104 protein-coding genes and 1 tRNA gene (2 of these 105 cut by a window edge) are annotated in these 115343 nt (G+C 42.5%); 54 read left to right on the top strand and 51 right to left on the bottom strand.

All coding sequences use genetic code 11. The features are described 5' to 3' along the window. Nucleotides 1-1049, top strand: the 3' portion of a protein-coding gene (locus V7S74_RS00540; protein ID WP_406776823.1) for a helix-turn-helix domain-containing protein. It extends 139 nt beyond the left edge of the window; only the last 1049 of its 1188 coding nucleotides appear in the window; its start codon lies beyond the left edge, outside the window; the stop codon is at nt 1047-1049. A 116-nt stretch (nt 1050-1165) separates the two neighbouring features. On the opposite strand, the gene lysA is transcribed toward V7S74_RS00540, so the two are convergent. Next, nucleotides 1166-2398: a diaminopimelate decarboxylase gene (lysA, locus tag V7S74_RS00535; protein WP_406776822.1), complete on the bottom strand. Its 1233-nt coding sequence runs from the start codon at nt 2396-2398 to the stop codon at nt 1166-1168. A 40-nt stretch (nt 2399-2438) separates the two neighbouring features. Between lysA and V7S74_RS00530 the strand changes: the two genes are divergently transcribed. Genes V7S74_RS00530 through V7S74_RS00520 form a run of 3 tightly spaced genes read left to right on the top strand, consistent with a single transcriptional unit; the run spans nt 2439 to nt 4978 of the window. Further along, nucleotides 2439-3743 carry an alkaline phosphatase D family protein gene (locus V7S74_RS00530; protein ID WP_406776821.1) on the top strand — a complete coding sequence of 435 codons (1305 nt, stop codon included), beginning with the start codon at nt 2439-2441 and terminating at the stop codon, nt 3741-3743. A gap of 1 nt (nt 3744) precedes the next feature. Further along, the gene (locus V7S74_RS00525; protein WP_406776820.1) at nt 3745-4182 is read left to right on the top strand and encodes an OsmC family protein; all 438 of its coding nucleotides are present in this window, start codon (nt 3745-3747) and stop codon (nt 4180-4182) included. 1 nt (nt 4183) lies between these two features. Beyond that, a complete protein-coding gene (locus tag V7S74_RS00520; protein WP_406776819.1) occupies nt 4184-4978 on the top strand; it encodes a thymidylate synthase in 795 nt (264 codons plus the stop codon). Nucleotides 4979-5144: 166 nt separating this feature from the next. Here V7S74_RS00520 and V7S74_RS00515 read toward each other — a convergent pair whose 3' ends face one another. Genes V7S74_RS00515 through nadE form a run of 6 tightly spaced genes read right to left on the bottom strand, consistent with a single transcriptional unit; the run spans nt 5145 to nt 13162 of the window. After that, nucleotides 5145-6500 carry a peptidylprolyl isomerase gene (locus tag V7S74_RS00515; RefSeq protein WP_406776818.1) on the bottom strand — a complete coding sequence of 452 codons (1356 nt, stop codon included), beginning with the start codon at nt 6498-6500 and terminating at the stop codon, nt 5145-5147. A 4-nt stretch (nt 6501-6504) separates the two neighbouring features. Further along, nucleotides 6505-8757, bottom strand: coding sequence for a peptidylprolyl isomerase (locus tag V7S74_RS00510; protein ID WP_406776817.1), 2253 nt, complete (start codon nt 8755-8757; stop codon nt 6505-6507). Nucleotides 8758-8805: 48 nt separating this feature from the next. Next, a complete protein-coding gene (locus tag V7S74_RS00505) occupies nt 8806-9456 on the bottom strand; it encodes a hypothetical protein (RefSeq protein WP_406776816.1) in 651 nt (216 codons plus the stop codon). Continuing rightward, nucleotides 9447-10490 carry an agmatine deiminase family protein gene (locus V7S74_RS00500; protein ID WP_406776815.1) on the bottom strand — a complete coding sequence of 348 codons (1044 nt, stop codon included), beginning with the start codon at nt 10488-10490 and terminating at the stop codon, nt 9447-9449. The genes V7S74_RS00505 and V7S74_RS00500 overlap by 10 nt, the downstream gene beginning before the upstream one ends. Before the next feature lie 4 nt (nt 10491-10494). After that, entirely contained in the window at nt 10495-11262 is a 768-nt protein-coding gene (locus V7S74_RS00495) for a type III pantothenate kinase (protein ID WP_406776814.1), read from the bottom strand. 16 nt (nt 11263-11278) lie between these two features. Further along, complete coding sequence (gene nadE, locus V7S74_RS00490; RefSeq protein ID WP_406776813.1) at nt 11279-13162, bottom strand: NAD(+) synthase; 1884 nt, start codon at nt 13160-13162, stop codon at nt 11279-11281. A gap of 281 nt (nt 13163-13443) precedes the next feature. Between nadE and V7S74_RS00485 the strand changes: the two genes are divergently transcribed. Then, nucleotides 13444-14091 carry a 7-carboxy-7-deazaguanine synthase QueE gene (locus V7S74_RS00485; RefSeq protein WP_406776812.1) on the top strand — a complete coding sequence of 216 codons (648 nt, stop codon included), beginning with the start codon at nt 13444-13446 and terminating at the stop codon, nt 14089-14091. Here the strand turns inward: V7S74_RS00485 and V7S74_RS00480 are convergent. Together V7S74_RS00480 and V7S74_RS00475 are read right to left on the bottom strand one after the other, a co-directional pair. Further along, nucleotides 14015-14452, bottom strand: a complete 438-nt coding sequence (locus V7S74_RS00480) for a septal ring lytic transglycosylase RlpA family protein (RefSeq protein ID WP_406776811.1) — start codon at nt 14450-14452, stop codon at nt 14015-14017. The genes V7S74_RS00485 and V7S74_RS00480 overlap by 77 nt on opposite strands. 82 nt (nt 14453-14534) lie before the next feature. Then, nucleotides 14535-15797 carry a citrate synthase gene (locus tag V7S74_RS00475; RefSeq protein WP_406776810.1) on the bottom strand — a complete coding sequence of 421 codons (1263 nt, stop codon included), beginning with the start codon at nt 15795-15797 and terminating at the stop codon, nt 14535-14537. A gap of 135 nt (nt 15798-15932) precedes the next feature. Between V7S74_RS00475 and pepT the strand changes: the two genes are divergently transcribed. Continuing rightward, nucleotides 15933-17204 carry a peptidase T gene (pepT, locus tag V7S74_RS00470; protein ID WP_406776809.1) on the top strand — a complete coding sequence of 424 codons (1272 nt, stop codon included), beginning with the start codon at nt 15933-15935 and terminating at the stop codon, nt 17202-17204. 285 nt (nt 17205-17489) lie between these two features. On the opposite strand, the gene guaA is transcribed toward pepT, so the two are convergent. After that, complete coding sequence (gene guaA / locus V7S74_RS00465; protein WP_406776808.1) at nt 17490-19013, bottom strand: glutamine-hydrolyzing GMP synthase; 1524 nt, start codon at nt 19011-19013, stop codon at nt 17490-17492. A 52-nt stretch (nt 19014-19065) separates the two neighbouring features. Continuing rightward, entirely contained in the window at nt 19066-20226 is a 1161-nt protein-coding gene (locus tag V7S74_RS00460) for an exo-beta-N-acetylmuramidase NamZ family protein (protein WP_406776807.1), read from the bottom strand. Between the two features lie 40 nt (nt 20227-20266). Between V7S74_RS00460 and V7S74_RS00455 the strand changes: the two genes are divergently transcribed. Together V7S74_RS00455 and V7S74_RS00450 are read left to right on the top strand one after the other, a co-directional pair. Beyond that, complete coding sequence (locus V7S74_RS00455) at nt 20267-21475, top strand: ABC transporter permease (RefSeq protein WP_406776806.1); 1209 nt, start codon at nt 20267-20269, stop codon at nt 21473-21475. Beyond that, nucleotides 21475-23007 (top strand): M61 family metallopeptidase, encoded by a 1533-nt coding sequence (locus V7S74_RS00450; protein WP_406776805.1) that lies wholly within the window; start codon nt 21475-21477, stop codon nt 23005-23007. The genes V7S74_RS00455 and V7S74_RS00450 overlap by 1 nt, the downstream gene beginning before the upstream one ends. Here V7S74_RS00450 and V7S74_RS00445 read toward each other — a convergent pair. Further along, the gene (locus tag V7S74_RS00445; RefSeq protein WP_406776804.1) at nt 23004-25277 is read right to left on the bottom strand and encodes an NADP-dependent malic enzyme; all 2274 of its coding nucleotides are present in this window, start codon (nt 25275-25277) and stop codon (nt 23004-23006) included. The genes V7S74_RS00450 and V7S74_RS00445 overlap by 4 nt on opposite strands. Before the next feature lie 6 nt (nt 25278-25283). After that, nucleotides 25284-26546, bottom strand: a complete 1263-nt coding sequence (locus V7S74_RS00440) for a cation:dicarboxylate symporter family transporter (protein WP_406776803.1) — start codon at nt 26544-26546, stop codon at nt 25284-25286. A 113-nt stretch (nt 26547-26659) separates the two neighbouring features. On the opposite strand from V7S74_RS00440, the gene trxB reads away from it, so the two are divergent. From trxB to bshB1, 3 genes are read left to right on the top strand one after another with little or no spacing between them, the layout of a single operon-like run. After that, nucleotides 26660-27598, top strand: coding sequence for a thioredoxin-disulfide reductase (gene trxB / locus V7S74_RS00435; RefSeq protein WP_406776802.1), 939 nt, complete (start codon nt 26660-26662; stop codon nt 27596-27598). Between the two features lie 9 nt (nt 27599-27607). After that, nucleotides 27608-28717 (top strand): peptidoglycan DD-metalloendopeptidase family protein, encoded by a 1110-nt coding sequence (locus V7S74_RS00430; RefSeq protein WP_406776801.1) that lies wholly within the window; start codon nt 27608-27610, stop codon nt 28715-28717. Nucleotides 28718-28722: 5 nt separating this feature from the next. After that, on the top strand, nt 28723-29415 hold the full coding sequence (gene bshB1 / locus V7S74_RS00425) for a bacillithiol biosynthesis deacetylase BshB1 (protein WP_406776800.1): 693 nt from the start codon (nt 28723-28725) through the stop codon (nt 29413-29415). A gap of 152 nt (nt 29416-29567) precedes the next feature. On the opposite strand, the gene pdxH is transcribed toward bshB1, so the two are convergent. Then, complete coding sequence (gene pdxH, locus V7S74_RS00420; protein ID WP_406776799.1) at nt 29568-30203, bottom strand: pyridoxamine 5'-phosphate oxidase; 636 nt, start codon at nt 30201-30203, stop codon at nt 29568-29570. Nucleotides 30204-30268: 65 nt separating this feature from the next. On the opposite strand from pdxH, the gene polA reads away from it, so the two are divergent. Continuing rightward, the gene (polA, locus tag V7S74_RS00415; protein WP_406776798.1) at nt 30269-33091 is read left to right on the top strand and encodes a DNA polymerase I; all 2823 of its coding nucleotides are present in this window, start codon (nt 30269-30271) and stop codon (nt 33089-33091) included. A gap of 253 nt (nt 33092-33344) precedes the next feature. Here polA and V7S74_RS00410 read toward each other — a convergent pair whose 3' ends face one another. Continuing rightward, the gene (locus tag V7S74_RS00410) at nt 33345-34214 is read right to left on the bottom strand and encodes a carbon-nitrogen hydrolase (protein WP_406776797.1); all 870 of its coding nucleotides are present in this window, start codon (nt 34212-34214) and stop codon (nt 33345-33347) included. 107 nt (nt 34215-34321) lie between these two features. Between V7S74_RS00410 and V7S74_RS00405 the strand changes: the two genes are divergently transcribed. The 3 genes from V7S74_RS00405 (at nt 34322) to V7S74_RS00395 (ending at nt 37864) form a co-directional block, all read left to right on the top strand. Beyond that, nucleotides 34322-35803, top strand: a complete 1482-nt coding sequence (locus V7S74_RS00405; RefSeq protein WP_406776796.1) for a glycine--tRNA ligase — start codon at nt 34322-34324, stop codon at nt 35801-35803. A gap of 19 nt (nt 35804-35822) precedes the next feature. Continuing rightward, on the top strand, nt 35823-37730 hold the full coding sequence (locus V7S74_RS00400; RefSeq protein ID WP_406776795.1) for a DUF349 domain-containing protein: 1908 nt from the start codon (nt 35823-35825) through the stop codon (nt 37728-37730). Nucleotides 37731-37791: 61 nt separating this feature from the next. Further along, a tRNA-Thr gene (locus tag V7S74_RS00395) sits at nt 37792-37864 on the top strand. A gap of 35 nt (nt 37865-37899) precedes the next feature. Here the strand turns inward: V7S74_RS00395 and V7S74_RS00390 are convergent. Next, entirely contained in the window at nt 37900-38871 is a 972-nt protein-coding gene (locus tag V7S74_RS00390; protein ID WP_406776794.1) for a glycosyltransferase family 9 protein, read from the bottom strand. Between the two features lie 74 nt (nt 38872-38945). On the opposite strand from V7S74_RS00390, the gene V7S74_RS00385 reads away from it, so the two are divergent. Beyond that, nucleotides 38946-40160, top strand: coding sequence for a M24 family metallopeptidase (locus tag V7S74_RS00385; protein WP_406776793.1), 1215 nt, complete (start codon nt 38946-38948; stop codon nt 40158-40160). On the opposite strand, the gene V7S74_RS00380 is transcribed toward V7S74_RS00385, so the two are convergent. Beyond that, on the bottom strand, nt 40146-41495 hold the full coding sequence (locus V7S74_RS00380) for an ATP-binding cassette domain-containing protein (RefSeq protein WP_406776792.1): 1350 nt from the start codon (nt 41493-41495) through the stop codon (nt 40146-40148). The two genes, V7S74_RS00385 and V7S74_RS00380, sit on opposite strands and share 15 nt — an antisense overlap. A gap of 38 nt (nt 41496-41533) precedes the next feature. Between V7S74_RS00380 and V7S74_RS00375 the strand changes: the two genes are divergently transcribed. Both V7S74_RS00375 and V7S74_RS00370 read left to right on the top strand, forming a co-directional pair. Continuing rightward, nucleotides 41534-43042 carry a serine hydrolase domain-containing protein gene (locus tag V7S74_RS00375; protein WP_406776791.1) on the top strand — a complete coding sequence of 503 codons (1509 nt, stop codon included), beginning with the start codon at nt 41534-41536 and terminating at the stop codon, nt 43040-43042. 83 nt (nt 43043-43125) lie between these two features. Continuing rightward, nucleotides 43126-44121 carry a sugar phosphate isomerase/epimerase family protein gene (locus V7S74_RS00370; RefSeq protein WP_406776790.1) on the top strand — a complete coding sequence of 332 codons (996 nt, stop codon included), beginning with the start codon at nt 43126-43128 and terminating at the stop codon, nt 44119-44121. Nucleotides 44122-44175: 54 nt separating this feature from the next. On the opposite strand, the gene V7S74_RS00365 is transcribed toward V7S74_RS00370, so the two are convergent. Further along, nucleotides 44176-45186 (bottom strand): glycoside hydrolase family 43 protein, encoded by a 1011-nt coding sequence (locus tag V7S74_RS00365; RefSeq protein WP_406776789.1) that lies wholly within the window; start codon nt 45184-45186, stop codon nt 44176-44178. Nucleotides 45187-45233: 47 nt separating this feature from the next. On the opposite strand from V7S74_RS00365, the gene V7S74_RS00360 reads away from it, so the two are divergent. The 10 genes from V7S74_RS00360 to V7S74_RS00315 all read left to right on the top strand — a co-directional run bounded on the left by V7S74_RS00360 (nt 45234) and on the right by V7S74_RS00315 (nt 52697). Next, the gene (locus V7S74_RS00360; RefSeq protein WP_406776788.1) at nt 45234-46268 is read left to right on the top strand and encodes a Gfo/Idh/MocA family oxidoreductase; all 1035 of its coding nucleotides are present in this window, start codon (nt 45234-45236) and stop codon (nt 46266-46268) included. 1 nt (nt 46269) lies between these two features. Further along, complete coding sequence (locus tag V7S74_RS00355) at nt 46270-46893, top strand: Crp/Fnr family transcriptional regulator (protein WP_406776787.1); 624 nt, start codon at nt 46270-46272, stop codon at nt 46891-46893. A 67-nt stretch (nt 46894-46960) separates the two neighbouring features. After that, entirely contained in the window at nt 46961-48367 is a 1407-nt protein-coding gene (locus tag V7S74_RS00350; RefSeq protein ID WP_406776786.1) for an OprD family outer membrane porin, read from the top strand. Nucleotides 48368-48458: 91 nt separating this feature from the next. Continuing rightward, nucleotides 48459-49280: a sulfite exporter TauE/SafE family protein gene (locus tag V7S74_RS00345; RefSeq protein ID WP_406776785.1), complete on the top strand. Its 822-nt coding sequence runs from the start codon at nt 48459-48461 to the stop codon at nt 49278-49280. 37 nt (nt 49281-49317) lie between these two features. Then, entirely contained in the window at nt 49318-50736 is a 1419-nt protein-coding gene (locus V7S74_RS00340; RefSeq protein ID WP_406776784.1) for an MBL fold metallo-hydrolase, read from the top strand. 1 nt (nt 50737) lies between these two features. After that, nucleotides 50738-51010 (top strand): rhodanese-like domain-containing protein, encoded by a 273-nt coding sequence (locus tag V7S74_RS00335; protein ID WP_406776783.1) that lies wholly within the window; start codon nt 50738-50740, stop codon nt 51008-51010. 1 nt (nt 51011) lies between these two features. Then, nucleotides 51012-51254: a hypothetical protein gene (locus V7S74_RS00330; RefSeq protein WP_406776782.1), complete on the top strand. Its 243-nt coding sequence runs from the start codon at nt 51012-51014 to the stop codon at nt 51252-51254. Further along, the gene (locus V7S74_RS00325; RefSeq protein ID WP_406776781.1) at nt 51232-51522 is read left to right on the top strand and encodes a DUF6132 family protein; all 291 of its coding nucleotides are present in this window, start codon (nt 51232-51234) and stop codon (nt 51520-51522) included. The genes V7S74_RS00330 and V7S74_RS00325 overlap by 23 nt, the downstream gene beginning before the upstream one ends. A 96-nt stretch (nt 51523-51618) precedes the next feature. Further along, the gene (locus tag V7S74_RS00320) at nt 51619-52182 is read left to right on the top strand and encodes a YeeE/YedE family protein (RefSeq protein WP_406776780.1); all 564 of its coding nucleotides are present in this window, start codon (nt 51619-51621) and stop codon (nt 52180-52182) included. Nucleotides 52183-52250: 68 nt separating this feature from the next. Continuing rightward, nucleotides 52251-52697, top strand: coding sequence for a DUF6691 family protein (locus tag V7S74_RS00315; protein ID WP_406777687.1), 447 nt, complete (start codon nt 52251-52253; stop codon nt 52695-52697). 134 nt (nt 52698-52831) lie between these two features. Here the strand turns inward: V7S74_RS00315 and V7S74_RS00310 are convergent, their stop codons facing one another. From V7S74_RS00310 to V7S74_RS00295, 4 genes are all read right to left on the bottom strand, one after another. Then, the gene (locus tag V7S74_RS00310; RefSeq protein ID WP_406776779.1) at nt 52832-54502 is read right to left on the bottom strand and encodes a bifunctional metallophosphatase/5'-nucleotidase; all 1671 of its coding nucleotides are present in this window, start codon (nt 54500-54502) and stop codon (nt 52832-52834) included. A gap of 3 nt (nt 54503-54505) precedes the next feature. Beyond that, nucleotides 54506-55546: a c-type cytochrome gene (locus V7S74_RS00305; RefSeq protein WP_406776778.1), complete on the bottom strand. Its 1041-nt coding sequence runs from the start codon at nt 55544-55546 to the stop codon at nt 54506-54508. Between the two features lie 76 nt (nt 55547-55622). After that, entirely contained in the window at nt 55623-56819 is a 1197-nt protein-coding gene (locus V7S74_RS00300) for an NAD(P)/FAD-dependent oxidoreductase (RefSeq protein WP_406776777.1), read from the bottom strand. A gap of 81 nt (nt 56820-56900) precedes the next feature. Next, nucleotides 56901-57563, bottom strand: coding sequence for a DUF2202 domain-containing protein (locus V7S74_RS00295; RefSeq protein WP_406776776.1), 663 nt, complete (start codon nt 57561-57563; stop codon nt 56901-56903). Between the two features lie 146 nt (nt 57564-57709). Between V7S74_RS00295 and V7S74_RS00290 the strand changes: the two genes are divergently transcribed. Next, nucleotides 57710-58900, top strand: coding sequence for an NAD(P)/FAD-dependent oxidoreductase (locus V7S74_RS00290; protein WP_406776775.1), 1191 nt, complete (start codon nt 57710-57712; stop codon nt 58898-58900). 32 nt (nt 58901-58932) lie between these two features. Here the strand turns inward: V7S74_RS00290 and V7S74_RS00285 are convergent, their stop codons facing one another. Beyond that, entirely contained in the window at nt 58933-59343 is a 411-nt protein-coding gene (locus V7S74_RS00285; protein WP_406776774.1) for a DsrE family protein, read from the bottom strand. Nucleotides 59344-59376: 33 nt separating this feature from the next. Here V7S74_RS00285 and V7S74_RS00280 point away from each other — a divergent pair, with 33 nt between their 5' ends. Continuing rightward, nucleotides 59377-59976 (top strand): class I SAM-dependent methyltransferase, encoded by a 600-nt coding sequence (locus V7S74_RS00280; RefSeq protein WP_406776773.1) that lies wholly within the window; start codon nt 59377-59379, stop codon nt 59974-59976. Here V7S74_RS00280 and V7S74_RS00275 read toward each other — a convergent pair. The 3 genes from V7S74_RS00275 to V7S74_RS00265 are packed head-to-tail and all read right to left on the bottom strand — an operon-like array spanning nt 59971 to nt 62625. Next, nucleotides 59971-60258: a DUF202 domain-containing protein gene (locus V7S74_RS00275; RefSeq protein WP_406776772.1), complete on the bottom strand. Its 288-nt coding sequence runs from the start codon at nt 60256-60258 to the stop codon at nt 59971-59973. The genes V7S74_RS00280 and V7S74_RS00275 overlap by 6 nt on opposite strands. A 2-nt stretch (nt 60259-60260) precedes the next feature. After that, on the bottom strand, nt 60261-61295 hold the full coding sequence (gene cydB, locus V7S74_RS00270; protein ID WP_406776771.1) for a cytochrome d ubiquinol oxidase subunit II: 1035 nt from the start codon (nt 61293-61295) through the stop codon (nt 60261-60263). Between the two features lies 1 nt (nt 61296). After that, entirely contained in the window at nt 61297-62625 is a 1329-nt protein-coding gene (locus V7S74_RS00265; RefSeq protein ID WP_406776770.1) for a cytochrome ubiquinol oxidase subunit I, read from the bottom strand. 235 nt (nt 62626-62860) lie between these two features. Here V7S74_RS00265 and V7S74_RS00260 point away from each other — a divergent pair, with 235 nt between their 5' ends. From V7S74_RS00260 to V7S74_RS00250, 3 genes are all read left to right on the top strand, one after another. Beyond that, nucleotides 62861-63166 (top strand): rhodanese-like domain-containing protein, encoded by a 306-nt coding sequence (locus V7S74_RS00260; RefSeq protein ID WP_406776769.1) that lies wholly within the window; start codon nt 62861-62863, stop codon nt 63164-63166. 243 nt (nt 63167-63409) lie between these two features. Then, nucleotides 63410-63709, top strand: coding sequence for a thioredoxin (trxA, locus tag V7S74_RS00255; RefSeq protein WP_406776768.1), 300 nt, complete (start codon nt 63410-63412; stop codon nt 63707-63709). Next, complete coding sequence (locus tag V7S74_RS00250) at nt 63706-64410, top strand: thioredoxin domain-containing protein (RefSeq protein WP_406776767.1); 705 nt, start codon at nt 63706-63708, stop codon at nt 64408-64410. The genes trxA and V7S74_RS00250 overlap by 4 nt, the downstream gene beginning before the upstream one ends. Before the next feature lie 108 nt (nt 64411-64518). Here V7S74_RS00250 and V7S74_RS00245 read toward each other — a convergent pair whose 3' ends face one another. The 5 genes from V7S74_RS00245 to dinB form a co-directional block, all read right to left on the bottom strand. Further along, entirely contained in the window at nt 64519-65715 is a 1197-nt protein-coding gene (locus tag V7S74_RS00245) for an MFS transporter (protein WP_406776766.1), read from the bottom strand. A gap of 63 nt (nt 65716-65778) precedes the next feature. After that, nucleotides 65779-66345, bottom strand: a complete 567-nt coding sequence (locus V7S74_RS00240; RefSeq protein WP_406776765.1) for a Crp/Fnr family transcriptional regulator — start codon at nt 66343-66345, stop codon at nt 65779-65781. Nucleotides 66346-66684: 339 nt separating this feature from the next. After that, nucleotides 66685-67191, bottom strand: coding sequence for a peptide-methionine (R)-S-oxide reductase MsrB (msrB, locus tag V7S74_RS00235; RefSeq protein WP_406776764.1), 507 nt, complete (start codon nt 67189-67191; stop codon nt 66685-66687). A gap of 251 nt (nt 67192-67442) precedes the next feature. Then, nucleotides 67443-70361 (bottom strand): DNA polymerase III subunit alpha, encoded by a 2919-nt coding sequence (locus tag V7S74_RS00230; RefSeq protein WP_406776763.1) that lies wholly within the window; start codon nt 70359-70361, stop codon nt 67443-67445. Beyond that, nucleotides 70362-71609: a DNA polymerase IV gene (dinB, locus tag V7S74_RS00225; RefSeq protein WP_406776762.1), complete on the bottom strand. Its 1248-nt coding sequence runs from the start codon at nt 71607-71609 to the stop codon at nt 70362-70364. 108 nt (nt 71610-71717) lie between these two features. On the opposite strand from dinB, the gene V7S74_RS00220 reads away from it, so the two are divergent. Together V7S74_RS00220 and V7S74_RS00215 are read left to right on the top strand one after the other, a co-directional pair. Then, nucleotides 71718-72416: an XRE family transcriptional regulator gene (locus tag V7S74_RS00220; protein ID WP_395617167.1), complete on the top strand. Its 699-nt coding sequence runs from the start codon at nt 71718-71720 to the stop codon at nt 72414-72416. Nucleotides 72417-72516: 100 nt separating this feature from the next. Beyond that, nucleotides 72517-74613, top strand: a complete 2097-nt coding sequence (locus tag V7S74_RS00215; protein ID WP_406776761.1) for a Tex family protein — start codon at nt 72517-72519, stop codon at nt 74611-74613. Nucleotides 74614-74680: 67 nt separating this feature from the next. Here V7S74_RS00215 and V7S74_RS00210 read toward each other — a convergent pair whose 3' ends face one another. Genes V7S74_RS00210 through V7S74_RS00195 form a run of 4 tightly spaced genes read right to left on the bottom strand, consistent with a single transcriptional unit; the run spans nt 74681 to nt 77649 of the window. After that, a complete protein-coding gene (locus V7S74_RS00210) occupies nt 74681-74998 on the bottom strand; it encodes a heavy-metal-associated domain-containing protein (RefSeq protein ID WP_406776760.1) in 318 nt (105 codons plus the stop codon). 4 nt (nt 74999-75002) lie between these two features. Further along, nucleotides 75003-75203 (bottom strand): heavy metal-binding domain-containing protein, encoded by a 201-nt coding sequence (locus V7S74_RS00205; protein ID WP_406776759.1) that lies wholly within the window; start codon nt 75201-75203, stop codon nt 75003-75005. A 1-nt stretch (nt 75204) separates the two neighbouring features. After that, nucleotides 75205-77208, bottom strand: a complete 2004-nt coding sequence (locus tag V7S74_RS00200; RefSeq protein WP_406776758.1) for a TonB-dependent receptor plug domain-containing protein — start codon at nt 77206-77208, stop codon at nt 75205-75207. A 42-nt stretch (nt 77209-77250) separates the two neighbouring features. After that, entirely contained in the window at nt 77251-77649 is a 399-nt protein-coding gene (locus V7S74_RS00195; RefSeq protein WP_406776757.1) for an HYC_CC_PP family protein, read from the bottom strand. 35 nt (nt 77650-77684) lie between these two features. On the opposite strand from V7S74_RS00195, the gene V7S74_RS00190 reads away from it, so the two are divergent. Both V7S74_RS00190 and V7S74_RS00185 read left to right on the top strand, forming a co-directional pair. Further along, nucleotides 77685-79286: a S8 family serine peptidase gene (locus V7S74_RS00190; RefSeq protein WP_406776756.1), complete on the top strand. Its 1602-nt coding sequence runs from the start codon at nt 77685-77687 to the stop codon at nt 79284-79286. Continuing rightward, nucleotides 79283-80392, top strand: coding sequence for an acyltransferase family protein (locus tag V7S74_RS00185; RefSeq protein ID WP_406776755.1), 1110 nt, complete (start codon nt 79283-79285; stop codon nt 80390-80392). The genes V7S74_RS00190 and V7S74_RS00185 overlap by 4 nt, the downstream gene beginning before the upstream one ends. Before the next feature lie 124 nt (nt 80393-80516). On the opposite strand, the gene V7S74_RS00180 is transcribed toward V7S74_RS00185, so the two are convergent. From V7S74_RS00180 to V7S74_RS00170, 3 genes are read right to left on the bottom strand one after another with little or no spacing between them, the layout of a single operon-like run. After that, the gene (locus tag V7S74_RS00180; RefSeq protein WP_406776754.1) at nt 80517-81446 is read right to left on the bottom strand and encodes an ROK family protein; all 930 of its coding nucleotides are present in this window, start codon (nt 81444-81446) and stop codon (nt 80517-80519) included. A gap of 4 nt (nt 81447-81450) precedes the next feature. After that, a complete protein-coding gene (gene rsgA, locus V7S74_RS00175) occupies nt 81451-82383 on the bottom strand; it encodes a ribosome small subunit-dependent GTPase A (protein WP_406776753.1) in 933 nt (310 codons plus the stop codon). Beyond that, on the bottom strand, nt 82370-83611 hold the full coding sequence (locus V7S74_RS00170) for a 3-deoxy-D-manno-octulosonic acid transferase (RefSeq protein ID WP_406776752.1): 1242 nt from the start codon (nt 83609-83611) through the stop codon (nt 82370-82372). Before V7S74_RS00170 ends, rsgA begins: the two co-directional genes overlap by 14 nt. Before the next feature lie 53 nt (nt 83612-83664). On the opposite strand from V7S74_RS00170, the gene ytxJ reads away from it, so the two are divergent. The 5 genes from ytxJ (at nt 83665) to metK (ending at nt 88130) form a co-directional block, all read left to right on the top strand. After that, nucleotides 83665-83997, top strand: coding sequence for a bacillithiol system redox-active protein YtxJ (ytxJ, locus tag V7S74_RS00165; RefSeq protein WP_406776751.1), 333 nt, complete (start codon nt 83665-83667; stop codon nt 83995-83997). Further along, the gene (locus V7S74_RS00160; RefSeq protein WP_406776750.1) at nt 83990-84736 is read left to right on the top strand and encodes a hypothetical protein; all 747 of its coding nucleotides are present in this window, start codon (nt 83990-83992) and stop codon (nt 84734-84736) included. Before ytxJ ends, V7S74_RS00160 begins: the two co-directional genes overlap by 8 nt. A 7-nt stretch (nt 84737-84743) precedes the next feature. Beyond that, the gene (lipA, locus tag V7S74_RS00155) at nt 84744-85613 is read left to right on the top strand and encodes a lipoyl synthase (RefSeq protein ID WP_406776749.1); all 870 of its coding nucleotides are present in this window, start codon (nt 84744-84746) and stop codon (nt 85611-85613) included. A 3-nt stretch (nt 85614-85616) separates the two neighbouring features. Continuing rightward, nucleotides 85617-86801: a lycopene cyclase family protein gene (locus tag V7S74_RS00150; RefSeq protein WP_406776748.1), complete on the top strand. Its 1185-nt coding sequence runs from the start codon at nt 85617-85619 to the stop codon at nt 86799-86801. A 72-nt stretch (nt 86802-86873) separates the two neighbouring features. Beyond that, nucleotides 86874-88130 carry a methionine adenosyltransferase gene (metK, locus tag V7S74_RS00145; RefSeq protein WP_406776747.1) on the top strand — a complete coding sequence of 419 codons (1257 nt, stop codon included), beginning with the start codon at nt 86874-86876 and terminating at the stop codon, nt 88128-88130. 62 nt (nt 88131-88192) lie between these two features. Here metK and V7S74_RS00140 read toward each other — a convergent pair whose 3' ends face one another. Both V7S74_RS00140 and V7S74_RS00135 read right to left on the bottom strand, forming a co-directional pair. Then, complete coding sequence (locus tag V7S74_RS00140; RefSeq protein WP_406776746.1) at nt 88193-88534, bottom strand: HPF/RaiA family ribosome-associated protein; 342 nt, start codon at nt 88532-88534, stop codon at nt 88193-88195. A 448-nt stretch (nt 88535-88982) separates the two neighbouring features. After that, on the bottom strand, nt 88983-90596 hold the full coding sequence (locus V7S74_RS00135; RefSeq protein ID WP_406776745.1) for a VRR-NUC domain-containing protein: 1614 nt from the start codon (nt 90594-90596) through the stop codon (nt 88983-88985). Nucleotides 90597-90660: 64 nt separating this feature from the next. Between V7S74_RS00135 and V7S74_RS00130 the strand changes: the two genes are divergently transcribed. From V7S74_RS00130 to V7S74_RS00115, 4 genes are all read left to right on the top strand, one after another. Further along, nucleotides 90661-91851, top strand: a complete 1191-nt coding sequence (locus tag V7S74_RS00130; protein ID WP_406776744.1) for a phosphoglycerate kinase — start codon at nt 90661-90663, stop codon at nt 91849-91851. Nucleotides 91852-91919: 68 nt separating this feature from the next. Continuing rightward, a complete protein-coding gene (locus V7S74_RS00125; RefSeq protein ID WP_406776743.1) occupies nt 91920-94376 on the top strand; it encodes a bifunctional UDP-N-acetylmuramoyl-tripeptide:D-alanyl-D-alanine ligase/alanine racemase in 2457 nt (818 codons plus the stop codon). Nucleotides 94377-94718: 342 nt separating this feature from the next. Continuing rightward, complete coding sequence (locus V7S74_RS00120) at nt 94719-95066, top strand: ArsR/SmtB family transcription factor (RefSeq protein WP_406776742.1); 348 nt, start codon at nt 94719-94721, stop codon at nt 95064-95066. A 24-nt stretch (nt 95067-95090) separates the two neighbouring features. Beyond that, nucleotides 95091-95426, top strand: coding sequence for a hypothetical protein (locus V7S74_RS00115; RefSeq protein WP_406776741.1), 336 nt, complete (start codon nt 95091-95093; stop codon nt 95424-95426). 90 nt (nt 95427-95516) lie between these two features. Here V7S74_RS00115 and fumC read toward each other — a convergent pair whose 3' ends face one another. Beyond that, entirely contained in the window at nt 95517-96920 is a 1404-nt protein-coding gene (gene fumC, locus V7S74_RS00110; protein WP_406776740.1) for a class II fumarate hydratase, read from the bottom strand. Nucleotides 96921-96977: 57 nt separating this feature from the next. On the opposite strand from fumC, the gene V7S74_RS00105 reads away from it, so the two are divergent. Continuing rightward, nucleotides 96978-97316, top strand: coding sequence for a Spx/MgsR family RNA polymerase-binding regulatory protein (locus tag V7S74_RS00105; protein WP_406776739.1), 339 nt, complete (start codon nt 96978-96980; stop codon nt 97314-97316). On the opposite strand, the gene V7S74_RS00100 is transcribed toward V7S74_RS00105, so the two are convergent. The 8 genes from V7S74_RS00100 to rsfS form a co-directional block, all read right to left on the bottom strand. Then, nucleotides 97317-98627, bottom strand: a complete 1311-nt coding sequence (locus V7S74_RS00100) for an ABC transporter permease (RefSeq protein ID WP_406776738.1) — start codon at nt 98625-98627, stop codon at nt 97317-97319. 3 nt (nt 98628-98630) lie between these two features. After that, nucleotides 98631-99524 carry an ABC transporter ATP-binding protein gene (locus V7S74_RS00095; protein ID WP_406776737.1) on the bottom strand — a complete coding sequence of 298 codons (894 nt, stop codon included), beginning with the start codon at nt 99522-99524 and terminating at the stop codon, nt 98631-98633. 88 nt (nt 99525-99612) lie between these two features. Then, on the bottom strand, nt 99613-100146 hold the full coding sequence (locus V7S74_RS00090; RefSeq protein ID WP_406776736.1) for a TrmH family RNA methyltransferase: 534 nt from the start codon (nt 100144-100146) through the stop codon (nt 99613-99615). Between the two features lie 2 nt (nt 100147-100148). Beyond that, complete coding sequence (locus V7S74_RS00085; RefSeq protein WP_406776735.1) at nt 100149-101126, bottom strand: acyl-ACP desaturase; 978 nt, start codon at nt 101124-101126, stop codon at nt 100149-100151. Nucleotides 101127-101172: 46 nt separating this feature from the next. Then, a complete protein-coding gene (locus tag V7S74_RS00080) occupies nt 101173-102663 on the bottom strand; it encodes a glycoside hydrolase family 32 protein (protein WP_406776734.1) in 1491 nt (496 codons plus the stop codon). Beyond that, nucleotides 102614-103420, bottom strand: a complete 807-nt coding sequence (locus V7S74_RS00075; RefSeq protein WP_406776733.1) for a UDP-2,3-diacylglucosamine diphosphatase — start codon at nt 103418-103420, stop codon at nt 102614-102616. The genes V7S74_RS00080 and V7S74_RS00075 overlap by 50 nt, the downstream gene beginning before the upstream one ends. Before the next feature lie 35 nt (nt 103421-103455). Next, entirely contained in the window at nt 103456-105639 is a 2184-nt protein-coding gene (gene ftsH, locus V7S74_RS00070) for an ATP-dependent zinc metalloprotease FtsH (protein WP_406776732.1), read from the bottom strand. A 67-nt stretch (nt 105640-105706) separates the two neighbouring features. Beyond that, complete coding sequence (gene rsfS, locus V7S74_RS00065; protein WP_406776731.1) at nt 105707-106093, bottom strand: ribosome silencing factor; 387 nt, start codon at nt 106091-106093, stop codon at nt 105707-105709. A 92-nt stretch (nt 106094-106185) separates the two neighbouring features. Here rsfS and V7S74_RS00060 point away from each other — a divergent pair, with 92 nt between their 5' ends. From V7S74_RS00060 to V7S74_RS00045, 4 genes are all read left to right on the top strand, one after another. Next, complete coding sequence (locus V7S74_RS00060) at nt 106186-106974, top strand: biotin--[acetyl-CoA-carboxylase] ligase (RefSeq protein ID WP_406776730.1); 789 nt, start codon at nt 106186-106188, stop codon at nt 106972-106974. Nucleotides 106975-106993: 19 nt separating this feature from the next. Next, nucleotides 106994-108652, top strand: a complete 1659-nt coding sequence (locus tag V7S74_RS00055; RefSeq protein WP_406776729.1) for an AMP-binding protein — start codon at nt 106994-106996, stop codon at nt 108650-108652. Between the two features lie 32 nt (nt 108653-108684). Next, nucleotides 108685-110067, top strand: a complete 1383-nt coding sequence (locus V7S74_RS00050) for a BamA/TamA family outer membrane protein (protein WP_406776728.1) — start codon at nt 108685-108687, stop codon at nt 110065-110067. 184 nt (nt 110068-110251) lie between these two features. Continuing rightward, nucleotides 110252-110827: a hypothetical protein gene (locus V7S74_RS00045; RefSeq protein WP_406776727.1), complete on the top strand. Its 576-nt coding sequence runs from the start codon at nt 110252-110254 to the stop codon at nt 110825-110827. Here V7S74_RS00045 and V7S74_RS00040 read toward each other — a convergent pair. Both V7S74_RS00040 and V7S74_RS00035 read right to left on the bottom strand, forming a co-directional pair. Then, nucleotides 110824-111876, bottom strand: a complete 1053-nt coding sequence (locus V7S74_RS00040) for a branched-chain amino acid aminotransferase (protein ID WP_406776726.1) — start codon at nt 111874-111876, stop codon at nt 110824-110826. The genes V7S74_RS00045 and V7S74_RS00040 overlap by 4 nt on opposite strands. A 12-nt stretch (nt 111877-111888) precedes the next feature. Continuing rightward, on the bottom strand, nt 111889-112440 hold the full coding sequence (locus V7S74_RS00035) for a cob(I)yrinic acid a,c-diamide adenosyltransferase (RefSeq protein WP_406776725.1): 552 nt from the start codon (nt 112438-112440) through the stop codon (nt 111889-111891). Between the two features lie 88 nt (nt 112441-112528). On the opposite strand from V7S74_RS00035, the gene V7S74_RS00030 reads away from it, so the two are divergent. The 3 genes in view from V7S74_RS00030 to tyrS are tightly spaced (at most 24 nt apart) and all read left to right on the top strand, a layout consistent with a single transcriptional unit that may run on beyond the window. Further along, the gene (locus tag V7S74_RS00030; RefSeq protein ID WP_406776724.1) at nt 112529-113038 is read left to right on the top strand and encodes a hypothetical protein; all 510 of its coding nucleotides are present in this window, start codon (nt 112529-112531) and stop codon (nt 113036-113038) included. Continuing rightward, nucleotides 113035-114243 (top strand): S-adenosylmethionine:tRNA ribosyltransferase-isomerase, encoded by a 1209-nt coding sequence (locus V7S74_RS00025; RefSeq protein WP_406776723.1) that lies wholly within the window; start codon nt 113035-113037, stop codon nt 114241-114243. The genes V7S74_RS00030 and V7S74_RS00025 overlap by 4 nt, the downstream gene beginning before the upstream one ends. A gap of 24 nt (nt 114244-114267) precedes the next feature. Next, a protein-coding gene (tyrS, locus tag V7S74_RS00020; RefSeq protein WP_406776722.1) for a tyrosine--tRNA ligase crosses the window boundary here: on the top strand, nt 114268-115343 show its 5' portion. The gene runs 217 nt beyond the window's last position; the window shows 1076 of its 1293 coding nt (coding positions 1-1076); it begins with the start codon at nt 114268-114270; its stop codon lies beyond the right edge, outside the window.

The raw sequence follows: 115343 nt of genomic DNA, 5'->3' as shown, positions 1-115343 counted from the left end.
TGCATTATACAAAAGATCCATTTTGGGAAGGCATCTGTTTTGTACATTGGTTACCCCTCTCCTACCTAGTAGGGCCCTGCTTATTTTATTATGTCAAAACAACCATTTCGGGTAATCATAAGCTGGATAAAGTAGATTTCCTACACCTCCTACCGGCTATATTAGTAGGTATTAATTGTCTGCCGTTCACGCTACTTCCTTTTAATGATAAGGCCAAAATCGCTCATGAGATTATCAATGTCACAGAAAAATACGACCTTGATTTTCTATTTATTTCCTTTGGCAGTATCCTCATCTCCAGAACACTTCACCTACTTTTTTACTGTATTTTGTCTATCGGTTATTTTGTTATTTATTCCAAGAGAACAAAAGATCAGATAGGGATTTTGAGCACAAACCATACCATGTTGAAAAGATGGATATATTTGCTTTGTGCCATTCAGGTAATCATTTCGAGCAATAGTTTCTTACATATGTTAACGGTGGTGGGCATCCGTTTTGATTTTGAAAGTGAAAGTTATGCGCAAATATTTACATCAAAAAATCATTATTTTGGCATAGCTGGTGGTGGATTTTTCCTACAGAATATCTTCCTTTTTCTTTTTCCCAAAATTCTTTTTGGGAATATCTCCTATAATCCAGCGAAACAAAATCTGCTAAATGATTTCAAATCAATAATACCTAAGAAAAGAAATCAAATAGAAAATGATCCCGAGATTGATATTGAAATTACGTACTACCTAGAATCGAACCCTTACCTGAGAAAGGATTTTTCATTAGCTCAAATGGCTTTTGACCTCAAAATCACAGAAAGAGATTTATCTTATTACTTTAATGTAAAACAGCAGACGACTTTTAGTCAATGGCGGAAGAAGCATCGAATAAACTATGCTATTGAGCAACTAAACTTAGGTGTAAGTCAAAAATTTACGCTCGAAGCCGTTTCTTCCAGCGCTGGTTTTGCTTCTAGATCAAAATTCATTGATGCTTTTAAAGAGCAAGTGGGAGTAACTCCCTCGAAGTACATAAAGTCACTTGAAAATAAGTAACCCACCCAAAATCATCAAAAAAGGGGCGAAGGCCCCTTTTTTGATTCCGTCTTTATTCTTTATGCTTTGTGCTCTATGCTTTATATCTCTACTCTATAATCTCTACTCTATAAAAGCTACTCTTGCCCACGCAAGATATCCTCCATCGTCTCTCTCCTACGAATCACCCGCGCCACTCCGCCATCCACTAATACCTCTGCAGGTAGAAAACGGGAATTATAATGTGAAGCCATAGTGAAGCCATAGGCACCAGCGTTAGCTAAAGCGATGATATCACCTTCTTTGACCTCGTTGAGCATTCTTTCGTTTTGCTTTCCGTTGTAATCAAAGGAGAATGTATCTGTCTCGCAGATATAACCTGTTACTCGATATTCTTCTTGATTAGAAGTATCTTGGTTCGATGCGTTGAACATGTAGTGATAAGAGCCATACATCATGGGGCGAATCAGGTGATTTAAACCGGAATTTATGCCTACGAAAGTCTTCACTGGATCCCGCTTAACGACATTTGTTTCGGCTAAAAAAGTACCTGATTCACTCACTAAAAACTTACCTGGTTCTACCCAAAGTCGTAATTCGCGGCCGTATTTTGTACAAAAAGTGCGGAAGGCGTTGCTCATGATTTGGCCTACTTCTTTCATATTTACACCCGGATCTTCGGGAGAATATGGCACCTTGAAACCACCACCTAGGTCGATGATTTGCAAGTCTTTGAAGTCATAGGCAAAGTCAAACAAGGCTGAAGCAGCTTGTTCGAAGGTCTGACCGTCCTTGATATCGGATCCCGTGTGTTGGTGAAGTCCGATGACGTTGATTTTATATTTCTCAACGATGGCGAGAATCTCCGCTTTTTGATGAATAGAGATGCCAAATTTAGACTCCGGATGAGCGGTCATGATTTTCTCATTTCCACCACCAAAAACGTGGGGCTTGATGCGAATCAAACAAGGCTGAGAAGATCCGTAGGTAGCACCGAACTTTTCTAGAACAGAAAGGTTGTCTAGATTGACGATGGCACCTTTGGAAACCGCATATTCAATCTCCGAAAAATGGACTCCAGAAGGTGTAAAGGTGATATTTGATCTTTCATAGCCGGCGATTAACCCTAACTCTAATTCCTGAGGTGAAACCACATCCATATCCACTCCATTCTCACGCATGAGGCGCAATATGGACAAATTTGTATTCGCCTTAACGGCGTATTTAATAGTCAAATCAATTCCCTCAAAAGCGGCTCTTAAAACCGAGATTTTTTCCCTAATTTTGTCGGCATCGTATACATAGAGTGGAGTACCAAAATCTTTGGCCAAATCTGTTAAAGGAATGTTCTGAATTGAATAATATGCCATAGGGAAAATTGTAAGCCACAAAGATACTAATCTAACAAACATGAAAAGAATATTTATCGCCTTATTCCTCTTTGTGCCCTTGTTTTTACAGGCCCAGATCAAGAGTGGTCCCATGTTAGGCTATTCAGAAATGAAGGAGGTTTTAGTTTGGGTCCAAACGGAGAAAGCCGCTGACGTGAGTATTCAATACTGGGAAAAAGGCAATAAAACTGTCCATAAAACCGAACCCATTCACACGGAGAAATCGACGGCCTATATCGCTCGCATCATCGCAGATGAGGTTTCAATGGGAAAGAAATACGAATACGAAGTGCTCGTGAATGGCAAAAAAATGGCGTTTGATTATGCCTTGGAATTCCAAACTCAGGAACTTTGGCAATATCGAAAAGATCCACCTGCTTTCTCCTTTATTTTCGGGACATGCAATTATGTAAATGAAGAGGCTACTGACCGTCCAGGTAGAGGATATGGCGGTGCTGATGAAGTTTATGCAGCCATGCATGCGAAGAAACCTGATTTTATGCTGTGGGGTGGCGATAATTTCTATTACCGTGAACCTGATTACACACGAACTGGCATGATTCATCGCAATGACCACGCGAGAGCAGTAAAATCGATGCAGCCCTTGTTAGCGAATGTACACCAATATGCGATTTGGGATGATCACGATTATGGCCCAAATGACGCAGACCGCTCATTTCCATTAAAGTATACGTCGCTTGAGATGTTTAAACTCTACTGGGGTAATCCTAATTTTGTATTCCCAAATGAGGGCATCACGGGTAAATTTCAGTGGGCGGACGTCGAATTTTTCCTAATGGATGACCGCTGGAATAAAGCTCCGAACGAGTTAAATGATCCAAACAAGGATTATTGGGGTGCGAAACAAATGACTTGGTTGTTAGATCAATTGTCTACCTCTAGAGCAAGTTTCAAAGTTATCGTCAATGGTGGACAGGTGATTAGTCCTGCCAAAGTATTCGAAAACATGGCGAATTATGAAGCAGAGAGAACATATTTGTTAAAAGAACTAAAGAACCGTAAAATCCCGGGCGTGCTCTTTTTAACCGGTGATCGCCACATCTCTAACCTGAATAAATTAGAGCGGGAAGGCACTTATCCCTTATATGATTTGACCGTTTCGCCGATGACTGCTGGTAAAGCGGATGCTGTAAAGCAAGATTATAATGCGACGCTTGTGGAAGGGACTTTGGTACAAGAAAGAGCCTTCTCTAAAATAGACGTTACCGGCCCGTTAAAAGATAGAACATTGACCATTACATTATTCAATGTAAAAGGCGAAGTTTTATGGACCAAAGAAATTAAATCGAATCAATTAAAATAGCATGGAAGTAGTATTAAATCGCCTAGATCAGGATTTTCATTTTGAGGCCAAAGGCTCCTCTCCCATTCCAGTTCACATCGACGCGGCGGAAGGAATTGGAGGACACAATGCGGGCGCCAGACCTATGGAGCTCTTATTAATGGGTTTAGGTGGATGTACTGCCATCGATGTTATCTTAATCTTAAAGAAACAACGACAAATCGTGGAGGACTTTCAAATTCGCGTGCAAGGAGATCGGGAGAAGATTGAAGGAACAGAGAAAACTCCATTCCGTAGCATCAACATTCAATTTGAATTAAAGGGTACAATCGATGGCAACAAAGCTTTGAAAGCCATCCAAATGTCTATGGACAAATATTGCTCCGCCACCGCTCAATTAGAGCCTAGCGCCACCATTACTCATACTTTAGTTTTAAACGGAGAAAAATTCGAAGCCTAATATGCAAGCTTACTTAGATTTATTAACCCACATTAAGGAAAACGGAACGTTTAAATCTGACCGTACGGGAACAGGTACAACGAGTGTTTTTGGCTACCAAATGCGCTTCAATCTAGAAGAGGGCTTTCCATTAGTCACCACCAAAAAAACACACCTAAAATCCATCATTCACGAACTTTTATGGTTCCTACATGGCGAAACAAACATTGGGTACCTAACAGAAAATGGGGTACGCATTTGGGATGAATGGGCAGACGCAAATGGTGACCTTGGTCCCGTGTATGGAAAACAGTGGAGAAGCTGGGAAGGTGCAAATGGTGTCGTTATTGACCAAATCAAAGAAGCCGTTCACACCCTAAAAACTAATCCAGATTCTCGTCGAATCATTGTAAGTGCTTGGAACGTTGCTGACTTGCCTAAAATGGCTTTAATGCCCTGCCACGCCTTCTTTCAATTTTACGTAGCGAACGGCAAACTATCTTGTCAATTATACCAACGCTCAGCCGATGTATTCTTAGGAGTTCCATTCAACATCGCTTCTTATGCCTTGTTAACCATGATGATGGCACAAGTTTGCGATTTAGGACTTGGAGATTTCATTTGGACTGGGGGAGACACGCACCTCTATAGCAATCACATGGAACAGGTAGATCTGCAATTAACTAGAACTCCTCGTACTTTGCCTACAATGAAAATCAATCCTAACGTGAAAGATATCTTAGACTTCAAATACGAAGACTTCACACTGGAGGGATATGATCCTTATCCGGGGATTAAAGCGCCGGTAGCGGTTTAAATTTTTCATTATTTTAAAGAATAAAGCACAAAGAATAAAGCATAGAGTTGGAATCGCCTTCAGCGATTATTTCAGAAACATATTTATAAAAAAAGGGATCGAATTTCGCCCCCTTTTTTTATTCCAAATTTATTCTTTGTGCTTTATGCTCTATGCTTTAAATTGTTTACTCCTGCCCCTCCGAGCTCAAAATCCTACAATCCTTATACTCATCATCAATAAAGATAAAGACATCATCCTTCGCCTTCATGAACCATTTTTCGATGGCGTTGTTCTTTTTGCGAGATAGGGTGATTTGGGCTAGTTTTTGGTAATCATCCTTCAAATTCGCAAAGTGTGGAGGATGCTTCGCTTTAAAAAACAGAATACGAACTGCAGAACGTCCATCATCCGTACGGAAAGGAATGGGAGCTGAAATAGTTCCCACCTTCATCGAATCCAAGGCAAAGAAAAGTGCCGGATCCATCGTGCCATCATAGGCTAAACGATTTCCTCCATTTGATGCGTCCATTAGAACTCCACCGGCATCTTGCGTGGCTTTGTCCTCTGAAAATTCTTTAGCGGCTTTTTCGAAGGTAGTTGAATCACGTTGAACTAATACTCGAATGCTATCCAAGAATTTAGTTGGCTCTGTTAAATCTAATTTCTGGTAATCAGGACGCAAAAGAATATGGCGCGCATGGTATTCTTGACCTCTGATTTCTAATAACTGGATTAAGTGAAATCCGAATTCAGATTCAACTACGTCAGATAGTTGATTCGGTTTCAAACGTAGGGCCGCGGCCTCGAAAGGTGCCACCATAGCACCACGCTTTGCAAATCCTAAGTCTCCACCGCGTTTTCCTGAGCCTAAATCTTCTGAGTGTACTTTGGCTAAATCTTCAAAACTTTCACCCTTTTCTACTCTTCTTCGGAAATCCAAAAGCTTTGCGTACAACTCTTCTTTTTGATTCTTGTTCGGCTTCGCGAGGCGAATGATGTGACTAATTTCTACTTCAGCAGGCAAATAAGGTAAAGAATCGCGCGGAATTTCGTTGAAAAAAGCGGCTACTTCTTTGGGAGTAATTTTGACATCATCAGTAATTTTGTCTTGCATTTTACGGCCTGTCAATTGCTCTTTTAAAGAAGAACGTAAATCCTCTTTTAAGGTAGCAATCGATTTCCCATAAGCCTCTACAATGTTTTTGGCAGAACCATATTGGCCTTCCATTTGCTCCATACGGCTAGTTAGTTCCGCATCGATACGCTTGTCGTCAACGATAACGGAGTCAATCTCTGCCTTCGCTAACATCAATTTATTGACAACTAATCCTTCTAAAATTTGGCAACGATTAGGCGTATTTGCTTGCCCACTTGTAATGTATTGCTGGTATTGACCCTCCACCTCTGACTTCAGAATGAAGTAATTATCTACCTTCACAATGATGCGATCTAGTACATTTTTATTCTCTACTTCTTGTGCATGAGTAGCTAAACTACTCAACACAAAGCACACACCTAAAACCCAACGAGTCAATTTCATATAATTAATTTTTCAGTATTTTTTCTAATTCTGCCGTATGGATGACAACCGGATATTGTTGCTTTAATTTAGCAACCCACTCTTTTTCAAGACGTTCTTGCAAGGCTCTAATCACTAATCCCCTAGCCTCTTCAAATGATCTGATTCGCTCTGGTTCTACTTTCTTTATTTCCACCTGAGCAAACTTACCAGCAGCTTCATAAGATTTAACCCCTAAAGACCAATCAACACTATCCACAACTGAAGATACCCCCTTTTTAAAATAGCCTTCTTTTGCCTCTAAACTTCCCGGCTTTAAGGCATTAAAGCGCTTAACTACATCTTCCATACTAGATGAGAAGAAACGGAAAGAAACACGCGCATTCTTAGTCTTCACTGTCTTTGAAGCCGCTTTTAGATTCGCCTCATCCTTTTGAATGATACGCTGTGAAGAAATACCTTTGGAATTCAAATAAGCCACCACCTTGTTTACCCTTGCTTCTGAAAGAGAATCTGCCTCTGAGGCATCTCTATGACCAGAAATCTCAACGACATAATCCACATTCTTAGCCATCGTTAAGAACAATTCCGCCGCTAATTTCATCGCTGGCTCTTCTAATTTCGATTCTTTCAAAGCAAAGCTAATATCCGAGAATTTCTTATTCATCGGATAAGGACTTTGTTTCAATAAGTCCAAAGCCTCTTTCAGCGTTTTCTGTGTATCGGCCACCACTAATTTAGCTTCAACACGTGCCGGCATCATGAATTGTGCCTTGTTCTCTTGGTAAAATTTAGCTTGGCTTAGTGAATCTAAAGACTTTTCAAAAATCTCACGATCCGTCATTTTACTAAACAAACTCCCCTCTAAGAATTCGGCCATCTGCTCCTTGAAAGCAGGATATTTACTTTCTAAATTCGCTTCTTCGGCCTGTAAAGTCTCTTTCTCGATTAATTCCTCTAAATAAGATTGCTCCGAAACGCTAGGCAGATAACCTAAAGATTTAATTCGACGTTTTTGCTGCGCTTGCACATGTGCATAAAAATCGCCTACCGTATAGTTCTTATCTAAAACGCTAAAAATTACTTCTTGTAAGAAAGGTTCTGAACCGGTGCGTTCTACCGACATTCTTTCAAACGCGGCCTTTTTAACGGCCTCTTGAACTTTCACCTTATTCTCAATGCGCACCCGCTTCATGAAGGCTTGTCTGATTAAACCTTGGCGATCCGCGTCTGTTAGCACTTTTTGTTTGATAAACTCGGACATATCTTCATAAGTCAAAAGAGGCTTTTTATCGACCAGTTTAAACAATTGCCAGCCTAAATTCGTCCGAATAGGTTTAGACAAATCGCCTATCTTTTCTAGGCCAAATAGAGCATCTTGCAATTCCTCACTTAGATCAGATGAAAAATACCAGCGTCTGATTTCACCCCCACGCCCTCTAGAATAAGGATCTTCTGAATAATTCTTGCAGACTAACTCGAAACTCTCCCCGGCCTTTAAATAGGCTTCCACTTGTTCAATTTTCTTCTTAGCCTCTACTTGCAAACTAGCTGGAGCATCTACTGCAGCTGAAACAATAATATGGGCTAAGCGAATTTTTCCTGAATTAGGACGTTGGTTGTTAATCTTAATGAGGTGGTAACCACTCGGAGTCCTAAAAGGCTTAGAGTACTCTCCTATTCCTACCGAATACACCGCATTTTCAAAGTCATAGTCTGTTTGCAAAGAGGTAATAAAACCTAATGCACCACCTTTAGGGGCTGACAATTCATCTTCTGAGAATTTAGTCGCTAACGTGGCGAAGTCTTCACCAGCTTTCAGTTTTTGATACAGATTATCTATTTTTTGGAAGGCGATAAGTGTATCCGCTGGCGTAGGATTATCTCCTAATTTTACCAAGATTTGACTAACCTTCTTTTCCTCCTTCATTCGCTGATAAGCCTGTTTTACCAGCATATCTAAGGTAGGCAGATCAACTAAATACGGAGTCGCAAGTTCCTTCCGAAAACTGGCATATTCCTCCTTAAAATCAGGCTGTTCCGCTAATTTATCCTGCTCCGCAGCGACAATTTTCAATTGATAATCGATGTAATCCGATAAAAAAGCGGCTTGATTTTCTTTGGTAATACTATCCGACTCTACCAGCGGCTTGTACACTTGTAAGAAACTCTCAGCTGATATCTTTTTAGGGCCTATCTGAATAGGAAATGCGCTTTGTGCCAAACTGGCAAAAGGCAGACACAAGATAAAACCTATAACAAATTTAAAATCCTTCATTCTTATTCAATAAGCCAACAAAATTACGAATAATCCCTGACAAAACGTTTAATCTACTTTTATTTGAATCGAGTACACATATTCAAAGTCATCGATGCGAGACCGACCGCCCACCCATTTCCCAGTTCGAGTAGAAGAGCGGGCTGATTCATAATCCCATTGCGTCTCTGAAACACCTAACAAGTCCTTCAAATCCAGTTCGCTAATCCAATCTAATCCCAACGAACCGGCTTTCATACCCCATAAAAACCAAGCCACCGGATTTTCTGCAGAAGTAATGGCTAAGGGTAATGCAAATACTCCACTAACCGCATTAAAACGGTTCAACCATTTCTTCGTGGGCTGGTAATCTTCCAGTTCGAAGAAAGAGAGTTGAAAACTGGCTTTTTGGCCTGGCTTTAAACGGACAGAAACGGGGTTTATTGTATCAATTCGAATCACCTGACCCTTCTTCACCTTGCCTAAATAGGAGGAAAATACTTGAACTGGCGTAATTTTATCTCCCTCTACAATCCCGATCGCTCCGACTAATAAAACCTCATCCCCCAAAATTTCTTGAGTATTGAGCACCTGCAAGCTCTTTGGCAATACCTGTACAACTTTATCTACTGAAGCATTAGGTGCTACATTAGCCGTAGGAACTGAAAGTCGAACACAGGAAAATAAGCCCAAAAAGACCAAACAGAGAATTAAACGCATGGAGCTGGTTCTTGCTGAGTCAAACAATGGAAACTTCCTTGTCCCCAAATAATCTCGCGTGCCGACAATCCAATAACTGGTCGATCAGTGAATAATTTACGTAAAATAGCTAATGCAACCGAGTCTTGAGGGCAATCGAAAATAGGCACTAAAACGGCGGCATTACAGATATAAAAGTTTGCATAGGAACCTGGCGCTCTAAATCCATCAATCACGACAGCGTCTGGCATCGGAATCTCCACAATTTGCAAGGGGGAACCATCCAATAAAGTCATTTGCTTCAATTCAGCTAAGTTAGCGGCTAAAACGGCATGGTTTTCATCCTGCTCGTTTGGTTCCACCATAGCGATAACGGTATTCGCATTAACGAATCGTACTGTATCGTCAATGTGCCCATCCGTATCGTCACCTACTATCCCATCAGAAACCCAAAGCACCTGCGAAACGCCATAATAATGACATAAATAGGCTTCAATCTGGTCCTGCGTCAAGTGCGGGTTGCGATTCGGATTCAACAAACACGAACGACTAGTCAATACCGTACCAGCACCATTAAAGTCCACAGATCCGCCTTCCATGATAATTCCTGGAGAGACAAAGTCTAATTGCAAACGGGAGGCAATCGTTTGAGGCAAGGCATTATCATCCGAAAATGGCGGATACTTCCCACCCCAAGCATTGTATTCCCAATCCACTAAAAGGCGATCAGAGCATCCTTCTTTCACGAGAAAAGCAGGACCATGATCACGGCACCAAGCGTCATTCGTCGGTTGGATATTAAATTCAATTTTTGCTGAATCAATTCCATATACAGGTAATTGGCTCTCCACGAAAGCCTTCAATTCTTCCGAATTTACATTAATTCGCACCTGCTCACCTTGTGAGATAGCTTTGATCAGGGCAAAATATTCTGGATACATTTGACCTAGTTTCTCTTCTTGCCAAGAATGATCATTGTGCGGGAATGTTATCCAAGTAGCGATATGAGGGTGCCACTCGGCAGGGAAAAAGTATCCTTGTTCTTTTGGAAACATCGTCTTAGGCTTTTAAACGTTCTGCAATTAGACGCAGACCTTCTAATGTAATCAATTTATTCACCTCATCGAAATAAGAGGCTAATGGCGTTAAAATAGAGGATAATCCACCAGTAGCCACCACTTTCAAGTCCCCCTTTTTATCCTCTTTCACCCGGCTAATCATCTCTTTTACCATACCCACATAGCCCCATAAAATACCTGCTTGAATGGCAGAAACCGTGTCAGTACCCAAGTTAAATTCGGGCATTTCTAGTGGCACTTCAGGTAATTGAGCTGTTTGAGAGAAAAGTGATTTAACCGCCGTCTTTAAACCAGGGGCAATGGAAACGCCTTCCATTTTACCTGATTTATTTACCAGTGTAAAGGTAAGGGCGGTACCAAAATCAACGATAAGCACGTTAGTAGCATAATTTTCATGTGCATAAACCGAATTCGCCACTAAATCGGAACCGATTTCGTCAGGACTGATCACTTGAATGGCGAGCGATTCATACAAGGCGGGGTTCATGACTTCCGGCATAAATCCTAACCAGATGCTTAAACCCTTTAGAATTTGGGGTGAAATGGAAGGTACGACAGAAGATAATAAGGCCAAAGAAGGTAAGTTGTCTCCTAAGTCTTTAAAGGCCCACTCTTTCTTCATCCAATTCACTACCCCATTTGCACTCCAAGGCTGGTGGGTGGGCGTTCGTAATACCGCTTTCCAGGTCTGATTCTCATAAAAACCAAACACAATATCCGTGTTCCCTATGTCTACCACTAATAACATGTATACCGTGTTTTAATTATATATCTTTTTCTAGACCTGCGGATAGGATTGGGAATCGTAGCCAGCTTTTAGGATCTAAACTATAATCATCTACATGGAAACCTGGCGCATAACGCTCTCTTTTCCATTGATTTCGAGCCCATAGACGGAAGAATCGACGAACGAATTCCTCGAGCTTTTCTTTAGCAAAATGCGAACCATATTGCTCAATTACCTTCTCTAAGCATTCGTGTGGTGAACACAAATCATAAAAAACTAAGCGCTCGATCGTATTTAAAATCGGATAAGGCATTAAATCCTCCTCATCCACCTGCTTCTCCGTTAATGGCCGTAATTCCGCACTTGGCTCCAGGCTGTTGACTAAATGAAGACCCTTAAAGCCCTGCTTTTCTAACCAAAGCAACCAAGTCCTGATGAAACTTTTATCAATTCCAGAAATAGGCGAAATCGAACCAGAAGTATCTCCATCCATCGTTGCATAGCCTACACTGGCTTCAGAACGATTCGAAGTGGCTAATAAAAGGGCATTTTTAATATTGGCCAGCATCCAAGCACTTGGGGCACGGACACGGGCTTGCACGTTTTGGAGCGTAACATCATCTTGCGCCCAGGTTAAAGGCCTATTAATCGCTTTTTCAACTAAATCACGGTAACCTTCGACGATTCCATCGATCTCGATCACATAATGCGTCGAACCGATCCATTCCGCTAATTGCTGAGCCGAATCCCGGGTATTTTGGGAGGAATTAACCGTTCCCTGATAGATAGTCGTCAATAAATCCGCCATGACCTGGTCCTGCTGAGTCAAGGGGATGTAGTTTAATTTCTGTTTCAATCCTTCCCAGCCTAATTCCTGAGTTGCATATTGAATACTCAAGGCACAAAGCGAGGCAATGGCAGACGAATCTGCACCACCAGAAAGGGATAAAACCCAACCCTGCGAGCAGGATTTGCGTAAATAATCAAATAGTCCCAAGGCTACCGCGCGGGAGAATTCTTCTTCTTTTTTCAAAGCAGACGCTTCCCAAGCAGGAATTTCCGTATTTTTATAGGCTCCAGGTACAGGAATGGTAAAGTCAAAAGAGACCACATCCTCACCTGCATCTTCGCGAACGTCTAAAGATAATTGCTGAGAAACCAAGGTGAAATCTTGGTAAGAGAACCGAGGCGTTTGCGCTAAAATTTGACCACCTTGAGCAATGTAGGCATCTCCATCAAAAATAATTCGACCCGCTTCGTTTCCTAATAAATTAGCAAAAACATAGGCTCCATCGATAATTTTAGCCCCTTCCAAGGCCAAAGATTTCCTAATTTCTGCTTTGCCGAAAGCAAAGTGAGACGCCGTCGGATTACAAATCACCGAAACGCCACGACGCGCTAAATCATGTGCAGGTCTTCTATTACCTTCCCAGGCATCTTGACATATTTCAATTCCTACCGTAATTCCAGCAAAATGTAGTCGGTAATCCCCTAATGGAATTCCCTTGTAAGTCGTTCTTTTCCCTTTAGGCCAGGCTTTAAACCAGCGTGGTTCGTAATGAACACCATCATCGGCTAAAAATTGTTTAGGAATTAAAGCCTGTATTTTCCCTTTCGCCAGGATAGCGGATACATTATAAAGCTCCCCCTCAAAAGGTAGGGCTAAACCTATAACTGCGACCATATCTGGCACAGCTGAAGCAATTATTTCAAGTGATTCCCAGGAATTAGCCGCTGTAAAAGGCGCTAAAAACTGATCCTCACAGCCATATCCTGAAATACACAACTCCGGCAAACACACGAGAGCCGCGCCAGCTGAAGAGGCCTGAGAGATCGCTTGTAAAATGCGCGCACGATTTCCTTCCCAATCCAAAGGCAATTGATTCAGCGAGGCTGCCGATAAAACGATTTTCTGTTTCATCTTGCTTTCTTTTTTGTTTGGTCAGCTCTAATATGCTTGTAACGAGGGGTCCACATCCAAGAAAAGGCCACGTTAGGTCGATAATAACCGACTCCATGGCGATGCTCTACTTTAACGCGGCAGGTTTGATAGGGACAACGTGCTGACCAACAAGCAGATAGTAAACACAAAGTGCTTATAAGCCCGAAAGCGAGGAATAGGCGATTTTTTGTGTTTGTTGGGTTCATGCATTAGTTAAATTACAATTCTAGACTTAATTTTGTGATTCAATTGAAGTCCAAATGCAATCCAACCCCAAAGATATAAAAACCGACGTAAAAAGAGCCGAATTTACCTATCCAGTGATGGAATCTTTTTATACCATCCAAGGGGAAGGTAAATACCAAGGACACGCCGCCTACTTCATTCGCTTGGGCGGTTGTGATGTAGGTTGTCATTGGTGTGATGTAAAGGAGTCTTGGCCAGTGGATACGCATCCGGTTAAATCCGTGGCTACCTTACTAGAAGAGGCTTTAGCCCATCCAGGTCGATTAGTCGTAATTACAGGCGGCGAACCCTTGATGCACGATTTAGGGCCATTAACCGTAGCTTTGAAAGATGCAGGATTCAGAACACACATCGAAACTTCTGGTGTAGCCACTGCAATTACAGGAATATGGGATTGGGTTTGTTTCTCTCCAAAGAAGTTCAAAGCACCTAATGAGGGAATTTTAGCACTTACCAACGAGCTAAAAGTGGTCGTAAATCACCCATCGGATATCCCTTGGGCACAGGAATGGGCGACCAAATTGCCCTCTCATGCGTCCCTTTATTTACAGCCAGAATGGTCGAAGCAAGATCAGATGAATCCGCTTATTGTGGATTTTGTAAAAGCGAATCCTTCGTGGCAGATTTCGGTTCAAACTCATAAATTTCTGCAGATTCCATAGCATTCAAGGAATCAATACGGGACTTCTCGGTCACCTTTTTAAGGCGAACCGTGGCAAATCCATAAGGTATTAATCCCAAATCTTTTGCCGCAGCTCTCGAGACATCAATAATTCGTTTGCGACTATGGGGTCCCCTATCGATGATCCGAACGAAGGTTGTTTTCTTCGTTTTGGGCATATACACCTCCACCCAGGTATTAAACGGTAAATGACGATGTGCGGCTGTAAATTTGGCCGGATTATATCTTTCGCCGCTGCTAGTCCGATGCCCTTTCAAGCGATTCGAATAAAAAGAGGCCAGCCCTTTTTGGACCTGAGCGCTGACAGAAAAACAGAATAAAAGAAAAAATAGAATTCGCATAAGGGTACAAAGCTAGGCCCAATATCCCCATAAAACAAAAAAGCCCCCGAATCCGGAGGCCTTTCTGATCGTATTTAAACGCTTATCGCTTTGACATTTCCACAAATTCACGTGAAGGCGAACCTACGTAAATTTGACGAGGACGACCGATAGGCTCCTTATTTGTCATCATTTCTTTATGTTGAGAAATCCAACCTGGAAGGCGACCAATCGCGAAAAGAATCGTAAACATATCCGTCGGAATACCTAAAGCGCGGTAGATGATACCTGAATAGAAATCCACGTTCGGGTATAACTTACGAGCCACGAAGTACTCATCACTTAAAGCCGCAGCTTCTAATTCTTGCGCAATTGTTAAAACTGGATCAACTACACCTAAGGCAGTTAACACATCGTCCGCCGCTTTCTTGATAATACGAGCACGAGGATCAAAATTCTTGTAAACGCGGTGACCAAAGCCCATCAAGCGGAAGCCTGAGTTCTTATCTTTCGCCATCGCCACAAACTTAGCCGTATCTCCACCCGCTTGCTTGATTTCCTCTAACATTTCGATAACCGCCTGATTCGCACCACCATGTAATGGACCAAATAAAGCTTGGATACCACCTGAAATACTCGAGAAGATACTCGCGTGAGAAGAACCGATCAAACGAACCGTTGAAGTAGAGCAGTTTTGCTCGTGATCAGCGTGAAGGATCAATAATTTGTTTAATGCTTTAGAAACGATGGGGTCTACCTTGTAATCCTCGCCTGGTTTAGCGAACATCATTTTTAAGAAGTTAGAGCAATAGTCTAAAGACGGATCCGGAGCCACAATAGCTTCTCCGATCGATTTTTTATAGTTCCAAGCCGCGAAAATAGGCAAAGCAGCAATTAAGCGCAGAATATTTTCGTTCGACTCTTTTGTGTCGTATTGACCTTCCATCAATCCTACTAGAGCAGATAATTCGCTCATCGGGTGAGTAGAAGTAGGGATCACCTGAGCAATCTTTAATAAAGCCTCATTAGAAACCGTGTATTTTTTCACCGCTGCTTCGAAAGCATCTAATTGCGCTTGAGTAGGCAATTCGCCGTTTAATAAAAGATAAGCCACTTCTAAGAAACTAGCCTTGTCAGCTAGATCTTCGATGCTATAACCACAATGTCTTAGAATTCCTTCCTCGCCATCTAAAAAAGTAATCGCACTTTTAGTTGCACCCGTGTTCTTGTAACCTGGATCGTAGGTTACGTATCCAGATAGATCGCGAAGTTTCGCGATGTCGATTGCCTTTTCATTTTCGGTTCCTACGAAAGTAGGTAATTCGAACGTTTGGCCATCGAGGTTAATCACAGCATTTTGAGACATAGTTGTAAGCTTATAAAATTCAAGGCACTAAGATAATACGTAATTCTGAAAGGTGTATTACCTTTATAAATCCTAGAGAAATAAATTTAATAAAGACAATTTTTTCTAATAATATTTCAATATAATTCGCATTTTATGCCCCAGCTATCGGAATTGATCACAAAATACGACTTTACGTCGAAGGAGCGCTTTCTTAATTATGTCCAAATTGATACTCAATCCGACCCGCATTCAACCAGCAGTCCCACGACAGAGAAACAAAAAAATTTAGGAAAGGTTTTAGTTTCGGAGCTTCAGGCTCTAGGAATTAAAAATGCGCATTTAGATGAACATGGATACGTTTATGCCCAATTAGATTCCAATGTGTCGCATGAAGTTCCAGGTCTCTGTTTCTGTGCACACATGGATACCTCCCCGGATTGTTCGGGAACCGAAGTAAAGCCGATTGTTCATCCCTTTTACCACGGACAAGATCTGATTTTACCCGACGACCCATCGGTCATTATTCGTTTAACCGACCATCCCGATTTAGGAGAGCAAATCGGGAATGATATCATTACGGCAAGCGGAACCACTTTATTAGGAGCAGACAACAAGGCAGGTGTGGCAGAAATAATGGATGCAGTCCATTTTTGGATGACACATCCAGAGGTTCCACATGGCCCTATCACCATTCTTTTTACCCCAGATGAGGAAGTGGGGCGCGGCACAGATTACGTGGACATGCAAAAAATTAAGGCCAAATATGGTTATACCTTAGACGGCGAAAAACGCGGACATTTAGAGAACGAAACCTTCTCTGCCGACGGCTTCATCGTAAAAATTCAAGGCGTTTCTCAGCATCCGGGTTTTGCCAAAGGCCGTATGGAAAGTGCCCTGAAAATAGCCGCAGAAATCGTCAATACTCTCCCAAAAGACCGCCTTAGCCCCGAAACCACCGAGGGAAAAGAAGGTTTCATCCACCCTACTGACATTTACGGTAGCGTCGAAGAAGCGACCATCGAGTTCATTATCCGTGATTTTGAGACTGAAAAACTTCGCGAATATGGATTCATCATCCAACAAATCTCCGAGATGGTCTTGCGCAAATACCCGAATTCCTCGGCCACCTACACCCAAACCGAGCAATACCGCAACATGAATGAGGTATTAGTGAACTATCCCGAATGCATCGATTTAGCCATGGAGGCCATGCGTTTAGCCGGACTTAAAGCCGAAACCACCAGTATCCGCGGCGGAACCGATGGTTCCCGCTTAACTTTTATGGGCCTACCTTGCCCGAACATCTTTGCCGGCGAGCATGCCTTCCATAGCAAACAAGAATGGGTTTCGGTGCAGGATATGCAGAAGGCGACGGAAACGGTGATTTATCTAGCTGATTTGTTTCAAAACCGCGCAGCGGTTTAGAAACATTAAAGCATAAAGAATAAAGCACAAAGAATAAATGAGAGTAAAGATTATAGAGTAGAGAGAACAGATAAAAAGAATAAAGAATAAAGCACAAAGAATAAAGTTCGAATCCCCTTTGGGGATGAATTCAGCAATGAATTACTTCACTGTACTCATCAAAAAAGCGGCGTAAGCCGTTTTTTTGATTCCTAATTTATTCTTTATTCTTTATGCTCTATGCTTTATCTATAATCTCTACTCTATAATCATTGCGAAGCACGATTTTAGAAATGAAATAGAAATTTATTCCCACTCAATAGTCGCCGGTGGTTTACTCGAAATATCATACACCACTCGATTCACACCTTTGACCTTATTAATAATCTCGTTCGAAATTCGACCTAAGAATTCGTAAGGCAAGTGACACCAGTCAGCCGTCATACCGTCAACACTGGAAACGGCACGTAAGGCAACCACTTGCTCGTATGTACGCTCATCTCCCATCACACCTACAGATTGGATAGGTAGAAGGATCGCTCCTGCTTGCCAAACTTGGTCATATAATCCATCCTCTTTCAATCCATTGATAAAGATCGCATCCACTTTTTGTAAAATATCGACTTTCTCAGGCGTGATATCGCCCAAAATACGGATACCTAAACCTGGTCCTGGGAATGGGTGACGGCCTAAAATGTCTTTTGGTACACCTAAGGTCTTACCAACTAAACGAACTTCATCTTTAAACAAAGCATCTAATGGCTCTACCACTTTTAATTTCATAAAGTCCGGCAAACCGCCCACGTTATGGTGAGATTTAATGGTTGCACTCGGTCCTTTCAAAGAAACTGACTCAATTTTGTCTGGGTATATCGTACCTTGACCTAACCAAGAAACACCTTCAATTAAGTGGGCCTCCTCGTCAAATACCTCAATGAAGGTCTTGCCGATTGCTTTGCGCTTATCTTCTGGATCTGTTAAACCTTTCAGGGCATCATAGAAACGTTGTTTGGAATTAACTCCTTTCACGTTTAGGCCTAAGGTGTTGTAAGATTCTAATACTTGTTCAAACTCATCTTTTCTCAATAAACCGTTGTCTACGAAGATGCAATACAGGTTTTTGCCAATCGCGCGGTGTAATAAAACCGCGGCTACTGAGCTGTCTACGCCGCCTGAAAGACCTAGAACGACTTTGTCATTCCCTAATTTGGCCTGCAACTCTGAAACCGTTCTATCGACAAAAGAATCCGATGTCCACGTTTGCGCGCAGCCGCAGATATCTACAATAAAGTTCTTGATTAATTGACTTCCTTCCGTTGAGTGTGTTACCTCTGGGTGGAATTGAATACCGAAAATCGGCTTCGATGTATGCGCAAATGCCGCTACTCGAACGGTTTCGGTCGAACCAATTAATTCGAATTCCGATGGCAATTCCATAATGGTATCACCATGAGACATCCAAACTTGACCCGTCGCTGACAATCCCTTTAAGAGTGGGCTTTCCTTTACGCTCGTCATGTGTGCACGACCGTATTCGCGGTGACCAGACGCCTGAACGGAGCCTCCGCCCTGATGCGCTAATAATTGCGCACCGTAGCAAATACCTAAGATGGGTAAAGAGCCGAACAAACTTAAATCCACTCGAGGGGAATCTTCGTCGCGTACAGAACAAGGACTTCCCGAAAGGATAATCCCTTTCACCGATTCGTCGATTACAGGAATGTGATTAAAAGGGTGTATTTCGCAGTAGACTTGCGCTTCTCTGATGCGACGTGCAATTAATTGAGTCACTTGAGAACCGAAATCAAGAATAAGGATCTTTTCCGCCATGTTTTTTTTTGCTTAAAAATAAACGGCAAATGTCGGAATTTTTTAGCTAAATCTAACGATAGAGGAGGTAATTTTGGCGCATTTTTCGGTATTGCACTAAACCTGGCTCCCAAGAATCCCTGATTTCCTTTTCTGATTTACCGGCGATAATGGCTAAACGCAGCGAATCTGTTCCAGCTAATTTATCAAAGAAGGATGGCGAAGTAAAGAACTTCTCCCCTAATCCAGACTTCTCATAAAAATACAGGAGGTATTTCAGGCTAAAACCCAAATTACGTGAAGGTAGCTTGGAGAGATTGTATCCATAGCAGGTTTGGCCTTTTAAAGGAGGATCCATCGCTCCTGGTTTAGGAACCGGTATAAACGTATAATCCCCTAATCCAGCGATATTGGTACCTGCCACCTGAAACTGTAAATCCGTTCCACGACCAATACTCACGTTCGTCCCTTCGAATAAGCATAGCGAAGGATATAGAGCGATGGATTGATCATTCGGCAAATTAGGCGAAGGTGCAATGGCTACATGAACCGGGGAAGCGTGGGTATAATTTGCGACAGGAATGACGGTAATAGAGGCTTTGGCTCCATTCGCTAGCCAACCCTCTCCATTCATCATCCGAGCTAATTCCCCCAGCGTGCAACCATGCACAACTGGAATAGGATTCAATCCAACGAAAGAAGCTTGCGCCTTTTCAAGAACAGGCCCATCCACATAATGTCCATTTGGATTCGGGCGATCTAAGACGGTAATCGGAACTTTATTTTCCGCACAGGCCTCTAACACATAATGCAAAGTCGAAGAATAGGTATAAAAACGAGCTCCTACGTCTTGGATATCAAAAAGCACCACATCAATTCCCTGCAAATCCTCCGGCGTAGGCTTCTTGTGTTTGCCATACAAAGAAACAAGCGCAAGACCCGTCTTCTTGTCCACCTCATTATCAATATGGGCACCGGCATCCGCCGTACCTCTGAAACCGTGCTCCGGTGCAAAAATCTTCTTAACGGAAACGCCTAGAGACAATAAAGTATCTGCTAAATGCGTCTTCCCCACGACTGAGGTGTGATTCACGACTAAAGCGATGTTCTTTCCCTTCAAAGAAGGCAAATAGGCTGAGAATTGAGCAGCTCCTGGTATAAGCGTTTTTTGACTACATACAGTAAAGGCCAAAAGGCAGAACAATACACTGATACTATTTGATTTACGCCCCATTCGTGTTTTCTTTGCGGTTCAGAATTGAAAATCAAATCTAATGAATTTCCCTCTTTTTGTCGCTAGGCGTATTCGGAAAACTCATGACACCTCCTTCTCGAAGACGGTGACTTACGTGGGTATCGGTACGGTGGCGGTAGGAACGGCGATTATTTTAGTGGCCTTTGCGATTCTCTTTGGATTTAAAACGACCATCCAAGATAAATTAACCAGCTTTTCCGGTGATGCGCGTATCTCCCAAATCTCAGGGAATCGCTCATTAGCGGAAAGCCCCCTGACTCGCAATCGGGAATGGGAAGCCGCTACGGCAAAACGCCCAGAGATTGATCATATTCAAGCCCATGTGCAGCGTCCCGGAATTATTGTCGGGAAAGAGGGTTTAGCGGGTATAGTGGTCAAAGGAATTGGGAAAGACCTTCCTGCGAAACAGCTGGAGAAAAACATGATTCAAGGATCTGGCGCACTAAAAAGCCCTCAGGAAATCATCCTAAGTGAGGTATTAGCCAAACAACTAAAGGTGAATTTAAACGGCTCCTTGATTTTATATTTCCTAAGCGCTCCAGAGAGACCACGTAAAGTGAAAATTGCCGGCATTTACGAAACGGGGCTGGAGGAATTAGATAAAATATTCGTCCTAGCTGATCGAGACTGGGTACAAAAAATGAACGGCTGGACGGCTGATTCACTGGGAACCTATGAGGTATACTTCAAAAACAAAGAGCAGCTAGAAATAAAAACAGACGCCTTAGGTAAAACCATGCCGCCTGAATGGCGTATTCAGCCAGTGACGGAGATATATCCTGCCTTATTCGATTGGATGACCATGCTCGACAGAAACATTGTTATCTTCATTAGCCTCCTCTTCGTAGTGGCCTGCTTTAATCTAATCGCAACGCTTTGGGTATTAATCATGGAACGCGTTCCTATGGTGGGCTTATTAAAGTCGATGGGGGCCTCCGCGTCCCAGATTAGACGTATTTTCTGGTGGAATGGCTTGTTCATTTTAGTCAGAGGCTTATTGATTGGGAATGGCATTGCCTTCTTGTTCTGTTACCTACAATCGACCTACCACCTGATTCCGCTCGATCCGGAAAGTTATTACATGAGTAGTGTCCCTATTGAATGGGATGCTGCCACCTGGGGCATCGTTAATGCGCTAAGCATTCTTTTAGTCAGTTTCATGATGAGTATCCCTACCCTATTAATCACCAAAATAGAGCCTAACGAGGCGCTGAACTTCAAGAATTAATGCTCAAAAAACTCCTGCTTCTGTTGTGCTTTATGTATCATGTAAATGCACAGGACAGTCTCCACTATTCCATTGACTTGAATCGACTTCAGCACGATCGATTAACGGTAAACGTCAAATTACCCGCTGGAGTGAAGGAGTTTTGTTTCCCTAAAATGGTACCGGGAACCTATGCGATCTATAATTTTGGGCGATTTGTGAGCAATATGCAGGCTTTCGATGCCACGGGAAATGCCCTATCTGTGGTCAGAAAGGATACGAATACGTTTTTTCTCCCAAATGCCTCCACACTCTGCTATGAGGTAGATGACTCTTGGGATAGTCCAGAGATCAAAGGCCCTTATATTTTCGAGCCAGCAGGAACTAATTTCCAACAAGACTCGCTATTTGCTTTAAACACACATGCCTTGCTTGGCTATGTAAAAGGCAAAGAGCAAATCCCGGTTTCTTTGCAATTAACAACGCCGAAAGGTCTCGTTGCTTCTACCTCTTTGAGCGCTCAGAAAGATACCTACACCGCCTCCTCATTCCAACAACTAACCGATGCCCCGATCCTCGTGGCGCCAGCAGACACTGTTCACATCCGGAAGGCTAATGCTGACATCTTGATTTCGGTTTATTCCCCTAACCAGAAAATTAAAGCGTCCGAGGTCGCAAAGGAGTTAAAACCCTTGTTACAGGCGCAGTTGCATTATCTTGGTGGCCGTTTCCCGGTAAATAATTATGCCTTCCTGATCGTGATGTCCGCCCATCTGAAGAATGGATCTTATGGTGCATTAGAGCACGCGAAGTCCTCTTTTTACTATTTACCTGAAGATTCCATCGAGGTGATGGGTCCCGTGATTAGGGATGTGAGTGCTCACGAGTTTTTCCACATTCAAACGCCTTTGAACTTGCATTCTGAGGAGATTGGCTCTTTTGATTTCCAAAACCCGAGCATGTCTCAGCACCTTTGGTTATACGAAGGCCTAACGGAGTATGCCGCTCAGCATATGCAGCTTCAGGGCGGCCTGATTAGTTTACCCGCATTTCTCGAGCGAATGACGGAAAAGTACCGCACCATGAATTTTAGTTACGATAACACGATTCCTTTCACGAAAATGAGTAAGGGTGTCTTGGGTAAATACAAAGAGGAATATGGGAATGTCTACCAAAAGGGTGCCTTAATAGGCCTCTGTTTAGACATTTTCTTTCGCAGCGAAACAGATGGTCGCTATGGTACGCAACAATTGATCCGTGATTTATCGGCGCGTTTTGGCCCCAATAAATCCTTTCAGGATGAAGATTTATTTAAACTGATTGCGGAAACCTCTAAAATCAAAGGAGTCGATTCTTTCTTTTCTAAGTATGTCAGCGGAAACAAAGATTTACCGCTGAATGAAATGCTAGAAAAAATTGGATGTGAACTAAGCAGCCCAGCTGGCAAAAAGGACAAGGTTGCGCTTTTAGAGGCCATCAAACAGGACATGAAAGAAATAAAAAATCCAAGCCCCTCCCAATTAAACCTGAGAAAGGCTTGGATGACTAACTAGACGCTTTGCGCTTCTACAACCGCAATCGCCACCATATTCACAATCTCGCGAACCGAAGCACCTAACTGTAATACGTGAACTGGCTTGCGTAAGCCTAATAAGATAGGTCCGATGTACTCGATATCAGCGGCTTCTTTCAATAAGTTATAGGCAATATTCGCTGAAGAAAGATTTGGGAAGATTAGCGTATTCGCCGTATCATTTCCTAAGGTCGCAAAAGGATAATTCTGCTGTCTTAATTCCTTGTCAAAAGCTAAGTGTGCCTGCATCTCTCCCTCAATCACCCAAGTCGGGTGTTTATCTTGCAAGATATGCGTAGCCGCCCGCATCTTCAAGGCATCCTCTCCATCGGCTGAACCGAAGTTTGAATACGATAGCATCGCAATTTTCGGCTTTAAATTAAAGCGTTCTACCGCTTCTGATGTCAATTCCGTGATCTCTACGATATCTGCCACCGATGGGGAGAAATTGATCGTGGTATCCGAGAAGAAGAGTGGCCCCTGCTTACTCAATAACAAGTACATACCGGCCACCTTCGTTACACCCGGCTTTTTGCCAATGATCTGCAAAGCTGGACGGATTGCATCTGGATAGTTCTTCGTTAAACCGGAGATAACTCCATCTGCCCGATTGGTCTCTAACATCATCGCCGCAAAGTAATTACTCTTACGTACCTGCTTTTCTGCCTCCCATTTCGTGAATCCGCGACGCTTACGTTTCTCGTAGAATAACTCCGCGAATTCGGCTAATAAGCCTGCGTTGTCTGGATGCTTGAAATCGAAGATCTCAATATCTCCTAGATCAATGTGGTGCTCTTCACAGATGGCATCGATATTTGCCTTTCGTCCTAATAGAATCGGTTTCGCGATTCCTTCGTCTAATACTTCACGTACGGCTTTTAATACTTTTAAGTTTTCGGCCTCTGCGAATACGATGCGTTTTGGCTTTGATTTAGCGCGCTTCAGGATAAACTTCATTACCTGGTTGTCTAATCCTAAGCGTTTCGCTAACTGAGTCTCGTAGGCATCCCAGTTTTTGATCGGTTTCGTCGCCACGCCTGATTCCATCGCCGCTTTGGCGACAGCCATGGAAATCGTCGTGATTAAACGAGGGTCTACCGGTTTAGGGATGATGTATTCAGGTCCGAAGCTTAAAGACTTCTCGTTATACGCTAGATTGACGATATCGGGTACCGGTTTTTTGGCTAAGCAGGCCAAAGCCTTCGCCGCCGCTAACTTCATCTCATCATTAATCTCTGATGCACGAACGTCTAATGCCCCACGGAAGATGAAAGGAAATCCTAATACGTTGTTGACCTGATTAGGGAAATCCGAACGTCCCGTCGCCATAATTAAATCCTCTCTCACCGCTTTGGCCTCTTCATACCCAATTTCAGGAGTTGGATTCGCCATCGCAAATACGATCGGATTCGCGGCCATCGTTGCCACCATCTCTGGTTTCAATATTCCTCCTACGGATAAGCCTAAGAAAACATCCGCTCCTTTCATTGCCTGTGCTAGGGTGGTAGTTCTCCCCGCCTTTCCAGCTAATGGAGCTAAATAGCGATTCAAATCCGGACGATCTTCAGAAACTAAACCATCCTTATCGAAAATATAAAAGTTCTCTATGCGCGCACCGAGCTTTAAATACAGTTTCACACAGGAAATAGCCGCTGCTCCTGCACCAGAAATAACGAATCTTGCTTCTTCGATCTTCTTGTCTACAATTTCAAGCGCATTCAATAAAGCCGCAGACGAGATAATTGCCGTCCCATGCTGATCATCGTGCATGATAGGAATCTTCAAACGGGCTTTTAACTTCTCTTCTATCTCGAAGCACTCGGGGGATTTGATATCCTCTAGATTAATTCCGCCAAAAGTCGGTTCTAACCGAGCGACCGTATCCACAAAATCATCCGGGTCTGTCACCGCTAATTCGATATCAAATACATCAATATCCGAGAATACTTTAAATAATACACCCTTACCCTCCATAACCGGCTTAGATGCTTCTGGGCCTATATTTCCTAAACCTAAAACGGCTGTACCGTTTGAGATGACGCCTACTAGATTTCCTTTGGCCGTATAATCATAGACCTTCTCCACATTCTCCGCAATCTCTAAGCAAGGCTCAGCCACACCCGGCGAATACGCCAAAGATAAATCGCGCTGAGTAGCGGTCGATTTCGTCGGTTTTACTTCAATTTTTCCAGGTTTCCCTCCTGCATGATACTCGAGCGCATCTTCTCTTAAAATGGATGAAATTGACATATATGATTAATTTGTTGATTGTTCTCTTTTAAATTCTCCCTCATGCTTCGCTAACCAAACCGTAGCTACTCCGTTTCCAATAAAATTCGTAATCGCTCTCGCCTCGGACATAAAGCGATCCACACCTAATAACAGGGCTAAACCTTCCACTGGAATCACTTGCAAAGCACTTAAAGTAGAGGCTAAAACCACGAAGCCACTTCCTGTCACACCCGCCGCTCCCTTCGAGGTCACCATCAGGATCCCTACGATGGTCAGCATCTGTTCCCAGGACAAATGTACGCCATAAACTTGGGCTAAAAACAGCGTAGCCATCGATAAATAAATACTCGTCCCGTCCAGATTAAAGGAGTAGCCCGCTGGCACAACTAAACCCACCACAGACTTTGAGCAGCCCATATCCTCTAATTTATGCATTAAAGAAGGTAGCGCCGCCTCCGAGGAAGAGGTTCCTAAAACGATCAGCAGTTCCTGTTTGATATAGCCCAAAAAGGACCAAATTCGCTCCCCACAAGAGCGCATAATGAAGCCTAACACCACAAAAACAAAGATACCCATGGTCAAATACACCGTCAGCATCAGCTTACCTAACGGCAACAAGGAATGAATCCCGAACTTACCAATGGTAAAAGCCATCCCGCCTAAAGCACCCAATGGGGCTAAATACATGACCAGCTTCAAGCCTTTAAACACCCAGTGCGATCCCTGTTGCATCCCCGCAATCATCTTCGCTTTGCCTTTCACGTAATTCAAAAAGATGCCGAAGAAAATAGAGAAGCCTAAGACCTGGACCGTAAAGTTTTCTTTCAAGAAGCCCATCCAGGAGAATCCGGCGGCTTTTTGGGTGAATTTGGAGATATCTCCTCCCGCAATATCATCGCGAATAACACCTACACCCGGTTCCACAAGAGTCGAAACCGCTAACCCGATTAATAAGGCAATCGTGGTGACCACCTCGAAATAGAGTAAGGCCTTTCCTCCTACTCGACCTACTTTCTTTAGATTCCCCATATTCACGATCCCTAAACTGATCGTCAAAAAGATGATTGGGTTGATAAAAATCTTCACTAAACTGATAAAAACGCCACTAAAAACCTCACTCAAGCTAGGTCCAAAACTCAATTCAGCCCCTAACAAATTGTAGCTAAACTTCGTTTCCAACACCTTGTACAAGGCTATTTCCGGCGCCCAATGACCCACTAACACCCCCACTAAAATGGATAATAACACCCAAAAAGTTAGGTTCTGGAAAATATTTGTGAGCTTCATTCGTTTAGGTATTTCGTCAAACAAATGTAAGAATTAATAAGAAAAACATCGCTTGTGATTCTGCCTATATTTCCCGAATTTTGTAGGCTCATTACCATTCGATAAAAATACAGATGTCAGAAAAAATCAAATGCCTAATTATCGGGTCTGGCCCAGCCGGCTATACCGCTGCTATTTACGCTTCACGCGCAGGTTTACATCCCGTGATGTACCAAGGTGGTCAACCAGGTGGTCAATTAACAACGACAACAGAGGTGGACAATTTCCCAGGTTATCCGAACGGAATTGATGGCCCAGCCATGATGGTGGACTTAGAAAATCAGGCGAAGCGTTTTGGGACAGATGTACGCTATGGTATGGCGACGAAAGTGGATTTCTCGGTTTCTCCTAAAAAGGTTTGGATCGATGATACCACAGAAATCGAAGCAGATGCGGTGATTATCGCCACAGGTGCTAGCGCGAAATGGTTAGGATTAGAGGGAGAAACAAAGTTCAATGGCTTAGGCGTTTCGGCTTGCGCTGTTTGCGATGGTTTCTTCTACCGCAATCAAACCGTTGCTGTCGTGGGTGCTGGTGATACCGCAGCAGAAGAAGCGAGTTATTTAGCGAATTTATGTACCAAAGTACACTTAATCGTTCGTCGTGGCGAAATGCGTGCCTCTCTTATCATGCAAGAGCGCGTAAAGAATAATCCTAAGATAGAGATTCATTGGAACTCAGAGACGGAGGAAATTTTAGGGGATGCGAACGGGGTAACCGGTATCCGCATCGTGAATAATGTGACTAAAGAGAAAGAAGAAATTGCCTTAACTGGTTTCTTCGTAGCTATCGGTCATCAACCGAATACATCGATCTTTAAAGGGACTTTAGAGATGGACGCACAAGAGTATTTGATTACAGAGAAAGGAAGTTCTCGTACGAGCATCGAAGGCGTTTTCGCTTGCGGTGATGTGCAGGACACCATTTATCGCCAAGCAGTTACCGCAGCAGGTAGCGGATGTATGGCAGCATTGGACGCGGAACGTTGGTTAGCCGCGAACAATTTACACTAAACAAGTCTTATGAGGTTAATTACCTATATTTTTGGATGTTTTCTGCTGTTATCAGGCTTTAGCTTGAAAGCACAAGAGCGGAATTTATTCAAGAAAAAAACAGAGATCGAAGTCAAATCCAATTCCCAACTTTTCCAAGAAAAGAACAAGAAGAAGGAGGAACTCGATGAACTCCCACCTTTGCAATTCAGAAACGAGACAGAATCCATAGGGGTTACGGCTGGATCTGAGATGCAAGAACGCAAATTCGAACCCATCAAGGTATTGAATGCGAGTATCAGTAATTTTGACACCACCTCCATCGATGAAGGCGAGAATCTGATCGTAGAGATTGAAGAAGAAGCCGCACCAGAGGGAACCGAGGATTTCGTTTCAGTTGCTTCCTATTTTGCGATTTGGGATACAAAAATTATTGATCCTTACGATATTGATGCCAAAGAATTCGACGAACCCGTCGATATCGAATTATACAATACGGCTGCAGGTCGTAATTGGGCCTCACCACTTGAAATCGTCAAGCAAACAAGTCCATTCGGACCGCGTTGGGGCAGATTGCACGCCGGTGTTGATCTAGATTTAGAAACAGGCTATCCCGTTTTCTCTGTCTTTGATGGCATTGTGCGGGTAAGTCATTATGATCGTTCAGGTTACGGCAACTATGTACTTGTAAGGCATTATAACGGTTTTGAAACACTATACGCACACTTAGCCTCTCCGGGTTTAGAACCAGGGACCCTTGTAAAAGCAGGTGATCAAGTTGGAGTAGGTGGTAGTACCGGGCGTAGTACTGGCTCCCATTTGCACTTTGAAACACGTTACGAGGGGAATCCGATGAATCCGAAGAATGTGTATAATTTCAACCCGTTCGGACCGGTTTCAGATCATATCATTATCACGGCGAGATCATTTGATATCCGTTCCCTTTCTTTAAAGAACGAATACGGTTCTGTAGGAGATAAAGTTCGTTCGAGAACGAAGGCTTGGACCAAAGTTCGCCAAGGTGACACCTTAGGTGCTATCGCTCGCAGAACGGGAGTTTCGATCGCTAAATTGAAAAAGTTAAATGGAATGAAGAGCTCTTCGGTCATCCGAGCGGGGCGCCGAATCCGTATTCATTAACCGCTATGAAACTAGACATTCTCGTGATGGCCGCTCATCCAGACGACGCTGAATTAAGCTGCGCTGGAACTATTTTGAAGCACATTGCCGCTGGCAAAAAAGTGGGAATCGTGGATTTCACTCGCGGAGAATTAGGCACACGTGGTACTCCAGAAATTCGCTTACAAGAATCAGCTGACGCGACTAAAATCCTTGGTCTACAGGCTCGTGAAAACCTTGGCATCCGCGATGGCTTTTTTAGAAACGACGAAGAAACTCAATTGAAGTTAATCGAAGTCATTCGCAAATACCAACCAGATATCGTTTTAGCTAATGCCCTAGAAGATCGCCATCCAGATCATGGAAAAGGCGCTCAATTAGCCATAGATGCATGTTTTTTATCAGGATTACGCCAAATCAAAACCGGAAATCTTCCTGCCTGGAGACCCGCACAAGTCTATCATTACATCCAAGATCGCTACTTAGAACCTGATTTTGTGGTGGATATTTCTTCGCAATGGGACCAAAAAGAAGCCGCCATTCGCGCATTCAAAAGTCAATTCTTTGACCCGAATTCTGCCGAACCGGCTTCTTATATTTCCAGCCCAGACTTCTTGAACTTTATCCAAGCGCGCGCGATGGAAATGGGCCACAAGATTGGGGTGAGGTATGGAGAAGGGTTCCAAAGTCAGAAGACGTTGGAGAAAAAGTTATTGTAGAGAATAAAGCACAAAGAATAAAGGTGGAATAAAAAGGGCTCGAAATTCGAGCCCTTTTTACATTTATGAAATATTTTTCTAAACACATCGCCAAAGGCGATTCTATCTTTATTCTTTGTGCTTTATGCTTTATTATTTAATAAGCGGAGCTTTTAAGGCGCTACCCGATAACACTCCCATTCCCCATTTTCCCGCGCATCATACACTACGCGGTCATGTAAGCGAGAGGGTCTACCCTGCCAAAACTCAAAATAATCCGGCACTAAGCGATAGCCACCCCAATGATCTGGCTTAGGAATCGTTTTGCCTTCGTATTGCGCAGCTAATTCAGCATAGCGTTTTTCTAAGACTTCGCGAGAATCTACTTTAGCACTTTGTTCGGAAACCCAGGCTCCTAGTTGCGATTCGCGTGGGCGAGAATGAAAATAGGCGGTGGATAATTCGACGGATAGCTTTTCGACATGACCTTCGATGCGGATTTGGCGCTCTAATTCGCCCCAGAAAAAGGTGATGGAAGCTTGAGAAGAAAAGGCTAAATCCTGGCCCTTGCGAGATTCGTAATTGGTGAAGAAACTAAAACCATGGTCGACTGTTTTTAATAAAACGATGCGACCAGATGGACGACCAGAAGAGCTTATTGTGCTCAAAAACATGGCATTAGGCTCATTTAGCTGAGAAGCTTGCGCTTCTTTAAACCAGGTGGCAAATTGAGCAAAAGGGTCTGGGTGTACATGTTGCTCATGTAATTCTCCTTTTTGGTAGTTTAAGCGTAGGTCAGCTAAGTTCATAATTTCGAGGATAAATTTATTATCTTTACAAAGGCACTCTCTATCCCCAAATATAGCTGAATTACATGAAAAAATTATTCCTTTTTGACGCGATGGCCTTGATTTATCGCGCGCATTTTGCTTTTGCTAAAACACCTCGAATTTCATCGAAGGGAATTAATACTTCCGCCGTTTTTGGCTTTGCAAATACGATCCTTGAGGTCATTAATAAGGAGAAACCAGATTATTTAGGGGTAGCTTTTGACACACCAAAACCGACTTTCAGACACGTAGAATATACGCCTTACAAGGCTCAGCGTCAGGAACAACCGGAAGATATTACGATTGCGATTCCCTATGTGAAGCGATTGGTTGAGGCGATGGATATTCCGCTATTGATTTTGGATGGATATGAGGCGGATGACGTAATCGGAACCATTGCAAAAAAGGCCGTTCGGGCGAATCCGGATATCGAGGTCTATATGATGACCCCAGATAAGGATTACGGGCAATTAGTGGAGGAGCGCATTAAGATGTACAAACCGGCCTTTATGGGTAAGGGAGTTGAAGTTTTAGGACCAAAAGAAGTGTGCGAGCGCTGGAACATTTCAAACGTGGACCAAGTCATCGATATGCTAGGTTTGATGGGTGATGCAGTGGACAACATTCCGGGCATTCCTGGCGTGGGTGAAAAGACTGCCCAAAAGCTCATCGAGCAGTTTGGCTCACTAGAAAACCTACTAAACAATACCGACCAGTTAAAAGGCAAATTGCAGGAAAACCTAGTCAATTTCCGCGAACAGGGCATTTTATCGAAGCATTTGGCCCGTATTATGCTCGAAGTACCTATTGAATACGAAGAAGAAAAATTAAAAGCGACTCCGCCTAACCGAGCCTTATTAGAGCCTCTATTAGAAGAATTAGAATTCAGAACACTGCGCAAGCGTATTTTAGGCGAAGACGAACCGGTAGTCGCAAAAGTGAAAGCGTCTCCTAAAGTGGATGCCAATCAGATGGATATGTTTGGTTCACAGGCTCCTGCAACCGCTTCCGCCCCAGAAATGGAGGAAGAAGAAGTCAGTACAACGAGCTATTCCAACTTAAGTAATACCGCGCACCAATACCATTTAGTGCAGGGTGAGAACGCGATCAAGTCCTTGATTAGTTTCTTGGATCGCCAAGATGCCTTCTGTTTTGACACGGAAACAACGAGTTTAGTGGCCATCGAGGCGCAATTAGTAGGCATGTCCTTCTCTTATCGCAAAGGTGAGGCCTTTTATGTGCCTTTCCCAGAGGATCAGTCGGCATGTCAGGCGCAGGCAGATTTATTTAAGGGGATTTTTGCCAAAGAATCCACCACTAAAATCGCCCAAAACATCAAGTACGATATGAGCGTATTGCGCAATTATGGCATCGAAATCAAAGGAGCAACCTACGACACAATGCTTGCTCACTATTTAATTGAGCCAGAAAAACGCCACGGGATGGATGCTTTGGCCCTCGCCTACCTAAGCTACGAACCAATGTCGATCGAAAACTTGATCGGTAAAAAAGGGGCTAAACAAGGTAACATGCGGGAAGTGGAGTTGAACTTGATCAAGGAATATGCCGCGGAAGATGCCGACATCACCCTGCAATTAAAGCCTTTCTTAGACAAACAATTAACAACAAATCCAAAGGCTGTTCAACTACTAAACGAGGTCGAAATGCCTCTGGCACGTGTTTTATCTGCCATCGAATGCGAAGGGGTGAACTTAGATGTTCCCTTCTTACAAGAGATGTCGAAAACCTTGGAAGCGGATTCCAAAGCCGTTCAGGAGAAAATCTTTGCAACGGCTGGCCAAGAATTCAACATCGCCTCTCCAAAGCAATTAGGTGAGATTCTATTTGAAAAACTAAAACTAGATCCGAAAGCGAAAAAGACCAAAACCGGTCAATATATGACGGGAGAAGAGGTGCTATCCAAACTTGAAGCCGAGCACGAAATCGCCTCTCTAATTTTAGACTTCCGCGAATTACAGAAATTAAAATCGACCTATGTAGATGCCCTTCCGGCACTTATTTCCCCTGCTACCGGTCGCATTCATACTTCTTTCATGCAAGCCGTTACCGCTACGGGGCGTCTTTCATCGAAGGATCCGAACTTACAAAACATCCCCATCCGTACCGTTCGTGGTAGAGAAATCCGCAAGGCCTTCATCCCCCGCGATGAAAACCACTTGATTTTATCTGCGGATTATTCCCAAATCGAACTCCGCATCATGGCCGCCTTCTCGAAAGACGAATCGATGCTAGATGCCTTCAATAACGGTTTGGACGTACACAAAGCGACTGCCGCGAAAGTATTCCACGTCCCTTTAGAAGAAGTTACTTCTGATATGCGACGCAAGGCGAAGACGGTAAACTTTGGGATTATTTACGGCGTTTCTGCCTTCGGTCTTGCTGCTCAATTAGGCATTTCCCGCACAGAAGCAAAGGAAATCATCGATCAATATTTCGTTGAATTCCCTAAAGTGAAGACCTTTATGGACCAAAGCATCACCGACGCCCGCGACAACGGTTACGTCGAAACGGTTTTAGGTCGCCGCCGCTATTTACGTGATATTCTATCCGCGAACATGAACGAACGTGGTTTAGCAGAACGCAACGCTATTAATGCCCCTATTCAGGGCTCAGCCGCGGATATGATCAAAGTTGCGATGATTCAAATTCAGGATTTCTTAGAGAAAGAGAATTTAAAATCGAAGATGATTCTAACGGTTCATGATGAACTCGTATTCGATGCACACAAGGACGAAGTTGACTACCTAAAAGTACAAATCAACAAAATCATGTGCGAGGCCATGGATTTAGGTGTGGCGATGGAAACGGGAATTGGCGTGGGGGAAAATTGGCTGGAAGCGCATTAAAAATCAGCTCCGCTGATTTTTAATGCTTAAAGCATAAAGCACAAAGAATAAAGCATAGAGTTGGAATCGCCTACGGCGATGAATTCAGGTAAAATTTTTCATAAAATCAAAAAGAGCTCGAAATTCGAGCTCTTTTTGTGCCAACTTTATTCTTTATGCTCTATGCTTTATAATCTATACTCATCAAAAAGCGGCAAATGCCGCTTTTTGATTCCCACTTTATTCTTTGTGCTTTATTCTTTATGCTTTGATTTTAATCAATAAACCTCTCCGTAATTCCCCCATAAGAATCAATCCTGCGATCTCTAAAGAAAGGCCAGGTTCTGCGGTAGTATTCACTAGAATCGACGTTTACATCGACTAAAGCGATTTCTTCTTGATCGTGGGAGGCTTGGAAGATGACGCGACCGAAGGCGTTAGAGACAAAACTTCCTCCCCAAAACTGTTGGCCATTTTCTGTTCCCACACGGTTTACCGAAACAACAGGAACGCCATTTGCGACCGAATGTGAACGCTGGATGGTTTGCCAAGCTTGGTATTGTTCTCGGTTGATTTCTCCGTCTTTTTCCTCTAAATCCCAGCCGATGGCTGTAGGATAAACTAGCACTTCTGCTCCTTGAAGAGCCGTTAAGCGAGCCGCTTCTGGATACCATTGATCCCAGCAGATGAGCACACCGATTTTGGCAAACTTCGTATTAAAAACTTGATATCCTAAATCTCCCGGAGTGAAATAATATTTCTCGTAATAGCCAGGATCGTCTGGAATGTGCATTTTACGGTATTTACCAAGGTATTTTCCGTCTGCATCGATGACCGCGGTGGTGTTGTGGTAAAGACCGGCAGCGCGCTTTTCGAAAAGAGAGGCGACAATTACGACGTTTAATTCCGCTGCCAAAGCACCTAATTCGTCTGTCGATGGACCCGGAATAGCTTCTGCCAAAGCGAAGAAATCCTGCTTTTCTTCATAACAGAAATAGACTGATTTGAACAATTCCTGCAAGCAAATCACCTGAGCACCTTTACTCGCAGCGTCGCGAATAGAGGAAAGCGTTTTTTGCCAGTTTTCTGAAACATTTGAGCTACAGGATAGCTGAATTAAGGCGAAGGAAACGTTTTTCATCAATATCTTGGTTTTTACCTTGTAAATCTGGCCAAAATTAAGAAAAAACACGTTGCTAGCCTCATTCTTTCATTCTTTTCGGTAAATTGCAATCTAATAAGATTGATTTAATGGAAAATAAAAAACAAGATACCGCCTCAGCATTAAAGGATATTATTTCACACGCGAAAGAATATGGTTTCGTATTTCCGTCTTCGGAAATTTATGATGGTTTGCAAGCGGTATATGATTACGGTCAAAACGGTGTTGAATTAAAGAATAACTTAAAAACAGTTTGGTACAAGGCGATGACGATGTTGAATGACAACGTGGTGGGTCTTGATGCGGCTATTTTTATGCACCCATTGACATGGAAGGCCTCTGGTCACGTGGATTCATTTAATGATCCGATGATTGATAATAAGGATTCCAAAAAACGTTACCGTGCGGATACTTTATTAGAAGAAAGAGCTGCAGCATTAGAGGAGGAAGGAAAAGAGGCGGAAGCGAAGGCTTTATTACAAAAGATGGCTAAATGCTTAGATGCAGGGGATTTAGAGGGAGTTCGCCAGATTATTATTGATGAAAATATCAAGTGTCCTGTTTCAAACACAGCTAACTGGACTGAGGTGCGTCAATTCAATTTGATGTTCTCTACCCAAGTAGGTGCGGTTTCTGAGGATGCGAGTTTAATTTATTTACGTCCGGAGACTGCTCAAGGGATTTTTGTGAATTTCTTGAATGTCCAAAAGACGGGCCGTATGAAGGTTCCTTTTGGCATTGCCCAAATAGGGAAAGCCTTCCGTAACGAGATCGTAGCTCGTAATTTCATCTTCCGTATGCGTGAATTCGAACAAATGGAGATGCAATTCTTCGTTCGCCCTGGCACGGAAATGGAATGGTATGCGAAGTGGAAAGAAACTCGTATGAAATTCCACTTGGCTTTAGGTATTCCGGCTACTTCTTTGAAATTCCACGATCACGATAAATTAGCCCACTACGCAAATGCGGCGGTGGATATCGAATACAAGTTCCCTTTTGGCTTTAAAGAAATGGAAGGAATCCACTCGAGAACGGATTTCGACTTGAAAGCACACCAAGATTTATCGAGAAAGAAACAACAGTATTTTGACCCAGAGATAAACGAAAATTACATACCTTATGTAGTTGAAACGTCCGTAGGGGCCGATCGTTTATTCTTAGCGATACTCTGCAATGCCTATACAGAGGAGACCGTGGGCGAAGGAGATCAAGAAAAACAACGTGTTTTCTTAAACTTCCACCCGGCGTTAGCTCCCGTGAAAGTAGCCGTTCTTCCATTAGTGAAGAAAGATGGTCTTGCAGAGAAAGCACAAGAGATCACAAACAGCATTAAATTTGCCTTTAATACAACTTACGACGATGGTGGCGCCATAGGCAAGCGTTATACACGTCAAGATTTAATTGGAACACCGTATTGTGTGGTGGTGGATTACCAAACCATGGAAGACAACACCGTGACCGTTCGCGATCGCAACACGATGACCCAAGAGCGCATTTCTATAGCAGACCTAAAAGAGAAAATTGGTTATGCTGTATCGATGGAGCGTATTTTTGAAAAACTTTTAAGTTAAAACGCAAACAACGACGATTATGATCACCGAAGAGACGAATCCAGCAGAAGAATTGGAAACCACTCCTACTCCAGAAGAAACACCGACAGAAGCTATTGTTGAAACAGCAGCTCCCGCTGAGGTGGCAGCTCCAGCGGAAGTAGTTTTTCCTGTAGTGGAAGAAAAGGCAGTGGAATTCCCTGTTTTAGACCTTTCAAAAGCAACCAAAGAGAGCATTCTTGCCTTCTATGAGCAATTGAAAGCCATTCTTCAAGCGAGCGCCTCATCGGCGAATTTCAAAAAAGTCGATGAATTGACGAAAGAAGTTAGAACAGTTTGGGAAGCCATTAAGCAAGGCGAACGCGCTGAAGCTTTAGCAGCATTTAAGGCGGGGAACGAAGATTCTGAGGAAGGTTTTTCTTTCAAAGGAGATGAAACTTCTCAACAAATTGAAGCGATTTCAGCGTTTATTCGTACAGAAAGAAGCGCATTTTTCTCTAACATGGAGAAATTGAGAGAGAAGGCATTAGAGGGAAAGACGCGTTTGATTAACGAGTTAAGAACCTTGGTGGATTCGGATGACAATTCTGATCCGGCACACGTGAATGCGAGCTTTAAGGCATTTAAAAAGATACAAGAAGAGTGGAAAGGTTTAGGCAGTGTGCAGGGACCTATGAATCAGACGCTTTGGCAAAGTTATCATGCCTTAGTGGATCGTTTCTACAGTAATAGAAGCATCTTCTTCGAACTATTAGAGTTAGATCGTAAGAAGAATTTACAGGCCAAAGAAGCCATAGCCACTAAACTAGAAGCATTAGCCGCTGAGATATCGAAAGGCGGTGCTTTGCAGAAATTATTAAAAGAGGCCGAAGAGCTATTCGAAGAATACAAGCACATCGGACCAGCGAATAGAGATGATAATGAGTCACTCTGGACGCGGGTGAAGAAATCATTAGATGTACTTTTCGAACAAAAAAGAGCTATCAATGATGCCCAAAAGCAAGTTTTCGAAGAGAATCTGAAAGTTAAACGCGAGATCGGTGACTTGATGAAGCATTACGCAAACTTCACAGCGGCGAACATCAGCGAATGGAACCAAGCATCTAAAGCGGTATTAGCGCTTCAGGAACAATGGAATAATTTAAAAGGTGGATTACCACGCGAGGGCGGTAAAGAGGTTAGCCATAATTTTTGGTCTGACTTAAAAACCTTCTTCAAACACAAGAGTGAATTCTTCTCGAAGATCGATGCCGAGCGCAAAGCTAACTTAGCCGCGAAGCAATTATTGATCGACCAAGTGAATGGAATCGTGGAAACGGGAACCATCACACCAGAAGTGACTCAAATGGTCATCGAGACGCAGAAAAAGTGGAAAGAGATCGGTCACGTTCCAGAAAAACAAAAAGAATCTATTTACGCGAAATTCAAAGCAGCGTGTGACGCCTATTTCAACTTAACACGTGAAAAAGGTAAGAACGCTAAGGATGTTGAATTCGAAGCAAACTTAGAAGCAAAGCAAGCTATTTTAAAAGAAATGGAAGCGATGCTAAAAGACCCTAGCCTATTAGCCTCATTAGGTGAGAAGAAAGCAACTTGGGATGCGATTGGTTTCGTACCACGTAATAACGTGAAAGCCATTCAAGAAAGCTTCCGCACAACTTGGAATGCCTTAATTGATTTAGCTCGTACACAACCGAAAGAACAATTAGCAGCCTGGGGTTTTGAATTAAAATCTTTATCATCAGAATCTAATTCAGGTGGCGAAGAGAAAAAATCTGCTTCACCAGATGCTCGCAAGAAAATTCAGGCATTAGAAAATGATATCGCCGTGTTAACCAATAACTTAGAATTCTTCGCGAAGTCTAAAAACTCGGATAAACTACGTGCAGAGGTCGAAAAGAGAATCGCTGAAGCGGAAAAAGAACTCGAAAAATTGAAAAAAGATTAATTTTTTTCAAACAATATTTTGCGTTTTAATCCATTTGGCTTACTTTTGTGAACTCAAATGCGCCTCCTTAGCTCAGCTGGTAGAGCAACTGATTTGTAATCAGTAGGTCATTGGTTCGATCCCGATAGGAGGCTCAGAAAGCTCGACAGAAATGTCGGGCTTTTTTGTTTTACCACATCTGCTCCACTTGCCTAGCAATCTCCGGCAAATCCTGCTGTTTCATACAAGCAAAATGGCCTTTAGGACAGGTCTTTGTACCGAAATTCGAACAAGGCTGGCAAGTTAAATCGGGAACGATGGATTGAAAAACCTGCGCTTTAGAATCAACAGGCATAAATGGTTCCACCTGTAAAGCGGGTGAAGTCGCCCCCCAGATGGCAATGACATTCTTTTCAAAGGCACAAGCGATGTACAACATACCGGTGTCATGTGAAATCACTAAACGCGCTTTAGAAACGATTAACGCCGATTCATGCAATGAATAAGCGCCACAGGTATTCACGATTCGCTTAGGGTCCTGTAAGGCCAAAGCCTCGCCATCCGCCACTTCTTCTTTACCACCCACTAAGACGATGGGATGTGGAATTTGGAAACATAAAACCTTCAAGGACTCCAAAGGCAATTTCTTTGTGGCGTAAGAGGCACCTATCACTAAGGCGACGTAGCCTTCCGGGAAAAAGACCGGCTGAATGACCTCAGAAGGTACAAAATAATCCAAACCTTTCCCATCGTAGCTAACACCCAGAGGAGCTAATGTATCCACAGAACGCATCGAAATGTGGCGATCTGCCATTCGATTCACTTGGAATTTTGTCAGCAAAAACTTCTCTACACTTAACTTATTATAAGATAAATAAGGCACGCCTAATGCTAAGCGAATCCGCAAAGTGCGCAGATTCTTATGCAAATCGATGATATAATCGAATTTACAGGCTTTTAATTCTTGAATCGTAGCGGAGAGATCTTTGTCAAAATAATGGAATTGATCCACATAAGGGTTCGCCTCCGAAACGGCCTTCATCGACTTCTTCGTCAAAAAATGGATCTCTACACCAGGAATCTGCTGCTTCGCACAACGCAAAGCCGGAGAAGCTAAAACGATGTCGCCGATTGCCGAGAAACGAATAAAAAGTAGCCGCATAGGATAATTCTGAATTTAAAGTTAATTCATCCCGGGAGAATTTCTATTGTAAATGTTTTATTTTAAATTTCGCTATGCAACGTAGAAACTTCATTAAAGGAGGCCTGTTAGCCTCTACCCTTTCTCTAAAATCATCCTCAGCTGCCTTAGCCCCTATCGAGTTCACTCCCATTAGTGCGGAAGAACGAATGTCGCGTGTCGCTAAAGCACAAAAATTGATGGCAGAAAAGAACATTCAGGCTATCATTCTGGACGCGGGAATCAATATGAATTATTATACGGGCATCAGCTGGCATCCGTCTGAACGATCGATGTTAGCCGTTATTCCAGCAAAAGGTGAAATCCATTTTATTTGCCCGGCTTTCGAAGAGGATCGCTTTCTAGAAATGGCTGCGGCAGGGACGAAAGTGAGAACTTGGGAAGAAGATGAAAATCCTTTTGCATTGACTACCAGCGTTTTAACGAATTTAGGTATTCAGCAAGGCCAAATTGGTATCGACGAATTCTGTCGTTTCTTCATCTTCGATGGATTACGCAAAACCTCGAATTTCCAATTTGTCAACGCAGATGCCATCACGATTCCGTGTAGAATCATCAAATCTCCAGCCGAAATTGCCTTGATGCAAAAAGCGAATGACATCACAGTTAAGGCGATTCAGGCCGGAATAGCGGCACTTTCACTTGGTTGCACTCCACGTCAAATTTCTCAAAAAATAGCCCAAGCGCATACAGAACAAGGGGCGGTGCATGGATTTGCGTCGGTGACTTTTGGGGTGGCGACTTCATTCCCACACGGAAGTTCTCGCAAACAAATTCTTAAAAATAGTGATGTGGTAATGTTAGATTGTGGTTGCAGTGTGGGAGGATATGAGTCTGATATTACGAGAACGATTGTTTTTGGGGAGCCAAGCGAGAAGCAAAAACAAATCTGGGACTTAGAGAAGAAGGCACAGCAAGCTGGTTTCGAGGCTGCTAAACTAGGGGCACCGGCAGAAAATGTCGACCATGCTGCACGTAAAGTATTAGTGGATGCGGGTTTTGGACCCGATTATAAAATGCCTGGTTTACCGCACCGTACCGGTCACGGCATCGGAATGAGTGGACACGAGTGGGGCAATATGGTGCGCGGAAATAAGGCACCTCTTGAAATAGGGATGTGTTTCAGCATTGAACCTACGATTGCGATTCCTGGTGAGTTCGGTGTACGTTTAGAAGATTGTGCTTATATGACGGCAGATGGCCCTAAATGGTTCTCGAAACCTAGCCCATCCATCTCAGAGCCGTTTTAATTCCAAGGTCTGATTCACGCAAGAAGGAATATCGCGATCATAATGACTCACGTAAAGTAGCGTCATTTCCGAATTCGCGGCTAAATAATCGAGTACCGTTTTAAGTCGCTCCGTCTGAATGCGATCCAATCCTTGGCAAGTTTCATCTAGAATCAATAATTCAGGATTCTTCACCAAAGCGCGTGTTATCAACACCATCCGCTGCTCCCCTCCAGAAATTTGCATAAAGGACCTTTCGGCTAAATGGGCAATTCCCATCACCTGCATCCAATGAGTTACCTGTGCTTTTTGCTCCTCAGAAAGTCGCTTATACAAGCCTTGGGTATCGAATAATCCGGAAGCCACCACGGAAAAACAAGTTCCCCCTTCTTTAAAATACAAATGTAATTCTGGGCTCACATAGCCTATTTTCTTTTTGATGTCCCAAATACTTTCCCCCGAACCTCTTTTTCGATCAAATAAGGTAATGTTCTGAGAATAGGCCTGCGGATTATCAGCCGTAATCAAACTAATCAAAGTCGACTTTCCTGCCCCATTCGGACCCTTTATCGCCCAGCGTTCTCCCCTGTTGACTTCCCAAGAGAAATCCTGCAAGATCGTTTTTACGCCATAATTAATCTGCACCTTTTCCATTCTAACAGCCACATCGAAATAATCTAAGGTGCGCAATAATGGCTCAGGTTTGCTCTCCTCAGCGTGAGAAGCAGGCAATTCAATGATTTGGTGGATATAATCCGGCACATCCCCTGGCGAAGAAATGAGGATAAAATGGATTCCTTTTGCTAGTAAAGACAGCAATCCTTTGGTCAGGATTTCGCGTCCTTTTACGTCTAAACCCACATAGGGATTATCTAAAATCAACCAATCCGGCTGGTATGCAAGTGATTTAACGATCTGCAAACGCTTATTCTCTCCATTCGAAAGCTGAATCATCGGTCTTTTTAAGAGGTCATCTAATTCAAAAAGGGAAACCCATTCTTCGATTTCTAAGTCCTTCAATTCCTCTTCGACCGTATAGGCATCCTCGCAATCCGACGAATTAAATCGCTGCTGCAAGTAAAACTCAGAAAGATTACTCCGGTTCTTAAATTGATGCTGTTGTTCTACGAGCATCACATAAGCCCTTTTATCCGGATTTCTGGATTCAAACCAAACCTCACCCGTTCTGAACAATCTCCCAGCTAAAGCTTTAGCTAAAGAGGTCTTCCCGGAACCCATGGGCCCTACAATGGCTGTTAATTGCCCCGGCAAAATCTGAAATGAGATATCAGAAACAACGGATTGAGCCCCTAAGGACACAGACACGGCAGCAATTTTGGCAACAGGTTTTTCCAAGAATATTTTCTTATTTTTATCAAAATTAAACCTATTACATGAAAAATAACGCATTCCTGACGGGACTATTGTTCCTAGTTAGTTTCCAAATATTCGCTCAATCCCTTCCTCACAGTACGCCTGAGGCCGAGGGGGTTTCATCTGAGGCCATTATCAAATTCATCGAAGGCTATTCCGCAGATAAGCATCAACTGCATTCCTATATGTTAATTCGCCACGGAAAGGTTATTTCAGAAGCCTGGTGGAAGCCTTATGCCGCAGATAAGAAACACAGTATGTATAGTGTTTCCAAAAGCTGGACCTCCACCGCCATCGGTTTTGCCGTAGCGGAGAAGCGCCTCACTGTGCAAGATAAAGTAATTGCCTTTTTCCCTGAGCATGCTGACTTGCAGGACAAACCTTTCTTGAAAGATCTGAAAGTTCAGGATTTATTAACCATGTCCTTAGGTCACGAAAAAGAACCTTTACGCAGCGTCATCGTCTTTTCTCCTGATTGGGTTAGGGGATTTTTGAACTACCCGATTGCTCATCAACCCGGAACAAAGTTCCTTTACAACACGCTGGCCACCTATATGCTATCAGCCATCGTCCAAAAAGTGACAGGCATGACGACTTTGGACTACTTAAAGCCACGTTTATTAGACCCTTTGCACATTTCAGGCATCGACTGGGAATCCGACCAAAAAGGCATCAACGTGGGTGGCTGGGGCATCCGCGTGAAAACGGAGGACATGGCTAAACTAGGTTTATTGTATCTGAACAAGGGAAAATTTGAAGGAAAGCAAATCTTACCAGCGGCTTGGGTAGAGGAAGCAACGAGCAAACACATCGATCAAGAACCTGATGCCAGTGCGGATAAAAAAGCCAATGGACAATATGCTGATTGGTTGCAAGGATATGGGTACCAGTTTTGGAGATCAAGAAATGGGGCATTTAGAGGAGATGGAGCGTATGGTCAATACATTTTGATGATGCCAGAACAAGATGCGGTATTGATTATTACTTCGGAATCGCAAGATTTACCGGATGATTTAAACCAGGTTTGGAAGAACTTATTACCGGCATTTAAAACGAAAGCCCTGCCAGCTAATCCAAGCGGTTTAAAAGCACTAGCTACCTTTAATGCGAGCAGACAAATTAACGCGCCTGTTTCAAGTCTTAAAGCAGCCTTACCTACAAAAAGCTATCATTTAGGCACTAATCCATTGGATTTCAGACAACTAGCGGTGGATGCGAAAGGCATAATGACCATCACGACTAAAGATTCTACAAAACACGAGTTTCAACTGGCGCAAGGAGCTTGGGCAACAGGTAAAACCAATTTAATTGGCCCTTACATGCTGAGAGCGGCCCGAGTTGATTTAGCGAAGAAAGCACCCTTTGATTATGCAGGTTCTTATCGCTGGGTCGATGCCGAGACGCTAGAAATAACCTTATTGTATTTTGAAAGTCCACATCATTGGACCTTTACTTTAAAAGGAAATCAAGTGAGCGTGGTCAATTCTTTTGAACCCCAAAATGAAATAAAGATTCCTGAAAGAAAATAAGGAGGATTTCGTCGCAAAAATGTGGCGACAGGATATGTATTTCAGAATATAATCGTAAAATGAGTTTCGAAACCTATTAATCTATGAAAAATAACAACCAAACCTCACGTCGCCAGTTTTTAGCGGCGGGCTCCTTAGCCTCTTTAGGCCTATTGTGGGCATCGAATTCGTCCTTCAGTTTTGCCAAACCAAGCTCTGTTTTTGGTGGCGTTCAAGTAGGAACCATTACCTATTCTTTCCGCGGAATGCCGGGAGATATCAAGCAAATCATCCAATACTGTGTAGATTCAGGTGTTTCTGCCATTGAATTAATGGGAGACGCTGTAGAAGATTACGCAGGTCGTCCCGCTAATCCGGTTCCGATGCGTTGGACTCCAGGTCAACCACGCCCTACCCTCACTGATGAGCAAAAGGCAGCTTTAGCGCAATATCAGAAAGATGTATCTGCTTGGAGAGAGTCTGTTTCGATGGACAAATTCAAAGAAGTTCGTAAAATGTTAGACGACGCAGGAATCTCAGTTTATGCCTACAAACCCAATGCGTTTGGCGAGAAAAACTCGGATGCGGAGGTGGAATCAGCCTTACGTGCAGCAAAAGTGTTAGGTGCAAAGTCGGTTACGTTGGAATTACCTACTTCTTCAGCTCAAACGCAACGTTTAGGCGCTCTAGGAGAGAAACACAAGATCTATTTCGGTTACCACACGCATACGCAGGTGAAGGATACGGTATATGATGAGGCTTTGGCCCAAAACCCCTACAATTCCATCAACCTTGATTGCGGTCACTATATCGCGGTGGGAGCTCCTCACACAAGTGCTAGCTTATTAGCCTTCATCGAAGCGAAACACGATCGCATTTCGAGTATGCACATCAAAGACCGTACGTCGAAAGAACACGGTGCCGGCAACCTTGTTTGGGGATCAGGTGATACACCTTTAAAGGAAGTATTAACCTTAATGAAGAAGAATAAATACAAATTCCCAGCTACCATTGAATTGGAATACGAAGTTCCTGCTGGCTCCACTCCGGTAGAGGAAGTGAAGAAATGTGTGGCTTTTGCTAAGAAAATATTGGCCTAATAAATATTAGCCTAAAAAATGAGGGCCGCTCACGAAAATGAGCGGCCTTTCTTTTTATTTGTACGCATCAATCGTCTCGATACTTCCATCTGGACGGTATTTCAACTCCGTCACTTTGATGTTTCTTAGGTGCGTCTTACCTGAAATCTCCACATCATGGTAATATAGATACCACTTCCCATTTTGCTCAATAATCGAATGGTGGTTCGTCCATCCTTTCACTGGCTTAAGAATCACACCTTGGTAGATAAAAGGGCCATATGGGCTCGTTCCTGTGGCATAAGCAATGTTGTGTGTATCCCCAGTCGAATAGGAGAAATAGTATTTCCCTTGGTATTGATGCACAAAAGCAGCTTCGAAGAAACGGCGATCGTGATCCTCTGACAACAAGATCTTTCCATTCGCATCCAAAATCTGGACATTGCGTGGAGCCTCTGACATCTCTTTCATATTTGCATCCAATCGAGCCACTTTAGCCATCAAAGCAGGTTGACCATTGGCAGGTTGAGACTCATCCGTAGCGCCATAAGTACCTGACTTCCAGCGCTGTAATTGACCACCCCAAATTCCTCCGAAATACAAATAATACGAGCCATCCTTGTCTTTAAAAACGCAAGGGTCGATACTGAAAGAGCCTTTCATGTATTCTTTCTCTGCTTTGAAAGGTCCCTCTGGTTTAGCTGATGAGGCCACTCCAATTCTGAAAACACCTTCCTTGTCTTTTGCTGGGAAATACAAATAATAAGTACCATTAGCTTCAGCTGCATCTGGAGCCCAAAGCATCTTCGAAGCCCAGGCCACATCTTCTAATTTTAACGCAACCCCGTGGTCAACCACCGGACTTGCTGGTGTTTTTTGTGATAAAACGTGGTAATCATTCATCGCAAAGTGACTCCCTAAATCATCTTCCTTTACCCCTGCATCGATATCATGAGAAGGATAAATATAAATTTGGCCCTGAAAAACGTGGGCAGATGGGTCCGCCGTGAACATGTGCGAGACCAAAGGCTTCGACTGCCCCAGGGCTGTTAAACTTAGGAGACTGAATGCAAGTATTTTTTTCATAGATAATCGTTTATGTTTAAAGGTCTGAATTGTTTATTTTTACTTTTATGAAACCGATCGAAACTGCCTTATTATCTTATGGAATGTCAGGACGTGTTTTTCACGCCCCCTTCATTCAATTACATCCCGGCTTCAATTTAGTAGGATCCTGGGAACGCTCCAAGAAAAACATCGAGAATGCCTATCCTGGAACTTCCTCCTACGATTCGATGGAAGCCGTTCTAGCAGATCCTTCGATCGAGTTAATCATTGTTAATACGCCCATTTATTCGCACTTTGAATACGCATCTGCTGCTTTAAAGGCTGGAAAACATATTGTAGTAGAGAAAGCATTTACCTGTAACGCTTCTGAGGCGGAGCAATTAGTGGCATTAGCTAAGGAGGTGAACAAACAGATTTTTGTCTACCAAAACCGCCGCTGGGATTCCGATTTCTTAACACTTAAAAAGGTGCTTTCAGATGGCGTTTTAGGCGATATCGTCGAAGCAGAATTTCATTTTGACCGCTATAATCCACTCATGTCGCCTAAGCGACACAAAGAGGATGCTGGTCCAGGCGCTGGAATCGTGACCGATTTAGGTCCGCATTTGATTGATCAGGCTTTGCATTTATTTGGCAAGCCTACGCACGTGTTTGCAGATTTACGCAAAACGCGTCCCGGAACAGAGGTAATCGACCTATTCGAGATTTTATTATACTACCCTTCCCTGCGCGTTCGCTTGAAAAGTGGTTATTATTTCAAAGAACCTATCCCTGCATTCCAATTACATGGAACGAAGGGAAGCTTCATCAAAACCCGTTCGGATCGCCAAGAGGTTGATTTAGATAAAGGCCATGTGCCCATGGGCGAAAACTGGGGAGTAGATGCCGTTAGCGAATATGGCCTTCTGCATGTAGACGGAGGCAGCCCAGAACGCGTTCCCTCTGAAAAAGGAAATTACATGGCATTTTACGAAAATGTTTTTCAATCTTTGCGCTCCGGTGCGACACCCGCTGTGCCAGGCGAGGATGGAATTGCGAGTATGCGCGTCATCGATGCCGCCTATGAAAGCCTAGAAAAACAAGCAATTATCAACTTTTAAGATGGAATTATTTAAACAATTTGAACCTGAATTAACTAAGAAAATTCAACAAGCAGGTGTCGTACGCAAATTCAAAACGGACGAATATCTGATGAAAACAGGTCAATCCATTCGATCTGCAGTCTTGGTCACGAAGGGAATCGTTAAGGTTTTCCGCGAAGACGATGAAGGCAACGAGGTATTTATGTATAATTTACACCCGGGAGAGGCTTGTGCCATTTCCATGACCTGTGCCGCGAGACAATTATCATCTCAGATTATGGCCAAAGCCCTTGTCGACACCGAGGTCATCGCTATTCCCATCGAATTGATGGACGAATGGGCGGCGAAATACAAGTCTTGGTACCAATTTGTGCTAGAAACTTACCGTTCCCGTTTCGAAGAATTACTAGACACCTTAGATCAAATCGCTTTTAGAAATCTAGATGAGCGCTTGCTTTGGTACTTAAAACAACACCAAAAGAGCCTTAAAACGAACATCTTGAAGGCCTCCTTTACAGATATCGCACAAGAACTGAACTCCTCCAGAGAGGTTATTTCGCGTTTAATGAAGAAATTAGCGGAGAAAGGTTATATCAACATCAATAAGAATCAGATTGAGATTGTGGATTTAAGAGGCTTGTGATATAAATCACGACAAGGACGGTAAATTAAGCAGAATTTTGCAGCTGTTAATCAATAAAAACAGCCTTATGCAAATTCGTTTACTACTCTTAATCAGTTTATTTATCCCTAGCCTCCTACTTGCTCAGCACCAAGAGGTGCATGTAGCCCCTCATCTTTGGAAAGGGAAGAAAAGTGTAGCAGAGGACTCCACTTCCCTTTTATTTGCCTTTAAACATGGAAAAGTGCACGGAAACCTACGTTACTTTTTCATGGCGACAGAAAATCAGGGACATTTAACTGATTCTTATGCTCATGCAGCTGGTGGAGGATTATTTTACGAAACGGGATCATACAAAGGTTTCCAAATGGGTGTAGGCGGTTATTTTATTTATAATACTGCCTCTTCTGATATGTCCAAAGTAGATCCTTATACGAATGCTATCAATCGTTATGAAGCTTCTTTGTTTGACATCGAAAATCCCGAAAACAAACATGATTTAGATCGACTAGAGGAATTATACTTAAAATACAATTTTGGTAAATCTCATTTAACAGCTGGCAAACAATTAATCAATACTCCTTTCATCAACTTACAAGATGGACGTATGCGGCCCACAGAAGTAGGTGGATTGTATGGTGAAATCTTCCCAGGTAAAAAGAATAAACTAGAGGGCGGATATTTATATGAATTATCCCCACGAGGTACGGTAGATTGGTATGGAATCGGCGAATCAATCGGTATCTATCCGAATGGGACTAATGTAGATGGATCTAAAGGAAATTATGCGCAGAACATCGAATCAAAAGGCTTATATTTACTAGGGTACACACATTCTTTACCCAAAGGCCATTCCCTGAAATTATGGAATGTATTGGTTGAAAATGTTTTCAATACCTCCCAATGTCAATGGGACACTAAACAAGGAAATTGGGTGGCAGGCCTTCAGTATACTGAACAACATGCCATCAATCATGGAGGAAATGAAGACCCATCCAAGACTTATTTTGACCCCTCTCAAATGTCCCGTGTATTTAGCACAAAGCTAGGATGGGAAAACAACCAGTGGAAAACGTCACTAAATTACACGCGAATTACGGGTGAAGGCCGGTATTTAATGCCAAGAGAATGGGGAAGAGATCCTTTTTACACTTTTATGCCCAGAGAGCGAAATGAGGGTTTTGGAGATCTTCATGCATTCGTAGGAAAGGTAAATTACCATCCCCACAATGGACCATTAAAAGCATCTGTAGCGTATGGCGTATTCCAATTACCCGATGTGAAGCAGGTCGCATTAAATAAATATGGTCTACCTAGTTATAACCAATTGAACCTGGAACTCAATTATGAATTCGAAGGATTTTTAGAAGGATTAGAGATTCAAGGTTTATACGTCCACAAATACAATCAAGGTGAGACCTACGGAAATGAGAAATATATCATGAATAAGGTGGATATGAGCAATTATAACGTGGTTTTAAACTTTCATTTTTAGCCCAAATAAAAAAAGAGCCTTGTGATAAAAATCACGAATAAGCTCTAATTATTCCCTGACATTTGTACTATCAAAACAACAAAAAACACACATGGAAATCATTGGCTATTTTGCTTCTTTACTAATCGGAATTTCACTAGGACTTATAGGAGGGGGTGGATCCATTTTAACAGTACCCGTTCTTGTATACCTTTTCGGAGTTAATCCAATCTTAGCAACAGCGTACTCTTTATTTATTGTAGGAGCATCCTCCTTAGTGGGAGCCTTTCCTAAATACAAACAAGGGTTAATTAATATAAAAACGGCGATCATTTTTGGAATCCCATCCATCGCAGCGGTGTACGCCACACGAAAATTCATTGTTCCATTAATTCCTTCCGAAGTATTTACTTTAGGTGACTTCGTGGTAACCAAATCGATTTTAATGATGGTTTTATTCGCCATCTTAATGGTAGCAGCCTCCATTTCTATGATTCGTGGAAAATGTGAACAATGTGAAAAAGAGAAATTAGGCACATATGTAGAGGAAGAACAAGTGTTCAACTACCCAATGATCCTTTTAGAAGGAGCTGTGGTGGGTACATTAACAGGCTTAGTAGGCGCTGGAGGTGGATTCTTAATCATACCCGCTTTAGTGATGCTTTCAAAATTATCTATGAAGCAAGCGGTAGGAACTTCCTTGTTAATCATCGCTGCTAAGTCGTTAATTGGATTTACGGGCGATTTAGGTCATCATATTATCGATTGGAACTTATTATTAACCGTAACAGGTCTAGCGATTGTAGGTATATTCTTTGGTGATATTATTAGTAAAAAAGTAGACGGAAATAAATTAAAAGTAGGTTTTGGCTGGTTCGTATTAGTGATGGGAGTTTACATCTTAGTACAGCAATTAGCTTTCCCAATGAAATAAAAATTAATAAAACATTCACAACATAATAATTATCCAAATGAAAGTAGAACAAATTTACACAGGATGTTTAGCACAAGGTGCTTATTACATCGAAAACAATGGAGAAGCCGCAATCATCGATCCACTTCGCGAGGTTCAGCCTTACATCGAGAAAGCAGAACGTAATGGTGCAAAAATCAAATATGTATTCGAAACACACTTCCATGCGGATTTCGTTTCAGGACACATTGATTTATCTTCAAAAACAGGTGCTCCTATCGTTTACGGTCCTAATGCTGCTTGTGCATTCGATTGTATTTCAGCTACAGACGGTCAAGAATTTAAATTAGGTAACGCAACGATCCGTGTTATCCACACACCAGGTCACACAATGGAATCAACTTGTTTTTTATTGATCGATGAAACTGGAAAAGAAACGAGTTTATTCTCAGGTGACACCTTATTCATCGGTGATGTAGGCCGTCCTGATTTAGCACAAAAAGTAAAAGCAGATTTAACTGAGGATATTTTAGCAGGTCATTTGTTCGATTCTTTACGTAACAAGATTATGCCTTTAGCTGACGATATCATCGTATATCCAGCACACGGTGCAGGATCTGCCTGTGGCAAAAACATGAGTAAGGAAACGACTGACACTTTAGGTAATCAGAAGAAAACAAACTACGCGTTAAACCCAGCTCTAACAAGAGAAGCATTTAAGAAGGAGGTATTAACAGGTTTAGTTGCTCCTCCAGCCTACTTCCCTTTAAACGTATTGATGAATATCCAAGGATATGATTCGATCGATAAGGTGATGGAGCGCGGACAGCATGCCTTAACTCCAGCAGCATTTGAAGTAGCAGCAAACGAGACAGGTGCCTTAGTTTTAGATACTCGTGATCCACAAACTTTTGCAGCTGGATTTATTCCAAATTCCATCAACATCGGAATTGATGGTTCATTCGCTCCATGGGTAGGCGCAATGATTCCAGATATCAAGCAAGAAATCTTGTTAGTAACAGATGAAGGTCGTGAAGAAGAAGTAATTACTCGTTTAGCGCGTGTAGGTTATGACTTCACCATTGGTTACTTAAAAGGTGGCATTGCTGCTTGGAAAGCGGCTAACATGGAATTGGACACGATCACTTCGATCAGCCCGGAAGAAATGTTTGCTCGTTTCGAAGCAGGTGAAGGTGAAATCATCGACGTGCGTAAAAATTCAGAATATTTAAGCGAGCACATTGTAGAGGCTGAAAATGCACCATTGGACTTCATCAACGAAAGCATGTTAAAAATCAACAAGGACAAGACTTACTTTGTACACTGTGCAGGCGGTTACCGTTCAATGATCTTTAATTCAACACTTCGTGCACGTGGATATGATAATTTAATCGACGTGAATGGTGGTTTCAAAGCGATCAAAGAATCAGAGAAATTTAAAATCACGGACTACGTTTGTCCATCAACTTTATTGTAAAATGGAAGAATTATTAAACAATCCGGCTACAACCGTAGTCGATGTTCGCGAAACAGGTGAATTTGCCAGCGGACATTATGAAGGAGCTATCAATATTCCATTAGGTATCGTACCTGTTAAATTAGATGAATTCAAAGCAATGCGAGGACCTATCGTGGTGTATTGCAGAAGTGGTAACCGCTCAGGAATGGCGATGAACCTATTGAAGCAAGCCGGATTATCTGAAGTTTACAACGGGGGTGGCTTACATGACATGTTAATTTACCAAAACTAATATGCTAGCTAACTTAACTCAAAATTGGGGTTTCATGCGCATTATTCGCCTACTTGTAGGTGGATATGCGCTTTTTGAAGCCATTCGCTCTTCCGACGTTTTAATTGGAATAATGGGAACTGTTCTCATAGGAATGGCCTTGTTCAACATGGGTTGTGGCCCACAAGGATGTGGCGTTCCTCGCAATGAATCTAAATCAACTAATTCAGACGAAATTGAATATGAAGAAATTCATTCAAAGTAAATTTTGGCAAATCTTAGGCGGAGTTATCGGCGCTTTAGCCGGATATATCTACTGGAAAGAAATAGGTTGTAGCACAGGAACCTGCCCTATCACAAGTAAACCACTAAATAGCGTGGTTTATTTTGGGGTTTTAGGTTACTTTGTAAGTGGAACGATAAAAGATTTCAAAGTACAAAGAACAAAGAACAAAGTACAAAGTACAAAGAACAAAGAACAAAGAACAAAGTACAAAGTTGGAATCGCCTACGGCGATGACTCCAGCGACTAAGTTGCGAAGCAACGACTAAGACGAAGTCGACTAAGCTGCGAAGCAACGACTAAGACGAAGTCGACTATTTACTAACAATTAAATACACTTAACACCATGATGGAAACAATCACCCAACCCTGGCCTTGGTATACGGCAGGAATTATTATCGGACTCATCGTCCCAGCCTTACTAATATTAGGCAACAAACATTTTGGTATATCTGCGAATTTGCGCCATGCTTGCGCGGCTTGTATGCCAAGTAATATTCCCTTCTTTACCTATGATTGGAAAAAAGAACTATGGAACTTCTTTTTCGTAGGTGGAATTTTAGTGGGGGGTGTCATTTCTACACTTTACTTAGGATCTGATGAAGCGGTAATTGTTCATCCAGATTTAGCAAAAGAATTAGCTACTTATGGTATTTCTGATTTCTCAGGCATGGTTCCTGCTGAATTATTTTCATTCGAAAACTTATTGACTGTGCGAGGACTTGTCATGATGATCGGTGGAGGTTTCTTAGTAGGTTTCGGTGCCCGTTACGCAGGCGGATGTACTTCAGGACATGCTATCATGGGACTTTCAGACCTTCAATTGCCATCCCTAATTGCCACAATCTGCTTTATGATTGGTGGATTTATTATGGCCAATTACCTATTACCCTTCATTTTAAACTTATAATAGCCATGGAAAATAAAAAAACAGAACACTCAAATCCAGCTGATTTCGAAGTACGTTCCTTAGACACCATGTGTGTGAACGAGTCTGAAATTGTTCATCCTTGGTGGTATAATTTCAAATATGCCGTTGTAGGCGTGATTTTTGGTATTGTATTTATTAAGGCTGAGATTATTTCTTGGTTTAGAATTCAAGAAATGTTCCGCTTGCAAAGCTTTCACATGTATGGTGTCATCGGAACAGCAGTAGTCGTTGGAGCTATCTCCGTTTTCATTATCAAAAAATTCAAAGTCAAAACAATTCATGGAGAAGAGATCACCTTTACTGATAAAAAGTTCAATAAAGGACAAATAATCGGAGGATTAATCTTTGGATTAGGCTGGGCTATGACTGGAGCTTGTCCAGGTCCATTATTTGCACAAGTGGGTTCAGGTGCGCTCGTAATCCTTGTGGTTATCTTAAGTGCGACAGCAGGAACTTGGGTGTATGGCAAGTTTAGAGATCAATTGCCGCATTAGGAGATTATAGAGTTTATAGTAAATTAAAGCTAGCATCAGCGCAATCTGAATGCTAGCTTTTTTTTGGCCTAAACCTAACCGCATAAAAAAAGGATGCCGAACCCATCGACACCCAATCTCTACTCTCTACTCTCCTATCTAAATGTATAATCCACCCCAGTTACCTGACTTAATAAGGTCTGCGGGCCATCTAAAATCTTCGCATCATGACGTAATACAGGCGCCACTGGGGAGAATTTAGCTAAATACTCTTTCATCATACTATGAAGTGTGTAGGCCGTATTCTTTGCCTCTTTTACCCCTTTCATACGGCAAAGCATATCTTCTGGGTCTCCATCGCGCTCACAGGCACATAGTACATAAGATTTCTCTAATTCCAAAGGAGCACCTCCGATAATCACTTTTTGAACCCGATGACCTACTCGCTCAAATGCTTTAAACTCTACTTGCATGCCTTTGAAACGAATAAACCAACCACCAAACCGCAAGGATGCATCTTGTGCAAAAACGTTCTGTAATTCCTTCTCCAACCAATTCATGATTTGTTGACCTGTTGCCTTTGCTGTACGTATGGTTGAATCTACCGGTAACATATCATATAGGTAACCTTCCGTAATGGCCACTTTACCATCCTTCCCAGGCACGCGTGGTGGGCAGAAACGGAATCCGTTAGATAGAACCACATCGGCGTTCACCTTCCATTTCAAGGCATCTACAATGAGTGTATCAATCGTATTCTCTACTACAAAATTACGGTACAAAGGAAGTGTACTATATCCTAATACTTTATCAATTTCTGACTTAAAAGGCCCTTCCAATTCCTGAACTAAACTTAAAATCTCCTTTTTGGCAGGATATTTAACAGGATCCACCTCTACTAATTCGTAGGTTGATCCCTTTACCTTGCCGTCTTTAACCTGAATATCTAATTTACCAATAAATGAACCGAAAGCACCTGGTTCAACAATCTTCGTATATTCTGCTTGAATGGGCTTGCGAACGCGCTCATGGGTATCAGCCCCAAAAATATAATCCACACCTTGGCAATCCGGGTTATTTCCTAAAGCAATTTGCTGAGATAAACCTAAGTGAGATAAAATAATCACAAAGTCGCATTGCTCTTGTTCGCGCAAAAGCGTGACATATTCTCTCAGGTTTTCCTCTGGTTTGGTATAAATAATCCCCTTACTGTACAAAGGAGATTGTCTTAAAGGCACCAATGGATCCGTATAACCTAAGAAACCAATCTTAACGCCTAATCGGTGCATGATTTGATAGGGTTGAAAGATTAACTCGCCCTTTTTCCCATCCCCTAAATCGTGGTACATGTTTGCACAAATTTTGGGCGCTAATAGACCTCCCATTAATTTCTGCATATTCTTTTTATAATAAACAACCTCCCAGTTTCCTGGCAGGTATAAATCATAATTCATAGCGTTTAGTAAAGGGACGAATGCTTGTCCTGTCGTCTTCACAGAAAGCATAGAACCCTGGAACATATCTCCTGTATCAAGAGTAATCGTATTCTCCGGATTTGCCTGCTTCATGCGATCTAAAGCTGTAGCCATGTGTGCATAGCCACCCGCTTTGCGGAAAACAAGTTCATCCTTTTCCCAAAACAGCTCATCATGCGCATGCAATTGACAATGCACATCCGTTGTTTGCAAAATGGTAATTTGACCGGTTCCTGGTTTTCCTGGGCTCGAAACTATAGGAATAGACTTTGCCTCAGAACCCGCAATGGGTGCTAAAGCAGCTACACTTGTCAATAAACCACCTTGTAAAAATTTTCTTCTCGAATTCATCGTTTAGCTTTTTGATTTCTTGTGTTTCTTGATCCATTCTTTGATGGGTTTATATGGACCATATTTATGTTGGGCTTCAGGAAAAGGATCCACATATGGACCAAATGGATGGTCAAATGGCTTACCAGAAATATCTGGCCAATCTTTAGATAAATCTTTTGCCGGTCTAGGCATCGAATTCACATAAGCTGCTAGATCCCATGCCTCTTCGTCACTTAATTGTGGCTTTTCATAGGTCGCTCCTAAAGGCATATTGTATTTTACATAGCCTGCAAAGTTCGACATCCGGTAAAGTCCCGCCCCATGATTATAGCTATGAGCTCCCCAAAGCGGTGGATAGGTATAAGACTTCCCACCTTCTGCTAATACGCCACCACCATCTGCTTGATGACAAGATTGACACTTAGCGGCGTATACTTCTGCTCCTTTCGCGGGATCAATAGCTCTTTTCAACCCTTTCAATTTAAAAATTCCAGAACCTTTAGGAGATTTACCTTTGGCCACATCCGTTCCTAGCCAGTTAATATAAGCTAAAATGGCGCGCATTTCTTTACTTTCAGCGGCTAACGCTTGACCATTTAAGCTACGTTCAAAACAATCATTTACCCGTTTTACTTGATCTTCCACCGCGCCTGAACGAGCTCTAAACTTCGGATAAGTACTCTGAACAGCGAAGTAATTATTTCCCCAAGGCTGCGTGCCGGCATTTAGATGGCAGTTTTGGCAATTCATTCCATTTGAAATCGACTTCACGGAACCTTTTGGACCTAAATAATTGGACGTATGAGCGATTAATTCTTTCCCATATAATACTAACTCTTTTTGCTCAGGAGCTAAATACATCATCCGCCAGTCAGATGGTGCGGTCCATACATGGGTAAAATTAGAATCTGGCTCTGTATATACTTGAGTCGAGTCAGTGGAGGATGATTTATCTCCAGCAGCTAAATTATAGCTCAAATAAGCAAATATACCCAGCAAAACAATCAGCAGACTATATAAAAAGCTTTTCAATAAACTACTCTCGTTCGTATTTGTAGACATAGTAAAAATTTAAGTCTCGAATTACTGAAATTAAAAAATGGATTAGCGTGACTTTCATCACCTAATCCATTTATTTTTACGCTTTACCTGTTAATATTTTTGCCCAATATAACCAAGGTAATACATATCTTTTTAATGCATACATAGACCAACGCTCCTTGCTTTGATCAAAAGGAAATGTTTCCATTGGTTCATTATTATAATCAAACTCAGCTAATACTAATTTCCCATACCCTGTTACCAATGGACAACTCGTATATCCAGTATAATGTCCCGACAAGGATTGACCTTGTATCATGGATAAGATATTTTCTACCACAACAGGAGCTTGCTTACGAATGGCTGCACCTGTTTTACTCGTAGGTAGACCTGAAGAATCCCCTAAGGAGAATATGTTCGCAAATCGTACGTGCTGCAAGGTATGTTTGTCCACATCGACCCAACCACCGGCATTCGCTAGCGAACTTTCTTTAATAAAAGTAGGTGGCCCTTGTGGAGGTGTCACATGGATCATATCAAAATTTACCCACGTTTCCACCTCCTTATTCCCCTCACCTATCCCCACAAACTTAGCTTTCTTACCTGGTCCGTCCACCTCTACTAATTTTTGCATGAAATTCAACTGGATGTTCCCTCTTTTGCAAACCTCTAATAGTGTTTTTTCATATTTAGGCACGGCAAATAGCTTAGCCGCTCCACTCCAGTATTCGATTCCGACCTTAGATAATACTCCGTGTTTGCGGAAATAATCTGCAGCTAAATACATGATTTTATGTGGTGCACCCCCACACTTGACTGGTGTATGTGGATTGTGGAAAATGGCTTTGCCACCCTTGAGATTAGAAATACATTCGAAAGTATAAGGTGCATGAGCGAAGCTGTAGTTCGAACATACTCCATTCTGTCCTAATGTTTCTTGTAAACCTTTGACTTCGCCCCAATTCAATTGAATTCCGGCAGCTACCACTAAATATTCATACCCGATGGAATCTCCATTCGCTAAATTAATCTCGTTACTTTCAGGACTAAAGGAAGCCACACGCTCCTTTATCCACTGAACTCCTTTAGGTATAACAGACGCCTCATCGCGCTCCGTGTCTTGAATATTAAAAGCCCCACCACCTACGAGTGTCCAAGCAGGCTGATAATAATGTTTATCAGCGGGATCTACTAACGCAATTTGTAGCGATTTATCTTTAAATAATAATTTGGCTGCAACGGAAATACCTGCATTTCCTCCGCCAATAATGACAATTTGATAGGGTGTTTTCATTCGATATAGTTTTTTGGTCAAACTAAATTAGACTAATACACCTATATAATTCGTGACATTTATCACTATTATCATTAAAAATTACATTTTTTCAGTAGGCGAATTTACAATCGCATCGAATTCCGCTTGTGTAATATGAATGGGTGTATAACTACCTCCCGCTTTCGTGATGTTTTTATAAAATGAACGTAAATGATTTCGGCTTCCTTTATTCAAAAAGTCGTATACAAAACGTACATCTTGATTATTCGTCAAAGCAAGAGAACTATTTAAATCATGAATATCTAATTCTTCAATCAATGCTCCTACTTGGTAGGCAGCTAAAACACTCGTATTACCTTGAGTAACTAAACTCGTGTATAGAGTCTGCAAAGACGCATCATTGAATACCCCACGAGGACTTGTATCCATCGGATCCACTAGATTGTATTTTTTAATAATCGTTAACATGGCCTCCATGTGACTTAATTCACTAGTGGGAATGTTTTGGAAAATGTTTACCCCATATTTGTCAAACATCGTATTATAAACATCATAGGCTAACTTTTCCTCTTCTCGAATAAATAATATTCGCTCTTTCTCTGCCTCTTCTAAGTTCTCCAAAGGTAAGGAGGAAACCTTTTGTTGAATAGCCGCAAGACTTGCTGACAAGTTTGCTTGATCCGAATCTAAAGGTCCGGATTTTTCGCAACTAACTAAACCTAGTACTAAACCGACCAAGAGAATTTTTACCTGATTTTTCATTTGAGTATTGTTTAAATGTTTAGCAAAGATTAACTATCTGTTTCAGCCTTTTCGTGACATATAACACGGATAGACTATAGTGACTATAATCACGAATTACCCCTTTGAATTCAATTAATATTACAAATCAGAAAACAGATAAGACCATGAAAACTCATCACACGATTACCATAGTAGGCGGAGGTAATGCAGGCATTTCGATTGCAGCCCAATTATTACGCAAGAATTCATCCTTAGACATTGCCATTATAGATGGAGCAAAGAAACACTATTACCAACCAGCTTGGACACTGGTAGGTGGAGGAGAATTCAATATCGAAGATACAGAACGCGATGAATCAACTGTTATTCCTGAAGGAGCCACTTGGATACAACAAATGGTGAAAGAATTTCAACCTGAAACAAATACATTAACCTTAGCAGATGGAACCGAACTAGGGTATGATTACTTAATTGTTGCACCTGGAATTCAATTAAACTGGGGAGATATTAAGGGCTTAAAAGAGACATTAGGGAAAAATGGTGTTTGCTCTAATTATAGTTTTGAAACAGCCCCCTATACCTGGGAATGTATTCAAAACACAAAAGGAGGCAAGGCGCTATTTACGAATCCACATACACCCATTAAGTGTGGTGGTGCTCCACAAAAAATCATGTATCTAGCCGCAGATTATTTTCGTAAGCACCAGATAAAAAGTCAAGTAGAGCTTTGGAGTGGAGGAACTCGAGTTTTTGGCGTAGAAAAATATGAAAATACACTAAAACAGGTCATCCAAAAATATGACATACACACGCAGTTTTTTGTCAAACTAGACGAAGTAGATGGCCCGAATAAAAAAGCCAAATTCATAGGTATCGGAGAGGCTAATAAGGATCAATCCTACTGGATAGAGTTTGATATGCTACATGTGACTCCGCCTCAATCTGCGCCTGATTTTATCAAAAACAGTCCATTAGCCAATGCGGCTGGTTGGGTAGACGTTGATAAACACACGCTACAACATACGAGGTATAAAAATATCTTTGGTGCTGGTGATGCCTCTAGCCTCCCTACTTCTCGAACAGGGGCAGCAGTCAGAAAGCAAGCGCCTGTTGTAGTGGGTAATTTATTGGCTGCTATGCGAGGCAAAACACTAACAGAGTCCTATTCAGGATACTCCTCGTGTCCTATTATAACGGGATATGACAAATTAGTATTAGCTGAATTCGATTATACTAATCAACCTGTTGAAACCTTTCCATTCGATCAATCGAAAGAACGTTGGTCAATGTTTCAAATGAAAAAATACCTTTTGCCGTATTTGTATTGGAACCAAATTCTGCCCGGCAGGATGTAAAAAAGGCCGCTAAACGTAGCGGCCTTCCAAAATTAGTACTTTAAGTAGGCCCAACCGGCCTCTTGTTTAATAACGACTTCGGCGACTCCCGATGGAACTGTTCCTACTTGTGGCAAAATGGTAGAACGATCTATTTTCCGCTCACGAATAGTATTTTCACAAGCATTAAAGAGTACGCCCTTAGCAGCTAATTCTGCTATTTTTGCTTTTTGGGTTGTCTTACCATCTAGCAACAAACCGATACCTGAACCATGCGCTACTAATTCAATTTGAGTCGTTGCGCCTAAGGCTGTTTGAAGATTGGAAATATTTTTTAATGCTCCGTGCCAAACTAGAGTGTCTGATGTATTTAACTGAAGAACTACTTTATGATTAGTTGATTGAGCAAAGGCTGCCATAGAGAAGCAAGCCAAAAACAGGGTTAATAGAAGATTTTTTTTCATTTTATTTTTTTTACTAAACTACAAATTATCCTTATGAAAGCAATGTGGAATGAACGATATCAACAAAAAGAGTTCCAATACGGCACAAATCCGAATGACTATATGGCATCAGAATTAGCTCACTTGAAACCAGGAAGAATACTATTTCCAGGAGCAGGTGAAGGAAGAGATGCCGTATATGCCGCAAAATTAGGTTGGGAGACACACGCTTTTGACTTAAGTGAACAAGGCCAAGCAAAAGCGATACGTTTAGCCACTGTACAAAAAACGCGCTTACACTTTAATGTTGCGGATGCCTCCTTAGTTAAATTCCCATTGGACTCCTTTGATGTGATTGCATTAACTTATTTCCATTTACCGATAGAGATAAGAATTCCCTTCTACGCGCGCTGCGTATCGTGGTTAAAACCTGGTGGTATCATTCTCTTAGAAGGTTTTACAAAACAGCAATTAGGACTAAGCTCTGGTGGGCCTAAAAATAGCGAATGGTTATTTTCTGCCAAAGAACTAGAAAAAGAATTCCCTGGATTAAATATCCTTTTAAATGAGGAAAAGCAACGAGATCTAGACGAAGGACCTCTTCACCAAGGAAAAGCAGAAGTAGTTCAATTTAAAGCTCAAAAACCCTTATAAAATATAAGCTTTTTGCGCATGACCGACCATTTTTCTGGCCTCTTCAATAAGGCGTATTTGACGAAAATAATTTAAGAGACCACCTACCAATAAAAAACCAGAAATGGCGTAAAACAAGTAAAATACCCAAGACAAATGGGCTAATCGAACAACATTCTGAACACTGATTCCTGCTACTAAAAAATACATAGAGGTACGAATAAAGGACAGCAAAGTTGTTTGATTCGCCATGATCGTCCGTTGAATCGCTAGATTTTCTCGTAATATTAAATCCTTATTCATCACTAATAACTCATTTCATCCATTTCAACCTTCCCTTTGAAAGTCCAGAATACAAAGCTAGAGTAAATTCCAATCAATGGGGTACCAATAGCAGCAATCAATAATAAAGTCTTCATCGTCTTGAGGGAACTAGCGCTGTTGTAAATCGTTAAGCTTAATTGTGGGTCATTGGATGCCCGTAATAAAGTAGGAAATACCTCAAATGAAACCAAAGCTAATAAAAGCGAAATCGTAATGGATGAACTAATAAACGCGTAGCCAAATTGTTGTCTTTTTATCTGTCTAGGGATATTAGCGATAGCTATAAACATTCCTAGAGGTAGTAAGAACAAAAGGGGATTCTGCTTTAATTGATCACTTAAGTGCGGAATATACAATAGAGTATACATGGAGGTAATCCCAAAACTGACCACAAAAAAGATTGTAAATCTTCTGGCTAACAAACTCAATTTAGCATATAAACGATTTTCTGTTTTCATGGCTAAAAATATGGCCCCATGCATCATGAAAATAGCTACGGTAGAAACTGCTACTAAAAGACTAAAAGGGTTAATAAATTCAAAACCGTCCCCGGCATACTCATGCAATTCATTTAATGGAATGCCTAAAGCCACATTCCCAAGCATTAGGCCTAAAGATAAGGCAATCGTAATGCTAGCAAAAGAATAGATAATATCCCAAATTTTGCGCCACCAAATACCCGGTTCTTTGCTTCGAAACTCAATCGCTACCCCTCGCCAAATCAAACCCACGATAAAAATCATAAAGGGAACGTAAAAAGCTGAGAATATAGCTGCATACGCCACGGGAAATCCAGCAAATAAAGCACCCCCACCGATTACTAACCACACTTCGTTCCCATCCCAAACAGGCCCAATTGCATTCAAGGCAATTCGTCTACTTTCTTCTTTCTCTAAAAACAAGTGCAAGGCACCCGCTCCTAAATCGAATCCATCCAGTATGGCATAGCCAGAAATAACAGCTCCAAAAACGAGAAACCACCAAACTTGATAATCAATTCCTGCAAAAGTCTCCATATTATTCTTTGTCTAAACTTGGTCCATGAACAATCTTTTTATTTAATAAATAGATAAACAAAACAAAAAGAGTTAAATAAACTAGACCAAATAAAATGATCGAAAATAGTACCTGATTTGCATGTACTGACTTAGAAAAAGCGTCCGAAGTTCTCAACAAACCATAAACTACCCAAGGTTGACGTCCCATTTCTGCAGCAAACCAACCCACTTGATTCGCAATTTGAGGTAAAATTCCTGCCCAGATAAAACTCAACATGAGCCATTTTGAATCAAAAAGCCGTCCTCTATACCATTGAAAGGCTGCCCATGTACTCAACGCAATTAAAAGCATTCCAATGGCCACCATGATGTGGTAAAACTGAAAGATGGCATTCAATTGACTTGGGCGATCTTTTTCAGGAAAACTTTGTAAACCTGTCACATGCTGACTTGTATTTTGGTACAATAAAAAACTCAATCCACCCGGAATTTTAAGCCCATACGTTTCTTGATTTTTCTTATCTACATAACCCAGCAAATACATATCCGCAGGTCCACTCGCCTTGAAATGACCTTCAAGCGCTGCTAATTTAGCCGGCTGGTTTTTAGCTACCCCGTCAGCACTTTTATGACCTGTAAATAACTGTAGATAAGATGCGGCGATTGCAACAATTAGCGCGATTTTAAATCCTTTTTGGGCGATTTCAATGTGCTTCTTTTTTATAATATAATACGCGTTTACACTTAAAACGAAAAATGCTCCAGCTAACAAAGCTCCTATCCACACGTGACTTAAGCGCTCAACACTGGAAGGATTAAAGACCATGGCCCAAAAATCCGTAATTTCAGCTCTAGCATGAACCCCTTCTCCCACAATATGATAACCTGCGGGAGTTTGCTGCCAGCTATTAGCCACGACAATCCAAACAGCACTAAACATAGAACCGATAAAAACCATGATAGTGGAGAAATAATGAACACCAGGACTAACCCGATTCCAACCAAATAATAAAACACCTAAAAAACCACTTTCGAGTGCAAAGGCAAAAATCCCTTCCGCAGCTAAAGCGCTTCCAAAAATATCTCCTACATATTTTGAATAGGTCGCCCAATTTGTCCCAAATTCAAACTCCATCACAATACCCGTTGCAACGCCTATTCCAAAAATGAGGGCAAATATCTTAATCCAAAATTTTGTCATTAATTTATAGGCCTCCTGTCCTGTACGTAAATACATTCCCTCCATAATGACTAAAATAAAGCCAAGACCGATACTAAGTGGAGGATAGATATAATGGAAAGCGACTGTGAAGGCAAATTGAACTCGAGCGAGTATTTCCGTATTCATGATTTTTGCTTTTAGGAAACTTTAAATTTAAAAATAGAGGAAACAAAAAATCTCCTCTATTCGCTTATTACCTCTAAACCAAAATAATAGTAATTCAATGTGATACAAAACTAGTACTCATTTTAAACACCATTCGTGACAATAGTCTCTTTTCTAGGAAAATTTAGAAAAGTGACTATTATCACGAGATGTACAACTACACAAACGTAGCTTTGCATAGTAAAACAAAAATACTATGATCGAATTAATCAAGAATTTATTGGGTTTTGGCCCTAAAATAAATATGAAGGAGTTAATGGCTTCTGGTGCATTGGTAATAGATGTTCGTACCCCTGCAGAGTACAAGGACGGACACGTAAAAGGTGCCATCAACTTACCATTACAAACATTAGGTAACAATTTGAACAAATTAAAGAAAGATCAGGTTATCATCACATGCTGCCGTTCTGGAAGCCGTAGTGGTATGGCTAAACGAATGCTAAAAGCAAACGGATTCGAACAGGTGCACAATGGTGGGGCTTGGACGTCTCTTAAAGCATAAAGCACAAAGAATAGATTAAAGATAAGAGAGTATAGAGTATAGAGTATAGAGTATAGAGTATAGAGTATAGAGTATAGAGTATAGAGTTGGAATCGCCTACGGCGATGACTCTAGTGACTAAGTTGCAAAGCAACGACAAAGACGAAGTCGACTAAGTTGCAAAGCAACGACTAAGACGAAGTCGACTAAGTCCAAAGGACGACTACTTTCCACTGACAACTGCCGACTGAAAACTGTATTACCATGAGCAAATTCGCAGAATTATTAAAATCGCCAGAACCAATTTTAGTTGATTTCTCAGCTGAATGGTGTGGCCCATGCAAGCAATTAAAGCCTATTTTAGAGCAATTGAAGGCTAAAATAGGGAACTCCGCAAAAATCATTAAGATCGATGTCGATAAGAATCGTACCTTAGCGGATAAATTTCAAATCCGTTCTGTGCCCACGATGATCCTATTTAAGGATGGAAAATCGGTTTGGCGCCAGTCAGGGGTGATTCAAGCGAACGTATTGGAAGGAATTATTAAACAACATTCGAAATGAAAAAAGTACTTTATTCTATATTAATCGCAGGTCTTTTATTTTCTTGTGGGCCAAAAGAAGGACAACAAGATCTAAGTGCATCAGAATTCCAAACAGCGATGGCTGGAGAGTCGGGAGCGCAGGTTTTGGACGTCAGAACCATCGATGAATTCCAAAATGGTCATATTGAAGGTGCCATCAATGCAGATGTTAGTTCACCTGCTTTCGCACAAATCGCTGGTGAATTAGCAAAAGACAAAACAGTGTATGTTTACTGCTTATCAGGAGCTAGATCCTCCTCTGCTGCCGGAATGCTAAAGGAAATGGGCTTCAAATCCATCGTCAATTTAACAGGTGGCATGCTCGCGTGGCAGTCTGCTAATTTACCTATCGCAACTGGCGAATCAAAAACACCTGCCTCAGCTGGTTTAACTGAGGCAAGTTTCGCTGAAAAAATCAAAGGCAAACCGATGGTCATCATTGACTATAATGCAACTTGGTGTGGCCCCTGCAAGCAATTGAGTCCTATTTTAAAGGATTGGGTAAAGGCTCAGAATGGGAAAGTAGAACTCATCGAAATCGATGTAGATGAAAACCAAGAATTAGCGAAATCTAAGAAAATCGAGGCCATTCCTTACCTTGAAATGTACAAAAATGGGGTGAAGACTTGGTCGAGTGTGGGGTTGATTGGTAAGGAGGAATTAGATAAGTCGCTGCGCTAGTCGCTAGTCGTCCTTCGGACCTAGTCGACTTCGTCTTAGTCAATAGGTCGCCACTTCGTGGCTTGGTCAATGAATTATTGCACAGCACAATTTAGAAAAGCCCCTTCTTTAACAAGTCATCCTCACCTTCAACACCCCAGCCGACGCTACCGTCAAGCACCCAATTACGATAATACTGACATTCAGTTCAAAATAGTCTGCTAGAATCCCTGTCAAAATAGCTCCAAAAGCATAGCCTAAATCCCGCCAAAGACGAAAAATACCTAAACTAGCCGCCCGGTCAGTGGGATGCGTATTTTGAGCAATGGAGGCTAAAAAGGTGGGATAAACGACAGCCGTACCCAATCCTAACACAAAAGATAAGGCCGCATAAACGAAAAAGGCTTCAGCCCAAAGCAAGCCTAAAATAGCTACACCTTGCAGAAGCATGCCAATAACGAGAAGATCTTTTTGGCATATAAAATCAGACAAACGCCCCGTTCCTAGCTGAGCTAATCCCCAAACCAAAGGATAAATAGCAGTTATCAGACCAATATCCGCTAAACTAAATCCTTTCGCGGCTAGCAGTATGGGGAACAATCCCCAAATCATTCCATCATTCAAATTATTCACTAATCCAGCTTGTGTGATAGCTCCCAAGTTTCGATGTAAAACACTGGTATCCCAAAATCGATTTTTCAACAATGGCACCGAACTCTCGGCCGCGGCTTTGTGCACAAAAAGCTGAGTGTCTTTGACCCAAATACTACTCAAAGCGAGTCCTAATACGACAAAAACGATACCGACATAAAAAGGATAAGGTCTAATGCCATAGGCATTCGCTATCCAAGCGGTCAATAAAGCCACTAAACCCACCGATAAGTAACCTGCAAATTCGTTGATCCCCATCGCGAGACCACGCTGCTTATCCCCCACTAAATCAATTTTCATCGTCACCGTGCTGGACCAAGCGAGCCCTTGGTTAATGCCGAGTAAGACATTCGCCAGAATAATCCAATTCCAAGAAGGTGCCCACATCAACAAAAAGGGAATAGGGATAGCAAACAACCAGCCATAAATCAATAATCGACGTCGTCCTACTGCATTCGCAAAATGACCAGCAAAATAATTGGTCACGGCTTTGACAATTCCAAAAACAACAATAAACGAGAAAATCGCCGTGTGTGAGGCCATTTGAAATTCCTCTGAAGCCAAACGAGGCAGTATCGATCTTTCTAAACCGATCATGCCTCCCACGAATGCGTTGACTAAAACTAATAAACTAAACTGTTGCCAGTTTTCTTTCAATCCTAATTTGACCTCCATATTATTGCTGTTACGCAACAAAGTTGAGAATTAGACCACTAGGACTACTTAACAAATGTTAAATTAGGATTTCTTCGCGCGAATGCGACTTAAACTCACCTGGGTGATCCCCAGATAGGAGGCAATGTATTTTAAGGGAGCGCGCTTTAACACCTCTGGTTGCTCTTTTTCTAGTAAATGGTAACGCTCCTCTGCCGTATGAAACTGCAAGTTTTCTATCCGCTGAATCGTTTCTACATAGGCCTTTTCAAATAATCTTGAGAATAGTCGCTCAATATCCCGATGCTCCTCATAGAGTGAAGCTAATTTTGTCGTATCAATGGCCCAAAGCTCCGAATCCTCCAATACTTGAATTCCCTTCTGACTAGGTTTTCCAGCAAATAAGCTCTCCGCACGTGCAATCAGACTTAATTCTCCATAAAAGCCCTCCGTCACATCCGAACCATCTTTTTCATAATAAATTCTCGCCATTCCCTTTTTTAGGAAGTAAAGCGTTTTACAAGTTTGGCCTATCGCCTGAAGAGGTTGATTACGTGCAATACTTATAGGATGGCAAATAGCTTCTAGGGCCTTTGCTGAGCTAGTGCTTAAGGGAGAAAGGGTCAAGAAGTAGTTAATCAGTGGGTGCATGGGGGATAGTCGTTGCTACGCAACTTAGTCAATAAGTCGTTGCTTCGCAACTTAGTCAATAAGTCGTTGCTTCGCAACTTAGTCAATAAGTCGTTGCTTCGCAACTTAGTCGACTTCGTCTTAGTCATCGCTTCGCGATTTAGTCACGACTGTGTCGTTTAGTCGTCCTACGGACCTAGTCATTCGATTCGTTTTTGACTAAGTCACGAAGTGACGACTAAGCCGCTTGCGGCGACCTTTTGACGACTGTGGAAATTAAGAGTAGAGATTATAGAGTAGGGAGTTTTCCATTCACCACTTACCTTCACCATCTCCTCTCTATACTCTCTTATCTCTGCTCTACTTTTTCGCGGCTTCAAATCCTATTGAAACCGAATTCACGCAATAACGCAAACCTGTATCTGTAGGACCATCGTCGAAGACGTGACCTAAGTGGCCTCCGCATTTTGCACACGTAATTTCTACGCGACGCATGCCAAGGGTATTGTCGACAGTTTCCTTGATGACACCGGCTTTGACTTCCTTGTCAAAACTAGGCCAGCCGCAATGTGAATCGAACTTCGAATCTGAGCTGAAAAGTGGGGCTCCACAACCTCTGCAGGTATACATCCCCTTCTCGTTATGCATCAAGAATTTACCTGTGTAGGGTCTTTCTGTGCCTTTTTGGCGTAAAATATAATACTCGTCTTCTGTTAACTTAGCCTTCCATTCGGCTTCTGTTTTAGGCAAATTATCCATCGTCTTCGTTTCTGTAGTTGCTATCGTTTGGTTGGGCGTTTGTTTGGGTTGCTGTCCACAAGCCTGCAGGCTCATAAACATCAGTACTAATCCTAGCATCTTTTTCATGTGATTTTCATTTATAGCATAACGCAAGTTAAGGGAAAAAGGTTTAAGCGCCTTCGGCGCAGTCACTAGTCGCTAGTCACTAGTCGGCAGTCGTCCTGCGGACTCAGTCGACTTCGTCTTAGTCATCGCTTCGCGATTTAGTCACGACTATGTCGTTTAGTCTTCCTGCGGACTAAGTCACGAAGTGACGACTAAGCCGCTTGCGGCGACTTTTTGACGACCATTATTCTTTGTGCTTTTTTCTTTATGCTTTAAACATACCGTGGATCCACCCTCCAAGCTAATTTACGTAATTGTTGTACCCGTAGCGTACGATGGCCAAAGTCATCCATCGACACCCCTTGCATCCAGTAAATTCCACTGCCGCGGAAGGAATAGTTTTTTAAGTCGGATGGGAAATGGACCGTATCGAAGAACTCCCCTTGGAGGTCCACGAAATAGCCGAAATACATACGTTCGCCCTGCTTCGTTCGCGTAGATTTGAGGGTGACGAGGTAGCCGATGATATCACCTTGGGGCAATACTAAATCCGCATTCAATAAGGTCTCTGGTAATTCCTCCAGCAATAAAAAGGGCGAGCAGAGCGGAAAGCCTAGTATTTCCCACTCATCGAAGGCATCCTCCGCCGAGTCGTGAATTAAAGCGGGCAATACCCCTATCTCAGGAGATAAGTCCTCAAACATTTCCATCGCTACCACCGTGGATACCTTGCCTTGAAAACGAGCATGTGCTTCCCACAACAGCGGTTTCTTCTCATGCCCTAAATTACGAAAAGCACCGATCCGGATTAATAAAACTGCCTGTTCTAGACCGATGGACACGCGGTGCGCAAAATCCTCCCAAGAACGGAAAGGGCCGGACTGCCTCCGCGCCTCTAACATTTCTTGAATCACACGCTTGTCTAGGCCTTTGATATGCACCCAGCCTAGGTAAATACGCTTGCCTTCAATCCGAGTTAGGTATTCGCTTTCATTAATCTCCGGCGCCTCTATTTGTGCGCCACAGCGCCGAGCCTCATGGACATAAAACTCGGTTCGGTAGAATCCCCCAAAATTATTGATCACCGCCACCATAAATTCGAGCGGGTAATAGGTTTTCAAATAGAGGCTTTGGTAGCTCTCTACGGCGAAAGAAGCGGAGTGTGCCTTCGAAAAGGAGTAGCCCGAAAAGCTTTCCATCTGCCTCCACACCTCTCGCGAAACGGCTTCAGGATAGCCTTTCTCGGCACAATTCGCAAAGAAAGCCTCTCTGATTCGATCAAATTCAGCTCTAGAGCGGTATTTGCCTGACATCCCGCGGCGAAGCACGTCGGCCTCCGCTAAGGTTAAGCCGGCGAAATAATGCGCCACTTTGATCACATCTTCTTGGTAGACCATCACGCCATAGGTTTCCTTCATCAGCTCCCCCATCAGCGGATGCACGGGTTCGTAGGAATCTGGGGCATGGAAACGCTCGATATAGGCCTTCATCATCCCAGAGGAGGATACACCGGGGCGAATGATAGACGAAGCGGCGACTAGGGTGATGTAATCCTGGCAGCGGAGCTTCTTTAAAAGCGAACGCATCGCGGGGGACTCGATGTAGAAACAGCCCATCGTCTCGTGGCGCATCAACTGTTTGCGCACACCCTCGTCCTTCATAAAATCTTGCACGCGGTGAATGTCCACATCTTGACCGCGGTTCGCGCGGATGATGTCGACGGCTTCCTTGATGTGTCCGAGGCCTCTTTGGGATAAAATATCAAACTTCGCAAACCCAATCTCCTCCGCCACGTACATGTCGAACTGGCAGATGGGAAAGCCTTTAGGCATACCCTCCAGGGCTGTATACGCACTTAATGGCGCATCTGAAATCAAGATTCCTCCGGCGTGGATGCTCAGGTAATTAGGGAAGTCGAGCAATAGCTGCCCGTATTTCACGATCAGCGCCTGAATCTCCGAAGTCACTTCGCGTATCGCGGTAGCGGGATCGAGCCAGGCGTCTATCTCGGCTTTGGGAAGGCCAAAAACCTTCGCTAACTCCCGGTAAATCGATTTATCCCGAAACGTGACATAGGTCGCTAACAGGCAAACATGCTTCGAACCATAGCGCTTAAAGATATAATCGATGATATCGTCGCGCTCATCCCAGGAAAAATCAATGTCAAAATCCGGCGGACTCGTCCGGTGCTCATTGATAAAGCGCTCAAAATACAGGTCTAATTCCACCGGATCCACATCCGTAATCCCGATGCAATAGGCCACAATGGAATTCGCGCCAGAGCCACGCCCCACATGAAAATAGCCTCTAGATCTCGCATAACGAATGATGTCCCAGGTAATCAGGAAATAGGCATTAAAATTCAGCTCATTGATAATCCGCAACTCCTTTTCCACCCGCGCCTTCGCCTCCCGATCCCTCCGCGGATAGCGGTAACGCAAGCCCTCGTAGGCTAGCTTGGTGAGGAGCGCTAAATCGTCCTCTTTGGAAGAACTAAACAAGGAACGATTCTTAGGGCGCTTAAAATCAAAAGAAAAGGTACAATCGGCTAAAATCTTATCCGCCTCCGCTAACAGCTCCGGATGATCCGCACAACAAGCCTGCAATTCGGCTGGCGAATAGAGCCGCTCGTCCTCCTGCGCCTGTTCCTTCTTCGACAGCTTACTCAACAAGGTATTCAAATCAATCGCCCGCAATAAGCGATGCATCGAGAAACCACGCTGATCGAGAAACGTAAAGGGCTGACACCAGACGAAATCACGCAGGTCTTTTTCTTTCCAAATCAGGTTTCGGTCACTCGCCCGCACCCCCCAACGTTCCCGAGGCCCGGCTAGCGTCTTAATCTTCTTCCGCAGCGCTAAAGGATAAATCGTCCACACATCGTCTGAAATGGGAGGACGCTCTGGCCAGGGTTCTTTGGACACTAAATACTTCGTCGCAAAATCATTTATCTGTAAAAAACCGGCCTCATTCCTCGCTAAACACACATACCCCGCCTCGAACTCCATCCCCACCACCGGCTTAATCCCCGCGGCCTCACAAGCCTGCACAAAATCGAATACCCCCGAACTCCGGTGGATGTCCGTTAACGCCAAACACGTAATCCCACGCGCCTTCGCCTCCTGAACTAATTGCTCAGGCGAAAGCGTACCATAGCGCAGGCTGTAGTAGGAATGGCAATTTAAATACATCTATTCTTCGTTTTTGGATGATAACGCGGCGTGCGACGCAACAGCAGGGGTCACAACAGCCTGCTGCGTACCACCAGGCAGTCGATTCCTTCGTTCGGCACTCCCCATCAATCCACTCGCACGCAGGATGGAAAACTCGCCGTAGCGGTTCTTCAGGGAATCCATCGCCTGGTAGAGCGGAACCAGCTTCGCCCCGTCGTCAAACAGGTTCAGCTGTTCCTGCCCTTGCAACAGTTTAGAGAAGCGAACTCCTATCAGGCGAATCAAGAGCCTGCGGTCATAGAGCTTCTCGAACAATTCATAAACCGCCGGAATCAGGCGGTGATCACTGGCGGAAGCGGGAATACTAATTTGACGGGTATGGGTGTCAAAATTCGAGTAACGTACCTTCACCGTAATACAGGACGTACATTGCCCCAGTTTGCGCAGATCGTAGCTCAGCTGTTCGGTCAACGAACCTAGAATCCGTCGCAATAAAACCACATCCGTACTATCCTGCTCGAAGGTAATCTCCTTCGAGAGCGATTTCTGTTCTGAATAAGGAACTACGGGGCGTAAGTCGATGCCGTTGGCTCTTTCCCAAAGCATCGTCCCCGACTTTCCGAAGGTTCGCTCTAACACCTTTTGTGGCATTTGACTGAGCGTTCCTACGTGGACGATGCCCATGTTACGTAGGGTTTGGGCCGTTACGGCACCGATCATCGGTATTTTATTCACCGTCATCGGTGCTAAAAAGGCTTTCTCCTGACCGGCTGGCACCTGGTATTCGCCGGCGGGCTTGACGTGATTCGTCGCGACTTTGGACACCGTCTTATTCACTGAAAGCCCAAAAGAAACCGTCAATCCAATATCCTTCTGAATCCGATTCCGCAGATCTTGGGCAAAGGCATAAGAGCCAAAGAAACGCTCCATCCCCGTCATATCTAAATAAAACTCATCAATCGAGGCCTTCTCCACCAGAGGTGCCCGCTCCATAATCAGCGAAGTCACCATCTCCGAATGCTGCACATAGGCCTCATAATCTCCCCTCAATACAATCGCATCCGGACACAGTTTCAGCGCCATCTTCATCGGCATCGCGGAACGCACCCCAAAAGCCCGCGTCTCATAACTGCACGCCGCCACCACACCACGATCCGACCCTCCACCCACGATGACGGGTTTACCCACGAGTCTTGTATCTCGGAGTCGCTCCACCGAGACAAAGAAACTGTCTAAATCCATGTGCACAATCGCGCGCTCCTGCATAAAATTGGTAGATATTTGGGTATTTTGAATACCTTTCGTAACTTCGAAAAGTATACGAAGAAATTTTAGATACGAATTTTATTCATTTTATATTAATAAGCAAATCCGATGAGCACTTTTTTTAGTCAGAATTTACGTTTTTTACGCAGCAAGATGTCCGAGAAAACATCGCAGGAAAAACTGGCCGAATTACTGAATATTAAGAAGCCGACCTTGGGCTCTTATGAGTCCGGCAGAGCGGAGCCTAAATATGCGGATTTGATCTCCCTAGCGGAGTTTTTTAATGTCGAGGTAGATGAATTATTGAAGGAGGATTTATCTACAAGAATCCCCGGACTATCCAACAAACCTAAGCTACGAATCTTAGCCACGACCGTCGATCAGAACAACGAAGAGAATATCGAGATGGTACCCGTGAAGGCTTTGGCAGGATACACCGCCTCCTACGACGACATCGGTTTCATCCAAGAATTACCCACCTTCCAGGTTCCATTCCTGCCGAAGGACAAGAAATACCGGGTTTTCCCCATCAAAGGCGAATCCATGTTACCCCTACAACCCGGCTCTCTCGTGTTCGCCGAATACGTGGAAGACTGGACCCAAATCAAAGACGGGACAATTTGCATCGTGGTCACTCGCGAGGATGGCGTCGTGTTAAAGCAAGTCATCAATCACCTCGCAGAACGCAAAGTTTTAATCTTGAACTCGACGAACAAGACCTACGATCCCTATCCGATTTTGGGCTCTGAAATCCAGGAAATCTGGAAGTTCGCGGGGTATTTCCACGAGGCGTTTCCGGAAAATTAAAAAAAGAGTAGAGATAAGAGAGTATAGAGAAGAGATAAAAAAATCCCGATCTCCACTCTCCTATCTATACTCTCTACTCTATTCTCTCTACTATACAAGTATGTTCCAAAAAATTGCCACCACTCTACAAATTTCCGAAAATCAAGTTCGGAAAACCATCGCCCTATTAGACGAAGGCGCCACGATTCCCTTTATTTCCCGTTACCGCAAGGAGGCGACGGGCAGTTTAGATGAAGTGCAGGTGGCTGCGATTCGGGATTTGCGGGATCAGTATGTGGAATTAGAGAAGCGTCGGGAAGCAATTTTGAAGTCACTTAAGGAGCTGGAGAAACTAACGCCTGAATTAGAGAAGGCGGTTAGAGGGGCGGAGACTTTGGCCAAATTAGAAGACATCTACCTTCCCTACAAACCTAAACGCAAAACACGCGCGATGGCGGCCCGCGAGAAAGGCCTACAAGAGCTCGCAAACCAACTAAGACTACAGCGCTTAGCAGACCCAGAGGTCTTAGCGGCGGAATACCTAGCAGACGTAGAAGAGGCCTTAGCGGGTGCTAGAGATATCCTCGCGGAAGAAATGATGGAGACGGCAGAGGCGAGAGAGGAAGCGAGAAACTTGTTCACGCGCAAAACGACGGTAAAATCGAGCGTTGCGAAAGGAAAACAAGAGGCAGGCATTAAATACAAAGATTACTTTGACTGGTCTGAATCGTTAGCTCAGGCACCCTCCCACCGTATTTTAGCCCTATTTAGAGGTGAAAACGAGGGAATTTTGAATCTGAATCTAACGGGTCCAGACGAGGAGGTACTGAACAAATTAGAACGTCGTTTCATCACCGGAAACAATGCCTGTGCTAGACAAGTGGGAATGGCCATCCAAGATGGCTACAAGCGCTTACTGATGCCAGCTATGGAAACGGAGATGCGGGCAGAAGCAAAGAAACGCGCAGACGAAGAAGCCATTCGCGTATTCGCAGAGAATATCAGACAACTGTTATTAGCGGCCCCTTTAGGCCAAAAACGCGTCTTAGCCCTCGACCCTGGATTCAGAACCGGCTGCAAAGTCGTTTGCTTAGATGAACAAGGTACCCTTTTAGCCAATACAGCGGTTTATCCGCACACCGGACCGGGTCAAGCCGCTGAGGCAGGTCATACCATCCAAGATTGGGTGAAGAAATACAAAGTGCAAGCTATCGCCATCGGAAACGGCACAGCGGGACGTGAAACGGAATCTTTTGTACGCACCTTGAAACTCGAAGGTATCACGATTATCATGGTCAACGAAAGCGGAGCCTCCATCTATTCTGCCTCAGAGGCAGCACGCGAGGAGTTTCCGGATAAAGATGTGACCGTTCGCGGGGCAGTTTCGATTGGGCGCCGCTTGATGGATCCTTTGGCAGAACTCGTGAAGATCGACCCGAAATCCATCGGTGTGGGACAATACCAGCATGATGTAGACCAAAAGAAACTGCAAGCCTCCCTCGATGACACCGTCATCTCTTGCGTAAACTCAGTAGGGGTTGAATTGAACACCGCCTCCAAACAGATTCTTTCTTATGTTTCTGGCCTAGGTCCACAACTTGCCCAAAACATCATCGACTACCGCACCAAGAATGGCCCCTTCGTCAAGCGTTCTGATTTGAAAAAAGTCACTCGATTAGGCGAAAAGGCCTTCGAACAAGCGGCAGCCTTCTTGCGTATTCGCAATGCGAAAAACCCTTTAGATGCCAGCGCAGTTCACCCCGAACGCTACGAAATCGTGGAAAAGATGGCAAAAGACCTGAACTGCAAAGTGGCGGACCTCCTATCTAACGAATCCTTGCGCAAGCAAATCCGCTTAAGTCAATACGTAAATGCAGAAGTGGGAATGCCGACTTTAACCGATATCATGGAAGAATTAGCGAAACCAGGACGTGATCCTCGCGAGCAATTCGAAGCTTTTGAATTCACGGAAGGAGTTAACGAAATAAAGGACTTACGCGTGGGAATGATTCTTCCAGGAATTGTGACGAATATTACGAATTTTGGCGCTTTCGTAGACATCGGTGTTCACCAAGATGGCTTAGTGCACGTCAGTCAATTAGCCGATAAGTTTGTGAGAGACCCGAACGAAGTAGTAAAGGTGGCACAGAAAGTGCAAGTTCGAGTGACGGAGGTGGATGAGGTAAGGAAAAGGATTGCGTTGAGTATGAAGAAGTAGATTAGAGATTATAGAGTAGAGAGTATAGATAAAAAACATCTCCTCTCTCTACTCTCCTCTCTCTTATCTAATCTTTCTTCTTACAGCAATTCGGCAACTTCGCATAGTCTTTTGCAATTGCCTTCACATCATCCGCGTCGTATCCCGTCTCTGAGATGGCTTTGCGAATTCCTGCTACATCGATCTTCGCTGCATCGTATTCTACCGTAATGACCTTGTCATCTAGGTTCAAATCGGATTTAGCCACGCCTTTCGTTAAGGCTAAGTTCTTTTCAATACGCTCCTTGCACATTTCACAAATGGCAGAGGTTTTGATTTTCACGGTCTCTTTAGGGCCTGCAAGCGCTAGAAGAGGCATCATTAATAAAAATAAGAGCTTTTTCATGGCTTTATTTTTTAACTACTTTGAGATCCATCGTACAAGCTGGGCACTTACCTTTCTTCGAATAGGTCTTTTTGCCCTCGCATTTCATTGGACATGCATATTCTTCTTTCTTACTTACTTTAGCAGCCTTTTGATCTGCCTGAGTGGACGCAAAGGCCCCGAACATTCCCAAAACTAGGGTCGAAACTAAGATGTACTTTTTCATATTAATTGATTTTAAAACGGATTCCTGTATAAACCATGGTGCCGGTTATCGGCCCCCAAACCATTGAAGCATCAAAACCCGCTGCAAACGGATCTTTGGCTACAAAAATGGGATTCTCTTGGGTAAAATTAAAAAGATTTTCCACTCCCACGTACAATTCCCACTTTTTAAATTGACGAGTTACTTGGCCGTAAACGGTAGAAAACGGAGGCGCAGTCACTTCTTGAATGGCACCAGTGTGTAAATGAGCTAATTTATGATCTGGAATTCTTCTGGATCCATTCCATTGCCAAGTGACATCGTACTTCCAAATCTCATAAGGAGTTGCATAGGCTAAATTAACTAAAACACGATCCTTGTTTAGGTAAGGCTTTGTCAGACGAATTAAACCGCCATCCATTCGCATGTAATCTGCTTGAACATCTTGGTAACGATAGGCCACCTTCATCTCAAATCGTTTGAATGGGCTGTAATTAAACTCCCCTTGGATACTTGTAGAAAAAGATTTGCCAGGAGAAGAGTACATTCGTATTGTAGATCCAGCCTCCATATCCACCATCCATTGATGAATAAAATCGGTTTGGAAGAAATCCAAAACTAGATTCGCCTTGCGCGATCCAATCGTCATGTTTTTCGTCAAAGTCATCCCATAATTCCAAGAGGACTCCAATGGATTTAGGCTACCCAGCACACGTAACGAACGATTGTTCACTAAAAAGCCCATATTTTCTGCCAAAGGATTCACCCGTCTCCACCCCTTCCCAGCGGATAAACGAAGAATCCAATCGGTCGCCACATCCCATTTCACGTGTAGACGGGGAACCCATTGGGTGCCTAGTTGGTTGTGAAAGTCGACTCTTTGGCCTAACACTAAAGTCAACTTATTCGGAATTATCCACGTATATTCTCCATAAATTCCCGGCACGATCTCCGTACGAGCATAGGCAGAATCAATATACGATTCTTGATAGGAATCGAGCAGAAAACTCGCCCCCGTCTTAACGGTATGATTCGTGTTGTCGATGATCGATTGAAAAATCAAATTTCCATAAATGCTCTGCTCTCGACCTTGGTATTTTTTGATTGAAAAATAGGAGTCGTTCGCGTGATTTGCCGTACTTAAAATTAGGGCAAGACCTTGGTATGGCTTTTCTGGATACAAACGGGCGATTTTGGCAAATGTTTCTAGCCGTTCTGTTTTGCTCCCAAAACCATAGATTTGAAAAGGATCCGAGTTTTTTTGAATCGCATTTTGGCCTCCTAAACGATCCTCTAAGAGGTAATTTGCCCCCCACTGAATCATCCAGCGATCGGTGGCATACTTCCAGCGATTTAACACGTTTGCTAACTGAAATAAAGGCAGATCAAGGAAACCATCTTTATTCCCATCTAAACGCCCGGCCTGCTGGGAATAATGCGCAAAAACACCCGTAGATAAACGGGAATTAAATCGATGAGCACCTTGTTGATTCATCTCAAATCGCCCCTGAGAGTTCGTATAGGTATTTAAATAATAGACTTCCGAAGTATCAGGTTTCGCAAGCTCCACATTAATGGCACCCGTCATGGATTCGTAGCCATTGACGACAGAGATGGTCCCTTTCGCTAGATCAATCGATTTAATCCACGTACCTGGTAAATAATTAAGGCCAAATGTGGATTTCAATCCCCGAATTGAAGGAACATTTTCGACGTTCGTTTGGACATATGTACCGGCTAAACCCAATAATTGAATTTGCTTAGACCCCGTCACCGCATCGGCATAACTCACAGAAACGGAAGCGTTGGTTTCGAAACTCTCAGACAAATTGCAGCAAGCCGCTTTACCTAAGGTTTTGATGGTCATAACCTCGGTGGCTAGAATGGCATTATCGTCTTTCTGACCTGGATTCGCAATAACCCGAAATTCTTTTAATTCAGTATCTCGCTCAATACTGTCTTTTCGCATGACCTGTTGAGCCTGCAAAAGTGTCGGAAAACTAAGTAGAATAAGTAATTTATACATCGTATGAATGATTTAAATGATGGAAATAGCTTTGCTACATCATCAAATCAAATACGTCTGTAATTGTGCTAACCTAGCTTGCCGTGTAAGCGGAGGAGCATTTGCTTGGAATAAATTAAAATTATCAAGTTCCTGATAAACTATTTTGACCGATTGATAAGAAACGGCAGTTAAGGCAGGTGTGAATACCCACTGAAGAGCCGTATTTCCCTTTGTTAAATCGAAGTTGAACTTGACTTGGTATTTGCCTAAAAAACAACATTTTGCTCTTGAAAGCTGCGCCTGAGAAGTAGGATTACAACAAGATTCTGCCTTTGAAACTGTGAATTTCTTAGCCCCTGTGTAAACACAAGTTGCCTCCGTCCAAGAGATACCTAGGCTACCGAATAATATCCAGGCAGCAAGAAAAAAGGACATGAAGGACTGGGCCATCTTTTTCATCAACCAAATTTAGTTTAAAATTCTTAATTTGCTTTATGTTTCAGCGGTTTACCATTTTCTTGATATTTAGCCTATGCTCTAGCCTACATGCTCAAACCTACCGCTACCTAATCTTGTTTAAAGACAAGGCCTCAAATACGTATAGTCTAAACAAACCAGAGGCTTTTTTAAGTTCCAAAAGTCTAGAAAGACGAACGAAAAACCTCGTTGCCATCACACAACAAGACCTTCCTGTCAGCGAAACTTATTTAAACCAAGTGAGAGCTACCGGGGCACGCATCCTATTTCCGCTCAAATGGATCAATGGAGCACTAATTGCCCAAAAACCAAGTGAAATCAAGAAGACTTTGGCCTTAAACTCAGTCAAAGGACTTTACTGGAATTTCCCAGCAGATTCCAGTCAAGCAAATCAGATTCAATCAGGCACCTTATCGACAAACGCGAGTCCTGATTACGGAAATTCAATCACCCAAATCACCCAATTAGGTATCGATCAGATGCACGCTAAGGGTGTAACAGGCGCAGGCACGCTTATCACTTTGTTAGATGATGGGTATAAAAATGCGAATACCGTCCCCTACCTACAAAACCTGTTTACTGACAAACGCGTCATCGCCACCCTGAGCACCGATCCCACGATATCCTCTGTATATAATGCAGGAGGGCATGGCACAAATGTACTCTCCACGATCGCCGGTTACGAATCAGGCAAACTCATTGGGACTGCTTTCAAGGCCTCTTTTGCCCTTGCCCAAACCGAGGAAAGCTACCATGAATTAATCGTTGAAGAAGCGAATTGGTTGCGTGGGGCAGAATGGGCAGATAGTTTGGGAACAGACATACTTTCCTCCTCTTTAGGCTATTCGACGTTTGATAATCCACAATATAACCACAGCTTTTCCGACTTGAATGGAAAATCCACACTTGTTTCCAAAGCCGCTGCATGGGCAGCCAGCAAAGGAATTATTTGTACCATCAGCGCAGGAAATGAAGGAGCCAATAGCTGGAAATTAATCACAGCGCCGGCTGATGCAGATTCCATTTTAACCGTGGGTTCCGTGAATGCGCTAGGAACTTTATCCGCCTTCAGCTCTACTGGACCCAGTTTTGATGGACGGGTGAAACCTGATGTGGTCGCTATGGGATCATCCACTTCCGTCGGTTTCATCGATGGAACAATAGGCACATCCAATGGAACCTCCTTTTCTGCCCCCTTAATTGCTGGCTTGGCTGCAGGACTTGTCCAATCCTTTCCGAGACATAAGGCACAACAAATTAGACAGGCAATCCTAAAATCAGGAAATCAATTCAAAGCGGCCGACATGCTCCGAGGCTTTGGCATACCCAATTATGACAAAGCGAGCGAGCTTATGGAACTAATTTTAGGGAATGAACCTTCTGCATCCAGCATAAGCGTTTTTCCCAACCCGGTAAGCCCAGGAAGTCCACTTCACATAAAAATGCCCTTTGAAAAAGCAGCGGTTAACATGATAACTAGTGCCGGAGAAATCGTGCATTCCTTTCAACTAGATCAATCAGAATCGTGTATTTACCTCGGACCCTTCGTTTCTGGGAAATATTATTTTAGATTTACCGCAGAATCAACTGTTCAAACCATACCTGTACTCGTACTATGAAAACACGCTTTTTATCACTGGACATTCTACGTGGAATAACCCTAGCCGGTATGATATTAGTGAATAATAATGGAAATGGTGACTTTACATACGCCCCCTTATTACACGCAGATTGGAATGGTTTCACCCCTACGGACCTTGTTTTCCCTAGTTTTTTATTCATGGTAGGAGTCGCGATGCGCTTCTCTTTCAAAGCCTTTAATTACGAATTAACCCCAGCCGTGCGCGATAAGATCTTGAAGCGTACCCTGTATTTATTTCTGATCAATTACTTCGTTTTTTACTTTCCATTTACGGATTTCTCCTTCGAAAAATTACGTTTTCTGAACGTGTTACCTCGCATTGCTCTATCCTATTGTGCCGTCGCTTTCATTACCTTGCAGGCCCCTAAAAAATGGCTTACATGGATTAATGCGGGCATTTTATTGTCGTTTTGGGGAATTCTCTATGCCTTCGGTGATGCCGGATCCTGGATGGATATCAGTACCAATGCCGTTCGCAAATTAGATCTTTTGCTCTTCGGGGAGTCGCATTTATACCATGGAAATGTGGTGAATGGAGTGCATATTGCGTTTGATCCAGAGGGCCTCCTGAGCACCCTGCCTGCCATATCAACCTGTTTATTCGGCTACCAGGTTAGCTTGTATTTAGAGAATCAGGCCAAAGAAAACAAATCCGCCCTACTCGGCCTTCTTGGTTGGGGAGCAGCTTTAATCAGTATTGCTTTGATTTGGGATCAAGCTTTTCCGGTGAATAAAAAGCTGTGGACCAGCTCATTCGTCCTACTTTGTGCAGGCATCGACTTTATTTTAATTGGCCTTTTAAACTGGTGGATACAGACCAAAGAACGCCACTTCGGCAATACCTTCTTCTTGGTTTTAGGTACTAATTCCATCCTAGCTTATGGTATTTCAGAAATCATTGCCATCCAATTAGGCAATTACCAAATTCAAGATCAATCCGCCAATCAATGGCTGTATTGGCACATTTTCGAACCTATTTTCGGAAAATACAATGGTTCTTTGGCGTATGCGATCACCTTTGTGTTAGTGTGCTGGAGTGTGTGTTGGGTATTCTGGAAGAAGAAGTGGTTTTTAAAAGTATAAGTTTTGCTCCGCAAAACTTATACTTTTAAAAAAGTCGACTACGGCTTAGTCACGACTTCGTCGTTTAGTCGATGCTTCGCATCTTAGTCGTCCTTTAGATGCCACGACTAAGTCCGCAGGACGACTATCGCTGCGAAGCAGCGAATAGCAGCGCAGCACCAAAAACCCCTGCTGAATCCCCTAACTTAGGCTTCACGATCGGAGTCAGTACCTCACCAGAATTGAAAATGTATTTCTTGATTCGTTCGATTCCCTCCTTATAGAGTAAATCGATATTTCCTACGCCGCCACCAATGACGATGACTTGGGGATCTAAGACATTAATTAGTGTAGAAACGGCACGACCGAAATTCTCTAACATTCGCTCGATGGTGGCCGTTGCGGCTGCATCTGTTCCTGCTAAATGACCTTGAAGGATTTGTTGCATGCGCAGTTTTTGGCCTGATTCAGCTTCATAATATTCCTCTAAAGCGGGACCCGAAATAACATGTTCCAAACAGCCTGATTTGCCGCAATAGCAGGGTTTTCCGCCTTCTTCCAAGATATTATGGCCCCACTCACCGCCAATACCGTGCAATCCATTAATCACCTGACCGTGCACGACTAAACCGCCACCCACGCCGGTACCCATGATAATACCAAAAACAACTTCCGCATTCGGATTAACCTCCTGAACCGCACCCATCAAAGTTTCCGCTAAAGCAAAGCAATTCGCATCGTTCGCTAACCGAACTTCGACGCCTAGGGCTTTGGCCAAATCTGCTGCCATCGGACGACCATTCATGGAAGTCGTGTTGCAGTTTTTCATAGTTTGGGTGGCTGGATTCAAGACCCCTGGCGTGGCAAAGCCAATACGAGTGGGAGTAACAGCTAATTGATCTGAAACACGTGAAACGAGACGAGCCACTTGAGAAATGATGTGTTCGTAACCTTTTGAGGCCTCCGTATCAATACGTTCTCTTGCAATAACTTGCGTTAAATCGTGGGCTTGAATTACGGCGCATTCGATCTTAGTTCCACCTAAATCGATGCCCCACAGATAATCTTGTTTCATAGGTTTAGCGACGGTTGTCGTTGTTTTCAAAGATACTCAAATAACTCAAATAGCGACTGTGCGCAATATCTCCAGCCTCAAAAGCCTTCAGAACCGCACAAGAGGGCTCTGAAATGTGCAGGCAATTATTGAATTTACACTCACCTATTAGTGCGCGCATTTCAGGAAAATAATGGGATAATTCATCTTTCTCGATTTCCATTACCCCTAGTTCGTTGATGCCCGGGCTATCGATCAAATAGGTCTCAGGACCCAGCTCCCACATGGTAGAATAGGTCGTGGTGTGCACGCCTTTTTGGGCAAAATCAGAAATCTCTTTGACTCTAATATTCAAATGCGGAGAAACCAAATTCAACAAACTAGATTTCCCAACGCCCGAATGTCCTGCTAAAAGGGAGACTTTACCGGCAAACATAGCCCTAAATTCATCTACCCCTTGGCTTCTTGGAATGGAAGTAAACAAGATTCCATAGCCTAATTCTTGATAGAGAGCGGCATATTCAAAGATTTGATCCTCTTCCTCCTCATTCAACAAATCCATTTTGTTAAACACGATAGTGACGGGAATTCGAAAAGCCTCGGCTGTCACTAAAAAGCGATCTAAGAAACCAAGCGAAGTTTTAGGGGACTTCAAAGTCATCACGAAAATGGCTTGATCGACGTTTGCGGCCATTAATTGACCTTGTCCAGTCTTATGTACTGACTTTCGGATGATGTAATTCGTGCGAGGGATGATCTCCTCGATGACCACGGTTTCGTTCGCTTCATCCTCCATGGCATAGATCACGCGATCTCCTACGGTCAGTGGATTGGAGGTTTTGGGACCTTTCAATTTGAATTTCCCCTTCAAACGTCCTTTGAATACCTTACCTGATTCGGAACGAATTTCGTACCAAGAACCAGTTGAACGCATGATTAAACCCTTATTTCCTTCCATCGACCCCTAAATTACGCACAAATTCCATGATTCTTTCCGTCGCACCCGCTTGCAATTGCACAAAAGTGCGCGATTGCACCTGCTTATTCACAAAGTTTTGATCATCGTCATAAATAACGCGCATGGCTTGATCTAATTCCGCTGAGTTGCCTATTGGAAAGGCAAGCCCTAGTTCGATTAGATCTCTTGCCTCTTTAAATTTTTGATAGTTTTTATGGCCAAAAAACACCGTCGGACCGAACACCGCCGCCTCCAACGTATTATGTAAACCATCTCCAAAAGCCCCTCCAATGTATGCAAACGAGGCTCCTCTATATAAATTAGCTAAACGACCTACCTCATTCACAAAAAGAACGTCCGCATTTTCTCGCAGAGGACCTTTGGAATAAGAAACCGTCAAATCAATTTTATCTTCCCAGGATTTCAATTCCTCCGCATGGATTTCATGTGGTGCAATCACCCATTTGAAGGGATATTTCTTCGAATTAATAATCGGAATCAACACATCCATATCTGCCTGCCAAGCAGAACCGACTACCATAAACTCGGAATTATTGACAAAATCCGTTAACAAATCCCACGAAATCGGATTTTTCAAATTGTCTAAAACACGATCAAAACGCGTATCTCCAGCCACCGTCACATTTGAACGCTGAAGTAGGTCTGCAGAAGCTTGATCTTGTACAAATAAATGCGTAAAACAATCTAATAATCGGCGATAGAAGCCTCCATACCACATGAAAAAGACTTGATTCGGTCTAAAAATCGCGGAAACCAAAACAGTAGGAATCGATCGCTTTTGTAAACCTGTCAGGTAATAATGCCAAAATTCATATTTCACAAAAAACGCCAAAGAGGGTTTCACCAAGTCTAAAAATCGCGAGCTATTAAAATAGCCATCCAAAGGCAAATAACTCACAAAATCGGCTCCGGCATAGTTTTTTCTAACCTCGTAGCCAGATGGGGAGAAAAAGGTAACTAAGATAAAATGTGTTGGATTTTCCTTTTTATAAGCTTCTATGATAGGTCTTCCCTGTTCAAACTCACCCATCGAAGCTGTATGAAACCAAGCTACCGGTCTAGCATTCGAGTTGAATTGCTTCTCTAGTCCATCCCACACCTTTATTTGGCCCTCATTCATCAACTTCGCTTTGCTCTGAAACAGCGCCGCGAATCGAATAAGTCCTCGATATAAAAACAAGACAAAAGAATAGAGGCAAACCCTCATTTTTTACTAAATTTGATGTTGAATTGTTAAAATTACGAAAAAGGCAGAGGAATATGAATTGGATACCCTTAACAGACGAAAATCAACTAGCTGAAATTGTGGAAATTTCACAACAGAAACCCGTCGTTATATTTAAACATAGCACGCGTTGCTCCATCTCTTCTACCGCCCTAAATCGCTTCGAGAGAGCTTGGGATGCGGAGAATACACCAGCCTATTATTTGGATTTAATCGCATACAGACCTATTTCAGGACAGATTGCGGAACAATTTAACGTGGAGCATCAGTCCCCTCAAGTACTGGTTATTGATAAAGGTGCTTGCCCCTACTCCGCTACCCATTGGGATATTTCCGTTGAAGAAATTAAACCTTATTTGCATGCCTAGATTTTTTTTCTTGTGGGTGATTTTGGTGGTGCCATTTTGTATGATGGGCCAAAGAAAATCAGCAGCACCCCAGAAAAAAGAAATCAACGCTAGCGCTTCCTCTTGGGGAATCGGAGTGAATACGAACACCAATTCAGGACTTTTGGGTGGATTTAGTTTCATTAAGACCTTCAAAAATAGATCTTTCATCAATCTCGATTTCACAAACACGAAAGATTACCGTGAATTTGACTCCCCTTTCTCCTATAATGGCAAGACCTATGTGGAAGGGAAATTAAATTACCTACTCAATTTACGACCTGAATATGGTCGCCAATGGGCGCTATTAAAACAATCGAGTGATGGTGGAACGAGCCTAAATGGTCGTTTAGCAACAGGGCCGACGCTAGGAATACAAAAACCTTATTTCGTAGATATCATTTACACGGATGCGGCAGGAAAATCGATTCAGACCAGTGTACCAATGGCGAATGCCCTAGATAATACCTATTCTAAATCCGTTATTAGTGGCGAGGGCAGCTTTTTTTCAGGCTTTTCAGAGGCAAAAATGGTTCCAGGCTGGCACCTTAAAACGGCTTTGGAGTTTAAATTTGAGACCTTAAAACAGAATTACTTATCCCTTGAAACGGGATTTATCATCGACTATTTTAGTCAACCAGTAGAGATTTTAAACCAAACCACGCCTAGGTCTGTTTATACGACAGGTTATGTGACCTTTTTCTTTGGAAAAAGTAAATAGAAAAATTATGATTGAATTACCTCAAGTAAATCCCGCTGCAAATTCCCGCAAACCCGATTGGTTACGCGTTAAATTACCCATCGGGGAAAAATATACCAACGTTCGCAAAATCGTAGATGAATACAAATTACATACGATTTGCCAGTCAGGAAATTGCCCAAACATGGGGGAATGCTGGGGCGAGGGAACAGCGACATTCATGATTTTAGGCAATGTCTGCACCCGTTCTTGCACTTTTTGTGCGGTAGCAACAGGCCGTCCAAACGAGTACGACGAAGATGAACCACGCCGGGTGGCAGATGCCATCAAATTAATGAACATAAAACACGCCGTGATCACTTCCGTGAACCGCGATGAATTGAAAGATAAAGGCGCAGAGATTTGGTACCAAACGGTTCGCGCTGTGAAAGAAACAACCCCTTTAACGACCATTGAAACCTTGATCCCTGACGTGAAAGCAAACTGGGATGCCTTGATTCGCATGATCGAGGGAGGCCAAGAAGTGGTATCCCACAATATGGAAACGGTGGAGCGCTTATACCGCTATGTACGTCCACAAGCGAAATATGCCCGCAGTTTAGAGCAAATTAAGCGTACGAAAGAATTTGGGAAACGCAATAAATCGGGTATCATGCTTGGATTAGGCGAGACACAAGAAGAAGTTTTCAAAGCCATGGATGACCTAGTGGAGCACGGCTTAGATGTGTTGACTTTGGGACAATACTTACAACCCACTAAAATGCACCACGAAGTGATCGAATGGATACATCCAGACACGTTTGCGATGTACAAAGAAGAAGGTCTGAAACGCGGACTTGCCTATGTGGAGTCAGGAGCCCTAGTTCGTTCGAGTTACCACGCGGAAAAGCACATCTAGTTTATGCAATTACCCGGCCCAGCCTATCGAGAATACGATTTCATCCTGGCGGGTGGGGGAATGGCCGGTTTGTCTTTTGCGTATTATTTAAGCCAAAGTAGCTTATCCAACCAGCGCATCTTAATCATCGATCGAGGAATTCGACGCGAACAGACCTTTTGCTACTGGTCGGATGGACCCTCCGAATTCGACTTTTTAGCTGAAAAATCCTGGGATTCACTCTATTTCCACAGTGCGAGACCGTCTTCCATAGAACTTTCAATAGCCCCTTATTCCTATCGGAAAATAAACGCGGCAGATTGGTTTTCACACATTGAATCGGAATTAAGCAAACACCCGTCGATACATTACCTACAAGCCGATATTCAATCCATCGGTTTTCAAGGAGAAGGAAGTACCCTCCTGACTTCTGAAGGCAGCTTTTACGCCACTAAAAAAATCATTGATAGTTTCAACCCTTTCCCTTGTGAGCTTGAGAATCCCAAACACCTCAAACAACATTTTTTAGGCTGGGAAGTGGAATGTAATTTCAATAATTTCCAAACAGACTCAGCCCATTTATTCGACTTCAGGGTAGCCTTCGGGAATGAGTGCGAATTCATGTATGTATTACCTACGACTCCTAGAAAGGCCTTATTTGAATACACCTTTTTCTCTGGAACACTCCGGGAGCCTGAATTTTACCGAGATAAAATAAAATCCTACCTGTTCGCCTATTATGGTCTAACGGAGGACGATTACCTGTTAAAAGAAGAGGAAAGCGGTATTATTCCGATGCGAAATAATCCTAATCTTCCGGAGAATTTATACCAAAAACATCTGAAAATTGGAACAAGTGGTGGCTTCGTAAAATCCACAACCGGCTATAGTTTTTACCGCACTCAAAAATTCTGTCGTGACCTTGTCGCTTCCTTGGAAAAAGGACCCTCCGCTCAGCTGGTGATTCCTTTCAAACCCTGGAAAATCTGGTTAGACGAAGTCTTCCTTCAAGTATTAATTGATCAAAAGATTGCCGGCTCCAAAGTCTTTGAGAGCCTATTTTACAACAATAAGCCCGCTCTCCTGCTAAAGTTTTTACAGGAAGAAACGAGCTGGAAAGAAGACCTTCGCTTGATGTGGTCGGTACCCACTTTGCCCTTCGTTAGAGCAGCCCTAAAAACTATTTACCGGTCAAAAATTAAAAGCTAGAGGCTTGTGGGTTCCTAGGAATAATCGTATTTTTGCCCAGATTTTAATCTCAAAAACAAATAATATTCGCCCATGGCATATCTATTCACCTCTGAGTCGGTTTCTGAAGGACACCCAGATAAAGTAGCTGATCAAATTTCTGATGCGTTAATTGACCATTTTATGGCTTTTGACCCCACTTCCAAAGTGGCTTGCGAAACGCTTGTAACAACAGGTCAAGTAGTTTTAGCCGGTGAGGTGAATACAACGACGTATTTAGACGTTCAAGCGATTACACGTGAAGTGATTCGCAAGATCGGTTATACGAAGTCGGAATATATGTTTGAGGCAAACTCTTGCGGTATTTTATCAGCGATTCACGAGCAATCAGCTGATATCAACCAAGGAGTTGATCGCAAGAACCCAGAAGAGCAAGGTGCAGGTGACCAAGGTATGATGTTCGGTTTCGCTACGAAAGAGACGGACAACTATATGCCCTTGGCCTTAGACTTAGCCCACAAAATCTTACAAGAACTTTCTTATATCCGCAATAACGAGCCTTCGTTAATCGGATACCTACGTCCTGATGCAAAATCTCAGGTAACGATCGAATATAGTGACAATCATGTGCCACAACGCATCGATACGATCGTTGTTTCAACACAACACGATGATTTCGCCTCAGAAGCAGAGATGCTAGCAAAAATCAACAAGGACATCGTAGAAATCGTTATTCCTCGCGTTAAGGCGAAATTAAAGCCTGAATTGCAAGCTTTATTCAACGATGCGATCACCTACCACATCAACCCAACAGGTAAATTCGTAATCGGTGGTCCACACGGAGATACCGGTTTAACTGGCCGTAAGATCATCGTAGATACGTATGGTGGAAAAGGTGCTCACGGTGGTGGTGCTTTCTCTGGTAAGGATCCTTCCAAAGTAGACCGTTCAGCTGCCTATGCAACACGTCATATCGCGAAAAACTTAGTAGCTGCTGGTTTATGTGACCAAGTATTAGTTCAAGTTTCTTATGCGATCGGTGTAGCTAAGCCATGTGGTTTATTCATCGATACCTACGGAACTGCGAAAGTAGATATGACAGACGGCGAAATCGCTCGCAAAGTTGAAGCGATCTTCGATATGCGTCCTTACTTCATCGAGCAACGTTTGAAATTACGTAACCCGATCTATTCTGAGACAGCAGCTTACGGACACATGGGACGTAAGAACGAAATCGTCAAGAAAGAATTCACTGGTCCTAACGGCCAAAAAGTAAGCAAAGAAGTGGAATTATTCACTTGGGAGAAATTAGACTACGTAGATGCAGTGAAATCTGCTTTCGGAATTTAATTTCCGTTTACCCTAATATGAAAAGAGGCGACCTTCGGTCGCCTCTTTTGTTTTATTTTTTTCTAAAATTCCTCGCTAGCCAGATCTTCGGCCCGAAGCGCCTTCACGGCGGTAGTCTTTGATTTATATCGTTTAATCTGTTCTGCAATCGCATTTAAAGCTAAGTCTAATGCTTCTTCAAATGATTTTGCCGTTTCTTTCACAAATAACACCGCTCCCGGGACGGTAATTTTAATTTCTAACATTTTCTCTTTTACCTTTCCTAGGCTTGTCGCCACTTTCAGAAAAACCTCACCCGCGGTTATTCGGTCGTAAAAGGTATCTAACTTGTTTAACTTTTCTTGAATGCTTTCTACCAATTTGCGGTCCGCAGTAAAGTGGATCGCGTGAACTTGCACTTTCATAAGCTTAAAATTTAATGGTGAAACACGCTTTGGGAATCTTAGCAAAGCTGACAGAAAAAAGAACGTTTTAGATTCGATATAAACGTATTGTATTTTTCAGGTGATGTCAAGTGTTTAACAGATTTTATTTGGCTACGCCAAATAAAATCTGTTAAACAAGTCACAACAAGTCGCAGCTTCGCTGCGTAGTCGCGACTATGTCGGTAGTCGGTAGTCGGTAGTCGGTAGTCGGTAGTCGGTAGTCGAAAAAAGGCTTTATGAGAAAATCTCTACTCTAAAACTCACCATACAATCGCCACCGGCGATTCCAACTTTATTCTTTATTCTTTGTGCTTTATGCTCTATACTTTTAAACTAACATCCCTACCCTAAACCCGCTATACCATCGCCACCGGCGATTCAATCTCTATTCTTTATTCTTTGTGCTTTATGCTTTAAACTAACATCTCTAATCTCCTTTATACCTCAACCTAATCAATCGTATAGAAACCCCATTCCTCCGCATAAAATCGTGCCAGAAATGCTGAATAGCTGATAAATGGTCATTCGGAGATTTCACTTCCACGAAGGCATACTCATCGCCCTTTTGGATAAATAAATCGGGAAAACCTTTCACGTGGGTACCTAAATGGGTCCACATATAGTGCGCAATAGCCGCCAGACCATCCGTAGGCATGGCATTCAAGAAACGTTCCATCAAATCAAAATCGAGGGAATACCAATCCACCAATGGATTCATCGCCCCCTGATTCTCGGCGGCACGAGCGCGCAAAACAGCGAGAAGCTCGACACGGTCAGAGAGTAAATGAATTGGCAATTCTCCCGCAAAAGATTCCTTCCCATAGTGACTGGGAGCCCATTGAAAAGGATGATGAAAGCCTTCTTTGCGCTCCGCAAAGATCAAATCCCAAGCGAATAAACCTAGGAAATTACGCCAAATTTGATTCTCCGTAAAGGCCGCATAATAGCCCTGTGCTTCAAAATAGGCCGCTACGCCAGCTTCTACTTGGCCAATGTATTCGGGTGATATTTCGATTAATTCGGCTTGCTTTAGGGAAGAGGTAACTTGTTTGATGGATTTCTTGTAGGCCTGTTTGGCCAGAAAATCTTCGAAAAAATGAATCTCTGTAGGGGAATCACATAATTCCAATCCGACACGAGCCCAGTTTATGGCTTCCTCCATCTCCCCCATTTTCTGCAACACTCGAACTCGTCGCTCCATTGAAGCACCGCTTAATGAAACCTCATATACCTCCAAAGCCTCAACATAGGCCTTTTCGCGCTCTAAAAGACGCCCTAAAGCATAGCACGTTTTTTCAAATGCTCGAATCGATGGTTCTAACAAAGATTCAGCCAATGGCAACAGATGTACCCGCCAAGAAGCTAACATCTCGTCTGCGCTGACCGATGAAGTATAAAACGACTCCCGCCAAAGCGAAATGGCCCATTTCTGTTCTGCTTCCTCTCGGCTTTGGAAATAGGGCTTTAGGTCTTCCTCTTGCACTTCTACGAAGGCCCTGTGGCCTAAGTCCTTCACCACAAAATCCGTTAAATCTCGTGAACGGGTGCCAAAAAACAAGAACTGAAGGAAGGCAAAAACCTCCATCCGAATCGGAGCCACGACTCCGGCAGAAAATGATGCGATTAAATCAAGGGAAGAAACGAGTGCGGCTGCTTCTTCTTTGGAGGCAGAAGAGGGGACTTTGATGCCTTGTTTTTTGGCCAAAATAACACATTCCTGCTTCGTAAAAATCGATTCCACTCCTTCCGTCACCTCCAGTAAGAAACCCGACGAGCGTAAAATCCGCAAGGAATTAGCCAAATCCCCAATTTCAGGGTAGTTTAATTTCTCGATCCGAAAATACGCCGAACGACGGGAGGCTAAGCGTAAATAAAGGCATTGTGAGGCAAAAGGCAGTTCAGAAAAATCTTTTAAAAATACTATTTCTTTTTCCTGTAACAGGGGCAAATAATGCCGGTCAATGTAGCGCAGAATATAGCTAAAATGCTCCCAATAATAGGTTGCAGACAATTCTACCTCAATTTTTCGCTCATTCCGCATTATTGTTTATCTTTGTCTACCTTTTAAAGGGATTATCCTTTTATTCATAAATCAAAACAAAAATATGCAAACTGTTGCTAATTTCAATTTTGCCGGTAAAAAAGCGCTAGTACGTGTTGATTTCAACGTTCCTTTGAATGATCGTTTCGAAATTACAGATGATACCCGAATTAAGGCTACGATTCCAACGATTCAAAAGATTTTGAAGGATGGCGGATCGGTCGTTTTAATGTCTCACTTAGGTCGTCCGAAAGACGGTCCCGTAGAAAAGTACTCTTTAAAACACTTAGTGACTCCTTTATCGTTGGTTTTTGGAGTTAAAGTAAAGTTTACTTCAGATTGCATCTCTGACGAAGCGGTTGAATTAGCGAATGGTTTACAAGCAGGTGAAATCTTGTTAATTGAGAACCTTCGTTTCTACAAGGAAGAAGAAAAAGGAGATGTTGATTTCGCTCAGAAATTAGCTCGCTTAGGTAACGTGTGGGTGAATGATGCGTTTGGTACGGCTCACCGTGCACACGCTTCTACTGCGGTAATTGGTCAATTCTTCACAGATAAAGTGAGTGGTTACGTGATGCAAGCGGAATTAGATAACGCACAAAAGATCCTTGAATACGCTGAGCGTCCATTTACGGCGATCATGGGTGGTTCTAAGATTTCAGATAAAATTTTGATTATCGAGCGTCTTTTGGACAAAGTAGATAATTTAATCATCGGTGGTGGAATGACCTATACTTTCTCTCTTGCAGAGGGTGGAAAGATTGGTAAATCGATCTCTGAGCCAGATAAAGTAGAATTAGCAAAGGAATTAATCGAGAAGGCGAAGGCCAAAGGTGTGAACTTAATTATGCCTTTAGACAATGTTTGCGCAGATGATTTCAACAACAACGCAAACCGTCAAACCGTAGAACGCGGATGTATACCTGATGGTTGGGAAGGTTTAGACATCGGTCCTAAGTCAGTGGCTTTATTCCAAGAGACGATTGCAAAGTCTAAAACAATCCTTTGGAATGGTCCAATGGGCGTATTTGAATTCTCTAACTTCGCTATTGGAACAAATGCTATCGCTGATGCGGTTGTGAAAGCAACTGAAGAAAATGGCGCCTTCTCTCTCATTGGAGGTGGTGATTCTGCTTCTGCTGTTAACAATGCAGGTTATGGCGATCGCGTTAGCTACGTTTCAACAGGCGGTGGCGCTTTATTAGAATATATGGAAGGCAAAACTTTACCAGGAGTTGCAGCTTTAGAGGCTTAATTAGCCTATTTCACATAAATTAACGAAAGGCGAGGGATGTTTTCCTCGCCTTTTTGTATTTTAGATTCATGATTCAACATAAAGCTCCTGCCCATCTTCGCGCTGCTTATTTAAGTTTAGATAGCCGCACCATTTATGAGCCTGCAAAAACCGCGTTTTTTGCCGTCCATGGATTGAATCACGATGGGCACCAGTATCTTGAATCTTTGTATGCCAAAGGCGTTCGCGAATTCATCGTCGAGGAATCAGCTTGGCATGGCGCAATAGCCGAAAAAGCCGTTTCCTGGGAGCAAACAAACATCTATGTGGTGGAGAATAGTATCGCCACCCTTCAAGAAATTGCGAAGCATCACCGGGAACAATTTCAGTATCCGCTCATCGCCATCACGGGATCTAATGGTAAGACGATTTGCAAAGAATGGCTTGCCATTTTGTGCAATAGCTCATTTACTATTACAAAAAGCCCTAAAAGTTATAATTCCCAAATAGGCGTGCCTCTTTCCCTCTGGGCTATGCAAGAGAAGCATACCTTGGGTATTTTCGAGGCAGGTATATCCCAAAAAGGTGAAATGGAGCGCATCGAAACGATGCTAAAGCCTGATTATGGTATTTTTACGCATTTTGGCGAGGCTCACGGCTCTAATTTTAGTTCTGATGAAGAGAAACTTAGAGAGAAACTAATTCTCTTTAAAAACGCCAAAAAACTCGTTTACCGAATCAAAGACCTCCAAAATGATGCCATTAAAACCATCATGCAGGAAATCAATCCTTCCTGTGAGTTAATCGGGTGGAATACGATAAGTCCAGATAAAGGTTTGTTCACTTTTTGGCAAACAAAAGGAAAATCTGCCCACATAAAAGTCATTAAAGCAGCTCAAAGCGAAGCATTTATCGATAGTCACATCGATATGTCGGATGAAGCATCCCTAGAAAATGCAACTAATTGCCTCGTCCTAGCCTCTATTTTAGGAATCAGTCGCGACATTTTAGGAATTAAATCAAGAGCACTCAAGCCGATTTCAATGCGACTTGAAATGAAGGAAGGACTGCGCGGAAATACACTCATCGATGATTCGTATAATAACGATGTGGATGGACTTCGCTTAGCGCTCCCTTTATTGCAGAAAAATAAACAGAAGAAAAGTGTTCTAATCCTCAGTGATTTCATCGAAACAGGCATACCTGAAAAGGATTTATATGCTGAAGTGGCATCTTTAGTGCGCCACCAAAAAATCGACCGCGTCATCGGAGTAGGCGAACATATCATTCGAAATAAAGTCAATTTTGACTCTATTGATGTATATCACACGACAGAAGACCTTATTTCCTCCGGCGTATTAAATACTATCAATAATAGCCAACTCTTATTAAAAGGGGCCCGCAAATTCAACTTCGAAAAACTTGTGCATGCCCTTGAAAATAAGACGCACAGAACACAACTAGAGGTTAACTTAGATGCGATTAAGCACAATTTGACCTATTTCAAAAAGAGCATTGGTCCCGATACCAAACTGATGGTAATGGTCAAAGCCTTTGCCTACGGCACAGGCGCCATCGAAATAGCCGCCCTATTACAAAATAGCGGAGTAGACTATCTAACTGTAGCTTATACAGATGAAGGTGTTTATTTGCGTAAACACGGAATCTACGTACCTATTATGGTAATGAATCCAACAGTAGAAGAGTTCGATAAGCTAACTGAAAATGGATTAGAACCAGAAATTTACAGTTTCGATCTATTAAAAGCGATTGACGAATACAGCACGCAGCAAAACAAAAACATTAAGATCCATATCAAATTAGATACGGGCATGAAACGTTTGGGTTTTGAATCATCAGAAATCGAAGAATTAGGCGAAAATTTAGCCCAAATGCCTCAACTTTGGGTGGCTAGTATATTAAGTCATTTAGCGGCTGCAGACAGCCCACAACATGGCGAATTTACAGAAAAACAAATAGACCAATTTAGCCAAGCAGCCACAGAAATTGAGAAAAGTTTAGGTTATCAAACGATTAAACACATCGCTAACTCGGCAGCCATTCAAAATTACCCTTCAGCACGCCAAGACATGGTCCGTTTAGGGATCAGTTTATACGGAATTACCGGTAATCCGAACGTAAAAAACAAGATCGAAAACGTATTAACCTTAAAAACGTCCATTTCTCAGATCAAAAACATCGCTCCAGAGGAGTCGATCGGTTATGGTAGACGTGGAAATTTGACTGGTCCAGGGCGAATTGCCACCCTAGCCATCGGGTATGCAGATGGCTATTCCAGAGCCCTCGGAATGGGAAAAGGACACTTCGAAATTAAGGGACATTTATGCCCTACAGTAGGCTCTATTTGCATGGACATGTGCATGGTAGATATCAGCCAATTTCCTGACATATCTGTCAGCGACACCGCCATAGCCTTTGGCGGAAAAATACAATTATACGATTTAGCTAAACAAGCCGAAACCATCCCTTACGAATTGATGACTAACATCAGTGAACGGGTGAAGAGGGTGTATGTGACGCAGTAGGCGCAAGTCGCTACTATGCAGCTTAGTCGTCACTTCGTGACTTAGTCGACTACGACTTAGTCGCTAGTTACTAGTCACTAGTCGATAGTCGATAGTCGATAGCCAAAGGGGATCACCCTTTATTCTTTGTTCTTTATTCTTTGTGCTTTACTCTCTACTCTATACTCTCAAATCTTATATTTAGCAATAAAGCTATATACAAGATTACATATTTAACACTATTGCTAATTATTATTTATCCATATTGCTAATTAATTAGTATTACTGCTAAGAAGCATATCAATAACCTGATTTGGAGATTTCCAATCAATATATTAACTTAGCTAAATATCAAATAATAGCATGGCTGTAGAGAACATAGCAAAAGCTTTAGGGGATGAGTCTAGACGGAAAATCATCGAACTATTAAAGGACGGAGAGCTTCCTGCTACGGCTATATTTGATCAATTTGACTACGCCGCTCCTACTATTTCCAGGCATTTATCTGTTTTGAAAGATGCAGGCTTAGTGAGCACGCGTAGAAATGGAGTCTTCATTTACTATTCATTAGAGAAGGATGCGCTTCGTCAATTAGATGAATGGCTCTCCCCTTTCCTACCCAAAGTGAAGGCAGCTCCGAAAGAAAAATCCACTCCGACTCCGAAAATACCAAAGGAAAATCCTTTTGATAAATTCCAGTCTGAATTTTAAAATAGTAGAATAATACAATTTTTTATGAAGCGATTTGTGTTCATTATTCGAGGTCCTGTGAGTGGAATTTCCAGCGAATCAAGCCTCGCATCGGAGGCTGAATTAGACCAAATTCGGACCTGGTTAAAAGGCTTAAAATCGACATACGCAGACATGCTTTTTCAGAAATTTTCAGGAGAAAAAAAGGCTTTAAATCAAAGTGGAAATTTGGACCACCTACTGATCTCACAAATTGACGGCGGAGAAATTTCTCAGATCGTTACGCTGATTTTACCAGGTTTAGATGTTGCCGAAGAAATTGCCAAAAGCTTCCCCTTCCCTAACGAGTTTTATAGCCTAGAGTTGAGAGAAATGGCTTAAATTCCTAGTTAACATATAAAAAAAGGCCCATACATAACGTATGGGCCTTTTTTATTTATTCGCGACGAGAATCGCGTATTTTTCTTCTCCTTATAGATTGATCTCGCCTACCATATTCTCAGGCTTTACCCACGCATCAAACTCTTCGGCAGTTAAATAACCAAGAGAAATCGCCGTTTCCTTAAGCGTAGAGCCATTTTTGTGGGCAGTTTGAGCAATCTCTGCCGCTTTGTAGTATCCGATCTTCGTATTTAAGGCCGTAACTAACATTAACGAGTTATTTACGTGCTTCTTAATGTTATCATGCAATGGTTCGATACCTACTGCACACTTGTCATTGAATGCCACACACACATCCCCGATTAAACGCGCAGAGTGTAAGAAGTTATAGATCATCACCGGCTTGAACACATTTAACTCAAAATGGCCGTTTGAACCACCGATTCCGATAGCTACGTCATTACCCATCACTTGCGCAGCTACCATCGTCATAGCCTCACATTGTGTTGGATTAACCTTTCCTGGCATGATAGAAGAGCCTGGCTCATTATCTGGAATATAGATCTCGCCAATACCTGAACGTGGTCCAGAAGAAAGCATACGCACATCGTTTCCAATCTTCATTAAGCTAACTGCAACCGTTTTTAAGGCTCCATGTGCCTCTACAATCGCATCGTGGGCAGCTAGTGCCTCGAACTTGTTTTCTGCCGTTACAAAAGGTAAACCAGTTAAAGCTGCAATGTGTTTCGCTACGTTTTCTGAATAGCCTTTAGGGGTATTAATACCCGTTCCTACGGCCGTTCCTCCTAAAGCTAACTCGGATAAGTGCGCTAAGGAGTTATTGATGGCACGTAAACCGTGATCTAATTGCGAAACATAACCAGAGAATTCTTGACCTAAAGTCAACGGAGTCGCATCCATAAAGTGTGTACGACCGATTTTAACCACGTTTTTAAAGGCTTTTGCCTTCGCAGCCAATGTATCACGCAATTTTGTAATTCCAGGGATGGTTACCTCTACTAACGTTTGATATGCCGCAATGTGCATCGCTGTAGGGAACGTATCATTGGAAGATTGAGACTTATTAACATCATCGTTTGGATGTACAAATTTTTGCTCATCTAGTAAATTCCCCCCTTGCAAAACGTGTGCACGGTAAGCAATTACCTCATTGCAATTCATATTAGATTGCGTACCAGAACCCGTTTGCCAAACCACTAAAGGGAATTGATCTGCCCATTGGCCTTCTAAAATCTCGTCACAAACCTGAGCAATTAAATTTTTCTTCGCTTCTTCTAATACTCCTGACTCAAAATTCGTGATCGCCGCCGCCTTTTTTAGGTAAGCAAAGGCCCGAATGATCTCTTTGGGCATCTTATTAATATCCTGAGCAATTGGGAAATTCTCAATGGAACGTTGAGTCTGAGCTCCCCAATAGACGTGAGCAGGCACTTGCACCTTACCCATAGTATCTTTTTCAATTCTATACTCCATACGATGTTTTGTATTAAATTTGTCTTAGTCCACAAAAATACCACCAAAAACATTAAGATGCTTAAAATTTACGGAATTCCTGCCTGCAATACGATGAAAAAATCGTTTGACTATTTAAACGAAAAAGGCATCCCCTATGAGTTCCACGATTACAAGAAAAAAGGCATTTCAGCAGATCAATTACGCTATTTCTTGGATCAATTAGGAGAGGAAACAGTATTAAACAAACAAGGGAGCACCTATCGACAGCTAAGCGATACGGAAAAAGCTAATCTAGATGTATTTACCTACCTACAAGAAAAAACATCTGCCATCAAGCGACCTATTTTGGTGCAAAATGACAGATGTTTCGCTGGATTCAAACCAGAAGAATTAGATAATTGGCTAAATACTTAATTACCCTTTGTAAAACAGCCATTTAGCCATCTCTTTTACGGTTACTTTCTTACCATACATCAAAATTCCGATACGGTAAATACGGGCCGAAATCCAGCTGCAGGCAAGAAATCCTAAGACCAATAAGGTCATCGATGTGGCTAATTCCCACGCTGGAACACCGTAAGGCAAACGAACCATCATATTAATAGGAGATGTAAACGGAATCATAGAAGCCCAAAACGCCATCGTACTATCGGGATCCTGCATCGTAAACTGAGCCATCATGAAGGCTGCAATAATGGGCAGCATCACAATAAAAGTGAATTGCTGGGCTTCTGTGGCACTCTCCACCGCACTGCCAATGGCCGCAAAAAGAGAGCTATAAAGCAAATAACCAAACAAGAAATAGAATAAAAAGCCTCCTACCACAAGTGGGATATTAGTGCTCTCAATCACCTTCGTTACTTCTTCCATTGGGGAGGCATCATTGATCTCTTTCGCTACTTTAGGATCCGCCTTCTTTACCTGTTCTACCTTCTGTTGAATCGGACTAGTTTGGTAGAATTTAGAAGCAACCTGTGATAGACCAATTGTTAAGACAATCCACAATAAAAACTGCGTTAAACCTACCATTCCCACGCCTAAAATCTTACCTAGCATTAGCTGATAAGGCTTAATCGACGAAATAATCACCTCAATAATGCGGCTGCTTTTCTCCTCAATCACCCCATTCATCACCTGAGAACCGTATAATAAAAGCGTTATATAGAGAAGCAAGCCCATAACTCCAGCTAATATCATAGCCCCTCCAGATGACGAGCTAGTTTCATTCCCAGTTTCAGAGACTGTAACCGTCTCACTCCCCACATCTACCTGTGTTTTTTCATACACTTCAGAGGCAATTCCAGCCTCTTTCATCAACACCGCACGCACCTTTTTCTCAATAACACGCTCAATAGAGGACTTCAAAGAGAGGCTAAGATTCTTTTCTGAATATATTTTCAAATCCTTCCCGTTGGTCAAAATATCCTTCGGAAGATGCACGAGGGCTGTATATCCTTCTTTGGCAAAATTAGCTTTCAAATCAGCAACAGGCTTATTGACTAACTTAAATTCCACCTCCTTATCCACTAAATCCGTAATCTGAAACAATCCACTCTCATCGACTACCTCGATTCGCTTCACCTCTTTATCCTGCATAGCTAACCAAATAGGGACCGCATAAATAGCCGTAATTAAAATAGGACCTAAAAGGGACGCAATCCAGAACGATTTCTTTTGAATTCGGGTCAAATACTCCCGCTGAATGACTAATAATATCTTGTTCATCGCTTATTTCGTTTCTTCTACTACTTGAATAAAAATGTCGTTAAAGGACGGTACTACCTCTTTAAACTCCTGCAAATCCACCTGCTTAATCAGGGCTGCAATAGCTTTATTGGTACCATCTGCTTGCGTTAATTTGATAATAGCCGACTGCCCATCATCATCCACCGAGACCACCTGAAAGGCAGCCGTGTCTGATAGAGCACCTGAAAACTTAATCGCATATTCGTCCTTCTTATATCGATTGCGAACTTCCTCTTTCTCCCCTGTTAAAACGACCTGAGAATGATTAATTAGTGCGATACTATCACATAATTCCTCGACCGATTCCATTCGGTGAGTGGAGAATAAAATGGTCGTTCCGCGCTCTTTTAGCCCTAAAATCTCCTCTTTTAGCATGTTCGCATTAATCGGATCAAAGCCAGAAAATGGCTCATCTAAAATCAATAATTTAGGTTCATGCACAACAGTGGCGATGAACTGGGTCTTTTGTTGCATTCCTTTGGAAAGATCATCTACCGGTTTATTCCACCAATCTTTAATATCCAAGCGAATAAACCAATCCTTTAATCGATTCTGCGCCTCAGTCCTAGAAAGGCCCTTTAATTGCGCTAAATACATCAACTGTTCCCCTACCTTCATCTTTTTGTATAAACCGCGCTCCTCAGGCAAATAACCGATCTGTTCGACGTGTTTAGGCTGCAATAATTCACCATCAAAAATCACCTGACCTTCATCTGGTGCCGTTATTTGATTGATAATTCGAATAAGCGATGTTTTACCAGCACCGTTCGGACCTAATAGGCCAAAAATCTGCCCCTTCGGTATCTCTAAACTTACCCCAGCCAGCGCCGTGTGTTCAGCATATCGCTTTACCACGTTTTGAATAGATAGTATCATAAACTGAATTTAATAAAACGAATTTAAACAAAAATTGCGTTCAGATCCTGGTAAAAGGATGAACGCAACGTACAAAGGATGAATGAATTTAGGCGATAATTTTAGAGACAAAATCCCAAATCACTACACCCATACTCACGGAAACATTGAGCGAATGTTTTGTCCCAAACTGGGGGATCTCCAAACTAAAATCCGCCTCCTGAATCCAGGCATCGTTTACGCCAAAAACTTCATTTCCGAATACGAAAGCATATTTTTGATCTTGTACTGGAGTGAATTTTTCTAACGATACAGAACCTTGCACTTGTTCCACACAGACGATTTGATAACCTGCTTCACGCAAGGCCTTGCGACTGTCTGCCGCATCGGCAAAATAAAGCCAGTCTACTGATTCATCTGCCCCCAAAGCGGTCTTAGAAATCTCTCTGTGAGGCGGTTGCGCAGTAATCCCACACATGTGTATGGCAGCACATTTAAAGGCATCCCCTGTTCGAAAAGCGGAGCCAATGTTATTCATACTCCTGATGTCATCTAAAACGATCACATAAGGGAATTTTTCCGTGGTTTTATAAGTAGAAACGTCGAGCCTATTCAGCTCATCCATGGATAACTTCTTCGACATATTTAGGCAATCCAAGAGAAAGGATACGCTAATTCAGGCACCTTAACTCGATCTGCTAATTTCTCTAAACGGGCTGGCAAATTAGCTACGTAATCACGTGCCTTTTCTGCCGTTTCATTTAATCCCGTCATATTTTCAATATTCCAATCACTAATCAATCCGCGCATGATCGTCACATAATCTTGTGTCGTATACACGCCTAAACGTTGAGCAGCGTCAGAGAAATGCTCGAATAAAGAACTTTTCGCCCCATTAATTTCGCGTAAGAAATGCGCCGGCATCACAATCTTCTTCTTCATCATGTCCGCAAAAGCGAGCATCATTTCGTTCGGATCTAAATTGAAAATCTCAGAAACGAAAGCGCGGTAGGCTTTGTGGTGACGAAGCTCATCTGCAGCAATCTGAGCACACATACGAGATAAAAGTGAATTGCCGTTTTGTTTCGCTAAAGAAGCGGTACGACGGTGCGAGATATTCGTTGCTAATTCTTGAAACGATGTGTAAACGAAATTACGGTAAGGATCTGCGGAAGTTCCGATGTCAAAACCATCAGCGATTAGGTATTGTGTGGATACTGCCACTGCTTTCATATCTACCTTTCCAGATAAATACAAATAGGTGCCTAACAGGTTTCCGTGGCGATTTTCTTCAGCCGTCCAGGTACGAATCCAACGCGCCCAGCCATCATTTTGGTCTACATGATTCACGGTATCCATACCTAATAACCACGACTCATACGTAGGCAAAGCCTCTTCCGTGATGGTATCACCCACTAGAACAGCCCAATAATCGTAAGGCAATTCATTCGCAGCTTCTTGTAAGGCTTTCACATCTGAAAAGAACGAATCTTTCGTAGCATCAGGTAACATGTCTGCTGGCTGCCAATTGGTCTCGATCGGGACTAAGTAGTCCTTTACGTAGGTATCCATGTTTTTGGCCAATTCTGACATGACCTCTAAGCGTGTATGAAATTGCGACATTCGTTTCTTGGTTAAAATACAATTCTGTGAAGATAACGAAAAATCGCTATTTAATCTCCCAAATACGCAATTCCTTTACCCTGATTTCACCTCCTTGTGAGACTAATTTTAAGGATTCTTTGTTCTTCGGAAAACGCAATGAACTGATAGCCACTGTTCCATCTTGCGCTAACAACTCTAAAGTAGAATGATCCACCACTAATTGAAAAACTTTATCTCCACCAGGAACAAAAGGCGCGGATTGAATCATATCAAATCCAGGTGCAGGAATAACGCCACTCATGCGGCGATCAATGAACCAATCTTGGCTCTTTTCATCAAATCCTATCCGAGTTAATTCAGGGTTTTCTTTCGCCTCATCCCCTATTTCAAGTCCCCATTGCTTTGCACGTGACACATCTACTCGCAACTCAACCATATAGGTCTTATTTTGAAGAAACTTGATTCCTGAAAGCGTTTTGGACCCGTCAATAACCAAGTTTTTAGCCTCAAAACTAGGCTTCTGACTGGCAAAATTAGGCTTGAATACCTGCTTTAATTTTAAACCCTGAGAAGTGTGTACCAATGACAAGGTTCTAGCTAATGACATTTGGCCTTTCCAAGGGAAGGTCGGTTGCTCTTTTCCATAGGACCAGCTTAACATCCAACCTAACCAAAAAGTCTCTTTGTCCACCGTATTGTAAAAAGGGATGGCTGCATAGAAGTCACGCCCAAAATCCACATAATTAACTTGCTCCTTCGGGGCATCATTCTTGAAAGTTTTGCCATCAAAATCTCCTACAAAATACTGCATACCCACTGTTTTCTTGTAGGGTCCTTGGCTCGAAAGGGCTAATACCCATTTCTTTTCCTTGGAATTCTCCACCGGCAATTCCAATAAAGAAGGGCATTCCCAAATCATATCGATATCACCCTGCTGAACAAATTCACTCAATAGAGACCAATGGATCAAGTCCTTTGACCCATAAAACTGAGCTGTATATTCCCACGGCTTCACCACCGTCATGACATATTGATTTGATGGGGCATGCCAAATAATATTAGGGTCTCTGAAATCCTTCAAATTGATGCTTAAAACCGGATTCTTATCGTATTTCGTCCAAGTCAATCCCTCATCATTGGAATAAGCCAAATGCTGCTCCTGTAAGGTATTGGGGTAATCAGCTGTATAAATGGCAATCAATAAAGGCTTTGTGGGATCCCCTAAGCCCGAAACGTGGTCCTTATCAAAGACCACACATCCAGAAAATATATATTCTTTGCCATGTGGAATAGCCACAGGTAACTCTTCCCAATGCAACAAGTCCTTGCTTTTTGCATGGCCCCAGCTCATATTTCCCCACTCATTGCCTTTCGGATTATGCTGGTAAAAAAGATGATAATTTCCGTTAATATAGATTAATCCATTGGGATCATTTGTCCAGTTAATCTTAGGGGTAAAATGAATGGCAGGACGCCATTGTTCCGTACTTTGTTGAGCAAACAAGTTAAACGCCAGAAGGAGCGTTAAAATGAATAAAGTCGATTTTATTTTCATCAATTTGGAGGTAATACGCATTTTTAAATTGTGGATTAAACCAATCCCCTAGGTTATAATAAGTAGCCGTAGTTCCTACAGGGAAAGCCATTGGATGATGACGATGGCCAAAAACAAAGCTTTCAATCTCCGGCTTTTTAGCAGCTGTTTCACGTATATAGGCTAAAATAAAATCAGTTTCTGCTTGAAAAGCATCTTCCCCTTTCGCCAGAGTACTTTCTTTTCGTGTGGAGGACCAAAAGTTCGCCAAACTGATTCCTACATTCGGATGCAGGAACCCGAAAAGCCATTGTGCCAGTCGATTCGTAAATACTTTCTTCAAGATTTTATATCCCGTATCACCAGGGCCTAAACCATCACCGTGACCAATATGTAATTGAAATGATTTGTTAGGGGTGGAGATTTTCAAATCACTAGGCTCTCTGTAGATTTTCGCACCTAGCTCTTTTTCTAAGTATTCCCACATCCAAAGATCATGATTACCCACAAAAACATGAATCTGAATTCCTTGATCTGCGAGTGCAGAAAGCTTACCTAGAAAGCGGACAAAGCCGCGCGGAACAGCTGTCTTGTATTCGAACCAAAAGTCAAATAAATCACCCATCAAGAATAGATCTTGGGCATCTTTCTGAACCTGATCTAACCAAGAAACCAACGCTTTCTCTCGCTCTCTTGACGTAATCTCATCCGGAAACCCCAAATGAAAATCCGATGCGAAATACACTTTTTTCCCAGATGTCAGATGAAGGTGAATCATATAAAAAATGGGCACCCTTTTGGGCACCCAATTGATTAACTATCTGTCGATTTTGGTTTTCTAGCTCTTGGCTTTGCAGCCACTTCTTTCGTCGCTGTTGGCTTTTTAGCTGGCGCTTTTTTAGCCGGAGCTTTTGCTACCGTAGCTTTCGCTGCTGGCGCTTTCTTCGCTGTTACCACTTTCGCCGGAGCCTTCTTTTTCTCCTCTGCTAAATCACGCTCATCTTTTGCATCCTTGCGTTTTTTCTCCGTCTCCCCCTTGATAAACTCTTGGTAGGACGTCAATTGCTCGAATGGACGAGGACCCACTAAAGCCTCTAAATCGCTTTGGAATAAGACCTCTTTCTGCAATAATTGCTCGGCTAAAATCGTCAATTTATCTTGTTTCGATTTCAACAACTTCTTCGTTCGATCATACGCTTCTTTGATGATTTTGCGAACTTCCTCATCAATTTCGCGGGCTGTCGTTTCTGAATATGGCTTGTTAAATTGGTATTCTGAGCCTTTGGAATCGTAATAAGAAATATTACCTAACTTCTCATTCATACCATAAATGGTCACCATCGAGTAGGCTAATTTCGTGATACGTTCTAAGTCATTTTGAGCACCTGTAGAGATCTTGCCAAACACAATTTCCTCTGCCGCACGACCACCCAAAGTAACACACATTTCATCCATTAACTGCTCCGTGCGGTACAAGAATTGCTCCTTAGGCAAATACTGCGCATAGCCTAAAGCCGCCACCCCACGAGGTACGATGGAAACTTTTACTAAAGGATTCGCATGCTCTAAGAACCAACCCGCAATGGCGTGTCCTGCTTCGTGGAAGGCAACAATTTTCTTCTCTTCTGGAGAAATCAATTTGTTTTTCTTTTCCAAACCTCCAATTACGCGATCCATCGCTTCTTGAAAATCGTTCATGTCAACTGCTGTCTTAGAACGACGCGCCGCGATTAAAGCCGCCTCATTACATACGTTCGCAATCTCAGCACCAGCGAAACCTGGTGTTTGAGCAGCTAATTCTTTCGGATCTGTATCTGCGGCTAATTTCAATGGCTTCAAGTGCACTTTGAAAATCGCTTCACGACCAATAATATCGGGTTTGTCAATCGAGATTTGACGATCAAAACGACCTGGACGCAATAAAGCAGGATCCAATACATCTGGACGGTTTGTTGCCGCCATGATGATAATACCTGAATCAGTTGCAAAACCGTCCATCTCCACTAAAAGGGAGTTAAGTGTATTTTCGCGCTCATCGTTTCCTCCTGGCATAGAACCACGACCACGGGAACGACCGACCGCATCAATCTCATCGATGAAAATAATACAAGGTGCTTTTTCTTTCGCTTGCTTGAATAAATCACGCACACGCGCAGCGCCTACCCCGACAAACATCTCCACGAAATCAGAACCTGAAAGTGAGAAGAAAGGAACACCAGCTTCACCTGCAACAGCTTTCGCTAACAAAGTTTTACCTGTACCTGGAGGGCCTACTAATAAGGCTCCTTTCGGGATTTTACCCCCTAAATCAGTGAATTTCTTCGGGAATTTCAAGAACTCTACGATCTCCTGAATCTCCTCTTTCGCCTCGTCTAGACCAGCAACATCGTTAAAGGTAATCTTCACTTTCGATTCGCCTTCAATCAGCGTAGCACGGGACCGACCAATGTTAAAGATTTGACCTCCGCCACCGGCTCCACCACCCATTCTAAAGAACAAGAAATAGAAGCTCAGACCCATTAAGATAAAGAATCCCCAAGTCCCTAACCAGTCCAAAGGACCCGTTCTAGTCTCCGGAGAGGCCATAATTTGCTCATTACGAGGGAAGGTTTTTTGGCGATCTTCTAAGAAACGCTCGAAGCTTTCTTTCGAATTAATCTCAAATTCAAAGTGAGGAACTTGCGCAGCAGGAACTAATTTCTGCGTCGTGTTTTTCTTGAAATACTTCGGGATAAAAGTCGGCTTAAGACTTACTTCCACAATTTTATCATTTACAATCACCACTTTCTCCACCTCTTTTTGAATCAACATCGATTCAAATTGCTTGATTGTGATAGGCTGCAATGTTGTTTCCTTCGAAAAGAAAAACATACTAACAACCGCTAACACTAAACCTACGACCATCCAACTTTGGAATCCTCCGACTGGTTTTTTAGGCATACGAGGCTGTAAGCCTGAACGTTTCGCGTTTTTAAAATTATTCCCTTGTTTGGCCATTTTGATTTTTATTGTTGGGCATTAAACACCCTGATGGGTGATAAGGTTCTATAAATCTAAAATAAAATTAATCTGGAATAACAGTGAATTTTGCATCACCCCACAATTCCTCAAGCTTGAAAAAAGCCCGTTTATCTTTCAAAAATACGTGAACAATCACGTCATAATAATCCATTAAAATCCATTCCCGATTTGCTCTTCCCTCTACCGCATGTACGTGAATTTTACCTGATTCCCAGACTTCTTTATCCACTGAATCAGCGATCGCATCAATTTGTGTGTCAGATGTACCTGAACAAATCACAAAGAAATCCGTAAAAGCATTATCTACTTTACGTAAATCCAACACCGTGATTTCTTGCGCTTTTTTATCCTGCATGCCTTTTACCACCCAGCTCACTATTTCCTCTGACGCATCGACTTGCTTAGCGACTTTCTTAAGAGTTTTACTCATAAATGTTTTTCTGTATTAATTTGTGTAACAAGAAACCAATAACGAATAAAAATCTAAATTTGTTCTTGTAACCCTAAAATTACAAATAATAATTGAACAATTACCAAGCTCCCACCCGCTTCATTGGCAAAAACAGCAAATATCTAGACATTTGTCCATCGACGAATTCTATCGCCTTTGAGGAGGCCTTAAACGGGGAAATTCCAGAAGGTTTTGCCTGGATTGCAGGTCATCAAACTGCCGGTAGAGGACAAAGAGGAAACACCTGGCAAGCCGAGCCCCATCAAAATCTTACCCTTTCCATTTTACTCAGACCATCTCATGCACTGCTCGAAAAACAATTCTTTCTAAGCAAAGCCGCAGCGAATGGCATCTTGGATGGACTAGAGGCTTGGTCTCGTGCTACGCAGGGAGAAAATTTCAATTTTGAAATCAAATGGCCCAATGACATTTACCTGGATGGAGTCAAATTAGGAGGGATTTTAATTGAGAATAATTTCCAAGCAGGAAAGTGGAGCTTTTCCATCGTAGGCATCGGACTTAATATCAATCAACTCAATTTCGAAGGAATTAGAGGCACCTCACTCCGCTCCTATTTAGAACTGAAAGATCCCATTTCACTTCCAGAGGTTTACAATTATATTTCCCAAGGGATCGAAAATACCTATACCCTTTTTAAGGAAGGGCAATTTGAGAAAATCGATGAGCACTACCATGAACGCTTATTCAGACGATTAGAATGGGCTAGCTACGAAGCTGGCAATGAACGTTTTGAGGGCAAAATTCTAGGGGTTAATGAACAGGGATTATTGGAAATTGAAAAAGAATTCACGGTAGAATCCTATGATTTAAAGGAAATAAGTTTTATTTTTCCCTCTTAAATTCCTCTAAATACCTTACATGATTTCTCATTACCAAAGCAACTTGGAGAATTTCCTTCATTGGGCAAATACCACTCCAAACAACCTTTATTTAAGACAACCACATGGCGATCAATACATTGACTATAGCTATGCGGCAGCCGCAGTGGAGGTTAAAAAGATCGCTCATTTTTTACAGAGACATCTAACAGAGGAATCGAAAAATGTTGGAATAGTAGCCAAAAATTCGGCCCATTGGATGATGGCAGATTTGGCAATTGCAGCTGCGGGTGGCATATCAGTCCCTTTCTATGCCACGTTAACGAAAGACCAATTGCATCAGGTTTTAGTGCATTCGGAGTGTTCCATCCTGATTGTAGGTAAATTAGATCATTGGGACAAAATCAAAGAGGCCATTCCGGAGCACGTCCTTGTGATACATACGCCAGAAAGTTCGGAAAAATCGGGTCATCAATGGGCGGAGATTCTGAAAACAGAAAATGAAATCGCGTCTTTACCTCAGCCGAAACCCGAGGACATCGCCACCATTGTTTACACCTCTGGCACGACCGGAATGCCTAAGGGAGTTATGATTACCTATGGCGGTATCGAAGCAGGCATCAATATGGCCAGAGAAATTGCGTTATTAGATCAACCTTCGGCACGATTTATTTCCTATTTACCCCTATGCCATATCGCAGAGAGAAACTTTGTCGAATTTGCTGGAACAGCGGCAGGAGGCACCATCTATTTTGTCGAGAACCTCGATACTTTTGCGAAAAATTTAGCAAGCGCTAGACCTACCCATTTCCTAGCTGTACCACGAATCTGGGCTAAATTCCAGGAAGGTATTCTACAGAAAATTGGAGGACAAAAGAAATTAGATCTCTTCTTGCGGATTCCCATTTTGAAAAATATCATTCAAAAAAAGATCCAAAAAGGACTCGGCTTAGACTGCACAAAACTAGCTGTTACTGGGGCCGCACCCATTTCTGAGGAACTGATGATCTGGTTTCAAAAATTAGGCATCTTTATTCAGGAGGCCTACGGTATGACCGAAAATATGGGCTTGAATGCCGTCATGCCTAGAGATCAAATCAAACTAGGTTCTGTAGGCCGAGTGCATCCGGACTGCGAAACGCGAATTGATCCTGAAACCAACGAGATTCAGATGCGGGCACCTTATAATTCAACAGGCTATTTCAAGGAACTGGCATTAACGAATGATTTATTCACCTCAGATGGCTGGCTAAAAACCGGCGATCAAGGCACCTTGGATTCGGCAGGATTCCTCTCTATTACTGGGCGAGTTAAAGATAATTTCAAAACGGCCAAAGGGCATTACGTGGCACCCGCTCCAATAGAAAACAAAATTGGTACACATGAATTGGTGGAACAAGTCTGTGTGGTGGGCGTCAACTTACCACAACCGATTGTTCTTGTTGTGCTTAGTGCAGCGGCAAAAATCAAGCCAAAAGAAGAGATCCAACAAACCTTACTAGGCTTGAAGGACGAGGTTAATCCCATGTTAAAAAATTATGAACATTTAAAAAAGGTGGTCATCGTAAAAGAAGATTGGAACATTGAAAATGAATGTTTGACGCCTACAATGAAGATTAAACGGCCATCCATCGAGAAAAAATACCAGGCGAATTTCGAACGTTGGTATGATAGCCCTGAAACGATTATTTATGAATAAATCGCTCTAAATGACTAAATTGCGAGGTGAAAATGCTCCGCCTCCTTTTCTTATTATTATTATTTACCACGATTTCTAATAGTGCAAAAGCGCAATTCGTCATCGTGGACAGCGTCATTTTCAAAGGGAACGAAAAAACACGTGACAATATCCTGCGAAGAGAATTGGATTTGCACTCGGGTGACACCTTGCAAGTGTCAGAATTAGATGCTCGACTTGAGTTTAATCGCCGAAAATTAAACAATACGAATCTTTTCATTTGGGTGAAAGGTGATTACCACCAAAACAAACCCGAACATATAGAAATTACCTATGAGTTTCTCGAGCAGTGGTATTTACTAGGCTACCCCATATTTCAGTTAGCTGATCGGAACTTAAACGAATGGTGGTCTAAAGGTCATTCTTTTAGTAGAACGATTTATGGAGCCCACTTAATTCACAATAATTTTAGGGGTAGAAACGAAAGGCTCAGCTTTAAAGCAGAAACTGGATTTACGCAGCGCCTGGAATTGGGCTATTCTAACCCCTATATTGATCCTAAAAAGACCCTAGGTATAGGGGCAGCTCTTAGTTATACCACGAATAAAAATTTAGCCGTCAGAACTAGAAACGACACGCTACAAATTTTAAGTTCAGATAAAATTTTACGTGAACGCTGGAGCGGAGCCTTAAGCTTTCGAAAAAGAATTAAATTCTATGATTTCCACTTTGCAGAGATGCGCTACAGTCACTCTGTGGTATCAGATACCATTCGCCTACTAAACCCAAATTACTATTACAAGGGATCGAATGAGCAAAATTTCCTACAGCTAACCTACGCGTATTCGTATGATTTTCGGGATTATGCGCCCTATCCTTTAAGAGGAAAAAAGCTTGATTTTGCGTATAATTATTTTGGTATTCTGGCGCAAGACGCCTTGAATTATTGGGATTTACGAGCATCCATTTCCTATTTCTTCGATTTAGGGTCGAATTTTTTCATCACTACATCCTGGAAAGGCAAATTGACGCAAGAGAATAGAAATATCCCCTATGCTAACCTACAAGCCCTGGGATACGGGAATGACAATGTGCGTGGCTACGAACTGAACGTCATCGATGGAACGAATTACTTGTTATCTAAAAACACCTTTAAATACCAGCTTTATAATAAGGTAATTCCCATTCGCTTTATTCCGTACAAGCAATTCAACCAAGTGCCTATTGCTGTTTATCCGACCGTATTCTTCGATTTCGCTTATGTTTATCAAGCGAGCCCTGAGCTAACTAATAGTCGCTTTTCAAATCGATGGATTTACGGCATGGGCCTTGGATTCGACATCGTTACCTATTATAACTTCGTATGTAAATTAGGCGTCCCTGTCATTAATAGTGGTAAATCTGGCCTCGTAGTTAGTATCGGTCGGGAGTTTTAGGCAAAAAAAAGCCGGTTAAAAACCAGCTCATTTTAAAAATACCTAACCACTAATATTCTTATATATCTTGAAGGCCAAAGCCTATAATCCGATTATATTTCCCCAAAAATAACATTTTTTATCATCAATGGCGAAATTCATCTATTTTTGGTAAATAAAAATTCTCACTCCCTTTTGCATTTGTATGAAGAAACCGTTAAATAAACTAATCGTTCCATTCTTGAGCCTTTTTATTTCCGGAACTGTAGTAATCATCTTACATTCCTGCAGTCAGGAAAAACAAGCTGAAAACAAGGATAGCGAACAAACTGAAGCTGTCGCGACAGCTTGGTCAGCCAGTGGCGAATGGGTTCAAAAGCTGACGGTAAGCCCAACAAATATCGTTCGAAACACGACCTGGGGTCAAGATTTCTCCACCATTAACGACTCGTTAGAAGTAGCCGAATCTCAACCCGAAAAAGGGAAATCCTACACGCTTTATTTCGATGATACCGATTTGAATTTTAGCGATATCACTTACATCCCAAACGATCAAAATAAACTCCAAGAAATCACCTTTGATATTTTCGTTGATTCGGCAGAAGATGTGCAGCCTTTAATTGATCAATGGAAAGGCTATTTAGAGGTAAAATTTGGCCCATCTGAGACAAAAGGTACGCAAGTTCTTTGGACTAAAAATAAAAATACCCGAATCCAATTAGAGAACGTTAGTACTCCCAAAGATCCGGGTATTAAAATCAGCTTTAAAGCAGCTAATTAAATTTTATAAATCCAACCGCGGGTGTCAGCGATTTCGCCTAATCGAATTTGGCTGATCTCGTTGAACACTTTGGCAGAGAAATCGCTCTCCTTACGAGCTGGTAATTCGTAATCTTTACCTTCAAAACCGATCGTCTGAATAGGCGCAATCACTGCAGCAGTTCCAGCCCCGAATGCTTCGGTTACCGCTCCTGAGCTAATTCCTTCCACTAATTCTTTCACAGATAAGAGACGCTCTTGGACTTCGACGCCCCAGTCTTTGGCAATCTGAATCACTGACTTCCGTGTCACTCCATCTAATATGGTATCACCTGTAGGCGCAGTCACCAAAGCTCCATTGATGATAAACATCAGGTTCATCGTCCCCGCTTCCTCTACATATTGATGTGTCGCCGCATCAGTCCAGATAATTTGATCATATCCCGCCTTGTTCGCCTCTATCGTAGGGAATAATGAACCGCCGTAATTACCGGCATTCTTAGCAAAACCTACTCCCCCTTTTGCTGCGCGAATGTATTCAGTCTCTACACGTACACGCAAAGGCTTTGAATAATACGATCCTACAGGACAATTGAAGATGATAAATTTATAGGTAGTGGATGGAGAAACGCCCACATACTCATCTGTTGCAAACATAAACGGACGGATGTACAAAGAACAACCGTCTTTTTCCGGCACCCAAGCATTATCCAATTGAATCAATTGCTTCAATCCACCTAAGAAAATTTCTTCTGGAACCTCCGGCATACACATACGAACTGCCGATTTATTAAAGCGCTTCATATTTTCCTCTGGACGGAAAACTAATACCTCGCCTTGCTTCGAGCGATACGCCTTCATTCCTTCAAAAATTGCCTGACCATAATGAATAGACATCATCGCGGGTTGATAAGACAAAGGGCCGTAAGGTTGAATTTGGACGGACTTCCAAGCTCCATCTGCATATTCAGCGACGAGCATGTGATCAGCGAAACTGCGGCCAAAAGCCAAATTGTCAAAATCTACCTCGCTTAAGCGAGATTTAGGCGTTTTTTGAATGGTAACTTGCATAAGTTTTTGTTTCTACTTGCCGGAATTCCAAGGTATCTCAGGGATGCCTAATGAATGGTGCAAATAACGGCACATCATAAATAAGTAATCTGATAATCTATTCAAATACGCGATCGCAGTCGCATAATCTTCTTTTTCTTCTATTTGAACCCAGCGAATCAAGCTACGTTCCGCTCTGCGGCAAACCGTCCGCGCAATTTGAGCCGCCGCAATAACGGGATGACCTCCTGGCAATATAAAGAAGCGCATAGGCTCTATTTTACTGTCAATTTCGTCAATCATCTTTTCTATTTGCACAATATCGTGCAAAGAAATCAACTTCATATTACCCAAATATTCCTTCGAATCGCTCGCAACGTGAGCACCCAAAACAAATAGGCTTGATTGAATCGCTTGCAAGTATTCTGCTAAATGAGGTTCGATAACACAAATCAAAGCACCTAGGTGACAATTCAATTCATCAATATCACCAATCGCGTCCATCCGAACGTCAGACTTTGACAATCCTTTTCCATCCGCCAAGCGGGTAAATCCACCATCTCCATTCTTCGTGTAAATTGCCATGCTATTGGGGTTATTTACAAAAATAATAGAAATAAAGATTAGGTCGGTATGATTTTCAAAACTAATTTTGCAGACATTTTAATCAACTATGTCGATAGACCATTTTGCATCCCGAGTTTGGCGAATTTTGTCCATCGTGGCATTCGGAATCTCTTTATTATTTATCTACAGAGGACTTCCTGATCCTACGGCGGTACATTTTGGGGAAACAGGCAGAGGCGATGGTTTTTTACCTAAGGAAGAAGTCTTCTATTTAGTTGCCGGAATCACCACTTTACTAAACGTTTTAAGCCTTTTACTGATTAAAGCAATCGACAAAATCCCTAGGGAAAACTGGGGGAAAATACTTCCTGTTTTCGCTGAAAAAGGAGACGAGACTATCAAAACTACCTTTATCAACTGGTTACATTTCTTCCCAGCCATCATCAACACCTATTTAATCTTGGCTTTAAGAGCCCTATTGATGTTGAATGATGAAAGAACGTATCAAAGCGATTATAACTACATACCCTCGTTAGGCATTGTATTACTATTGATTTGGCTGATTTATTTGCCTCTTCGCTTATTTGCAAGTCCTAAATTCCAGGAGGAACTATGAGTATTCAACTGCCGAATATTCCCATTCAGGCTTTTGATTACCCCCTACCTGAATCCAAAATCGCACAATTTCCACTGGCGAATAGACATGATTCGAAACTATTAGTTTATCAAGATGGCCAAATTACCCACGCCGCCTTTCGCAACTTAGCAGGTCAACTCCCGGAGAATTCCTTATTAATTTTCAATAATACCAAAGTAATTCCTGCCCGCATTCCACTATTTAAGGAAAATGGCGTGGCGATTGAGCTCTTTCTACTTCATCCGCTTTCGGACGCTGCTCCCACCGAGCAAATGATGGAGGCAACAGGGGAATCTAGCTGGGAATGCCTAGTGGGTAATAAAAAGCGCTGGAAGGAAGGCGATGTGCTATCTAAAGGTGATTTATCTTTCTCTTGGATCAATAGAGAACTAAATCACATACGAATCAGCTGGGAGACAGATAAGAGTTTTGCGCAAGTTTTAGAAGAAATAGGCAAAATTCCGCTTCCTCCCTATATGGAAAGAGAAGCCCAAGTTTCTGATTCAGAAAGATACCAAACCTTGTTTTCCGAAAAGCAAGGTGCCGTGGCAGCTCCTACCGCTAGCTTGCATTTCTCGGAGGATGTTTTAGCAGATATCGATCGATTAGGTATTAAAAAAGCTTACCTCACATTACACGTAGGTGCTGGTACTTTTTTACCGGTAAAAGAAGAGGATGTCAGTAAACATCCGATGCACCGGGAACAAATCGTCTTTACTCCTTCCCTGATAGAAACGCTTTTAAATCACAGAGGGCCCTTTATTCCGGTGGGAACGACGGCTTTGCGTGCGCTAGAAAGTTTGTACTGGAGTGGAGTTTGGCTTGTTGAAAATAGACCTCTAGAGAACGGATTACTTATTTTACCCAAAGAATTTGCCTACGAAAGACGTGAAAATACGGTATCGATTCAAGATTCGCTCACTGCGGTTTTAGGGTATCTACAAGAGCATAATCGTCATTATTGGGTCGCTGAAACCGAATTATTAATTATGCCGGGATACAAGCCTCGCTTTTGCGATGCCCTTGTGACGAATTTTCACCAACCTAAATCGACCTTATTGGTTTTAATTACCGCCCTGATTGGGGAGGATTGGAAGAAGGTCTATGACTCGGCTTTATCGAACGATTACCGCTTCCTAAGCTACGGAGATTCATCTCTATTATTTAAAAAGAAGGATATTTAGTACTTTTGCAAAAAACAATCATTTATGACAAATTTCATTGAAGAATTACGTTGGAGAGGGATGTTACACGATATGATTCCGGGTTTAGAGGATCAGTTGGCCAAAGAAATGACGGTGGCCTATATCGGTTTTGATCCTACTGCACCGAGTCTTCATATTGGAAATTTAGCTGCGATCATGCTATTAAAGCATTTTCAATTAGCTGGCCATAAGCCGATTGCCTTAGTAGGTGGTGCTACCGGAATGATCGGTGACCCATCTGGAAAATCCGCTGAACGTGATTTTCTTTCAGAAGATACCCTTCGCGCGAATCAAGTTGGGATTCAAGCACAATTAGAGAAATTCTTAGAGTTCCACGGCGGTGCAAATTCGGCTGAATTAGTCAATAACTACGATTGGTTTAAAGAATTCAGCTTCCTAGGTTTTCTACGTGAAGCGGGTAAGTTTTTAACCGTTAATTATATGATGTCCAAAGATTCAGTTAAGAAACGCCTAGAAACCGGCATTTCCTTCACTGAATTCTCCTATCAATTATTACAAGGATACGATTTCTATCATTTATATAAGACCAAAAAAGTGCGTCTTCAAATGGGTGGTTCTGATCAGTGGGGAAATATCACCACGGGTACAGAAATCATTCGCCGTAAAGAGGGGCACGATGAGGATGCAACGGAACGCGCCGCTTTCGCTTTAACCACTCCTTTAGTAACAAAGGCAGATGGGACAAAATTTGGTAAATCAGAATCAGGCAACGTTTGGTTAGATCCAAGCAGAACCTCTCCTTTCGCCTTTTATCAGTTTTGGCTAAATGCGGCTGATGCTGACGTTCCTCGTTTAATCCGCGTATTTACTTTATATACGAAGGACCAAATCGAAGAGATGGAACGCGCACATGCGGAAGCTCCACACTTACGTATCTTACAAAAGGCCATTGCCGAAGAAGTAACCACCCGCGTTCATGGAGCAGAAATTTGTGCCTTGGTGATTGAAGCGTCTGCCCTACTCTTTTCTAAAGATGCGGTAGAACTATTAACTAACGCCTCTGATGCTTTAATTGCACAATTACCAGTGTACGAAGTTTCGTCTGCTTTATTATCAGA

Source organism: Aquirufa novilacunae (assembly GCF_045310505.1).
Classification (GTDB): Bacteria; Bacteroidota; Bacteroidia; order Cytophagales; family Spirosomataceae; genus Aquirufa; species Aquirufa novilacunae.
The sequence above is the reverse complement of the archived record's forward strand: the minus strand, read 5'-3'. Positions and strand labels throughout refer to the sequence as shown.

Excerpts from the sequence above, each read along its gene's own strand:
- lysA (WP_406776822.1), bottom strand. The coding sequence starts at position 2,398 with ATGGCATATTATTCAATTCAGAACATTCCTTTAACAGATTTGGCCAAA.
- V7S74_RS00530 (WP_406776821.1), top strand. The coding sequence starts at position 2,439 with ATGAAAAGAATATTTATCGCCTTATTCCTCTTTGTGCCCTTGTTTTTA.
- V7S74_RS00525 (WP_406776820.1), top strand. The coding sequence starts at position 3,745 with ATGGAAGTAGTATTAAATCGCCTAGATCAGGATTTTCATTTTGAGGCC.
- V7S74_RS00520 (WP_406776819.1), top strand. The coding sequence starts at position 4,184 with ATGCAAGCTTACTTAGATTTATTAACCCACATTAAGGAAAACGGAACG.
- V7S74_RS00515 (WP_406776818.1), bottom strand. The coding sequence starts at position 6,500 with ATGAAATTGACTCGTTGGGTTTTAGGTGTGTGCTTTGTGTTGAGTAGT.
- V7S74_RS00510 (WP_406776817.1), bottom strand. The coding sequence starts at position 8,757 with ATGAAGGATTTTAAATTTGTTATAGGTTTTATCTTGTGTCTGCCTTTT.
- V7S74_RS00505 (WP_406776816.1), bottom strand. The coding sequence starts at position 9,456 with ATGCGTTTAATTCTCTGTTTGGTCTTTTTGGGCTTATTTTCCTGTGTT.
- V7S74_RS00500 (WP_406776815.1), bottom strand. The coding sequence starts at position 10,490 with ATGTTTCCAAAAGAACAAGGATACTTTTTCCCTGCCGAGTGGCACCCT.
- V7S74_RS00495 (WP_406776814.1), bottom strand. The coding sequence starts at position 11,262 with ATGTTATTAGTGGTAGACATAGGGAACACGGATATTGTGTTTGGTTTT.
- nadE (WP_406776813.1), bottom strand. The coding sequence starts at position 13,162 with ATGAAACAGAAAATCGTTTTATCGGCAGCCTCGCTGAATCAATTGCCT.
- V7S74_RS00485 (WP_406776812.1), top strand. The coding sequence starts at position 13,444 with ATGCAATCCAACCCCAAAGATATAAAAACCGACGTAAAAAGAGCCGAA.
- V7S74_RS00480 (WP_406776811.1), bottom strand. The coding sequence starts at position 14,452 with ATGCGAATTCTATTTTTTCTTTTATTCTGTTTTTCTGTCAGCGCTCAG.
- V7S74_RS00475 (WP_406776810.1), bottom strand. The coding sequence starts at position 15,797 with ATGTCTCAAAATGCTGTGATTAACCTCGATGGCCAAACGTTCGAATTA.
- pepT (WP_406776809.1), top strand. The coding sequence starts at position 15,933 with ATGCCCCAGCTATCGGAATTGATCACAAAATACGACTTTACGTCGAAG.
- guaA (WP_406776808.1), bottom strand. The coding sequence starts at position 19,013 with ATGGCGGAAAAGATCCTTATTCTTGATTTCGGTTCTCAAGTGACTCAA.
- V7S74_RS00460 (WP_406776807.1), bottom strand. The coding sequence starts at position 20,226 with ATGGGGCGTAAATCAAATAGTATCAGTGTATTGTTCTGCCTTTTGGCC.
- V7S74_RS00455 (WP_406776806.1), top strand. The coding sequence starts at position 20,267 with ATGAATTTCCCTCTTTTTGTCGCTAGGCGTATTCGGAAAACTCATGAC.
- V7S74_RS00450 (WP_406776805.1), top strand. The coding sequence starts at position 21,475 with ATGCTCAAAAAACTCCTGCTTCTGTTGTGCTTTATGTATCATGTAAAT.
- V7S74_RS00445 (WP_406776804.1), bottom strand. The coding sequence starts at position 25,277 with ATGTCAATTTCATCCATTTTAAGAGAAGATGCGCTCGAGTATCATGCA.
- V7S74_RS00440 (WP_406776803.1), bottom strand. The coding sequence starts at position 26,546 with ATGAAGCTCACAAATATTTTCCAGAACCTAACTTTTTGGGTGTTATTA.
- trxB (WP_406776802.1), top strand. The coding sequence starts at position 26,660 with ATGTCAGAAAAAATCAAATGCCTAATTATCGGGTCTGGCCCAGCCGGC.
- V7S74_RS00430 (WP_406776801.1), top strand. The coding sequence starts at position 27,608 with ATGAGGTTAATTACCTATATTTTTGGATGTTTTCTGCTGTTATCAGGC.
- bshB1 (WP_406776800.1), top strand. The coding sequence starts at position 28,723 with ATGAAACTAGACATTCTCGTGATGGCCGCTCATCCAGACGACGCTGAA.
- pdxH (WP_406776799.1), bottom strand. The coding sequence starts at position 30,203 with ATGAACTTAGCTGACCTACGCTTAAACTACCAAAAAGGAGAATTACAT.
- polA (WP_406776798.1), top strand. The coding sequence starts at position 30,269 with ATGAAAAAATTATTCCTTTTTGACGCGATGGCCTTGATTTATCGCGCG.
- V7S74_RS00405 (WP_406776796.1), top strand. The coding sequence starts at position 34,322 with ATGGAAAATAAAAAACAAGATACCGCCTCAGCATTAAAGGATATTATT.
- V7S74_RS00400 (WP_406776795.1), top strand. The coding sequence starts at position 35,823 with ATGATCACCGAAGAGACGAATCCAGCAGAAGAATTGGAAACCACTCCT.
- V7S74_RS00390 (WP_406776794.1), bottom strand. The coding sequence starts at position 38,871 with ATGCGGCTACTTTTTATTCGTTTCTCGGCAATCGGCGACATCGTTTTA.
- V7S74_RS00385 (WP_406776793.1), top strand. The coding sequence starts at position 38,946 with ATGCAACGTAGAAACTTCATTAAAGGAGGCCTGTTAGCCTCTACCCTT.
- V7S74_RS00375 (WP_406776791.1), top strand. The coding sequence starts at position 41,534 with ATGAAAAATAACGCATTCCTGACGGGACTATTGTTCCTAGTTAGTTTC.
- V7S74_RS00370 (WP_406776790.1), top strand. The coding sequence starts at position 43,126 with ATGAAAAATAACAACCAAACCTCACGTCGCCAGTTTTTAGCGGCGGGC.
- V7S74_RS00365 (WP_406776789.1), bottom strand. The coding sequence starts at position 45,186 with ATGAAAAAAATACTTGCATTCAGTCTCCTAAGTTTAACAGCCCTGGGG.
- V7S74_RS00360 (WP_406776788.1), top strand. The coding sequence starts at position 45,234 with ATGAAACCGATCGAAACTGCCTTATTATCTTATGGAATGTCAGGACGT.
- V7S74_RS00355 (WP_406776787.1), top strand. The coding sequence starts at position 46,270 with ATGGAATTATTTAAACAATTTGAACCTGAATTAACTAAGAAAATTCAA.
- V7S74_RS00350 (WP_406776786.1), top strand. The coding sequence starts at position 46,961 with ATGCAAATTCGTTTACTACTCTTAATCAGTTTATTTATCCCTAGCCTC.
- V7S74_RS00345 (WP_406776785.1), top strand. The coding sequence starts at position 48,459 with ATGGAAATCATTGGCTATTTTGCTTCTTTACTAATCGGAATTTCACTA.
- V7S74_RS00340 (WP_406776784.1), top strand. The coding sequence starts at position 49,318 with ATGAAAGTAGAACAAATTTACACAGGATGTTTAGCACAAGGTGCTTAT.
- V7S74_RS00335 (WP_406776783.1), top strand. The coding sequence starts at position 50,738 with ATGGAAGAATTATTAAACAATCCGGCTACAACCGTAGTCGATGTTCGC.
- V7S74_RS00330 (WP_406776782.1), top strand. The coding sequence starts at position 51,012 with ATGCTAGCTAACTTAACTCAAAATTGGGGTTTCATGCGCATTATTCGC.
- V7S74_RS00325 (WP_406776781.1), top strand. The coding sequence starts at position 51,232 with ATGAAGAAATTCATTCAAAGTAAATTTTGGCAAATCTTAGGCGGAGTT.
- V7S74_RS00320 (WP_406776780.1), top strand. The coding sequence starts at position 51,619 with ATGATGGAAACAATCACCCAACCCTGGCCTTGGTATACGGCAGGAATT.
- V7S74_RS00315 (WP_406777687.1), top strand. The coding sequence starts at position 52,251 with ATGTGTGTGAACGAGTCTGAAATTGTTCATCCTTGGTGGTATAATTTC.
- V7S74_RS00310 (WP_406776779.1), bottom strand. The coding sequence starts at position 54,502 with ATGAATTCGAGAAGAAAATTTTTACAAGGTGGTTTATTGACAAGTGTA.
- V7S74_RS00305 (WP_406776778.1), bottom strand. The coding sequence starts at position 55,546 with ATGTCTACAAATACGAACGAGAGTAGTTTATTGAAAAGCTTTTTATAT.
- V7S74_RS00300 (WP_406776777.1), bottom strand. The coding sequence starts at position 56,819 with ATGAAAACACCCTATCAAATTGTCATTATTGGCGGAGGAAATGCAGGT.
- V7S74_RS00295 (WP_406776776.1), bottom strand. The coding sequence starts at position 57,563 with ATGAAAAATCAGGTAAAAATTCTCTTGGTCGGTTTAGTACTAGGTTTA.
- V7S74_RS00290 (WP_406776775.1), top strand. The coding sequence starts at position 57,710 with ATGAAAACTCATCACACGATTACCATAGTAGGCGGAGGTAATGCAGGC.
- V7S74_RS00285 (WP_406776774.1), bottom strand. The coding sequence starts at position 59,343 with ATGAAAAAAAATCTTCTATTAACCCTGTTTTTGGCTTGCTTCTCTATG.
- V7S74_RS00280 (WP_406776773.1), top strand. The coding sequence starts at position 59,377 with ATGAAAGCAATGTGGAATGAACGATATCAACAAAAAGAGTTCCAATAC.
- V7S74_RS00275 (WP_406776772.1), bottom strand. The coding sequence starts at position 60,258 with ATGAATAAGGATTTAATATTACGAGAAAATCTAGCGATTCAACGGACG.
- cydB (WP_406776771.1), bottom strand. The coding sequence starts at position 61,295 with ATGGAGACTTTTGCAGGAATTGATTATCAAGTTTGGTGGTTTCTCGTT.
- V7S74_RS00265 (WP_406776770.1), bottom strand. The coding sequence starts at position 62,625 with ATGAATACGGAAATACTCGCTCGAGTTCAATTTGCCTTCACAGTCGCT.
- V7S74_RS00260 (WP_406776769.1), top strand. The coding sequence starts at position 62,861 with ATGATCGAATTAATCAAGAATTTATTGGGTTTTGGCCCTAAAATAAAT.
- trxA (WP_406776768.1), top strand. The coding sequence starts at position 63,410 with ATGAGCAAATTCGCAGAATTATTAAAATCGCCAGAACCAATTTTAGTT.
- V7S74_RS00250 (WP_406776767.1), top strand. The coding sequence starts at position 63,706 with ATGAAAAAAGTACTTTATTCTATATTAATCGCAGGTCTTTTATTTTCT.
- V7S74_RS00245 (WP_406776766.1), bottom strand. The coding sequence starts at position 65,715 with ATGGAGGTCAAATTAGGATTGAAAGAAAACTGGCAACAGTTTAGTTTA.
- V7S74_RS00240 (WP_406776765.1), bottom strand. The coding sequence starts at position 66,345 with ATGCACCCACTGATTAACTACTTCTTGACCCTTTCTCCCTTAAGCACT.
- msrB (WP_406776764.1), bottom strand. The coding sequence starts at position 67,191 with ATGAAAAAGATGCTAGGATTAGTACTGATGTTTATGAGCCTGCAGGCT.
- V7S74_RS00230 (WP_406776763.1), bottom strand. The coding sequence starts at position 70,361 with ATGTATTTAAATTGCCATTCCTACTACAGCCTGCGCTATGGTACGCTT.
- dinB (WP_406776762.1), bottom strand. The coding sequence starts at position 71,609 with ATGCAGGAGCGCGCGATTGTGCACATGGATTTAGACAGTTTCTTTGTC.
- V7S74_RS00220 (WP_395617167.1), top strand. The coding sequence starts at position 71,718 with ATGAGCACTTTTTTTAGTCAGAATTTACGTTTTTTACGCAGCAAGATG.
- V7S74_RS00215 (WP_406776761.1), top strand. The coding sequence starts at position 72,517 with ATGTTCCAAAAAATTGCCACCACTCTACAAATTTCCGAAAATCAAGTT.
- V7S74_RS00210 (WP_406776760.1), bottom strand. The coding sequence starts at position 74,998 with ATGAAAAAGCTCTTATTTTTATTAATGATGCCTCTTCTAGCGCTTGCA.
- V7S74_RS00205 (WP_406776759.1), bottom strand. The coding sequence starts at position 75,203 with ATGAAAAAGTACATCTTAGTTTCGACCCTAGTTTTGGGAATGTTCGGG.
- V7S74_RS00200 (WP_406776758.1), bottom strand. The coding sequence starts at position 77,208 with ATGTATAAATTACTTATTCTACTTAGTTTTCCGACACTTTTGCAGGCT.
- V7S74_RS00195 (WP_406776757.1), bottom strand. The coding sequence starts at position 77,649 with ATGAAAAAGATGGCCCAGTCCTTCATGTCCTTTTTTCTTGCTGCCTGG.
- V7S74_RS00190 (WP_406776756.1), top strand. The coding sequence starts at position 77,685 with ATGTTTCAGCGGTTTACCATTTTCTTGATATTTAGCCTATGCTCTAGC.
- V7S74_RS00185 (WP_406776755.1), top strand. The coding sequence starts at position 79,283 with ATGAAAACACGCTTTTTATCACTGGACATTCTACGTGGAATAACCCTA.
- V7S74_RS00180 (WP_406776754.1), bottom strand. The coding sequence starts at position 81,446 with ATGAAACAAGATTATCTGTGGGGCATCGATTTAGGTGGAACTAAGATC.
- rsgA (WP_406776753.1), bottom strand. The coding sequence starts at position 82,383 with ATGGAAGGAAATAAGGGTTTAATCATGCGTTCAACTGGTTCTTGGTAC.
- V7S74_RS00170 (WP_406776752.1), bottom strand. The coding sequence starts at position 83,611 with ATGAGGGTTTGCCTCTATTCTTTTGTCTTGTTTTTATATCGAGGACTT.
- ytxJ (WP_406776751.1), top strand. The coding sequence starts at position 83,665 with ATGAATTGGATACCCTTAACAGACGAAAATCAACTAGCTGAAATTGTG.
- V7S74_RS00160 (WP_406776750.1), top strand. The coding sequence starts at position 83,990 with ATGCCTAGATTTTTTTTCTTGTGGGTGATTTTGGTGGTGCCATTTTGT.
- lipA (WP_406776749.1), top strand. The coding sequence starts at position 84,744 with ATGATTGAATTACCTCAAGTAAATCCCGCTGCAAATTCCCGCAAACCC.
- V7S74_RS00150 (WP_406776748.1), top strand. The coding sequence starts at position 85,617 with ATGCAATTACCCGGCCCAGCCTATCGAGAATACGATTTCATCCTGGCG.
- metK (WP_406776747.1), top strand. The coding sequence starts at position 86,874 with ATGGCATATCTATTCACCTCTGAGTCGGTTTCTGAAGGACACCCAGAT.
- V7S74_RS00140 (WP_406776746.1), bottom strand. The coding sequence starts at position 88,534 with ATGAAAGTGCAAGTTCACGCGATCCACTTTACTGCGGACCGCAAATTG.
- V7S74_RS00135 (WP_406776745.1), bottom strand. The coding sequence starts at position 90,596 with ATGCGGAATGAGCGAAAAATTGAGGTAGAATTGTCTGCAACCTATTAT.
- V7S74_RS00130 (WP_406776744.1), top strand. The coding sequence starts at position 90,661 with ATGCAAACTGTTGCTAATTTCAATTTTGCCGGTAAAAAAGCGCTAGTA.
- V7S74_RS00125 (WP_406776743.1), top strand. The coding sequence starts at position 91,920 with ATGATTCAACATAAAGCTCCTGCCCATCTTCGCGCTGCTTATTTAAGT.
- V7S74_RS00120 (WP_406776742.1), top strand. The coding sequence starts at position 94,719 with ATGGCTGTAGAGAACATAGCAAAAGCTTTAGGGGATGAGTCTAGACGG.
- V7S74_RS00115 (WP_406776741.1), top strand. The coding sequence starts at position 95,091 with ATGAAGCGATTTGTGTTCATTATTCGAGGTCCTGTGAGTGGAATTTCC.
- fumC (WP_406776740.1), bottom strand. The coding sequence starts at position 96,920 with ATGGAGTATAGAATTGAAAAAGATACTATGGGTAAGGTGCAAGTGCCT.
- V7S74_RS00105 (WP_406776739.1), top strand. The coding sequence starts at position 96,978 with ATGCTTAAAATTTACGGAATTCCTGCCTGCAATACGATGAAAAAATCG.
- V7S74_RS00100 (WP_406776738.1), bottom strand. The coding sequence starts at position 98,627 with ATGAACAAGATATTATTAGTCATTCAGCGGGAGTATTTGACCCGAATT.
- V7S74_RS00095 (WP_406776737.1), bottom strand. The coding sequence starts at position 99,524 with ATGATACTATCTATTCAAAACGTGGTAAAGCGATATGCTGAACACACG.
- V7S74_RS00090 (WP_406776736.1), bottom strand. The coding sequence starts at position 100,146 with ATGTCGAAGAAGTTATCCATGGATGAGCTGAATAGGCTCGACGTTTCT.
- V7S74_RS00085 (WP_406776735.1), bottom strand. The coding sequence starts at position 101,126 with ATGTCGCAATTTCATACACGCTTAGAGGTCATGTCAGAATTGGCCAAA.
- V7S74_RS00080 (WP_406776734.1), bottom strand. The coding sequence starts at position 102,663 with ATGAAAATAAAATCGACTTTATTCATTTTAACGCTCCTTCTGGCGTTT.
- V7S74_RS00075 (WP_406776733.1), bottom strand. The coding sequence starts at position 103,420 with ATGATTCACCTTCATCTGACATCTGGGAAAAAAGTGTATTTCGCATCG.
- ftsH (WP_406776732.1), bottom strand. The coding sequence starts at position 105,639 with ATGGCCAAACAAGGGAATAATTTTAAAAACGCGAAACGTTCAGGCTTA.
- rsfS (WP_406776731.1), bottom strand. The coding sequence starts at position 106,093 with ATGAGTAAAACTCTTAAGAAAGTCGCTAAGCAAGTCGATGCGTCAGAG.
- V7S74_RS00055 (WP_406776729.1), top strand. The coding sequence starts at position 106,994 with ATGATTTCTCATTACCAAAGCAACTTGGAGAATTTCCTTCATTGGGCA.
- V7S74_RS00050 (WP_406776728.1), top strand. The coding sequence starts at position 108,685 with ATGCTCCGCCTCCTTTTCTTATTATTATTATTTACCACGATTTCTAAT.
- V7S74_RS00045 (WP_406776727.1), top strand. The coding sequence starts at position 110,252 with ATGAAGAAACCGTTAAATAAACTAATCGTTCCATTCTTGAGCCTTTTT.
- V7S74_RS00040 (WP_406776726.1), bottom strand. The coding sequence starts at position 111,876 with ATGCAAGTTACCATTCAAAAAACGCCTAAATCTCGCTTAAGCGAGGTA.
- V7S74_RS00035 (WP_406776725.1), bottom strand. The coding sequence starts at position 112,440 with ATGGCAATTTACACGAAGAATGGAGATGGTGGATTTACCCGCTTGGCG.
- V7S74_RS00030 (WP_406776724.1), top strand. The coding sequence starts at position 112,529 with ATGTCGATAGACCATTTTGCATCCCGAGTTTGGCGAATTTTGTCCATC.
- V7S74_RS00025 (WP_406776723.1), top strand. The coding sequence starts at position 113,035 with ATGAGTATTCAACTGCCGAATATTCCCATTCAGGCTTTTGATTACCCC.